This is a genomic window from Opitutaceae bacterium TAV5 (assembly GCA_000242935.3).
In the GTDB taxonomy this organism is placed as follows: Bacteria; Verrucomicrobiota; Verrucomicrobiia; order Opitutales; family Opitutaceae; genus Geminisphaera.
Genome location: CP007053.1, coordinates 344,467 through 456,670, shown reverse-complemented (window position 1 = coordinate 456,670; position 112,204 = coordinate 344,467). Strand labels below are relative to the sequence as shown.

Annotated in this window: 112 protein-coding genes and 1 tRNA gene (2 of these 113 running past the window's edge); 71 read left to right on the top strand and 42 right to left on the bottom strand. The window is 63.5% G+C overall.

The window, feature by feature from the left end; translation table 11 throughout:
- From OPIT5_02480 to OPIT5_02290, 38 genes are all read left to right on the top strand, one after another.
- Window positions 1-63 carry the 3' end of a biotin attachment protein gene (locus tag OPIT5_02480; GenBank protein ID AHF89293.1) on the top strand. It extends 342 nt beyond the left edge of the window, so only the last 63 of its 405 coding nucleotides appear in the window; its start codon lies off the left edge, out of view; the stop codon is at window positions 61-63.
- A gap of 135 nt (window positions 64-198) precedes the next feature.
- Window positions 199-330: a hypothetical protein gene (locus tag OPIT5_02475; protein ID AHF89292.1), complete on the top strand. Its 132-nt coding sequence runs from the start codon at window positions 199-201 to the stop codon at window positions 328-330.
- 105 nt (window positions 331-435) lie between these two features.
- Window positions 436-1,740 (top strand): Na+-transporting methylmalonyl-CoA/oxaloacetate decarboxylase subunit beta, encoded by a 1,305-nt coding sequence (locus tag OPIT5_02470; protein ID AHF89291.1) that lies wholly within the window; start codon window positions 436-438, stop codon window positions 1,738-1,740.
- A 19-nt stretch (window positions 1,741-1,759) separates the two neighbouring features.
- Window positions 1,760-2,053 (top strand): hypothetical protein, encoded by a 294-nt coding sequence (locus tag OPIT5_02465; GenBank protein AHF89290.1) that lies wholly within the window; start codon window positions 1,760-1,762, stop codon window positions 2,051-2,053.
- Window positions 2,050-2,871 carry a biotin-(acetyl-CoA carboxylase) ligase gene (locus OPIT5_02460; protein AHF89289.1) on the top strand — a complete coding sequence of 274 codons (822 nt, stop codon included), beginning with the start codon at window positions 2,050-2,052 and terminating at the stop codon, window positions 2,869-2,871. Before OPIT5_02465 ends, OPIT5_02460 begins: the two co-directional genes overlap by 4 nt.
- A gap of 190 nt (window positions 2,872-3,061) precedes the next feature.
- Window positions 3,062-4,579 (top strand): pyruvate carboxyltransferase, encoded by a 1,518-nt coding sequence (locus tag OPIT5_02455; GenBank protein ID AHF89288.1) that lies wholly within the window; start codon window positions 3,062-3,064, stop codon window positions 4,577-4,579.
- A 545-nt stretch (window positions 4,580-5,124) separates the two neighbouring features.
- The gene (locus tag OPIT5_02450) at window positions 5,125-5,505 is read left to right on the top strand and encodes a 30S ribosomal protein S12 (GenBank protein AHF89287.1); all 381 of its coding nucleotides are present in this window, start codon (window positions 5,125-5,127) and stop codon (window positions 5,503-5,505) included.
- Between the two features lie 49 nt (window positions 5,506-5,554).
- Window positions 5,555-6,028 (top strand): 30S ribosomal protein S7, encoded by a 474-nt coding sequence (locus OPIT5_02445; protein AHF89286.1) that lies wholly within the window; start codon window positions 5,555-5,557, stop codon window positions 6,026-6,028.
- Window positions 6,029-6,047: 19 nt separating this feature from the next.
- Window positions 6,048-8,240, top strand: coding sequence for an elongation factor P (fusA, locus tag OPIT5_02440; protein ID AHF89285.1), 2,193 nt, complete (start codon window positions 6,048-6,050; stop codon window positions 8,238-8,240).
- Between the two features lie 30 nt (window positions 8,241-8,270).
- The gene (rpsJ, locus tag OPIT5_02435) at window positions 8,271-8,579 is read left to right on the top strand and encodes a 30S ribosomal protein S10 (GenBank protein AHF89284.1); all 309 of its coding nucleotides are present in this window, start codon (window positions 8,271-8,273) and stop codon (window positions 8,577-8,579) included.
- A gap of 133 nt (window positions 8,580-8,712) precedes the next feature.
- A complete protein-coding gene (locus OPIT5_02430; protein AHF89283.1) occupies window positions 8,713-9,360 on the top strand; it encodes a 50S ribosomal protein L3 in 648 nt (215 codons plus the stop codon).
- 20 nt (window positions 9,361-9,380) lie between these two features.
- The gene (locus tag OPIT5_02425; GenBank protein ID AHF89282.1) at window positions 9,381-10,016 is read left to right on the top strand and encodes a 50S ribosomal protein L4; all 636 of its coding nucleotides are present in this window, start codon (window positions 9,381-9,383) and stop codon (window positions 10,014-10,016) included.
- Window positions 10,016-10,297 carry a 50S ribosomal protein L23 gene (locus tag OPIT5_02420; GenBank protein AHF89281.1) on the top strand — a complete coding sequence of 94 codons (282 nt, stop codon included), beginning with the start codon at window positions 10,016-10,018 and terminating at the stop codon, window positions 10,295-10,297. The genes OPIT5_02425 and OPIT5_02420 overlap by 1 nt, the downstream gene beginning before the upstream one ends.
- Window positions 10,298-10,350: 53 nt before the next feature.
- Window positions 10,351-11,217, top strand: coding sequence for a 50S ribosomal protein L2 (rplB, locus tag OPIT5_02415; GenBank protein ID AHF89280.1), 867 nt, complete (start codon window positions 10,351-10,353; stop codon window positions 11,215-11,217).
- A gap of 20 nt (window positions 11,218-11,237) precedes the next feature.
- A complete protein-coding gene (locus tag OPIT5_02410; GenBank protein ID AHF89279.1) occupies window positions 11,238-11,513 on the top strand; it encodes a 30S ribosomal protein S19 in 276 nt (91 codons plus the stop codon).
- 37 nt (window positions 11,514-11,550) lie between these two features.
- Window positions 11,551-11,898, top strand: a complete 348-nt coding sequence (locus OPIT5_02405; protein ID AHF89278.1) for a hypothetical protein — start codon at window positions 11,551-11,553, stop codon at window positions 11,896-11,898.
- Between the two features lie 102 nt (window positions 11,899-12,000).
- Window positions 12,001-12,345: a 50S ribosomal protein L22 gene (locus OPIT5_02400; GenBank protein ID AHF89277.1), complete on the top strand. Its 345-nt coding sequence runs from the start codon at window positions 12,001-12,003 to the stop codon at window positions 12,343-12,345.
- 21 nt (window positions 12,346-12,366) lie between these two features.
- Window positions 12,367-13,002: a 30S ribosomal protein S3 gene (locus OPIT5_02395; GenBank protein AHF89276.1), complete on the top strand. Its 636-nt coding sequence runs from the start codon at window positions 12,367-12,369 to the stop codon at window positions 13,000-13,002.
- A 48-nt stretch (window positions 13,003-13,050) separates the two neighbouring features.
- Window positions 13,051-13,473 (top strand): 50S ribosomal protein L16, encoded by a 423-nt coding sequence (locus OPIT5_02390; GenBank protein ID AHF89275.1) that lies wholly within the window; start codon window positions 13,051-13,053, stop codon window positions 13,471-13,473.
- 26 nt (window positions 13,474-13,499) lie between these two features.
- Window positions 13,500-13,706 (top strand): 50S ribosomal protein L29, encoded by a 207-nt coding sequence (locus OPIT5_02385; GenBank protein ID AHF89274.1) that lies wholly within the window; start codon window positions 13,500-13,502, stop codon window positions 13,704-13,706.
- Between the two features lie 26 nt (window positions 13,707-13,732).
- Window positions 13,733-14,071, top strand: a complete 339-nt coding sequence (locus OPIT5_02380; GenBank protein ID AHF89273.1) for a 30S ribosomal protein S17 — start codon at window positions 13,733-13,735, stop codon at window positions 14,069-14,071.
- Window positions 14,072-14,124: 53 nt separating this feature from the next.
- Complete coding sequence (locus tag OPIT5_02375; protein ID AHF89272.1) at window positions 14,125-14,490, top strand: 50S ribosomal protein L14; 366 nt, start codon at window positions 14,125-14,127, stop codon at window positions 14,488-14,490.
- Between the two features lie 2 nt (window positions 14,491-14,492).
- Entirely contained in the window at window positions 14,493-14,771 is a 279-nt protein-coding gene (locus tag OPIT5_02370) for a 50S ribosomal protein L24 (GenBank protein ID AHF89271.1), read from the top strand.
- Between the two features lie 140 nt (window positions 14,772-14,911).
- Window positions 14,912-15,511 (top strand): 50S ribosomal protein L5, encoded by a 600-nt coding sequence (locus OPIT5_02365; GenBank protein AHF89270.1) that lies wholly within the window; start codon window positions 14,912-14,914, stop codon window positions 15,509-15,511.
- Between the two features lie 36 nt (window positions 15,512-15,547).
- Window positions 15,548-15,853 carry a 30S ribosomal protein S14 gene (locus OPIT5_02360; GenBank protein AHF89269.1) on the top strand — a complete coding sequence of 102 codons (306 nt, stop codon included), beginning with the start codon at window positions 15,548-15,550 and terminating at the stop codon, window positions 15,851-15,853.
- Window positions 15,854-15,927: 74 nt separating this feature from the next.
- The gene (locus tag OPIT5_02355) at window positions 15,928-16,320 is read left to right on the top strand and encodes a 30S ribosomal protein S8 (GenBank protein ID AHF89268.1); all 393 of its coding nucleotides are present in this window, start codon (window positions 15,928-15,930) and stop codon (window positions 16,318-16,320) included.
- A gap of 18 nt (window positions 16,321-16,338) precedes the next feature.
- The gene (locus tag OPIT5_02350; protein AHF89267.1) at window positions 16,339-16,875 is read left to right on the top strand and encodes a 50S ribosomal protein L6; all 537 of its coding nucleotides are present in this window, start codon (window positions 16,339-16,341) and stop codon (window positions 16,873-16,875) included.
- 47 nt (window positions 16,876-16,922) lie between these two features.
- Window positions 16,923-17,285, top strand: a complete 363-nt coding sequence (locus OPIT5_02345; GenBank protein ID AHF89266.1) for a 50S ribosomal protein L18 — start codon at window positions 16,923-16,925, stop codon at window positions 17,283-17,285.
- An 11-nt stretch (window positions 17,286-17,296) separates the two neighbouring features.
- Window positions 17,297-17,974, top strand: a complete 678-nt coding sequence (locus OPIT5_02340) for a 30S ribosomal protein S5 (GenBank protein ID AHF89265.1) — start codon at window positions 17,297-17,299, stop codon at window positions 17,972-17,974.
- A 109-nt stretch (window positions 17,975-18,083) separates the two neighbouring features.
- Window positions 18,084-18,536 (top strand): 50S ribosomal protein L15, encoded by a 453-nt coding sequence (locus OPIT5_02335; protein ID AHF89264.1) that lies wholly within the window; start codon window positions 18,084-18,086, stop codon window positions 18,534-18,536.
- Between the two features lie 134 nt (window positions 18,537-18,670).
- Window positions 18,671-20,158, top strand: coding sequence for a preprotein translocase subunit SecY (locus OPIT5_02330; protein AHF89263.1), 1,488 nt, complete (start codon window positions 18,671-18,673; stop codon window positions 20,156-20,158).
- A gap of 167 nt (window positions 20,159-20,325) precedes the next feature.
- The gene (locus tag OPIT5_02320; protein ID AHF89262.1) at window positions 20,326-20,691 is read left to right on the top strand and encodes an adenylate kinase; all 366 of its coding nucleotides are present in this window, start codon (window positions 20,326-20,328) and stop codon (window positions 20,689-20,691) included.
- Entirely contained in the window at window positions 20,688-21,461 is a 774-nt protein-coding gene (locus tag OPIT5_02315) for a methionine aminopeptidase (GenBank protein ID AHF89261.1), read from the top strand. Before OPIT5_02320 ends, OPIT5_02315 begins: the two co-directional genes overlap by 4 nt.
- Window positions 21,462-21,552: 91 nt before the next feature.
- On the top strand, window positions 21,553-21,930 hold the full coding sequence (locus OPIT5_02310) for a 30S ribosomal protein S13 (protein ID AHF89260.1): 378 nt from the start codon (window positions 21,553-21,555) through the stop codon (window positions 21,928-21,930).
- Between the two features lie 12 nt (window positions 21,931-21,942).
- Window positions 21,943-22,527: a 30S ribosomal protein S11 gene (locus OPIT5_02305; protein AHF89259.1), complete on the top strand. Its 585-nt coding sequence runs from the start codon at window positions 21,943-21,945 to the stop codon at window positions 22,525-22,527.
- A gap of 55 nt (window positions 22,528-22,582) precedes the next feature.
- Window positions 22,583-23,191 carry a 30S ribosomal protein S4 gene (locus tag OPIT5_02300; GenBank protein ID AHF89258.1) on the top strand — a complete coding sequence of 203 codons (609 nt, stop codon included), beginning with the start codon at window positions 22,583-22,585 and terminating at the stop codon, window positions 23,189-23,191.
- Between the two features lie 116 nt (window positions 23,192-23,307).
- Window positions 23,308-24,312, top strand: a complete 1,005-nt coding sequence (locus OPIT5_02295) for a DNA-directed RNA polymerase subunit alpha (protein AHF89257.1) — start codon at window positions 23,308-23,310, stop codon at window positions 24,310-24,312.
- A 204-nt stretch (window positions 24,313-24,516) separates the two neighbouring features.
- Window positions 24,517-25,041 (top strand): 50S ribosomal protein L17, encoded by a 525-nt coding sequence (locus OPIT5_02290; protein AHF89256.1) that lies wholly within the window; start codon window positions 24,517-24,519, stop codon window positions 25,039-25,041.
- A 91-nt stretch (window positions 25,042-25,132) separates the two neighbouring features.
- Here the strand turns inward: OPIT5_02290 and OPIT5_02285 are convergent, their stop codons facing one another.
- Entirely contained in the window at window positions 25,133-26,074 is a 942-nt protein-coding gene (locus OPIT5_02285) for a carbohydrate kinase (GenBank protein AHF89255.1), read from the bottom strand.
- Between the two features lie 14 nt (window positions 26,075-26,088).
- On the bottom strand, window positions 26,089-27,570 hold the full coding sequence (locus OPIT5_02280) for an MFS transporter (GenBank protein ID AHF89254.1): 1,482 nt from the start codon (window positions 27,568-27,570) through the stop codon (window positions 26,089-26,091).
- A 268-nt stretch (window positions 27,571-27,838) separates the two neighbouring features.
- On the opposite strand from OPIT5_02280, the gene OPIT5_02275 reads away from it, so the two are divergent.
- Window positions 27,839-28,951, top strand: a complete 1,113-nt coding sequence (locus OPIT5_02275) for a GntR family transcriptional regulator (GenBank protein ID AHF89253.1) — start codon at window positions 27,839-27,841, stop codon at window positions 28,949-28,951.
- Between the two features lie 207 nt (window positions 28,952-29,158).
- On the opposite strand, the gene OPIT5_02270 is transcribed toward OPIT5_02275, so the two are convergent.
- Complete coding sequence (locus tag OPIT5_02270; GenBank protein AHF89252.1) at window positions 29,159-30,145, bottom strand: DNA polymerase III subunit gamma/tau; 987 nt, start codon at window positions 30,143-30,145, stop codon at window positions 29,159-29,161.
- 67 nt (window positions 30,146-30,212) lie between these two features.
- Here OPIT5_02270 and OPIT5_02265 point away from each other — a divergent pair, with 67 nt between their 5' ends.
- Window positions 30,213-30,344: a hypothetical protein gene (locus tag OPIT5_02265; GenBank protein AHF93991.1), complete on the top strand. Its 132-nt coding sequence runs from the start codon at window positions 30,213-30,215 to the stop codon at window positions 30,342-30,344.
- Between the two features lie 221 nt (window positions 30,345-30,565).
- Here OPIT5_02265 and OPIT5_02260 read toward each other — a convergent pair whose 3' ends face one another.
- Window positions 30,566-31,240, bottom strand: a complete 675-nt coding sequence (locus tag OPIT5_02260; protein AHF89251.1) for a dTMP kinase — start codon at window positions 31,238-31,240, stop codon at window positions 30,566-30,568.
- Between the two features lie 38 nt (window positions 31,241-31,278).
- Window positions 31,279-32,415: a sugar kinase ribokinase gene (locus OPIT5_02255; GenBank protein ID AHF89250.1), complete on the bottom strand. Its 1,137-nt coding sequence runs from the start codon at window positions 32,413-32,415 to the stop codon at window positions 31,279-31,281.
- A 312-nt stretch (window positions 32,416-32,727) separates the two neighbouring features.
- Between OPIT5_02255 and OPIT5_02250 the strand changes: the two genes are divergently transcribed.
- A complete protein-coding gene (locus OPIT5_02250) occupies window positions 32,728-32,964 on the top strand; it encodes a ferredoxin (GenBank protein AHF89249.1) in 237 nt (78 codons plus the stop codon).
- A gap of 93 nt (window positions 32,965-33,057) precedes the next feature.
- On the opposite strand, the gene OPIT5_02245 is transcribed toward OPIT5_02250, so the two are convergent.
- Window positions 33,058-33,609: a GCN5 family acetyltransferase gene (locus OPIT5_02245; protein AHF89248.1), complete on the bottom strand. Its 552-nt coding sequence runs from the start codon at window positions 33,607-33,609 to the stop codon at window positions 33,058-33,060.
- A 240-nt stretch (window positions 33,610-33,849) separates the two neighbouring features.
- Between OPIT5_02245 and OPIT5_02240 the strand changes: the two genes are divergently transcribed.
- Window positions 33,850-33,933 (top strand) — tRNA-Leu (locus tag OPIT5_02240).
- Between the two features lie 106 nt (window positions 33,934-34,039).
- On the top strand, window positions 34,040-35,614 hold the full coding sequence (locus OPIT5_02235) for a cell filamentation protein Fic (protein AHF89247.1): 1,575 nt from the start codon (window positions 34,040-34,042) through the stop codon (window positions 35,612-35,614).
- Between the two features lie 4,514 nt (window positions 35,615-40,128).
- Here the strand turns inward: OPIT5_02235 and OPIT5_02220 are convergent.
- Both OPIT5_02220 and OPIT5_02215 read right to left on the bottom strand, forming a co-directional pair.
- Window positions 40,129-40,839 (bottom strand): N-terminal cleavage protein, encoded by a 711-nt coding sequence (locus tag OPIT5_02220; protein AHF89246.1) that lies wholly within the window; start codon window positions 40,837-40,839, stop codon window positions 40,129-40,131.
- An 18-nt stretch (window positions 40,840-40,857) separates the two neighbouring features.
- Window positions 40,858-41,517: a hypothetical protein gene (locus tag OPIT5_02215; protein ID AHF93990.1), complete on the bottom strand. Its 660-nt coding sequence runs from the start codon at window positions 41,515-41,517 to the stop codon at window positions 40,858-40,860.
- A gap of 165 nt (window positions 41,518-41,682) precedes the next feature.
- Between OPIT5_02215 and OPIT5_02210 the strand changes: the two genes are divergently transcribed.
- From OPIT5_02210 to OPIT5_02195, 4 genes are all read left to right on the top strand, one after another.
- Entirely contained in the window at window positions 41,683-42,723 is a 1,041-nt protein-coding gene (locus tag OPIT5_02210; GenBank protein AHF89245.1) for a LacI family transcriptional regulator, read from the top strand.
- 94 nt (window positions 42,724-42,817) lie between these two features.
- The gene (locus OPIT5_02205) at window positions 42,818-44,161 is read left to right on the top strand and encodes an anchor protein (protein AHF89244.1); all 1,344 of its coding nucleotides are present in this window, start codon (window positions 42,818-42,820) and stop codon (window positions 44,159-44,161) included.
- A gap of 79 nt (window positions 44,162-44,240) precedes the next feature.
- Window positions 44,241-46,733 carry an alpha-L-rhamnosidase gene (locus OPIT5_02200; GenBank protein ID AHF89243.1) on the top strand — a complete coding sequence of 831 codons (2,493 nt, stop codon included), beginning with the start codon at window positions 44,241-44,243 and terminating at the stop codon, window positions 46,731-46,733.
- A 141-nt stretch (window positions 46,734-46,874) separates the two neighbouring features.
- A complete protein-coding gene (locus OPIT5_02195; GenBank protein ID AHF89242.1) occupies window positions 46,875-49,145 on the top strand; it encodes a hypothetical protein in 2,271 nt (756 codons plus the stop codon).
- Between the two features lie 93 nt (window positions 49,146-49,238).
- On the opposite strand, the gene OPIT5_02190 is transcribed toward OPIT5_02195, so the two are convergent.
- Both OPIT5_02190 and OPIT5_02185 read right to left on the bottom strand, forming a co-directional pair.
- Window positions 49,239-50,177, bottom strand: a complete 939-nt coding sequence (locus tag OPIT5_02190) for a GDP-fucose synthetase (GenBank protein AHF89241.1) — start codon at window positions 50,175-50,177, stop codon at window positions 49,239-49,241.
- Between the two features lie 351 nt (window positions 50,178-50,528).
- Window positions 50,529-51,545, bottom strand: coding sequence for a GDP-mannose 4,6-dehydratase (locus OPIT5_02185; GenBank protein AHF89240.1), 1,017 nt, complete (start codon window positions 51,543-51,545; stop codon window positions 50,529-50,531).
- A gap of 172 nt (window positions 51,546-51,717) precedes the next feature.
- Here OPIT5_02185 and OPIT5_02180 point away from each other — a divergent pair, with 172 nt between their 5' ends.
- Window positions 51,718-52,335 carry a deaminase gene (locus OPIT5_02180; protein AHF89239.1) on the top strand — a complete coding sequence of 206 codons (618 nt, stop codon included), beginning with the start codon at window positions 51,718-51,720 and terminating at the stop codon, window positions 52,333-52,335.
- Window positions 52,336-52,363: 28 nt separating this feature from the next.
- Here the strand turns inward: OPIT5_02180 and OPIT5_02175 are convergent, their stop codons facing one another.
- The 7 genes from OPIT5_02175 to OPIT5_02145 all read right to left on the bottom strand — a co-directional run bounded on the left by OPIT5_02175 (window position 52,364) and on the right by OPIT5_02145 (window position 59,158).
- Window positions 52,364-53,386, bottom strand: coding sequence for a toxin Fic (locus OPIT5_02175; GenBank protein ID AHF89238.1), 1,023 nt, complete (start codon window positions 53,384-53,386; stop codon window positions 52,364-52,366).
- Between the two features lie 67 nt (window positions 53,387-53,453).
- Window positions 53,454-53,672 carry a hypothetical protein gene (locus tag OPIT5_02170; GenBank protein ID AHF93989.1) on the bottom strand — a complete coding sequence of 73 codons (219 nt, stop codon included), beginning with the start codon at window positions 53,670-53,672 and terminating at the stop codon, window positions 53,454-53,456.
- Window positions 53,673-53,908: 236 nt separating this feature from the next.
- The gene (locus tag OPIT5_02165; protein AHF93988.1) at window positions 53,909-56,467 is read right to left on the bottom strand and encodes a hypothetical protein; all 2,559 of its coding nucleotides are present in this window, start codon (window positions 56,465-56,467) and stop codon (window positions 53,909-53,911) included.
- 69 nt (window positions 56,468-56,536) lie between these two features.
- Window positions 56,537-57,217 (bottom strand): N-terminal cleavage protein, encoded by a 681-nt coding sequence (locus OPIT5_02160; protein ID AHF89237.1) that lies wholly within the window; start codon window positions 57,215-57,217, stop codon window positions 56,537-56,539.
- A gap of 22 nt (window positions 57,218-57,239) precedes the next feature.
- Window positions 57,240-57,941, bottom strand: a complete 702-nt coding sequence (locus tag OPIT5_02155) for a hypothetical protein (GenBank protein AHF93987.1) — start codon at window positions 57,939-57,941, stop codon at window positions 57,240-57,242.
- Window positions 57,942-58,096: 155 nt separating this feature from the next.
- Complete coding sequence (locus tag OPIT5_02150) at window positions 58,097-58,801, bottom strand: hypothetical protein (GenBank protein ID AHF93986.1); 705 nt, start codon at window positions 58,799-58,801, stop codon at window positions 58,097-58,099.
- Between the two features lie 78 nt (window positions 58,802-58,879).
- Window positions 58,880-59,158, bottom strand: a complete 279-nt coding sequence (locus tag OPIT5_02145) for a GntR family transcriptional regulator (protein AHF89236.1) — start codon at window positions 59,156-59,158, stop codon at window positions 58,880-58,882.
- Window positions 59,159-59,384: 226 nt separating this feature from the next.
- Between OPIT5_02145 and OPIT5_02140 the strand changes: the two genes are divergently transcribed.
- Both OPIT5_02140 and OPIT5_02135 read left to right on the top strand, forming a co-directional pair.
- Window positions 59,385-59,612, top strand: a complete 228-nt coding sequence (locus OPIT5_02140; GenBank protein AHF93985.1) for a hypothetical protein — start codon at window positions 59,385-59,387, stop codon at window positions 59,610-59,612.
- Window positions 59,609-60,004 carry a hypothetical protein gene (locus OPIT5_02135; GenBank protein ID AHF93984.1) on the top strand — a complete coding sequence of 132 codons (396 nt, stop codon included), beginning with the start codon at window positions 59,609-59,611 and terminating at the stop codon, window positions 60,002-60,004. Before OPIT5_02140 ends, OPIT5_02135 begins: the two co-directional genes overlap by 4 nt.
- Before the next feature lie 126 nt (window positions 60,005-60,130).
- On the opposite strand, the gene OPIT5_02130 is transcribed toward OPIT5_02135, so the two are convergent.
- From OPIT5_02130 to OPIT5_02120, 3 genes are all read right to left on the bottom strand, one after another.
- Window positions 60,131-60,763 (bottom strand): phospholipase, encoded by a 633-nt coding sequence (locus OPIT5_02130; GenBank protein AHF89235.1) that lies wholly within the window; start codon window positions 60,761-60,763, stop codon window positions 60,131-60,133.
- 31 nt (window positions 60,764-60,794) lie between these two features.
- Window positions 60,795-61,217: an Organic hydroperoxide resistance protein gene (locus OPIT5_02125; GenBank protein ID AHF89234.1), complete on the bottom strand. Its 423-nt coding sequence runs from the start codon at window positions 61,215-61,217 to the stop codon at window positions 60,795-60,797.
- Between the two features lie 64 nt (window positions 61,218-61,281).
- A complete protein-coding gene (locus tag OPIT5_02120) occupies window positions 61,282-62,268 on the bottom strand; it encodes a diguanylate cyclase (GenBank protein AHF89233.1) in 987 nt (328 codons plus the stop codon).
- Between the two features lie 41 nt (window positions 62,269-62,309).
- On the opposite strand from OPIT5_02120, the gene OPIT5_02115 reads away from it, so the two are divergent.
- Window positions 62,310-63,287 (top strand): LysR family transcriptional regulator, encoded by a 978-nt coding sequence (locus tag OPIT5_02115; protein ID AHF89232.1) that lies wholly within the window; start codon window positions 62,310-62,312, stop codon window positions 63,285-63,287.
- 655 nt (window positions 63,288-63,942) lie between these two features.
- Here the strand turns inward: OPIT5_02115 and OPIT5_02110 are convergent.
- Entirely contained in the window at window positions 63,943-65,520 is a 1,578-nt protein-coding gene (locus OPIT5_02110) for a uroporphyrin-III C-methyltransferase (GenBank protein ID AHF89231.1), read from the bottom strand.
- A gap of 287 nt (window positions 65,521-65,807) precedes the next feature.
- On the opposite strand from OPIT5_02110, the gene OPIT5_02105 reads away from it, so the two are divergent.
- The gene (locus OPIT5_02105) at window positions 65,808-67,478 is read left to right on the top strand and encodes a hypothetical protein (GenBank protein ID AHF89230.1); all 1,671 of its coding nucleotides are present in this window, start codon (window positions 65,808-65,810) and stop codon (window positions 67,476-67,478) included.
- Window positions 67,479-67,493: 15 nt separating this feature from the next.
- On the opposite strand, the gene OPIT5_02100 is transcribed toward OPIT5_02105, so the two are convergent.
- Window positions 67,494-67,742 (bottom strand): transcriptional regulator, encoded by a 249-nt coding sequence (locus OPIT5_02100; GenBank protein ID AHF89229.1) that lies wholly within the window; start codon window positions 67,740-67,742, stop codon window positions 67,494-67,496.
- A 70-nt stretch (window positions 67,743-67,812) separates the two neighbouring features.
- The gene (locus OPIT5_02095; GenBank protein AHF89228.1) at window positions 67,813-68,322 is read right to left on the bottom strand and encodes a hypothetical protein; all 510 of its coding nucleotides are present in this window, start codon (window positions 68,320-68,322) and stop codon (window positions 67,813-67,815) included.
- 118 nt (window positions 68,323-68,440) lie between these two features.
- Between OPIT5_02095 and OPIT5_02090 the strand changes: the two genes are divergently transcribed.
- Window positions 68,441-69,397 carry a semialdehyde dehydrogenase gene (locus OPIT5_02090; protein ID AHF89227.1) on the top strand — a complete coding sequence of 319 codons (957 nt, stop codon included), beginning with the start codon at window positions 68,441-68,443 and terminating at the stop codon, window positions 69,395-69,397.
- A 288-nt stretch (window positions 69,398-69,685) separates the two neighbouring features.
- Here the strand turns inward: OPIT5_02090 and OPIT5_02085 are convergent, their stop codons facing one another.
- From OPIT5_02085 to OPIT5_02075, 3 genes are all read right to left on the bottom strand, one after another.
- Window positions 69,686-70,168 (bottom strand): elongation factor GreAB, encoded by a 483-nt coding sequence (locus OPIT5_02085; GenBank protein ID AHF89226.1) that lies wholly within the window; start codon window positions 70,166-70,168, stop codon window positions 69,686-69,688.
- Between the two features lie 186 nt (window positions 70,169-70,354).
- Complete coding sequence (locus OPIT5_02080; protein ID AHF89225.1) at window positions 70,355-71,014, bottom strand: Clp protease proteolytic subunit ClpP; 660 nt, start codon at window positions 71,012-71,014, stop codon at window positions 70,355-70,357.
- A 79-nt stretch (window positions 71,015-71,093) separates the two neighbouring features.
- Window positions 71,094-72,158, bottom strand: a complete 1,065-nt coding sequence (locus OPIT5_02075; protein ID AHF89224.1) for a LacI family transcriptional regulator — start codon at window positions 72,156-72,158, stop codon at window positions 71,094-71,096.
- 113 nt (window positions 72,159-72,271) lie between these two features.
- Between OPIT5_02075 and OPIT5_02070 the strand changes: the two genes are divergently transcribed.
- Genes OPIT5_02070 through OPIT5_02050 form a run of 5 tightly spaced genes read left to right on the top strand, consistent with a single transcriptional unit; the run spans window position 72,272 to window position 78,874 of the window.
- The gene (locus OPIT5_02070; GenBank protein ID AHF93983.1) at window positions 72,272-73,231 is read left to right on the top strand and encodes a hypothetical protein; all 960 of its coding nucleotides are present in this window, start codon (window positions 72,272-72,274) and stop codon (window positions 73,229-73,231) included.
- Window positions 73,232-73,286: 55 nt separating this feature from the next.
- Complete coding sequence (locus OPIT5_02065) at window positions 73,287-74,021, top strand: N-terminal cleavage protein (protein ID AHF89223.1); 735 nt, start codon at window positions 73,287-73,289, stop codon at window positions 74,019-74,021.
- Window positions 74,022-74,045: 24 nt separating this feature from the next.
- Window positions 74,046-75,425, top strand: a complete 1,380-nt coding sequence (locus OPIT5_02060) for a glycoside hydrolase family 30 (GenBank protein ID AHF89222.1) — start codon at window positions 74,046-74,048, stop codon at window positions 75,423-75,425.
- Window positions 75,418-77,586 carry a hypothetical protein gene (locus OPIT5_02055; GenBank protein ID AHF89221.1) on the top strand — a complete coding sequence of 723 codons (2,169 nt, stop codon included), beginning with the start codon at window positions 75,418-75,420 and terminating at the stop codon, window positions 77,584-77,586. The genes OPIT5_02060 and OPIT5_02055 overlap by 8 nt, the downstream gene beginning before the upstream one ends.
- A gap of 7 nt (window positions 77,587-77,593) precedes the next feature.
- On the top strand, window positions 77,594-78,874 hold the full coding sequence (locus OPIT5_02050) for a hypothetical protein (protein ID AHF89220.1): 1,281 nt from the start codon (window positions 77,594-77,596) through the stop codon (window positions 78,872-78,874).
- Window positions 78,875-78,915: 41 nt separating this feature from the next.
- On the opposite strand, the gene OPIT5_02045 is transcribed toward OPIT5_02050, so the two are convergent.
- Window positions 78,916-79,698, bottom strand: coding sequence for a sporulation initiation inhibitor Soj (locus OPIT5_02045; GenBank protein ID AHF89219.1), 783 nt, complete (start codon window positions 79,696-79,698; stop codon window positions 78,916-78,918).
- A 249-nt stretch (window positions 79,699-79,947) separates the two neighbouring features.
- Between OPIT5_02045 and OPIT5_02040 the strand changes: the two genes are divergently transcribed.
- The 8 genes from OPIT5_02040 to OPIT5_02005 all read left to right on the top strand — a co-directional run bounded on the left by OPIT5_02040 (window position 79,948) and on the right by OPIT5_02005 (window position 89,954).
- Entirely contained in the window at window positions 79,948-81,798 is a 1,851-nt protein-coding gene (locus OPIT5_02040; protein AHF89218.1) for an elongation factor GreAB, read from the top strand.
- Window positions 81,799-82,043: 245 nt separating this feature from the next.
- Window positions 82,044-83,450 (top strand): cysteinyl-tRNA synthetase, encoded by a 1,407-nt coding sequence (locus OPIT5_02035; GenBank protein ID AHF89217.1) that lies wholly within the window; start codon window positions 82,044-82,046, stop codon window positions 83,448-83,450.
- Between the two features lie 59 nt (window positions 83,451-83,509).
- Window positions 83,510-83,920, top strand: coding sequence for a hypothetical protein (locus tag OPIT5_02030; GenBank protein AHF93982.1), 411 nt, complete (start codon window positions 83,510-83,512; stop codon window positions 83,918-83,920).
- A gap of 11 nt (window positions 83,921-83,931) precedes the next feature.
- Window positions 83,932-85,506, top strand: coding sequence for a histidine kinase (locus OPIT5_02025; GenBank protein AHF89216.1), 1,575 nt, complete (start codon window positions 83,932-83,934; stop codon window positions 85,504-85,506).
- Window positions 85,503-86,204, top strand: coding sequence for a Fis family transcriptional regulator (locus OPIT5_02020; GenBank protein ID AHF89215.1), 702 nt, complete (start codon window positions 85,503-85,505; stop codon window positions 86,202-86,204). Before OPIT5_02025 ends, OPIT5_02020 begins: the two co-directional genes overlap by 4 nt.
- Window positions 86,205-86,562: 358 nt before the next feature.
- On the top strand, window positions 86,563-86,718 hold the full coding sequence (locus OPIT5_02015; GenBank protein ID AHF89214.1) for a hypothetical protein: 156 nt from the start codon (window positions 86,563-86,565) through the stop codon (window positions 86,716-86,718).
- A 71-nt stretch (window positions 86,719-86,789) separates the two neighbouring features.
- Window positions 86,790-87,920 carry a glutaconyl-CoA decarboxylase subunit beta gene (locus tag OPIT5_02010; GenBank protein AHF89213.1) on the top strand — a complete coding sequence of 377 codons (1,131 nt, stop codon included), beginning with the start codon at window positions 86,790-86,792 and terminating at the stop codon, window positions 87,918-87,920.
- 114 nt (window positions 87,921-88,034) lie between these two features.
- Window positions 88,035-89,954 carry a threonyl-tRNA synthetase gene (locus OPIT5_02005; protein AHF89212.1) on the top strand — a complete coding sequence of 640 codons (1,920 nt, stop codon included), beginning with the start codon at window positions 88,035-88,037 and terminating at the stop codon, window positions 89,952-89,954.
- A 169-nt stretch (window positions 89,955-90,123) separates the two neighbouring features.
- Here OPIT5_02005 and OPIT5_02000 read toward each other — a convergent pair whose 3' ends face one another.
- The 5 genes from OPIT5_02000 to OPIT5_01980 all read right to left on the bottom strand — a co-directional run bounded on the left by OPIT5_02000 (window position 90,124) and on the right by OPIT5_01980 (window position 94,313).
- On the bottom strand, window positions 90,124-90,492 hold the full coding sequence (locus OPIT5_02000; protein AHF89211.1) for a hypothetical protein: 369 nt from the start codon (window positions 90,490-90,492) through the stop codon (window positions 90,124-90,126).
- A 125-nt stretch (window positions 90,493-90,617) separates the two neighbouring features.
- Window positions 90,618-91,088 (bottom strand): twitching motility protein PilT, encoded by a 471-nt coding sequence (locus OPIT5_01995; GenBank protein AHF89210.1) that lies wholly within the window; start codon window positions 91,086-91,088, stop codon window positions 90,618-90,620.
- Window positions 91,088-91,336, bottom strand: a complete 249-nt coding sequence (locus OPIT5_01990; protein AHF89209.1) for a prevent-host-death protein — start codon at window positions 91,334-91,336, stop codon at window positions 91,088-91,090. Before OPIT5_01990 ends, OPIT5_01995 begins: the two co-directional genes overlap by 1 nt.
- 94 nt (window positions 91,337-91,430) lie before the next feature.
- Entirely contained in the window at window positions 91,431-94,082 is a 2,652-nt protein-coding gene (locus tag OPIT5_01985; protein AHF89208.1) for a haloacid dehalogenase, read from the bottom strand.
- A 36-nt stretch (window positions 94,083-94,118) separates the two neighbouring features.
- A complete protein-coding gene (locus tag OPIT5_01980) occupies window positions 94,119-94,313 on the bottom strand; it encodes a hypothetical protein (protein AHF93981.1) in 195 nt (64 codons plus the stop codon).
- Between OPIT5_01980 and OPIT5_01975 the strand changes: the two genes are divergently transcribed.
- Window positions 94,312-94,434, top strand: coding sequence for a hypothetical protein (locus OPIT5_01975; GenBank protein ID AHF93980.1), 123 nt, complete (start codon window positions 94,312-94,314; stop codon window positions 94,432-94,434). The two genes, OPIT5_01980 and OPIT5_01975, sit on opposite strands and share 2 nt — an antisense overlap.
- A gap of 261 nt (window positions 94,435-94,695) precedes the next feature.
- Here the strand turns inward: OPIT5_01975 and OPIT5_01970 are convergent, their stop codons facing one another.
- The 3 genes from OPIT5_01970 to OPIT5_01960 form a co-directional block, all read right to left on the bottom strand.
- Entirely contained in the window at window positions 94,696-95,289 is a 594-nt protein-coding gene (locus OPIT5_01970; protein ID AHF89207.1) for a hypothetical protein, read from the bottom strand.
- Between the two features lie 146 nt (window positions 95,290-95,435).
- Window positions 95,436-96,563, bottom strand: coding sequence for a histidine kinase (locus OPIT5_01965; protein AHF89206.1), 1,128 nt, complete (start codon window positions 96,561-96,563; stop codon window positions 95,436-95,438).
- Window positions 96,560-97,330 (bottom strand): transcriptional regulator, encoded by a 771-nt coding sequence (locus tag OPIT5_01960; GenBank protein AHF89205.1) that lies wholly within the window; start codon window positions 97,328-97,330, stop codon window positions 96,560-96,562. Before OPIT5_01960 ends, OPIT5_01965 begins: the two co-directional genes overlap by 4 nt.
- Window positions 97,331-97,491: 161 nt before the next feature.
- Here OPIT5_01960 and OPIT5_01955 point away from each other — a divergent pair, with 161 nt between their 5' ends.
- Window positions 97,492-97,974, top strand: a complete 483-nt coding sequence (locus tag OPIT5_01955; GenBank protein AHF89204.1) for a hypothetical protein — start codon at window positions 97,492-97,494, stop codon at window positions 97,972-97,974.
- A gap of 27 nt (window positions 97,975-98,001) precedes the next feature.
- On the opposite strand, the gene OPIT5_01950 is transcribed toward OPIT5_01955, so the two are convergent.
- The 7 genes from OPIT5_01950 to OPIT5_01920 form a co-directional block, all read right to left on the bottom strand.
- Entirely contained in the window at window positions 98,002-99,603 is a 1,602-nt protein-coding gene (locus OPIT5_01950) for a hypothetical protein (protein AHF89203.1), read from the bottom strand.
- Between the two features lie 176 nt (window positions 99,604-99,779).
- On the bottom strand, window positions 99,780-101,882 hold the full coding sequence (locus OPIT5_01945; GenBank protein ID AHF89202.1) for a carbohydrate-binding protein CenC: 2,103 nt from the start codon (window positions 101,880-101,882) through the stop codon (window positions 99,780-99,782).
- 73 nt (window positions 101,883-101,955) lie between these two features.
- Window positions 101,956-102,606 (bottom strand): hypothetical protein, encoded by a 651-nt coding sequence (locus OPIT5_01940; GenBank protein ID AHF89201.1) that lies wholly within the window; start codon window positions 102,604-102,606, stop codon window positions 101,956-101,958.
- Window positions 102,607-102,663: 57 nt separating this feature from the next.
- A complete protein-coding gene (locus OPIT5_01935) occupies window positions 102,664-103,488 on the bottom strand; it encodes a hypothetical protein (protein ID AHF89200.1) in 825 nt (274 codons plus the stop codon).
- 83 nt (window positions 103,489-103,571) lie between these two features.
- Complete coding sequence (locus OPIT5_01930; protein ID AHF89199.1) at window positions 103,572-104,339, bottom strand: hypothetical protein; 768 nt, start codon at window positions 104,337-104,339, stop codon at window positions 103,572-103,574.
- Between the two features lie 95 nt (window positions 104,340-104,434).
- Window positions 104,435-105,124: a hypothetical protein gene (locus tag OPIT5_01925; protein AHF89198.1), complete on the bottom strand. Its 690-nt coding sequence runs from the start codon at window positions 105,122-105,124 to the stop codon at window positions 104,435-104,437.
- Between the two features lie 53 nt (window positions 105,125-105,177).
- Complete coding sequence (locus tag OPIT5_01920) at window positions 105,178-106,305, bottom strand: transcriptional regulator (protein AHF89197.1); 1,128 nt, start codon at window positions 106,303-106,305, stop codon at window positions 105,178-105,180.
- 291 nt (window positions 106,306-106,596) lie between these two features.
- On the opposite strand from OPIT5_01920, the gene OPIT5_01915 reads away from it, so the two are divergent.
- The 3 genes in view from OPIT5_01915 to OPIT5_01905 are tightly spaced (each overlapping or abutting the next) and all read left to right on the top strand, a layout consistent with a single transcriptional unit that may run on beyond the window.
- Window positions 106,597-108,798, top strand: a complete 2,202-nt coding sequence (locus tag OPIT5_01915; protein AHF89196.1) for an oligopeptidase A — start codon at window positions 106,597-106,599, stop codon at window positions 108,796-108,798.
- Complete coding sequence (locus tag OPIT5_01910) at window positions 108,785-108,934, top strand: hypothetical protein (GenBank protein ID AHF89195.1); 150 nt, start codon at window positions 108,785-108,787, stop codon at window positions 108,932-108,934. The genes OPIT5_01915 and OPIT5_01910 overlap by 14 nt, the downstream gene beginning before the upstream one ends.
- Window positions 108,931-112,204, top strand: the 5' portion of a protein-coding gene (locus OPIT5_01905) for a hypothetical protein (protein ID AHF89194.1). The gene runs 785 nt beyond the window's last position; 3,274 of the gene's 4,059 nt are visible here — the first part of the coding sequence; it begins with the start codon at window positions 108,931-108,933; its stop codon lies beyond the right edge, outside the window. The genes OPIT5_01910 and OPIT5_01905 overlap by 4 nt, the downstream gene beginning before the upstream one ends.

Sequence of the window (112,204 nt, the reverse complement as noted above, 5' to 3'; positions counted from 1 at the left end):
ACCATTTTCGCCCATCCCGGCGACGGCGTCGAGGAAGGCGCCCCCCTCCTCCGTATCGAATAACCAATCAATGACGAATGACGAATGACGGATTACGAATGGCAGATCACGGCCCCCCCGAGGCCATTCACCGCTCTGCCGTCATTCGTAATTCGTCATTCGTAATTTCCCTTCCGGGCCCGCCGTTCACACACACTCATGACTCCCGCCATTTCCACCGCCATCACCACCGCGCTCATCGTCGCCGTCGTCGGCTCCGTCGTCGGATACGGTGTCGCCCTGCTCATCAAGCTCCTCTTCCTTGGCATTCGCCAGCTCGGGAAAAAATAACCAACCGCAGCCCGGCCCCCTGCCTCCGCTGCCGCCAGCGACGCCCTCACCCGCGTCAACGACGACCCCGGCAACAACGACCGCATCGCGCCTGATCCTCGCTCCATGAACTTTCACGACATCCTCAACATCTTCCAGGGCGTGACCACGCTCCTCGATTCCGACACCCCGATCCTGATCACCCGCATCGGGCTGATCTTCCTCGGCATGCTGCTCGTCTATCTGGGCAAGAAGGGCACGCTCGAGCCCCTCCTCATGATTCCGATGGGCCTGGCGATGTGCGCGGTCAACGCCGGCGTCCTCTTCCTCGATCCCACCACTGCCGGACACATCGTTCACGGCAGCGCTCCGCTCGCTGATCCCGTTGCGCAGCAGCAGGCCGCCGAACTCGCCGCCTCCGGCCAGATGCATGGCACGCTCTTCATGTCGCCACTCGTCGAGGAGCCCACACGCCTGATCGGCCTCATGCAGATCGATTTCCTCCAGCCGATCTTCACGTTTGCGTTCAGCAACAACCTCATCGCTTGTCTCGTGTTCATGGGCATCGGCGTTCTCCTCGACGTCGGTTTTGTGCTGGCGCGGCCCTTCCTCAGCATTTCGATGGCGCTCTTTTGCGAGCTGGGTACGATTGTCACTTTCCCGATCGCGGTGGCCATGGGTTTCACCTACGGCGAGGCGGCTTCCATTGCCCTGGTTGGCGGAGCGGACGGCCCCATGGTGCTTTTTGGCGCGCTCAAGATGGCCAAACATCTCCTGGTGCCTATTACGATCATTGCCTACCTGTACCTCGGCCTCGTGTATGGCGGTTACCCCTACCTCATCCGGGCGCTCATCCCGGCCAAGCTGCGCGGACTCAAGATGCCGGCCCGCCCCGTGGCCAAAATCACTTCCGGCGAGAAGCTCGCCTTTGCCGTCGTGGCCTGCACGGTGCTCTGCCTTCTGTTCCCGTCGGCCGCTCCGCTCTTTTTCTCGCTCTTCCTTGGCGTGGCCGTCCGCGAAGCCGGGCTGAAAGTGTTTTCCAGCATGATCGAGAGCGTTTTCCTCTACGGTGCGACCATGTTCCTGGGCGTGTTGCTCGGTATCATGTGCGAGGCCTCCACGATTCTCGATCCGAAGGTCGTCCTGCTGCTGATCCTGGGCATTCTCTCGCTGCTGCTGTCCGGGGTGGGCGGCATCATTGGCGGTTACGTCGCGTATCTTGCCAGCGGACGCAAGATCAACCCCGTGATCGGAATTGCGGGTGTCAGCTGTGTGCCGAGCACGGCCAAGGTCGTCCAGAAGGAAGTCAGCAAAGCCAGACCCGATGTCATCGTGCTTCCCGAGGCCCTCGGCGCCAATATCTCCGGCGTCATCACCACCGCGATCCTCACCGGCATCTACGTGACGCTCATCCCGCTGCTCTCGCAGTAATGGCAACACCACCACGCGCATGAACGCCTTCCGCGCCAACTCCGTCTGCTGGATCGCCGGCGTCACTGCCGCGCTGGCGGGAGCGTTGCTGGTGCGGCTGGTGACACCGGCCCTGGCTCCCGACCACGCGCGCGCGGCCGCCGTCCTCTCGACGGCCGGCCACCTGCTCGCCCTCGCCGGTCTCGGCATCATCTGTTTCGGCGTCAGCCGCCGCCTCCGGCGCGACGGCGCCTTTGCCGCTTCCGACGAGGACACCGGGACGGTTGACGTGGTCCCCATAACCGAACCTCCGCCCCGGAATCCCGACGCATGACCTCCGTGACTCACGAAACCGCCCTTCTCTTGCCGGCATGTCGCGTGAGTCATTTTGACGGCTGGACGCTCCACACGGCCGATCGCATTCCCTCCACCAATCCGGTTGCCGGCAAACGTCTCCCGGCCTGGCATGCCCTCCGCGCCCTCGTGCAGACGGCTGCCTACGGGCGCACCGGCCGCGCCTGGACCTCCGATCCCGGCGGCCTGTGGCTTTCCGCCAATCTCCCCTGTCCCGGTGAACGCGCCCGCTGGGCCATTCTCCCGCTCGCCGCCGGCTGGGCCGTGACCGGCGCCCTGCGCGAACTCGGCCTCCGCACCGCCGGTCTTCGCCTCCGCTGGCCCAACGACATCATGATCGGCCCCCGCAAACTCGCCGGGTTGCTCGTCGAACGGTTCACGCCGGACACCGCCACCATCGGCATCGGCCTGAACCTCACCAACAGCCCCGAGCGCATCGACGCCGCCCTCACCGGCGCCACGGCCCGCCTCTGCGACCACCTTCCCGACGCTGCCTGCGATCCCGACGTCGTCCTGCGCCGGATTCTCGCCGCCATCCGCCGCGCCCACGCGATGATCGCCGATCCGGAGCAGGGATTTGCGCCCATCGCCGCCGATCTCAACGCTGCCTGGTCCGACGCACCCAGCCATGTCGCGATCACGTTGACGGCTGCGCTCGGGGGAGCCACGCGCGAAGGCCATTTCCACGGCATCGACGCGGACGGTCGCCTCCGGCTCGCCTTCGATGACGATCCTGTCTGCCATTTCTACGATGCCACCCAGATCGAACTCCTTCGCGAGCGCGGTTCCCTGCACTGACCCCGGCAACCTTTTCGCCCCCGCGCCGGAAGCCGAAGACGAAACCCGGTCGCCCGGAATCCACGGATCTTTTCCCGGAAAACACTGCTCAAAAATCTTCCAAAATCTTCCAGATTCTACCAAAACTTCCCAGCCGGCACGGTCCTCTCGCGCCGGATCCTGAACCCGAAACTCCGAACCCGACCCTCCCATGACCACCAATCCCGTTACCTTCAACAACACCGTCCTGCGTGATGGTCACCAGTCGCTGGCCGCCACGCGCATGACGACGGCGCAGATGCTGCCTGCGCTTGCCGATCTCGATGCGCTGGGCTTCGGCGCCCTGGAAACCTGGGGCGGCGCCACCATCGACTCCGGTCTCCGCTTCCTCGACGAATTCCCGTTCGACCGCCTCGACGCCATCAAGCGCGGCACGCCGAAGACCCCGCACATGATGCTCCTGCGCGGGCAGAATATCGTCCAGTACGAGAACTTTCCGGACGATGTCGTCGAGGCCTTCGTCAAGATGTCGGCCAAACACGGCATGGATATCTTCCGCATCTTCGACGCGCTCAACGATCCCCGCAACATCGCGACCGCCGTCCGCGCCGTCATCGCCGCCGGCAAACACGCGCAGGGCGTCATCTGCTACACCACCTCGCCGGTCCACAACGTCGCAGGCTTTATCAAGCTCGGCCTCGAACTCGAGAAAATGGGTTGCCACTCCATTTGCCTGAAAGACATGGCCGGACTCGTCCCGCCCGCCGATGCGGCTGCCATTATTGGCGGTCTCAAGGCGCAGGTCAAAATCCCCGTCGTCCTCCACACGCACGAGACCGCCGGCCTCGGCATCCCGACCTACCTCGCCGCCATCAATGCGGGCGTCGATGCCGTGGACTGCTCCATCACGCCCTTCGCCAACGGTACTGCCCAGCCGGATACGCTGCTCATGATGGCAGTCCTCGAGGGCAACCCGCGCCGGCCGACTTACGACAAGGAGCGCCTCGGCCGCCTCCGCGCCCACTTCACCAAAGTTTACGCCGAGCTGGAAAAATTCACCGGCCGGAAAAACGAGGTCATCGACACCGACACGCTCACCTACCAGGTCCCCGGCGGCATGCTCTCCAATTTCCGCACCCAGCTCAAGGACCTGAAAATGGAAGACCGCTTCGACGAGGTTTTCGCCGAGATTCCGGTCGTCCGCAAGGCGCTCGGCTGGATACCGCTCGTCACGCCCACCTCGCAGATTGTGGGCACGCAGGCCGTGCTTAATGTAAAATTCGGACGCTGGAAAAACTTCGCGCCCGCCGCCATGGATATCGCTCTCGGCTACTACGGGCGTCCGCCCGCGCCTGTCGACCCCGAGGTGCAGGCGCTGGCCGCGAAAAACACCGGCAAGCCCGTGATCACCTGCCGCCCCGCCGACCTGCTCAAGCCGCGCATGAACGATCTCAAGGCCAGGCTCCGCGAACTCGGCCTCCCCGACGATGACGAACATGCCGTGATCCACGCGATGTTCCCGATGCAGTTGAAGGAGCACTACGACCGCAAGAAGAAGCCGCAACCCGCCGCCGCCGCTCCGGCGCCCGCGGCCTCTCCCGCCGTTGCGGCGACGGTCGCTCCGGTGCCGCCGGCGGCACCCCGTCCCGTCGCGAAGCCTGCCGGGGCTGCGCATTACGCCCTGACAATCAATAACCGCCGCACGGAAGTCATCGTCGAGGAACTCTGAGCCCGGCGACGACGGGTGCATGCGCCAGGGAAAATTCATCTTGCGTGAAAAAATGCCTTGCGTGGAAGGGGAGTGATCTCCTTCCTTAAAGGTCCTCCCGCCACAAACGTCGTTGTTGAGCCTAGCTCCACGACGTTATGACGCCCGGCCTCACCGCCGGGCGTCTTTTTTTGCCCCGGAAACGGAAAAGCGGACGCCCTGTTATCGAAAGACGGTTATTCCCCTGGGTCTGGTACCCCGAAGCGTGCTTCGGCTTGTCGGAGCGGCGGCGAGACGCCGCCGCTCCGATCCTCGGGGCTTGGCCCGAAGTTCTTTATTTTCGCGTCCCTACATTTTTCTCCTTGTGCCCGGAGGCGTGTTCGCAGACGACTGTCCCTTCGCGCCACCGCTTTCGTGCCCGGATGATGGCCAGTTGCATCCATCGCCGCAGTGCCGGTTGCGGGCGTTTTCGCGATTTTCGCCAATTAATGAAAAAGTTCTTGCCGTCAAAAATCGGCAACGTACTTTCTTCGCCTTTTTCCACTTTTCAAAGCCACCATTTCGCTATGCCAACCATCAACCAACTCGTGCGCAAGGGCCGCCGCCAGATTCGCGTGAAATCGAAATCGCCCGCTCTGGACAGTAATCCTTTCCGCCGCGGCGTTTGCGTGCAGGTTATGACCCGCACCCCCAAGAAGCCGAACTCTGCCATCCGCAAGGTCGCCAAGGTCCGCCTGACCAACGGCAGCGAAGTGATCTCCTACATCCCCGACGAGGGCCACAACCTCCAGGAGCACTCCATCGTGCTCGTGCGCGGCGGCCGTGTGAAGGACTTGCCCGGCGTCCGTTACCATATCGTCCGCGGCACGCTCGACGCCACCGGTGTCGAAAAGCGTCGTCGCTCCCGCTCCAAGTACGGCGTCAAACGCCCGAAGGAGAAGAAGTAAGTTTTTTCAGCCGATCCAGTCGATCCACCCAACCTGATCTTTCATAGCCATGTCACGCCGCCACAGAGCAACCAAGCGCAACACCGAGCCGGATATCCGTTATAACAGCACGCTCGTTGCCCACCTCGTCACTGTCGTCATGCAGGACGGTAAAAAGAACCTTGCCGAACGCATCGTCTACGGCGCGTTCGAAAAAGTCTCCGCCAAGCTCGAAAAGGGTGACCCGGTCGATCTGCTCATCGGCGCGATGGAGAACGCCCGTCCCCGCCTCGAGGTGAAGAGCCGCCGCGTCGGTGGCGCCACCTACCAGGTGCCGATCGAGATTTCCTACGAACGCCAGGAGAGCCTTGCCCTGCGCTGGATCGTTGCGGCGGCTTCCGCCCGCAAAGGCGTGCCCATGAAGGACGCCCTCGCCAACGAGATCGTCGACGCCTACAACAACACCGGCGGTGTTGTGAAGAAAAAGGAAGACACTCACAAGATGGCCCAGGCCAATCGCGCCTTCGCCCACCTCCGCTGGTAATCCGGAAAAGAGACCCACCATGTCCCAAGTAGCTCAAGCACCCGAGATTACCATCGTTACGGAGAAGTCCAGGATCTCCAAGGCCAACGCCAAGGAGCGTCCGTTCCCGCTCGAATGGACCCGTAACATCGGCATCGCCGCGCACATCGACGCCGGCAAGACCACCACTTCCGAGCGCATCCTTTTTTATTCCGGCACCGTCCACAAGATGGGCGAGGTGCATGAAGGCACCGCCGTCACCGACTGGATGGAGCAGGAGCGCGAGCGCGGCATCACCATCACCGCCGCCGCCATTTCCTGCGCGTGGAATGCCTCCTGCGGTCCCTGGAAGGGAATCAAGCAGCGCATCAACATCATCGACACTCCCGGCCACGTGGACTTCACGGCCGAGGTCGAGCGCTCCATGCGTGTGCTCGACGGTGCCATCGCCGTGTTCTGCGCCGTCGCCGGCGTGCAGCCCCAGTCCGAGACGGTCTGGCGCCAGGCCAACAAGTACGGCGTCCCCCGCATCGCCTTCATCAACAAGATGGATCGCACGGGCGCCAATTTCTTCCGCGCCATCGACGAGATGCGCGAGAAGCTCAAGGCCAATGCCCACGCTCTCTTCCTGCCCATCGGCAACGAGGAAAACTTCACCGGTCTCGTCGATCTCGTGCAGAACTGCGCGTACATCTTTACCGATCCGACGGACCTTGACCTGAATCCGACGCGCCACCCGATCCCGGCCGACCTCGTGGACGACGCCAAGTCGTATCGTGATGCGCTCATCGAGGCCGTTTCCGATTTCGACGACGCCCTCGCCGAGAAGTACCTCGACGGCGGCGAGATCACTCCGGAAGAGCTTCTTCCGGCCGTCCGCAAGGCGACCATCTCGCTCAAGTTCACGGGTGTCATTCCCGGTTCGGCCTTCAAGAAGAAGGGCGTGCAGCGTCTTCTCGACTGCGTCGTCAACTACCTGCCCAATCCGCTCGATCTCCCGCCGATGACCGGCGTGAACAGCGACGGCGAAGAGGTGTTTGTCTCCGCCGACGACAACAACAAGCTGGCCGGCCTCGCCTTCAAGCTCTGGACCGATCCGTTCGTCGGCAAGCTGGTGTTCTACCGCGTCTACACCGGCAGGCTCCTCAAGGGCACTTCACTCTACAATCCCCGCACCCGCCGCAGCGAACGTTGCAGCCGCCTCCTCCTGATGCGCGCCATGGATCGCGAGGAAATCGATACCGCCTATTCCGGCGACATCTGCGCCCTTGTCGGCGTCAAGGATGTCATCACCGGCGACACCCTTTGTGACGAAGATCTCGACATCCGCCTCGAGCCGCCGTCCTTCCCCGAGCCCGTTATCTCCATGTCGATCGAGCCCAACTCGAAGGCCGACCAGGAGAAACTCTCGACCGGACTCCAGCGCCTCGTGGCCGAAGATCCGACCCTCAAGGTGAAGACGGATGCCGACACCGGCCAGACGATCCTCTCCGGCATGGGTGAGCTCCACCTCGAAATCATCATCGACCGTCTCAAGCGCGAGTTCAAGGTCGAGGCCACCTCCGGCAAACCGCAGATCGCCTATCGCGAGACGGTGACCGGCAACGCCGATGGCGAAGGCAAATTCATCCGCCAGACCGGTGGCAAAGGCCAGTACGGCCACGCCGTCGTCAAGATCGAGCCCAACGAAAAGGGCAAGGGCGTCGAAGTCATCAACGAGATCGTCGGCGGCGTCATCCCGAAAGAGTTCATCAAGCCCACGACCGACGGCATCCTCGAAGGCACCAACAACGGCGTCGTCGCCGGCTATCCGGTCGTGGACGTCAAGGTGCGCATCGTGGACGGTTCCTTCCACCCGGTCGACTCGTCGGAAATCGCCTTCAAGATGGCCGGCATTTTCGCCTTCAAGGAGGCGATGAAAGCCGCCAAGCCCATCCTCCTCGAACCCATCATGGGCGTCGAGCTGACCACGCCCGAAGAATACCAGGGCGATCTCATGGGCGACATCAACCGTCGCCGTGGCACCATCCAGGGAATCGAGAACAAGAACGGCGCCGCCATCGTCAGCGCCCACGTTCCCCTCGAGCTTCTCTTCGGCTACGTGACCGACATCCGCTCCCTCTCGAAAGGCCGCGCCAGCGCCTCCATCACGCCGTCGCATTTCGAGCAAGTGCCGTCCAACCTCCTCGCCAAGATCGTCGAGTCCTCCAGCCGGGCTCCCGCCCGCAGCTAACCGCAACCTTCCCACCGTTCTTTTACAGCCATGAAAGGCCAACGCATTCGCATCAAACTCCAGGGTTTCGACTATCGTGTCATCGACCAGTCCGCCTCGGAGATCGTCGAGACCGCCAAACGCTCCGGAGCCCGTGTCTCCGGCCCGATTCCGCTCCCGGCGCGTATCGAAAAGCTCTCTGTCAACCGCTCCCCGCACGTGGACAAAAAATCCATGGAGCAGTTTGAGTCGCGCACTCACAAGCGCCTCATCGACATCATCGAACCCACCGCCCAGACCGTGGACGAGCTCAAGAAGCTCAACCTCCCTTCGGGCGTGGACATCACCATCAACGTCTGATCCATCAACCGGTCCGACTCTCCACCCGGATAAATCGTTCTCCCACAGTTTAGCGGCACCTCCGCCGGGCCCACCGGCGGAATCGCTAATGTAGGCAACACAAACGGATAACCATCCACCTACCGCTTAGCCCATGATCTCAACGCTCCCAGGCAAAAAGATCGGAATGACGCAGGTCTATGACGCGCAAAACGTCCTGGTCCCCGTCACCGTGATCGAAGCCGGGCCCTGCCCGGTCGTCCAGGTCAAAACCACCGAAACCGACGGTTACAACGCCGTCCAGCTCGGTTTCTCGGCCAAAAAGGCCAAGAACACGCCCAAGGCCGAAAAAGCCCACGCCGCCAAGGCCGGGCTTGAAAACGCGCCCCGCGTCCTCCGCGAAGTCCGCCTCGACGAGGCCTCTTCGCTCAAGGCCGGTGATATTGTCACCGTCGCCGCCTTCAAGGAAGGCCAGACCATTGACGTCATCGGCGTCACCAAGGGCAAGGGCTTCCAGGGTGTCGTGAAACGCTTCCGTGTCGCCGGCGGTCCCGCCGCGCACGGCTCGATGTTCCACCGCCGTATCGGCTCCATCGGCATGCGCCAGACGCCCGGTCGTGTCTGGAAAAACCAGAAGATGCCCGGTCACATGGGCAGCCAGCGCCGCACCGTCCAGAACCTCACCATCGTGAAGATCCTGGCCGACCAGAACCTCCTCCTTGTCAAGGGTGCCGTCCCCGGCGCCAACGGTGACGACGTCATTGTCCGCACCGCGATCAAGGGTCAACCCCGCCAGGCCTGAACCAAAGGAGAACAATCGACATGAAGCTCAAAGTATTCAGCTCCGACGGAAAGACCTCCCGCGAACAGGAATTCGAAGGTCTCCCCGTTTTTGACGGCGACAAGGGTATCCAGGCTCTCAAGGAAACCATCGTCGCCATCCGCGCCAACCAGCGCCAGGGCACCCGCTCCACCAAGACCCGCGGCGAAGTCCGCGGCGGTGGCAAGAAGCCGTGGCGCCAGAAAGGCACCGGCCGCGCCCGCGCCGGCTCCACCCGCTCCCCCCTCTGGGTCGGCGGTGGCGTCGTCTTCGGCCCGCGTCCTCGCGACTTCTCCAAGAAGGTCAACTCCAAGGTCAAGACGCTCGCCTTCAGCCGCGCGCTTTTCGACCGCCTCTCCGCCGGCGACATCCTCGCCATCGAGGCATGGGAAGTGGCCCAGGCCAAGACCCGGATCATCAACGAGGTCATCACGCGCATCGCCCCCGAGGGCAATACGCTGATCGTCGACGCCACCTTCAGCGCCGAGGCCGCCCGCGCCGCCCGCAACATCGAGCGTGTTTCCCTCCAGGAAGCCGCCAATCTCAACGTCCTCGATCTCGCGCAGTACCGGCAGATCATCGTCAGCACCAGGGCGCTCGAGAAGATCATCGCCCGCATCAACGGAGGCCAGAACTAATGAAAGCCGACCAAGTCCTCAAACTCGTCCGCCTCACGGAGAAGTCCAACCTCCTCTCCGCCGAGCTCGGCCAATACACCTTCGAAGTCGACCGCCGCGCCGGCAAGCACGCCATTGCCGCCGCCGTCGAGCAGGCCTTCAAGGTCACCGTCAAGCGCGTCAACACGCAGAACAACCTCGGCAAGGCCCGGCGCTCGCGCGTCGGCCGCCCGGGTCGCACCTCCGACTACAAGAAGGCGGTCGTGACTCTCAAGGCCGGTGACAAGATCGAGCTCGTCTGACCGATCCACGCCGCCCAACCCGACACCACGCCACAACCCGGAGACTATCCACCATGGCAATCAAAGCTTATCGCCCGCTCACGCCTTCCCTGCGTTTCACCCAGCTGAACCAGGCCGTGGGCCTCACCAAAAAGCGTCCCGAGCGCGATCTCACCCTGCCCAAGCCGAAGACCGGCGGCCGTAACGTTTACGGTCGCATCACTTCGCGCCGTCGCGGCGGCGGTCACAAGCGCCTCTACCGCATCATCGACTTCAAGCGCGACCTCCTCGACGTCCGCGCCGAGGTCATCGCCCTCGAGTACGATCCCAACCGCACCGCGCACCTCGCCCTCCTCAAATACGAGAACGGCGACAAGCGTTACATCATCGCCCCCGAAGGGCTGAAGGTCGGTTCGAAGATCATCGCCTCCGACAAGGCCTCGCTCAACGACTACGTCACGGGCAACAACTACCCGCTGTCGATCATCCCGCCCTCCACGAAGCTCCACTGCGTCGAGCTCGTCCCCGGCAAGGGAGCCCAGCTCGGCCGCACCGCCGGCACCTCCATCGAGCTCGTCAACGTCGAGAACGGCTTCGCCCAGCTCAAGATGCCTTCCGGCGAGATCCGCCTCGTCAACCCGAAGTGCCGCGCCACCATCGGCGAAGTCGGCAACGGCGAGCACATGAACCGCAAGCTCGGCAAGGCCGGCCGCAACCGCTGGCTCGGCAAGCGCCCCCGCTCGCGCGGTGTCGCGATGAACCCCGTCGATCACCCCAACGGTGGTGGCCAGGGCAAGTCCAAGGGTGGTGGCGGTCGCCAGCATCTCGTTTCCCCGTGGGGCCAGCTCGCCAAGGGCTTCCCGACCCGCCGCCGTTCGAAACCCTCGAACAGCCTCATCCTCGTGCGCCACAACGGCCGCAAGCCCCGCAACAAGAAGTAACCCTTTAACGACACCGCACTATGGCTCGTTCCATCAAAAAAGGCTTCTTCGTCGACTATCACCTTCTCGAAAAAATCGAGAAGGCGACCAAGAGCGGCGCCAAGAAACCCATCCAGACCTGGTCCCGCCGGTCCACCATCACGCCCGACTTCATCGGCCACACGCTCAACGTGCACAACGGCAAGGCATTCGTCGCCGTTTACGTCACCGAGAACATGGTCGGTCACAAGCTCGGCGAATTCGCCCCCACCCGCGTCTTCAAGTCGCACGGTGGCATGACCCGCAAGGAAATCTGAGGTCATCCGGCGCTTCCCGCCACGCCCGTCCGCAATCATGAAACGCTTCCGCAACCTCGTCCTCTCCGGCCTCGCCGCCACCGCTCTCGCGGTTGCGCCCGGCGCCGCGTCGGGCCAGGTCATCCCGGCAGCGCTTTCGGTTCGCGGGACCACGGTCCGCCAGATCCACGCCGCCCGGGCCGCCGACATCGTCGTCCTGGGCGCCGGATTCGAAGCCGGGCTCCGTCAGGGCATGGTTTGCCGCGTCACCCGCGCCGGTGCTCCGGTGGCGGAGATCGTCCTTGTGGACCTCCGCCCCCGCGCCGCCGCCGCCCTCATCCTCACTCTCGAAAACGGCCAGTCCATCCGCACGGGTGACACCGTTTCTGTCAAAACCATCAGCTAAGCATCCGCCAACAAAACGAAAGGGCAGGGGAGCCCGCTCCGCGCACCGCGCAGAACCCGCTCCCGCTGTCGCCTCCTCCCGGAGGAATCCACCCGTATCAAAATGGAAATCCAGGCCATCACCCGCTACGCCCGCATGTCACCCAAAAAGGTGCGTGAAGTAGCCAACACCATCACCGGACGCCCGGCGCTCGACGCCGTCGACCTCCTCACGATCATCCCGCGCAAGTCCGCGCGCCTCATCAACAAGACGCTCAAGAGCGCCATCGCCAACGCCGAGAACAACAACAACCTCTCCGCCGACGGCCTCAAGGTGAAGTTCGCGATCGTCGAGCAGGGCCCCGTCCTCAAGCGCTTCAAGGCAGGCGCCCGCGGCACGGCCAAACCCCGCCGCAAGAAAATGTCCCACATCCGCATCGTTCTCACCGACGGCAGCGACAAAAACTAATCTTAAAGAACCAACACCACCATGGGTCAAAAAACCAATCCCGTTGGCTTCCGCCTCGCCGTCCGCCGCAACTGGCAGTCCCGCTGGTTCGCGAGCAAGAAAGACTTCGCCAAGCTTCTCCACGAAGACCAGATCATCCGTGGCAAGCTCATGGAGAAGCTGAAGCAGGCGTCCGTGCCCCGCATTTTTATCGAACGCGCCTCCAACCGCGTCCGCGTCAAGATCTACACCGCCCGGCCCGGCATCGTCATCGGCCGCAAGGGTCAGGAGATCGAGAAGATCCGTGACGAGATCGCCAGGCTCACCGGCCGCGAAATCCTCCTCGACATCCAGGAAGTCAAGAAGCCTGAAATCGAGGCCCAGCTCGTCGCCGAAAACGTCGCCCTCCAGCTCGAACGCCGCATCGCCTTCCGCCGCGCCATGAAAAAGGCCGTCGAGATCGCCATGACGCTCGGCGCCGAAGGCATCCGTATCCAGTGTTCCGGCCGCCTCGGCGGTTCCGACATCGCCCGCCGCGAATGGCAGCGCAAGGGCCGCGTGCCCCTGCACACCCTCCGCGAGAACATCGACTACGGCTTCTCCGAGGCCCAGACCGTCTACGGCAAGATCGGCGTCAAATGCTGGATCTGCAAAAAGGACGAAGCCAACGCCGCCTGAGCCGGATTCCTCCCTCAACTGAAACACACTTTATAGGAGAAACCCACCATGGCTCTCGCACCTTCCCGCACCAAATATCGCAAAGTCCAGAAGGGCACGCGCAAGGGTAATGCCAAGCGCGGCAACACCATCGCCTTCGGCGATTTCGCCCTCCAGTCCCTTTCCCGTGGCCCCATGACCGGCCGCCAGATCGAGGCCGCCCGCGTGACGATTTCCCGTCACCTCAAGCGCAAGGGCAAACTCTGGATCCGCGTGTTCCCGCACAAACCCATCACCAAGAAACCCGCCGAAGTCCGCATGGGCTCCGGCAAGGGCGGCGTCGAATACTACGTCGCCCAGATCAAGCCCGGCGCCGTCCTCTTCGAGCTCGCCGGCGTGCCCGCCACCATCGCCAAGGAGGCCTTCCGCCTCGCCGATGCCAAGCTCCCCTTCCGCTGCCGATTCATCGTCCGCGAAGGCGCCGTGCAATAACCCGTCATCGAGGAGAACACACCGCCATGACATCCAAAGAAATTCGCGACCTCTCGCCCGCCGAGATCGACACCCGCATCCGCGACACCCGCGCCCAGCTCCTCCAGCTCCGCCTGCGCAAGCAGACCGGACAGGTCGAGAAAACGCACGAGCTGCGCAACCTCCGCAAGGACATCGCCCGCCTCGAGACCATCCGAAACGAGAAACAAAAACAGGAAAAGGTCGCCGCCTGAGGGCGCCGCCAGGAAAGAACAAGCACATGTCCACCACGACAACCGCTCCCGTCCGCAATTCGCGCAAAACCCTCATCGGCACCGTCACCAGCCGCTCCGGTGACAAGTCCGTCAAGGTCACCGTCCCGTACAAGGTCCCGCATCCTCGTTACCAGAAGGTCATCAATCGCAAGACCGTCGTGCACGTGCACGACGAGAAGAACGAGACCAAGCCCGGCGACACCGTCGAGATCATGGAGACCCGTCCGCTCAGCCGCCTGAAGCGCTGGCGCATCGTCCGCATCGTCCACGCCGCCCAGATCGCCGAGGTCGCCGCCGTCAGCGAAGCCGACGTCGCCGCCAGCCTCGAAGCCACCAAGGGCTGAGACGCGGAGCATCCACCCACCAACGCCAACCCGACATTTAAAGGAGATCTGCAATGATCCAACTCCGCTCCCTGCTCGAAGTCGCCGACAACACCGGTGCCCGTCGCGCATCCTACATCCGCAAAAAAGGCCAGATGACCGACACTGCCGGTGTCGGTGACATCATCACCGTCAACATCAAGGAAAGCTCCACCGATGCTTCCGTGAAAAAAGGCGAGGTCGCCAAGGCCGTGGTCGTCCGCACCAAAGCCCCCATCCGCCGCTCGGATGGCAGCTACCTGCGTTTCGACAGCAACGCCATCGTCATCATCGGCGCCGACGGCAACCCGAAGGGCACCCGCATCTTCGGCCCGGTCGCCCGCGAGCTCCGCGCCAAGAACTTCATGAAGATCATCTCGCTCGCTCCGGAGGTTCTCTGACCATGGCTACAACTCAAAAATTCCACGTCAAACGCGGCGACGAAGTCGTCGTCCTCTCCGGCGCCAACAAGGGCAAGTCGGGCAAGGTCCTCGAAGTCGTCGCGCCCAAACAGCGCGCCCGCGTCGAAGGCCTCGCCATGATCAAGCGCCACGAAAAGAAGTCGGAGAAAAACCCGAACGGTGCGATTATCGAGCGCGAAGGCACCATCCACGTCTCCAACCTCCAGTTGAAGGCGAAATACGACGGCTCCAAAAAACGCGCCGCCGTAAAGAAAGCCTGAACACCGCAAATCCACCGGATCACCGAAACCAAAGCTTGCAAAGGGCGACGTTACCCCGTGTAACCTCGCCCCTTTTCCGTCTCCACATCCATCAAAAACTCTAGCACGCCGGGTCGGCAATCCGGCGATCAATGCATCCAATGAGCACCACCAAATCAGTCCCGTCACTCAAGGCCCTCTACAACGAGCAGGTCGTCCCCGCGCTCGTGAAGAGCCGCGGCTACAAGAACAAGCACGAGATTCCGCAGATCGTGAAAATCAGCCTCAACACCGGCATCGACGCCGAGGCTGACAAGAACCAGATCGCCGACATCCAGCGCGACCTCGGCCTGATCGCCGGCCAGAAGCCCGTTCTTTCCAAGTCCCGCAAGGCCGTGTCCAATTTCAAGCTGCGTCAGGGCCAGGTCGTCGGCGCCTACGTCACCCTTCGCGGCGACACCATGTGGGAATTCCTCTACCGCCTCGTTGCGGTGGCCCTCCCCACCATCCGCGACTTCCGCGGCATCCCCCCCAAGCTCGACGGTCGCGGCAACTACAACCTCGGCATCTCCGACTTCACCATCTTCCCCGAAATCGTGGTCGAAAACGTCAAGAAAACCATGGGTCTCGATATCGCCATCACCACGACCGCAGAGACGGACGAGGAAGGCCGCGAGCTCCTCAAGCTCCTCGGCATGCCTTTCCGCCGCACCGAACAACAGATCGCCGCCGAGGCTGCCGCCGCCAAGGCTGCGGCGTAATCCCGCCCCGAATCCGCACCAACTACTCTTCCAAAAATGCCGAAGACCTCCGCCATCAATCGCAACGAGAAACGCAAGAACCTCGTCGCCAAACACGCGGCCAAGCGCGCCGAACTCAAGGCCACCCTCCTCAATCCGGAAACCACCGACGAGGAATTTTTCGCCGCCCAGAAGAAGCTCCAGAAGCTTCCTCGCAACTCCTCGCCCGTGCGCGTCCGCAACCGCTGCTCGCTCAGCGGCCGTCCCCGCGCCTACATCCGCAAGTTCGGCGTCTCCCGTATCACCTTCCGCGAGCTCGCGCTCGCCGGCAAGATCCCCGGCGTGACGAAGTCCTCCTGGTAAACCCGGCCGCCAACAACACACACTTTCCGCGCGGGAGTCGGATATGACCCGCGCGGCCTGAACCAACATCCACCATGACAGATCCCGTCAGCGATTTCCTGACCCGCCTGCGCAATGCGTCCAAGGCCGGTCTTGCCCAGTGCGTATCGCCGCACTCCCGATTCAAGGAAAGCCTCGCGGCCATCCTCAAAGCCGAAGGCTACATCACCGATTATGCCGACGGAGCCGACAAGAACGGTCACAAGACCCTCGTCGTCACACTCAAGTACATCGACAATGCGCCTGCCCTGACCAACATCACGCGCATCTCGACCCCCGGTCGCCGTCTTCACTGCGGTTACACCGAAATCCCCCGCGTCCTCAACGGACTCGGCATCAGCATCGTCTCCACGTCCAAAGGTCTCCTCAAGGACCAGGACTGCCGCCGCGAAAAAGTCGGCGGGGAGCTCGTCTGCAAAGTCTGGTAACCCGAGGAGACACGCACAATGAGCCGCATCGGAAAACAACCCGTTAACATTCCCGCCAAGGTCAAGGTCGACATCAAGGGCACCACCGTCAATGTCGAGGGCCCGAAGGGAAAAAACACCAAGACTTTCGCGCCTGTCGTCGAAATCACCGTGGCCGACAACAAGGTCACCGTGAAACCGTCGGAAAACAGCCGCTTTGCCCGCGCCATGTACGGCACCGCCCGTTCGGTGATCGCCGGCATGGTCAAGGGCGCCTCGGAAGGCTTCGTCAAGGAACTCGAAATCCAGGGCGTCGGCTTCAAGGCCAACCTCAAGGGCAACCTGCTCGACCTCGCGCTCGGTTACTCGCACCCGATCGTTTTCGAGGTTCCGGAGGGCATCAAGGTCACCGTCACCGACCAGACCAAGCTCAAGATCGAGGGTGCTGACAAGCAGCTCGTCGGAGCCGTCACCTCGCAGATCCGCTCCTACTACCCGCCCGAACCCTACAAGGGCAAAGGTGTCCGCATCGTCGGCGAGCGCGTCCGTCGCAAGGAAGGCAAGACCGTCGCATAAAGCCTGCGAGCCATCGCAATCGCAAAAACCAAACCAAGGATTTTACAGTGAGTACCATTCGCAAAGCCGACCTTCTCCAGAAACGCCGCTGGCGCATTCGCAAGAAGGTCAAGGGCACCTCCGCCCGTCCCCGCCTCGCCGTCCGCTTCAGCGCGAAGAACATCTACGCGCAGGCCATCAACGACGACACCGCCACCACGCTGGTGTTTCTCTCCAGCCTCGACCCCGAACTGCGCAAGCAGAAGGTCGCGGCCAACGTCGCCGGAGCCAAGGCGCTCGGCGTCGCCTTCGCCGCCAAGGCCAAGGCGGCCGGCATCGAAAGTGTCGTGTTCGACCGCTCCGGCGCTCCGTACCACGGCAAGGTCAAGGTGTTTGCCGACGCCGCCCGCGAAGGAGGGCTGTCCTTCTGAAAAATCAACACATGAGCACACCCGAACAAGTTTCATCGACCGAAGGCCAGACCACTCCGGCTCCCGCCGAAACCGCAGCGCCCGCCGCTGCCCCGTCCCCGGCTCCCCGCAATGATCGCGGCGACCGTGGCAATCGCGGCCCCGGCGGCGATCGCCGTGGCGGCGGCAACCGTCGCGGCCCCCGTCGCGACGAGCGCAAGGAAGAGGCCGACAGCTCCGGTCTCGTCGAGAAAGTCGTCTTCATCAACCGCTGCGCCAAGGTCGTCAAGGGCGGTCGCCGTTTCAGCTTCTCCGCTCTCGCCGTCGTCGGCGACCAGCAGGGCAAGGTGGGCATCGGCTACGGCAAGGCCAACGAGGTTCCCGACGCCATCAAGAAAGGCACCGAGAACGCCCGCAAGCACATGGTCAGCGTGACCCTCAAGGGCGACACCATCCCGCACGAGGTCTACGGTGTTTATGACGGCGGCAAGGTTCTCCTTCGCCCCGCCGTGACCGGCACCGGCCTCATCGCCGGCGGCGCCGTCCGCGCCGTCCTCGAGGCGGCCGGCGTCAAGAACGTCCTCACCAAGTCGATGGGTTCCAAAAACCACATCGCCGTGGTCAACGCGACGCTCCACGGTCTCCGCCAGCTCCGCGCCGCGGAGAAAATCAAGGCCCTCCGCAAGGCCGTCGCGCCCGAGGCCGCTTGACCGATTCACAGAAGCCCCGTGAGCTCCACGGGGCCCATGATTTTCACATCACCATAATCCGAGTTCCGTCCGCCATTCCGGACGGGGCGCCATCATCAGGAATCCACCCATGAAACTCCACGAACTCAAGAACGTCGCCGGTGCCGTGCATCGCAAGAAGCGCGTCGGTTGCGGCGAAGGCAGCGGCCACGGCAAGACCTCCGGTCGCGGTGGCAAAGGCCAGACCGCCCGTTCCGGCGGCTCCATCCGCCCCGGCTTCGAAGGCGGCCAGATGCCTCTCTACAGAAAGCTTCCGCATCGCGGCTTCAACCAGGCCTCCTTCCGTCAGGAAATCGCCGTGGTCAACGTCGGCGACCTCGCCCGCCTCGCGGACGGTGTGACCGAGATCGACGCCGCCGGCCTCGCCGCCGCCGGTCTCATCCGCTCCGGCATCGACATCGTCAAGGTCCTCGGCGACGGCGAAATCAGCCGCGCGCTCAAGATCACCGCCACGAAGTTCTCGGAATCGGCCAAGGCCAAGATCGAGAAAGCCGGCGGCCAGGCTGTTGTCGCCGCGAGCTGACGTCTGCCGCTGTTATTTTCGATTTTCGATTTTCGACTTTCGATTGCCAGAGACCGGGCTGAACCCCGGCTGGCGACTCGATCCGGAAATCGAAAATCGGGAATCAAAAATCGAAAATCCTTTTTCCCTTCGCTGTGTTTTCCGCCTTTGCCAATTCACTGAAGATCCCCGAGCTGCGCTCCCGGATTTTCTACACCCTGGCCCTGCTCTTCATTGCCCGTGTCGGTGCGCACATTCCGCTGCCCGGCCTCGATCCGCGTCCCCTTGAAGAGTTCCTCAAGGGAGCGATGGGTGACGGCGGTGCGATGGGGCTCTACAACATGTTTACGGGCGGCGCTCTTCTCAAGGGCGCCGTTTGCGCGCTGGGCATCATGCCCTACATCAGCGCCTCGATCATTTTCCAGTTGATGACGGCGGTCGTACCCGGCCTTGCCCGTCTTCAGCAGGAGGGCGACGTCGGCCGCCAGAAAATCGCCCAGTACACCCGCTACGCCACGGTCCTTATCTGCGTGGTGCAGGGCGCGCTGCTCATTCTCGCCCTCGAGAATCCCAACAAGCTTCCCGGTTTCGGCGGTTATGACGTCAATGTCCACGGCCAGATCGTGGTGATCAGCCACACGTGGTTTCTCGTTTCCGGCGTCATCTTCATGACCGCCGGCACCATGCTCCTCACCTGGCTCGGCGAGCAGATCACCCAGCGCGGTATCGGCAACGGCATCTCGCTGCTGATCACGGTCGGCATCCTTTCCGATATCCCCGGCGCGATGACTACCCTCTGGACGCTCCTCCGCGCTCCGGTCGGCACCCCGGGCATCAGCTACCTTTCGTTCCTCTTCATGGTGATCCTCTTCTTTGCCGTCACCATGGGCATCATCATGGTGGTGCAAGGACAGCGGAAGATCCCGGTCCAGTACGCCAAGCGCGTCGTGGGCAACAAGGTCATGGGCGGCCAGAACTCGTTCCTGCCGCTCAAGGTCAACTACTCGGGCGTCATGCCCGTGATCTTCGCCAGCGCCATCCTCCTCTTCCCCCAGCAGATTTTCAGCTACCTCGGTGTCGCCATCGACATGCCCTCGCTGGTCGAATTCTCGCAGAACCTCAGCCGCGGCCATCCGGTCTATTACGTGACGATGGCCTTGCTGATCCTGTTTTTCAGCTACTTCTGGGTGTCGGTCATGTTCAAGCCGATCCAGATCGCCGAGGACCTCAAAAAGCACGGCGGCTACATCCCGGGCGTCCGCCCCGGCGAGCCCACCGCCCGCTTCCTCGATTTCGTGATGACCCGCATCACCCTCGCCGGCGCGATTTTCCTGACGATCATCGCCGTGTTTCCGGACTTCCTCTACGCCGAGTTCAACGTACCGCAGCGCATCTCCAGTTTCTTCGGCGGCACCGGCATGCTCATCACCGTCGGCGTCATCCTCGACACGATGAAGCAGATCGAGACCTTCCTGCTCCAGCGCCACTATGACGGTTTCCTCAAAAAGGGCCGGATCCGCGCCCGCAGCAATGTCGGCACCGCCATCGGCGAAGCCGCCGACATGAAGACCGTCAGCAAGCTCTGGTTTGTCCTCGGCGCGCTCCTGGTCATCGGCATCGCCGCACATTTCCTCAAGAGGTAACAAAAACCGGCTTTACAAACGACGGGGTGTCTGAATCCTTACCAGTTTTTTCCCCGGAAGCCCTCGGCTGCAAAGCCCGGCTTCTGGTTCTCGGTCCCGGGATTCCGCCAGAATGTCAGGACCATTTTCGTTCTTTGAATATTGAGCACGTCTCTCCCGCCGAACTGATGAGGCAGGAGATTTCGCGTCAGAGCCCCGCCGGCCTCGCCGCCGCCCGGGAGCTCCGCCAGGGCAATCACCGCCCTGGCGATGACACCACGCTCGCGATCCTGCGACGCTGGTTCTGGACGCGCAAACCTGATGCGGGCTTTGTCCTCACGGACTTCCCGGCTACGTTGCTCCAGGCCCGGGTATTCGACGAGTGGCTCGACGCGCGTGACGAAAGTCTCGATGCCGTCCTCGACACCGCTCCGGAGGCCGCCTTTCCGCCCGCCGAGGGCGACATGGCCTCCGCGCTCCGCGAATACTACTGCACACACGGACTCCTCCGCTGCCTCGCAGCCGGAAAGATTCCCGCTCCCGTTGCCGCATGAAAATTCCCTTGAAAGACAAGGAAGGAATCATCCGGATGCGCGAGTCGTGTGCGATTGCCGCGACCGTGCTGGAAGAGCTCAAGACGCTCGTCCGGCCCGGCATCACGACCTACGACCTGGATCAGGCCGCGCGCGAAAGCATGGCGCGGCTCGGAGCCAAAAGCGCCTGCTACGGTTACCAGTCCCACGGACACCGTCCGTTCCCCGCTTACACCTGCCTTTCCGTCAACGAGGAAGTCGTCCACGGCATCGGTTCGCTCAAGCGCGTCCTGCGTGACGGCGACATCATCGCCCTCGACGTCTGCGTTTTCTACAACGGCTACGTCGGTGACAATGCCTACACGATGCCCGTCGGCGCCATCTCGCCTCGCGTGGAAAAGCTTCTCCGGATCACCCAGGAAGCCCGCGCCATCGGCATTGCCCAGGCCAGGGTCGGCAATCGCATCGGCGACATCTCCCATGCCATCCAGACCTACGTCGAGGCCAACGGTTTCAGCGTGGTCCGCGACATGGTCGGCCACGGAGTCGGCACCGAGATGCACGAGGAACCGCAGATCCCGAACTTCGGCCGCAAGGGTTCCGGCGAGAAAATCCGTCCGGGCATGACCCTCGCCATCGAGCCGATGGTCAACATGGGCGGACACAAGATCAAGACGCTCGGCGACGGCTGGACCACGGTCACCACCGACGGCCTGCCCTCCGCCCACTACGAACACACCGTGCTCACCACCGATGCCGGCCCCGAGATCCTCACGATCCCGCGCGCCTGACCATCGTTTTCCCCCCGAAAACCCGCTTTTCGTCAGATCATTCCGTTTTTCCACCGTCAATTTTTTCAACTCGTAAACCCGTAATAACACTATGCCTCGTCTCCTTGGCGTTGATATTCCCGCGAAGAAGAAAGTCTCTTTTTCGCTCCGTTACATCTACGGCATCGGTCCGGTTCGCGCCGACCTCGTCGTGAAAGAAGCTGAACTGAACCCCGACATGCGGGCGCAGGACCTCACCGAGGAACAGCTCAACAAGATCCTCCAGGTGATCACCGACCACAAGTGGGTCGTCGAAGGCGATCTGCGCCGCGAACTCACCGGCAACCTGAAGCGCCTCCAGGCCATCGGTTGCTACCGTGGCATCCGCCATCGCCGCAGCCTCCCGGTCCGCGGCCAGCGCACCTCCACCAACGCCCGCACCCGCAAGGGTCCGCGTCGCACCGTCGGCGTCACCAAAGCAGCCAAATAATCCTTTATCTCCATGTCTGAAGAAAAGCCCGTTCCCGCCACGCCCGCTGCTGAAAAGCCCGCCCGGGCGCCCAAGGCCGCCAAACCCGCCGCCGAAGAGACCGCCGCTCCGGCCGCCCCCGGCGCCGGCTCTGGCCCGGCAGAAAAGCCCGTCGAACTCGTCGGCGGCGTCGCCAAACAACCCACCGCCGAGGAGCTGCTCAAGGAAGAGCTCGGCGCCGTCAAGATCCGCCGCGCCAAGGGCTCGAAGAACGTCACCTCCGGCATCGCCACGATCCTGGCCTCGTTCAACAACACCATCGTCTCGATCACCGACCAGAAAGGCGCCGTCATCGCCTGGTCCAGCGCCGGCAAGTGCAACTTCCGCGGTTCCCGCAAGTCCACCGCCTATGCCGCCCAGGTCGTCGCCCAGGATGCCGCCCGCAACGCCATGGCCCACGGCCTCAAGGATGTGGTCATCCGCATCTCCGGTCCCGGCCTCGGCCGCGACAGCGCCGTGCGCGCCCTCCAGGCGATCGGCCTTGAGATCAACTCCATCATCGATGTGACCCCGGTGCCGCACAACGGCTGCCGGCCCCCGAAACGCCGCCGCGTGTAACGGGCCGCTGTCGATTTCCACCATTTAATCCAAAAAACTCAAATTCCAGAACCACATGGCTCGCTATACTGGACCCACCACCCGACTCAGCCGGCGATTCAACCAGCCGCTCTTCGGGGTCACCAAAGCCTTCGAGAAACGCCCGTATCCTCCCGGCCAGCACGGACCCAAGCTCCGCCGCAAGGTCTCCGAATACGCCGCCGGCCTCAACGAGAAGCAAAAGCTCCGTTACACCTATGGCCTCCTCGAGCGCCAGTTCCGCCGCACCTTCGAGGCCGCCAAGCGTGAACGCGGTGTCACCGGCGAACGTTTCCTGCAACTGCTCGAAACCCGCCTCGACAGCATCGTGTACCTGCTCGGCTTCGCCCGCAGCCGCGCGGCCGCCCGCCAGCTCGTCAACCACGGCCACGTCCGCGTCAACGGCCACAAGGTCGACATCTCCAGCTACGCCGTGCAGACCGGCGACGAGATCGAGATCAGGAACGCCTCCGGCTCCCGCCAGCTCGCGCAGCGCAACCTCGAGGAAAGCCGGGCCCGCAACGTCCCCGGATGGCTCACGCTCAACGCCGAAGCCTTCAAGGCCACGGTCAACCGCCTGCCCACCCGCGAGGAGATGGCGCCCGATATCAACGAACAGCTGATCGTCGAGTTCTACTCCCGCTAATCCCGAGAGCACATCCGCAAGTTGTGAGCACCAAGGCCCATCCCCAATTGACAAATTCCGGGGTTGGGCCTGTTGCTTGAATTTCAAACATCCTTAAAACACCAATTTTTATCGCCATGCCCAAACGCCTCGGAAAGTTCGAACTTCCCAACAAACTCACCAAGGTCGAGGAAGGCTCCTCGGATACTTACGCCCGCTTTATCGCCGAGCCCTTCGAAGCAGGATACGGCCACACGATTGGCAATTCCCTGCGTCGCGTCCTTCTTTCCTCGATCGAAGGCTCGGCCATCTCCTCGATCAGGATCGAGGGGGTCAACCACGAGTTCCAGAGCATCGACGGCGTCGTCGAGGATGTCACCGACATCGTGCTCAATCTCAAGAAGGTGCTTCTCATCAGCACCAAACGCGAGCCCATCACTCTCCAGATTCGCGTGAACCGCGAAGGGCCCGTGACCGCCGCCGACATCCAGGCGGATGCCAACGTCACGGTCGTCAACCCCGGGCAGGTCATCTGCACCATCGATCGCGCCCGCGCCTTCAACGCCGAAATCGAGATCAAGACCGGTCGCGGTTATTATCCCGGCGAGCAGAACAAGAAGGAAGACCAGGCGATCGGCGTCATCGCCATCGACTCGCTCTTCTCGCCCGTGACGCTCGTCAAGTACGCGGTGGAAAACACCCGCGTCGGGCAGATCACCGATTACGACAAGCTCAACCTCGAGATCTGGACCGACGGCCGCATCACGCCGGACGACGCCCTCAAGCAGTCCGCCTCGATCCTCAAGCATCACATCGACGTGTTCGACCGCGTCAGCGGCGAGGCCTACGAATTCGAGAACCAGCAGAGCGAGGTCAGCGAGGAGCAGAACAAGCTCCGCAAGCTCCTCAACATGTCGGTCAACGAGATCGAGCTTTCCGTGCGCGCCGCCAACTGCCTCAACAACGCCAACATCACGACGGTCGGCGAGCTGGCGATGAAGACCGAGCAGGAGATGCTCAAGTACCGCAACTTCGGCAAGAAGTCGCTCAACGAAATCAAGGACAAGCTCGAAGCCCTCGGCCTCGCGCTCGGCATGAAGTTCGACGAGCGCCTGCTCGACACGAAGAAGGAAACGACCTGAGCGGCGCTGCGCGCCGTTCAGCGAGGTTCAGGGTTTGGTGTTCAGGGTTTGGAGTTGCGGCCAGCGTGCCCGGCTCTGCTCTTTCAACTCCAGACCCTGAACTCTGAACACCAGACTTTTCCAGTCCTCGCGCCGTCCTCTCCGCTCCACGCTGCGGAGGCGATTGCCGACCGGGGACCGTAACCGAAAAAACACACCACACCCATGCGTCACAACAAACACCACGCCTCGCTCGGCGTCACCCGTGAACACCGCAAGGCGATGCTCGCCAACATGGCGGTTTCCCTGCTCAACCACGGTCGTATCCAGACGACCCTGACCAAGGCCAAGGCCCTGCGTCCTTTCGTCGAAAAAGTCATCACCAAGGCCAAGAAAGCCTCGGTCAAGACCGAGAAGAAGGATGCGATCCATCTCCGCCGTCTGGCGGTTTCCGACCTCCGCGACGAGACCACGGTCACGCAGCTTTTCAACGAGGGCGTGAAGGAATTTGCGAACCGTCCGGGCGGCTACACCCGCATTTACAAGCTCGGCAACCGTATTGGCGATGCCGCCGGGATGGCGCTCGTCGAACTCGTGAAGGCCGACGATCCCGGCTACGGCAAGAAGGCGAAGGCAAAGGGCAAGAAGAGCGCAAGGAAGGCTGAAAAGCCCGCCGAGGCTCCCGCTGCCGAAGCACCTGCCGAAGCCGCTCCCGCCGCCGAAGCGGCCACGGAAGCGCCCAAGGCCTGACAACCCTCCCGTCTGATCGGGAGATCATCCTCTCCCTCCGAGCGCCGGCCCTGAAAAAGGTCCGGCGCTTTTTCTTGGCCGACACCCGAAGTTACTTCGAGCCGTACCCCTCCATTGCGACTCCCGCCGGCAGCCACGCGCCGGAGGTCTGGCAGACCTCTGCGGCGAGGTCGCTGCCGAGCGCGGCGGCTTCGCCGGCCGGAAAGCCTTTCAGCAGCCCGGCGAGAAAACCGGCGGAGAACGCGTCACCGGCGCCGACGGTGTCGATGATCTTTTTTACCGGCGACGCGGGGATTTCGACGGGCGGGTGATCGCTCCCGAACACCGTCGCGCCGTCCGGTCCCCGGGTCAGGAGAATCGTCCGCACCGGATAGCGCCGGTGAAGGGCGCGGGCGAAACCGGCTTCGTCGGCGGGCAGATCGAGCCAGCGGGCGACGAGCGGCAATTCCTCGTGGTTGAGTTTCAGGACATCGGTGTGTTCCAGCGAAGTCTGGATGATCTCCGGCGGGGGATGCGGTTTGCGGAGGTTGACGTCGAAAAAGCGGACGCAGCCCGGCGGCACGCGTGCGAGCAGCGCGCGCAGGGCCTCGCGGGAGACGGGCGAACGTTGCGCGAGCGAACCGAAACAGAAGGCCCGGGCCGAGGCCGCCGCGTCGCCGAGCGCGGGCGTGGCCATGATGCGGTCCCACGCCACGTCGCGCCGGATGTGGTAACTCGGGATGCCGTTGCCCGAAAGAGTGACCTCGACGGTGCCGGTGGGAGCTTCCGGATCGGTCCGGATGCCGTCGAGGCGGACGCCTTGCGCGCGGAGGCGGGCGAGCATCTCGTGGCCGAGGTTGTCGTCGCCCACGGCGCTGACGAGCAGGCTGTCCACGCCGATGCCTTGCGCCTGCACGGCGACGTTGGCGGGAGCGCCTCCGGGTTGCGGGCCGGAGGGCAGGAGATCCCAAAGGAGTTCGCCGAAGACCAGGAGGTCGGCGCGGACGGAGAGTGCGGAGGCGAAAGATCGCATGGCGGGGAACGGGTGGAACATTGACGGTTTTTGTATCAGGATTCGGGGGACAGGGTCTGGCGTGTTTTCTCGTGTGTTTCGCGGCATCCGGTTTGAAAATCCTGTCGTGGGCCCCGCCGGAGACGGGCCTGCATTTCTTCGAGCGGCACGCCTTTGGTTTCGGGGAAGTAACGTAGCACGACAACCACCTGCAGCGCCATCATCGCGGCGAAAAACCAGAACGGGAGGCCTGCGCCCGGTTCGCCGGCGTTTTTGGCGAAGATCGGGAAGACCCACGAGATGGCGGCGGCCATGATCCAGTGGGTGAAGCTGCCGAGCGCCTGGCCCTTGGCGCGGACGGTGTTGGGAAAAATTTCGCTGATATACACCCAGATGACGGCGCCCTGGCTGAAGGCATGGCAGGCGATGTAGCCGACCAGAAGATACACAAGCGCGCCCTGGAAGCGGTTGATCTGGAAAATCCAGGCCACGCCGATCAGGCAGAGCCCGGTGCCGATGGCGCCAGCGACAAGCAGCGGCTTGCGGCCCACGCGGTCGATGATCGCCATGCCGAGCATGGTGAACACGAGGTTCATGACACCGATGACGACGGACTGGAGATCGCCGGAGACCTTGTCGAAGCCGGCCATCGCGAAAATGGGGTTGAGATAGTAGAGGAGGGCGTTGATGCCGTCGAGCTGGTTGAACATGGCGACGGACACGGCGAGGAAGACGGGGAGGGCGTGAAGGCGGCGGAAGAGCGGTTCGCGGAGTTGTTGTGCGGAGGTTTCCTCGTGAAGGGAGGCCTGAATGGCTGCGACTTGCGCATCGGTGTCGGCGGCGCCGGTTTGTTGCAGGATTTCGCGGGCCTCGTCGGGGCGGCCGCGCATGACGAGCCAGCGCGGGCTTTCCGGGATGCCCCGGAGCAGGAGCCAGAAGGCGAGGGCGGGGAACGCCTCGACGCCAAGTTTCACGCGCCACTCGATCGCGCCGGTATCGAGCAGGCCGATGAGGTAGTTGGAGAGGAAGGCGAGGAGGATGCCGAGAACGATGTTGAACTGGAAAAACGCGCCGAGCCGCCCGCGCCATTGCGCCGGAGAAATTTCGGCGAGATAGAGCGGACAGATCACGGTGGAGGCGCCGATGCCGAGCCCACCGACAATGCGGAAGGCGATGAGCGACCGGAAATCCCACGCAAGACCGCAGCCGACGGCGGAAACGAAGAAGAGGATGCCGGACCAGGCGAGGCAGCGGCGGCGCCCGTAGAGATCGCCGGGCTTGCCGGCGATGAGCGAGCCGATGACGGTGCCGATGAGGGCGGAGGCCGTCATGAAGCCCTGCATGAATCCGGAGAGCGCAAATTTTTCCTTCAGTTGCGCCTGGGCGCCGGAGATGACGACGGTGTCGAAGCCGAAGAGGAGCCCGCCGAGCGCGGCGACAAGCGCGCAGGTCAGCAGAAACCGGTTGGGCGAGGCAGGGGCGGCCGGGGCCGCTCCGGGAAGAGGCAGGATGGAGGTCGGGTGGGAGGCGGGTTGCATGACGGGTGTCGGGTGACAGGGAAGAAGGGAACACCGGAGACGGAGAGCGCAGAGGGCGGAGGAAGTGGGGAACCGGTGTGGGTGCTTTTTGTAACTGAGGCCAGCAAACGTCCTGTCAGTAAAACATGACAAATAAAATGACTGGATTACGGTCATATTCCTGACAGAGCAGGAGGTGTTACATGTCATGACAGCAAACCTTGAACCATCTGCCTCCGGAACGGAGCAAACAAAGTACAGCCAGATATTTAACTCGCTGAAAGACCGGATACTGGCCGGTGATTACGGAGCCGGGCAGCGGTTGCCGAGCGAGTCGGCGCTGGTGAAGCGGTTTGGCGTGTCGCGGCCGACGGCGGCGCGGGCGTTGAAGGAGCTGGTATTGTCGGGACTGGTGGAGCGGCGGGCCGGGGCGGGGTCGTTTGTGGTGGAAAAGCCGCTGGCGGCGGCGGGGCAGCGGCAACTCGGCTTGTTGATCCCGCAGTGGGAAACGACGGAGATTTTCGAAATGATCTGCGGGCAGCTCGCGAGTCTCGCGCGCACGCAGGATTTTGCGGTGCAGTGGAGCAGCGCGCGCGGACGCGATCGGGGAAGCGGAAAAGGAGCCGGGGAGGAGAGGGCGGGGGAGGGGCAGGAAGCGCGGGAGGCCGCGGAGCTGGCGCAGGCGGAGCGCTTGTGCGAGGAGTTTATCGAGCGCAAGGTGGGCGGCGTTTTTTTCGCTCCGCTGGAGCTCTCGCGGCAACAGGCGGAGGTGAATCACCGGATCGGCGAAAAGTTCCGGCAGGCGGGCATCCCGCTCGTGCTGGTGGATCGCGACATGGAGCGTTTCCCGCATCGTGGGGCTTTCGATGTGGTGGGGATGGACAACGTGGCCGCCGGCCATCTGGTGGCCTCGCATCTGTTGAAACTGGGGTGCCGGCGCGTGACGTTTTTCACGAGGCCGATGTCGGCGGCGACGGTGGCGGCACGGATCACGGGCGTGCGGGAGGCGCTGGTCGGAGCCGGGCTGGAATGGGGCGCCGGGGGCGTGATCGAGGGCGATCCGTCCGATGCGGCATTCGTGAAGAGCAGCCTGCTGAAACGCAAACCGGAGGCATGCATCTGCGCCAACGACCGGACGGCCGCGGAGCTGTTGCAGACATTGCTGCGGGCGGGGGTGAGGGTGCCGCACGATTTGCGGGTGGTGGGCTTCGACGATGTACGCTACGCCACGCTGATGGCCGTGCCGCTGACGACGGTGCACCAGCCATGCGACGAGATTGCGGCGGTGGCGTTTGATGCGATGCTGCGCCGCATCGCCGATCCGCTGGCCCCGGTCTGCAGTTTCTTCGTCGCGCCGCGGCTGGTGGTGCGCGAATCGTGCGGCACGTATTTGCCGAGATGATACCAAAGCCCCAAAGCCTTCGGATTTTTACACCAAGGCCGCAAAGAGCGCAAAGGATTGCCAGTTACCTTCTTCGCGTCCTTTGCGGCCTTGGTGTAAAATCAAAAACATTCGGGACGCTGGTATGATACGGGAAGGACCCGCATGGCTGCGAACGTGAGTTCGCAGGCCGCCGTACGCCCGGGCCCTGCGAACTCACGTTTGCAGCTACGCGGCGGGGCGCCGTGTCCAGATGCGGAGCGACTGGAGGAGGAACGCTTCCAGCGCGGCGGATTCGTCGAGGTTGAGATTGAGGAGGCCGACCTTGTGCTCGAGTTGCGAGATGGCCTCGGCCACCGAATGGCGCATGGCGAGGTTGCCGGCGAGGAGCGCCTGGCGGGCGAAGGCGCTGGTGACTTGCTCGATGTCGGCGAAGAGCCGGGCACGCAGGCCCTTGGACAGGCCGGTCTCGATGGCCTCGCGTTCGTCTTCCTTCAGGTCTTCGGGCAGTCCCGCCTTTTCCTTTTTCCAGAGATCGGCGGTGGCGAAATCGAGGATCGCTCCGAAACGGGCGGTGAGGCCGCAGGCGGCGAAGATCGCGTCGGCCACGGTTTTTTTGTCGGCAACGCCCTGGGAGAGCCGGCCGAGCCAGGAGCGGTAGTCCTCCTTCCATGCTTCCCAGCCGTCGGGCGCGGGACGTTCGCCGGTGGCGGGGAAGCGGAAATTGAGGCAACGGCTGCGGATCGTCGGGAGCAGCGAGTAGGGGCGCGAGGTGAGCAGCAGGAGCGTGGTGTTGGCGGGCGGCTCCTCGAGGGTTTTCAGGAAAATGTTGGCGGCGGAGACGTGCATGCGGTCGCACTCGTGGATGATGGCGACCTTGCAGTGGGCGGCGGTGGCGGACACCTGGACCTTGCCGATGAGCTCGCGGGTGGCTTCGGCGCCGATCTGGCGCATCTTGCCGGCGGGGCGCAGTTCGAAGAGATCGGGGTGGTTGCCGGTGTCGGCATGGACGGGGCGGTGCGAGGCGGGGGGAAGTTCGGGGGAGTTGAGCAGCCGGTCGGCGAGGGTGAGCGCGACGGCGGCGAGCAGGTCGTGATCGGGGCCGGTGACGAGAAGGCTGTGCGAGAGCCGGCGGCGTTCGATGGCGCGCTCGATGACCGCGATGGCAGGCGTGCCGTCAACGGAAGCGGGCCAGGGAAGGGAAGCGTGAGACATGCGGAAAAAAGCCTGAAAGCGGAGAGGGACGTTCTAGAAATTCATTTTTGAACAGAAGGAAACGAAGGTGAAAACAAAGAAGGCCCTGAACAAGAAGTTATACCAACATTCCGAAACCTTCAGATTTTTACACAAAGGGCGCAAACAACGCAAAGAATTGATAATTCTGCTCTTCGCGCTCTTCGCGATCTTTGTGTAAAGTCAAAAACATTCAGGGCACCGGTATTATTTGTTTTAAGAAAGTTAAACAGGAATGAACGGTAAGCGTCCCTGGTTGTTCTTCGTTCCCTTCGTTGCCTTCTGTTCAATTTTTGGATGTTCCCGATAGCTGAAGATTGAAGGCGAAATTCCGGAACGCACGGGAGAGAGAGTGCGCGACTCGTTCTTTTCCGCCTTCAGGTTTTCAGCTTTCCGCCTTTTTCAGCTGACTGCGTCGACGGTGGGCTGGACGAGGAGCTTCTGGACTTCGTCCCAGATGAAATGTTCGACTTCGTCCTCGGTCTGCGTGCCGTCCACGACGAGGAACTTGCGGGGGAGGCCCTTGGCGAGGAGCAGGTAGCCTTCGCGCACCTTGTTGTAGAAGTCGATGTTCTCGCGCTCCATGCGGTCGGGCAGGTCGGAGGCGCGCTGGTGGATGCGGGCGAGGCTGACGTCGGGCGGCACGTCGATGATGATCGTGAGGTCGGGCATGACGTTGCCGACGGCGAACTGGTTGATCAGGTTGACCGGGTCCATCGCGAGGTTGCGGGCCACGCCCTGGTAAACGGTCGACGAATCGAGAAACCGGTCGCTGAGGACGATTTCGCCGCGGAGCAGGGCGGGGGCGATGACTTCGCGCACGAGCTGGGCGCGCGAGGCGGCGAAGAGGAGGAGCTCGGTCTCGGCGGTCATCTCGTCACCTTTGGAGTTGTGGACGATGATGTTGCGGACCTGTTCGCCGATTTCGGTGCCGCCGGGTTCGCGCGTGCAGAAGACATCGCGGCCGAGGAGCTGGATGTGTTTGGCCAGGCGGGCGATCTGGGTGGACTTGCCACAGCCTTCGGGCCCTTCGAGCGAGATGAGTTTGCCGGTTGGTATGTGTTTTTTGAGAGGCACGTCGAGTAAGGGTGAATGTAAGCGGGAGGATGAGGGATTTAGCGCCAGCGGGCGAGGAATGTTTCGAGGTCGGCGAGCGAGGGGCTGTGGGCGCTGCGCACGTAGTGGCCGGAGGTGCACACGCCGGTCACGAGGCAGGCCTCGGGACTGAGGCCGAGGAGCTGGCCATGGGTGAAACCGGCATTGAAGTGGTCGCCGGCGCCGGTGGTGATGAGCGGTTTTTCGCAGAAGGGGCCGGGCACCCAGAAATCCCCGTCGGCGGTGGCGCAGGCGGCCGAGGCGCGCGGGTGGACGACAACCGTGGAGAGAGCGAGTTTCTGGCGGATGGCCGAGGCGGTCTGGCGGAGATTCTGTTCATCATCGCCTTCGCTGACGCCGAGCCCGAGCGCGGCGTAAACCTGCTGGGCCTCCTTGAAGTTGAGGCCCAGCGTGACCTGGCCGTGCTGCTCGAAGCGGGCAATGGCGGCGAGGGCGTCGACGAGGTCGTGGGCGGAGCGTTTCTCGGGGTCGGCCAGGTCGAAGAAAAAAATGCGGGCGGGGGCTCCGGACGGGCGGGCGGGGAGTTTCGGGAGGACGCGGTCGGCGAGTTCGGTGAAGACGCCGGTCATGTTGGGGATCATGGTCCAGTTGACGAGGGCCACGAGATCGGCGGCGGCGAGGATGCGGAGGAGTTCGTCTTCGCCGGGTTTTTCGGCGAGCTTGGCCCAGGTGATTTCGTCGAGAGACTTCATCTGGCCGAGCATGAGCTTGCCGTCGAGGAATTCGACGGCGGTGGTGGCGGCCGGGGCGCAAAGGCTGATGACCCGGGAGCGGGCGGCCATGTCCGCGAAAACGGGGTGGATGGCATCGTCCTTGCCGAGGGCGCCGATGTAGGTGAGGGCGGAGCCGGCGGCAAGGAGGGCGTTGGCCATGATGGGGCCGTTCCCGCCGAGTTTTTCCATGCGCGGGAAGAATTCGATATTGGTGCTCTTGCCGGCGGCGCTGAGCACACGCTGGCCGAATTCGGTGATCGTCCCGATGGCGGTGAACGCGTCGCCCTGGCCGGTGCGCTGGGCGACCGGAGTGACGATGGTGTCGACAAAACCGTCGAGACCGACGACGACGTTTTTCTGGCCCGGGCGGGCGGAGGCGCGGGCGGCGGCGAGTTCCTGGAGAGCGCGTTGCTGGAATGACATGGGATGAGAGATGGCGGGACGCCGGGATGTGACGATGGCGAGTGACCGAAACACTCTACCAAAGAGACCGGCCGGAGACCGGCAACCAGAATCCCGGGGTGGGGGGGGGGAGGGGTCCAATCGGAAGTGGTGAATGCCGGATTGGCAGAAAAAGTGGCACGGGCATCCTTGCCCGTGGACGGCGCGAAGCGCCGCCTTCCGGAACACGGACTGGAAGCCCGTGCCACCCTCACTTCCGATTGCACCGGTTGACGGGCCTGGACCGAAGCCATCTTGACAGGGCGGACGGAGGCTCTTTGCTCGCCGTTACGTATGGCCAACAAAGCAGACAAGTGGGAACAGAATTCCGCTGGAAAATTCTATGTCGATTCGCAGTGCATTGATTGTGATCTCTGCCGCGAGACGGCGCCGAATTTTTTCTCGCGCTATGACGACGGAGGTTACTCTTTCGTGAAAGCCCAGCCGACCACCGAGGAAGACATTGCCCAGTGCATGGAAGCTCTCGAGGGATGCCCGGTCGAGGCGATCGGCAACGACGGCGACGAGTGAGGCAATTCCCGCCTGCAACCTGGATGAGCGAACCCGCGGTTTTGTTTTGGCCGCGGGTTTTTTGCGGGCGGAAAACAGAGCAGTCGCCCCGGTCTAGTCGGGGGTTTCGAGCCGCCGGAGAAACATGATGGCCGCCTCGCGAAAGCCGTGACGGCGGAAGAAGGCGTGGGCGGATTCGTTGCGGATGCCCGACTCGAGGATGACGTTTTCCAGTTCGGCATCGCGCATCAGCCGGACGCTTTCGTCGAGCAACCGGTGGCCGATGCCGTTGCCGCGGTGTTTTTCGTTGATGACGATGTCCTCGACGATGCCGTAGCGGTGCTTGAGGTCGAAGAGCAGCACGGCCACGCCGACGATGCTGCGTCCGCGGGTGGCGACGAGCACGCCGCCTTCGCCGCGCCGCTGCCGGTGGATGGCGCGACGGATGTCGTCGGCGAGCAGCGAGCGCCGGAAGTGGGCCCAGCGGCGGGTATGTTCCGCGCGGTGCTCGATGACTTCCGAGTGCGTGATGTAGTTGGTGTTGGTGTTCGCCTGGATCACGCGGACGACGGCGCGGAGCCGGCGAGCGTTGGTGAGGAAGGCGAGATGGAAGGCGTGTGAGGGCGCCCTGGTAACAGTGTCCGCGCGGGAGCGGAAAGAATGCATGGTGGTGCAGGTGAAGTGAGCGAGCCTGCTGCTGCTGTGAAAAGGAACGAAGCCGCGACTTTGCCAATTTTGCGAAAAGGGGGCGAGAGCGGAGAATGAAAAATTTCGGGAATGGATCGCCGGAGGGGGAGGGCGCCGGGCGAATCCGGCGGGCAGGCGGGGAGCGGGAGTTGCCGGATGGATTCCGCGCTTGCTCAGGCCATGCGGCCCCGGCCATTTTCGGCGGGTATCCAGACCCGGGCCCGGGTGGTGGAATGGCAGACACGAGGGTCTTAGAAGCCCTTGCCGCAAGGCGTGCAGGTTCGATCCCTGTCCCGGGCACCCCCTCCCCCCCCCACCGCCTCGGAAAGAGCATTGTCGAATTGATCGTTTTTGGACGGAGGTGGCCAATTTTAATTGAAAATTGGCGATTCTGATCGTTTTTCGACGCATGGCCATTGCTGAAAAAGAATCCCGACAGGAGGTCGGAAACCTGGCGTTGGCGCGTTTTGTGGGCGCCCCCGACACGATTCTGCGCCGGAGAACCTGCGTGGCGGGAGCGCGGGACCGCGAAGTCACCGAAGATGATCGTGGCGTGCTGCGGATCGAGCGAACTTTACCTTTGATTTATGCTCCGGAGGCAGGCGACGGCATGCTGGGTCATGTCGCGTTCGCGATGAAGCATGAGACGGTGCACCTGGGGTTGCTGGCGGAGACCTTTGCCCGGATAGAGCCCGGGGTGGTTGCGTCCTACGTGGCGGCGTCGCCGACCGGGGCGTATGCTCGCCGGATCGGGTATCTCTATGAGTTGCTGACCGGCCGGGAGATCATCGGCCTGCTGCCGGACGCGCAGGCCATCGGGGGCAAATATGTTCCGCTTCTGGATGAGACGCGCATGGTGACCGGCGCTCCACAACGGGTGGTTCGCTGGAAGGTGGAGGACAATTTGCTGGGCGGTCGCGACTACAGTCCGACCATTGAGCGGACGCCGCTGGCGCAAGCGGCGTTGACGCGCGATTGGGCGGGAGAGGTGGCGCGAGCGGTGGGTGGAGGCGAAAGCTCCGGACTGCTCAAGCGCGCGTTGCAGTATCTTTATCGCAAGGAAACCAGGTCGTCTTTCGAGATCGAGCGGGAGGCGCCATCCGTGGAACGCGTGCAGCGTTTCATCGCCACGCTGGAGCAGGCGGGGCGGTTGTCGGTCGAGGAGACGCTTTCCGAGGCGAGGCTGACGCAATTGCAGCGGGTGATCGTCGATCCGCGTTATGCGGCGGAGGGCTTTCGCACCAACCAGAATTACGTGGGCGGCAATGTGCGATGGGAGCCGGTGGTGCACTACGTGAGTCCGCCGCCGGCTTTGTTGCCGGAGTTGATGGCCGGTCTGGCCAGCGCCGCGGCCCGGCTGGCGGTTGCCGAGCCGGTGGCGCAGGCGACGGTGGCGGCATTCGGCTTCGTGTTTCATCACCCGTTCGAGGATGGAAACGGGCGCATTCATCGGTTTCTGATTCACGATACGCTGGTGCGACGGGGCGTGGTGCCGGGCGGCATGGCATTGCCGGTGTCGGCCGCGATTCTGGAGGACATGGCGGCGTATGATCGGACACTGGAGGCATATTCGACCGTGGTGGGGGAGGTTGCCCGTTACACGCTTGCGGATGGCGGTGCGCTTGCGGTCACCAACCCGGACGAAGCGGCGTGGGTCTGGCGTTATCCCGACCTGACGCCCCAGGTCGAGTATCTGGGGCGGGCGATGGACAAGGCGGTGCAGATGGTGCCGGAGGAAGTGAACTTCCTGGTGAGCTACGACGAGCTTTGGCGAAAAGCGAAGCAGGTGGTGGACATGCCGGACGCCCGCCTGGCGGACTTGCTGTCCAGGGTGCATGAAAACGGAGGCGCGCTCTCCAGCAACAAACGCAAACAGCGGTTCAGGGAATTGACGGATTCGGAGGTTGCTCAAATCGAGGCGGCTTACGGGGACGTTTTTAAGCCTCGCCCGGGACAGGGTGGGGTAGAAGATGCCGAAGGATGAGACGCCCGGGAGTCATGTTTTCGGAGTGGCGAGAAAGGAACTCGCCGAACAGGATATTAAGTATCCTATTTATGGATACATTTCTATACTCCCTTCTATACTCGGACTCAAAAAAAGGGCAAAAATGGGGTCGAGAAAGAAAAATCGAAGATTCTTTTCGTCTTTCTTAACCTTCTAATGGGCAAGTGTTAGTCTTATTGGGTTTGGGTTGGTTTAAGTGGGTTAATTACCTAAATTACGACCTTAGAAGCCCTTGCCGCAAGGCGTGCAGGTTCGATCCCTGTCCCGGGTACCAGGAAGAGGCGGGAGGCCGGGTTCCTTGCTATCCGTTCGTTGCGCGGCCTCGCGGTGGTTTCGACGTTAGGGCTAACGTTAAAAAGGTGTGGAGACGATCACGGTGACGCGGGATTTTCGTGATCGACTCGATTTTCTTCCGCTTCCGCCCCGGAACCCTGAAAAACCCATGAAAGACCCGAAAACCCTGCCACATGCCGTTCGCGGCATTTTTGCAGTCCTGTCACTGACCGGATTTTTGTTCGCCCCGGCATCGCTCCTCGCCGACGGGGAATTTGTCTGGGATACCGCCACCACCGTCGGCGCGCAAAATGCCGATGGCAACTGGAGTGGTGCTGCCGCCAACTGGTCGGTGGACGGCTCCGACGGTACCGCGCCCGTGGTCTGGACCAGCGGCAAGATTGCCTGGTTCGGCGGCGGCCGGAATGCGCAGCTCGCCGGTTCTCCGGCCGGCACCTTTACCGTGACCGTCGATGCCGCCGGCGTGAGCGCGTACAATGTCCGGCAACTCCAGTTGGAGGGAAGCGCTGCCGCCGACTTTGTCATCCAGGGAGGGTCGCTGGCGCTGACGCATGCAGGAGGCGTGCGCGTGGACCGCGGCACGCTGACCATCGATGCAGCCATCACCACGGCGGTGACGAACATGAACCTCAGCGCCGCTGCCGGCGCCACGTTGCTGCTGACCGGAAGCAACACATTGGGCGCACAGGTTTCACTCGGCAACGGCACCGGTCTGACCGGCGTCGTGAAGCTCGCCAATCCGGGCGCACTCGGCAGCAGCACGGTGCGGATGGTGTCGAGCAGCGGACAAACGCTCGACATCAACGGCCTGACCGTCCCGAACCGGATCTATGTCGACAGCGGCAGAAGCGCCAGGCTGGTCTCCTCGCATCCGGCCACGGACGCGGTCCTCACCGGCAACGTCACGCTCAACAGCGTCAGTTCGCTTCTCGACGCGGGCGCGATGGCGGCCGGGCGGTCGCTGGAAATTTCCGGCGTGATCTCCGGCCCGGGCAAACTCGGTGTTCCCGGGAATGGGCATCTCGTTCTCTCCGGCGCCAACACGTACACCGGCAATACCATCCTCGGTGAAAACGGCACGCTCACCTTGGTCGAAACCGGTTCGTTGACCTTTGCCCTGGCGGGCCGGAACTCCGGCCTCGTTACGGGCAGCGGCACGGCTGTTTTTGACGGGCGTTTTGTCATTGATGTTTCCGGCGCCAGTCCGGCCGGCGGGGGCTGGCAACTCGTGGATGCGACGGTGGCCGCGTCTTACGGACCGCACTTCGGCCTTTCGCTCGCAGGCTCTCCCGGAGCGGACTTCACGGAAACCACCGATGGCGTGTGGACCTGCGATGGCTGGACGTTTGTCGAAAGCACCGGCCTCCTCAGCCGCGGCGGTTCCGTCGGCGTGTATATTGACGGTGACGGCAACCCGCATCCGTGGAGCGTGGACCGGAACCACACGCTCATCTGGGAAGGCGAGCCCTACATTCCGTTCGGCGGACAATTCATTTCACGCTATCTTCGCCACGGCAGCGAGGGCGCTTACCAGGACGACGTGCGCATCCTCCAGGCGGCGCGCGCGCATGGCGTCGAGGACATTTACCTCAATTCCGTCTGGGCCGGCTCGGTGGCGAGAACCAACCGGATCATCGCCTTGTTCGAGGAATCGGGATTCCACTACGGGCTGCAACTGGCGCAGACCGCCACCACGGCCGAACCCGGTTATGCCGTGGGTGCTGCCGGCAGTGTGATCACCGTGACGGCGCCGGGCCCGGTCACTTACGCGCCGTCGGCCGTCACCGCCTTGCCGACCGGGGAAACGATGGATGCCTGGTATGTGGTGGTGGAAACGGCTACCGGCGCAGTCATCGACTCGGGCGGGATTACGGCCGACAACACCGGTTTCGTTGTCAACGTGGCAACGGTGCCGGCGGGCGGGGCGCAGGTGAAGTTCGCGATCCGGTCCGGCACGAAGCGCTGGATCGTCGCTGATCCGGCTGCCCAGGTGGCCTTTTTGCAGACAGTCAACCTCGGGCCGAATTTCCGGTTTCTCGTCGATCCCGTTTCCAACGAATACCCCGCACCCCGGAATTTTCTCCCGTCGTCATCCGTATGGCGGACGGCATTCGCCACGTGGCTTGCGGGCCGTTACCCGGGCATCACCGCTCTGCGCGATGCGTGGGGGCTGGATCCGTCTTCGGTGGCCAGCTTTGGCGAGGCGGCGGTGCTCGTGCCCCTGTTCAGCGGGGAAACGACGTCATCCTGGGTCGAGGACGGCTATGCCATCAGCGACGACACCGGCACGCTCCATCCGGTGGACATGTCGGTTTCCCGTATGTGGCTGGACATGTGCGAGGCGCGCGACGATTTCCTTCGCCAGCGCGTGGCCGCGGTGTGCGCGGCGCTGCGAGCGGTAGTCGACGTGCCGATTGTGGCCAAGCGGCACGGCGAGTCTTCCCGCGTCTATATCAACGATCCCGGCGTGCGCGGCCTCGACGGACTGGGGATGGAAACCTATGGCACGGGTACGAAGCTCGCCTACTACAATGGCGTGGCCACGTATGCCGACGTCGAGCAAAACCCGGCGCCGATCTGGTGCCTGACCACCGAATACAATGCCTCGGAGTGGTCCAACACCTGGATCGCCTACCAGCAGCGCACGACCATGTACGCGGATCTGAACCGGCTGCTCCAGATGGGATCGCGAGGCGTTTTTATGTTCGGGATCGGTCTGAGCTCCAGCAACACGGACTACAACTGGACCATTTTCGATCTCCAGCACGACCCGCGGCAGATGGAATGGCTGGCGACTTTCGGCCGCGCCGCACGCGCCCGGCGTGACGACTGGCTCGGCGTCCGGCCACGGCTCGCCCACGTATTCCCGGTTCGCAATCGCGAGGCGAGCGCCTTCCTCCTGCAATCGCTGCCGGATTACGGCCTGAGCGGATACTGGAGCGGTACCACGGGCATCGCCCGGTTCGGGAGTTCACACTGGGCGGCGCCGGTGTTCGATCCCGACGGATTGCCTTTCGTGCTGCACAGCCAGACTGTCCTCGACAGTCCGATACTCGCCCGCGAGGCAGCGCTGCTCGGTTTTGTGCCGGCGACGGATCGTGCAGTGGCCAACGTGAAGGCGAACCCGATCACGGTGCCAGCGGCGTGGTCGTCGTCGTTCTCCTCCGCTCCGGCGACGCCTGTGCCAGTCTCCGTCTCCGATGTGGCGACGGATGTCCAGGCCGTGACATGGACGGATGCGGAAGGCCGCACACAAATACGCCTGATGGCGAAGAACACCGGGGCGGTGACCATCCGCATCAGCAGCACCGCCGTTGCCCAGGGCGAAGTGCGGGTGCAGCAACCGGGCGAAAGTGCACCGTCGGTAGTCACCCTGCCCGTGACGATCGAACTTCCCGCAGCCGAACTGGAGTTGAAGGATTTTATCCTCGAAAACGTCGCGATGGGACGCACCCGCGTGGAGTTCTCCGAGGTTGTGGGTCCTTCCCCTGAAGCGGCGGAGGTTATCGGAATCGCCCCGGCCGATCTGGTGGTGGAACAACTCTGATCCACCGCCGGCTCCCTCTGGATTCCGGTACCGGCGGTGAAGGAACGGGCACCTTCGCGCGTACGCCTTTGCCGGCCGGTTGGGGTTGCGGCGGCTCCGGCGCGCTGCCGATGAGCCGGCACGTCGCGCCGGGTCCGGGAGGGAGTGCTGGGCTCCGGCGCGAGTGCAGGCAACTTCGCGCTGCACCGCGAGGATCGCGGTGGACGTGATGGCGGCCCGGGAAAGGGGATGCCTGGTATTGGCGGACGCGAGACGGGTATGGGTCCCGGGAGAAACGACGCGGGTGTTGTCGCCGTCAGGGTTGATCATGATCGCGGCAATCCCGCTGGAAGCGCCGGAGGAGGCTCCTTTCGCCAGGGTGCCTGCGCGGAGGGTGCGCGGTAAAACGCAATGGCCTCATGTCGTAAGAAATCAGATACGAGTGCAGGCGGCCACTTGGTCAGTGCGGTGATTTACGGTACACACAGGGCTGACGGCTTTCCGGCAGGAGTAGCGCTTGGCGAGCTCCGGGAAGATCGCCCTCTCCGCGTGCCCGAGGCGCTGGCCATCGGGGCGCGTGCCGCGGTGTAGGCGAGCGGACGACCGTCAGCCGACAGACAGGAAGATTGGAGGCACTATTCGGGTACAAACCGAAGGGATATGATCCGGGGCGTTATTTCCTGTAAACATAACGATTCCGAAATTCGTTCCCGAGCAAACTGATCGGAATCCGACGAACGCTTCCGTCGCAAAAAGCGACATTGGAAAAACCATCGTGTGAATCGATAATGCTGTCCTGCCAGAGCCAGGTATCGTTGGGATACACATTGAAGGACGTGGGCGGAGTGCCTCCTCCGGTGGCTTTCTCCATCAGCATGGCCATCTGCGAAGGTGTGGAAATATCGGAAAGTCTGATACCGGACTGTCCGGTCGTCTGCGAGGCGGCGACCGGAGCCGGGCCTGTCTTGTCGCGATTATTTGAAAGCAAAAACGGATTGTAACCGTAGGAACGCGGCTTCCCCTCGAGAGGCCGGTCGTCGGAGGGACAGTGGATCAATGTGGAGTAGGCGGGCACGTCCGTGCTTTGGGCGATTTCCTTGACGGCGCGCAGGGCGACGTAGTCCCAGCGATTCCGGTTGTTGGGCGGGTTGCGGAAATCGGGCAGCTCGTCCCTGTTTCCGGTGGCATAAATGAGGACGGCGCTGGCGATCTGCCGCATGTTGCTGGCGCACTGCGCGGTCCTTGCGGTTTTTCTCACCTTGCCGACCACGGGGATCAGAATCCCGGCGAGGATGCCGATGATGGCGATGACGGTGAGGAGCTCGATCAGCGTGAACCCGTTGCGGGCGCTGGTGGTGGCAGGGCGAGTCGATGTGATTTTCATGGGGAGGTTTTGAATTGGTCAGGGAGTACCGGCGGTTCCGGATGCATCTGCCGGAGTGAACCGGACGGTGAGGTGGTCGAAGAGGAAGCCGTGATTGGGAGGAAGCCGGGTCATGAACATGAAACCGAGGGTTTTCCCGATGGCCGGGCGACCGCCGGCAGTTCTGGCGCCGGAGGCCACCGTGAAAGTGCAGGTCCATTTCGTCCATTGACCCTTTTCGGGAGGCGTGTTTGCGGCCTGCACGGTGACGCCATTGACGACGCGCTCGGTGTAGTCGAACCAGGCGCCGGGTTTGTAATCGCCATTGCTGTCGGCGAGCAGTTGCACGGTTTCTATGTTTTCCGGGAACGGGCGGTTTTCGGCATGGCCGACATAAAATGAAACCACCCAGGTCCCGGGCTGGAGTTTTACATCGTCGAAGTATTTCACGACGCCGCGAACGAGAGGCTTCCTCTCGCCGTTCCAGGCGACGATATACGAATCGGGACTCGGGGTGGGTGAAGGCTTTGCCGGATCCGTCCGGAACCGGATGGCCGGCGCTCCCGCCAGCATCCAGCCGGAGTCGGCATTGAGAGGATCCTCTACCAGGAGGGCGTCGGCGTGCGCGACCGCGCTCAGGATCGGAGCGAGCGCAAGAACGGGCAGTATTCGGAGGAGGAGATGGCGGGAGGATGACATGACAGGCGGATGACAGGGGATGGATGAAAAAAAGGGGAGCGAGGCCGGGTGACTTGTTGCAAAATACGTTGATCAGGGCTTGTTCACTCGCCATTCCTTTTTCACGTTATTCCTAACGTAAAAACGACGCCCCAGGCGTATCTTTCCGCCCAATCACCTGCCGCCATGCCAGAAGCTCCAACCATGCAGACAATAGCGACACGCGCCGGCGTTTCGCTCATGACCGTATCCCGCGCGCTCAAGAATCATCCGAGCATTCCGCCAGTGACGTGCGCCCGTATCCGGAAGATCGCGGACGAGCTCGGTTACCGGCCCAATCCGCTGGTTTCGGCCCTGATGGCCCAGTTGCGCAGTGCCAGGATGTCCAAGAGTGCGCCGACCCTTGCGTTCCTCACCAATCACGCCGAGGAGATTTTCGAGCGCTGGTCGTTTTTGGGGGAGCTCTACAAGGGCGCGGCGGACCGGGCGGCGGCTCTGGGCTACAAGCTGGAACGGTTTTCACTCGCGGAGTCGGGAATGACGCCGGCGCGGATGCGCGGCATGCTGCGCGCACGCGGCATCCCCGGTGTGATCCTCGATCCGTTGCCGCTGCATGCGCCGGAGCTGGAGTTCGACTGGTCGGGGTTTGCCTGCGCGTCCATCGGTTACTCCTACAAGAGCGTGTCGTTGCACCGGGCGGTGAACGATCATTTCCACGCGGTCAGCCTGGCGGTGGAGTCATTGACGGCGCGCGGTTACCAACGTATCGGGATGGCGATCCGGCATGAGGACAACGACCACTCGGAAAACCGTCTGGCCGGCGGTTTCATGTCGTTTTTTCCGCTGCTGCCCACGGTGAGGCGCATCCCGGTGTTTTTCTGGAGCGACGATCACGAGGAAGGGTTTGCCGAGTGGTTCCGGGAATGGGAGCCCGACGTGGTGCTCACGCTGCATCCGATCGTACGCGACTGGATGCGCGGCATGGGGCTGCGCGCTCCTGCCGACGTCGGGCTGGCCAGCCTCAACCTGCAAAGCAACCACGCGTGGTATTCCGGCATCAACCAGAACAACCTTCTGATCGGGAGCACCGCGGTGGAGCTCGTCATCGAGCAGATCCATCATAACGAGCACGGCGTGCCCAGGGAGCCCAAGACGGTGATGACACGAGGTTACTGGGTGGACGGCACGACGGCCCGCAAGGCGAAAGTCCGGAAACGGGCACGTTAGGGCTAACGTGAAAAAGGATTCGAGCGGAGGGAGCTGTCGGGAGATTCTCGATACCTCTTCACCCGTCTGCAACAACCCTGAATCCGATCCGATCATGAAACCCGAAAAAACCTGTCCTGCTTCGCGCGCCCTTGCCTCCGGCCTGCTGGCGTTTGCTCTTGCCGTAATGTCCCTTCCCCTCGGCGCGGCAACTAAAGTGTGGGATTTGTCAGACGATGCCGGCGCGCAGAACGGCGACGGAGTCTGGAATGAGACAAACGTGAACTGGACCGCCGACACCTCTGCCGGGACAGCGCGGACTGCCTGGACGAGCAATGCGGACGGCGCCATGTTTGGCGGCGGAGGCGGTAGTGGACCCGCCGGCACTCCCGCCGGGGATTTCACCGTGACCATCGACGGGGCGGGTGTGACCGCGGCCAGCGTCCGGCAATACCAAAACGCTTCAAGCGCGGTCGCCAATTACACGCTTTCAGGCGGCACCCTGACCCTCACCACTGCTGCGGGCGTGCGGGCCGACTCCGGCATCATGACCATAAATTCAAACATCGTGACGGCCGTGACCAATATGAATCTGGGAGCCGGCGAGTTGCTGGTGCTTGGAGGGGCAAACACTTTTGGCACTCAGATTTCGATCGGCAACGGCAGCAACTTGGGAGGCACCGTCAGGCTCACCAACGCAAATGCACTGGGCACCGGAACCAGCGTGCGGATTGTCGGGTATCAGGCAGGGACTACCGCGAGGACGCTCGATATCAATGGACTGACCATTTCCGGAAACTCCCTGACGGTGGTGGACGGCAATCGTTCCGAGAACCTCATCTCCTCCAGCACAGCATCCAACGCGATCTGGGCGGGCAACGTGGCCATCAGCAACGCCACCTCCACTCTCAACGCCGGGGCGACGCAAAGCGGGCGCACACTGGAAATCTCCGGAGTCATCTCCGGAGCCGGCAAGCTGGCGACCCTTGCGGACAGCGGCCTCCGGCTCACCGGTGCCAATACCTATCGTGGCAATACCACGATCGCCGCCAACTCCACCTTCGAGCTCGGCGACACCGGTTCGCTGACCTTCTATCTGACCGATGCCGCCAGCAATCAGGTGATCGGCGATGGAGAAGCCGCCTTCAACGGGACTTTCAACCTCGACGCCTCCGCCGTCACCACCGGGGACGGCTCCTGGCAAATCGTCGCCACCTCGCTGGCCTCGACCTATGGTGACAGCTTCACGCTTTCGATTCTCGGGGGCAGCTTCACGGAGACCGCCTCGGGTAGCGGTATCTGGACGAGGGGCAACTGGATGTTCAGCGAAGCGACCGGCATTCTCGTCAACTCTTATGCCATTCCCGAACCTGCCACCACGATCGCCTTGCTCGGTGGCGCTGTGCTTCTCGCGGCCGGCATGATCCGCAATCGCCGCCGCGGGGTCCGGGAAGCCTGATCCGTCCATTTGCCTGTTCCTCTCCAATATTTGCCGCCGCCATGTAATAAGGGTGGCGGCAAATTGTATCTGGTAATTAATGACAAACGAATCCGTCACCGGTCCCGCTCGTGAAGCTCGCATTTTCGGCCATGCGCGATGGATCTGGCCGGAAAATCATCAGTGGGATATCCGCAACGGCTACGCCCTGTTTCGCAAGGTCTTCGAATTGCCTGCGCGCTCCGTTTCCCTCCCGGAGCAGGCTCCGCTGTTTATCACGGCCGATCAGTCCTATCGCCTTTTCGTCAATGGTATCTTTGTCGCCCGCGGACCTGCGCGCGGCTATCAGGAGTCGTGGCCTTATGACGAAATCGACATCGCCGCGCATCTGCAACCCGGGCGCAACGTGATCGCCGTCCGCGCCTGGAATCCGGGCTTCGGCACCTTCCAGTATGTGAGCCAGGGTTTTGCCGGCCTGCTCGTCGCCGCCCGCTGGGAGGACGCGGGTGTCGTGATCGGCAGCGATACGACCTGGAAAACCATTCGCCAGCCCGGCGTCACACGCGACACCGTCACGTCCAGCATCCAGCTTTTCCCGCAGGAGCATATTGACCTGCGCAGTGCGCCTGTGTCTGCCGATGCCTCTGGAAACGCCGACTGGACTGCGCCCGATTTCGATGACGGCGACTGGCTCGTGCCCGAGGCGCTTCGCTGGAACTGCGCCCCCTGGTTTTCCCTGGAACCGCGCGGCATCCCGCAACTCGTGGAACGCTCCATCGTCCCGGCTGCACTGCTCGGCAGTAGCGAAGGGCTTTGCGCCACCGGTTATCCCGATGTGCGCGATGTCGTGGCCCTCCGGCGCGGCGAGGATCGTTCGCACAGGGTCAGCGAAATGCGCAAACCACAGGGGGAGGGGGGGGGAGGGGCGGGACGTTATCGCAGCTTCCTTTTCGATTTTGGCCGTACCGTTGTGGGCAGCCTCGTCCTGACGATCCGCGGCGCCGGCGGCGGCGAGATCATCGACACGCACCTCGGCGAGACGATCGATGCCGATACGCTCACCATCGACCAATACGACCCGACCTGGTGCCGGATGGCATTTGGCGACCGGCTTGTCTGCCGGGCCGGCGATTTCACGTATCGGTTTTTCCATCACTACGGTTTTCGTTATCTCGATCTCACGGTGCGCGACGCGCTGAGGGACGATCTGCAAATCGAAGTCAGCCTCGACTGGATCGGCTACCCGCTCGAAAGCCGCCGCGCAGGCCGCTTCCTCAGTTCCGACGCCACGCTTGACCGCATTTGGGAAGCCTGCGCCTGGACGCAGCAATGCTGTTCGCTCGATGCCTATGTGGACACGCCCTGGCGCGAACAGGCCCAGTGGTGGGGCGATGCGCGCGTGCAGGCCTGGAACACGTTTCATCTGGTTGACGATGCCCGCCTTTTCCGGCGCGGCATTGCCCAGATCGCGCACCAGACGACGCCCGACGGCCTCACCTACGGGCACGCCCCGACGATGGCTCATGGCTGCATCCTGCCCGATTTCACGCTCATCTGGTTTCTCACGCTGTGGGACTATTATTGGCAGACCGGTTCCACCGAGCCGCTGACCACGCATCGCGAAACCGTGCGGCGCGCTCTCGCCTATTTCCGGGAGCACACTGACTCGCGGACAGGTCTCCTCCGGCACGACGAACGTTTCTGGCTCTTCCTCGACTGGACGGAGCTGGGCAAGGAAGGCTCCCCCGCCGTTTATAATCTCTGGCTCCTCATCGCCCTCGAAAAACTGGCCATTCTCCACCGTCACGCCGGTTTGCCGGACGAGGCCGCGCCGCTCGACGCCTGGGCTGCCCGGCTTCGCCATGCCCTCCGCCCTCTGGTTACGGAGGAGGGTTTCCTTTGCGACGGTTTCGATACGGAAGGAATATCCGTATCCACCACCAGCCTGCACACGCAGACGCTCGCCCTTGTCGCCGGTCTGGAAGAGGTCGACGGGATCGACGAGCAGGCCATCCTGGAGAAAATCCTGCTCCCCTTCATTCGCGGCGAGCAGGAACGGCTCCCCGCTTCCGCTGCCAGGGCGATACCCTCCGCCTACTGGATCACTTACGTCTTCTCGCTGCTCATCGGCCGCGGTCACGGCGAAGAGGTGGTTGCGTTTATCAAGGACCGCTGGCTCCCGATGGCGGAGCACGGCACGACATGGGAGCTGTTTTCTCCACGGCGTGGCGAGGAGAGTCATTCGCATGCGTGGTCCGCACATCCGCTTTTTCATCTCATGCGGACGCTCGGCGGCATCACGCAGACTGCGCCCGCATGGCGGGAGATCGATTGGCATCCGGTTTTCCACGGCGACCACGCCGAGGTGGCGGTGCCCACGCCGCACGGTCTCATCCGCTCCACCTGGGAACGCGGCCTCAACGGCGACGCGGGCACGATCCGCGCCAGCCTGCTGCTACCGCCGGGCGTGGCCGCCCGCGTGCGCCTGCCAGGCGAAGAACTTCGTATTGTGACCGGTGAGTTTTCGTGTGTTTTTTCCGGGCTCCATGGGGCACATGGGGTTCATGATCTGGCGACTGCTGCTTATGAGTGAAGCCGGTCGCGGTGTCGCCGGGTGCGGGAGAGGGAGTGCTTTTCATCGGTTCCGTGAACGGAAAGTCAAAATTTACGTTAGGACTAACGTTGGAAAAGCATGGCCCTGCCGGTCGTCATCAAACACTTCTTTTCGGTCACCATGAAACCTGCCCTGCTCCCCCTTCTTGCTCTTCTCCTGTGCGCCGTTCCCGGCGCCTCCGCGAATTCCGCCGCCTCCGCCGGCACTTACACCGACCGCGACGGCAAGGCCCACGCGTGGCATGTCGACGAGAACAATACTCTCATCTGGGACGACGCCCCCTACATCCCGTTTGGAGCGATGATCATCCCGCGTTATCTTTATCGCACCACCGACGCCAATTTCGCACTCGATCGCCAGATGCTGGAAACCGCTCGCCAGCATGGCATCGAAGACATGTACCTGAACTCGGTCTGGAGTCGTCCGGTCGAACACACCCAGCGTCTCCTTGATCTTTTCGAGACGCTCGGTTTTCGCTATGGACTTCAGCTTGCCTCCACGAGCCAGACCTTCGAACCCGGTTACCTGATTTCCGCCGACCAGGGCCTCGTCCATTCCGAGACTCCCGGCAAGGTCGAGTTCAAACCCAAGGCCGCCGAAACGCTCAAGGACGACGAAACGTTGCAGGCCTGGTATGCCATCATCGGCACGGTGAGTGGCTCGCTTATCAAGACCGGTCGCATCGAGGGCGGCAAAGAGGGGTTCGCCGTCGAAATCAAAAACCGGCACCCCGGCGGCGTGGACGTGAAATTTGTCGTCCGCAGCGGAACCAAACGCTGGATCATGGAAAACCCCGCCCACCGGACCGAGTTTCTCAAACAACTCAAGCCCGGACCCAACTTCCGCTTTCTCATCGACCCCATTGCCAACGAATACGGCCCTCCACGTAATTTTCTGCCGACATCCGACGAATGGCGGGCGGCTTTTGTCGCATGGATGCAAGAGCGTTACGAAACGGTGCCGGCTCTGATTTCCGCGTGGGGTTTGCCTCCGGCATCACTCAATACTTTCGCCGAGGCGGCGCAACTCGTCCCTCTCGTCAGCGGAGAGGCGAAATCTTCGTGGTGGAACGCCGGATACGTGGTCAATGACTCGACCGGGAAAACGTTCGCCGTTGAAATGAGCCGCTCCCGCATGTGGCTCGACATGTGCGAGGTTCGCGAAGTCTTCCTGCGCCGCCGGGTGGCTTCCGTCACGGCTCATTTCCGGAGCGTCTTTGACGTGCCGATCGTGGCCAAGCGCCATGGGCAGTCCTCGCGTCTCTGGGTCAACGAACGCGGTACCCGCGGCATCGACGGCCTCGGCATGGAGGCCTACGGCACGGGCGAAGAGCTCGCTTATTTCAACGGTGCCGCCACCTGGGGCGAGGTCGCGCAGAATCCGCAACCGGTCTGGAGTCTGGTCACGGAAAGCAATCCGATCCACTGGCACGACAAGCACATCGTTTTCCGCAATCGTCAGCAGTTGCACGACGACATGAACCGCCTGCTGGAGATGGGGGCGAAGGGGGTTTTCATGTTCGGCATCGGCTTGCAGGCCGGCGTCGGCGACAACAACTGGACGGTCTTCGATCTCCAGCACGATCCTCGCCAGGAAGAGTGGCTGGCGACGTTCGGGCGCGCGGCGCGGGCCGATACCCGCTGGCTCGCGCACAAGCCGACGATGGCCTTCCTCTACCCTCCGCAGCCGAAGGATGCGCGCGCGTTTCTTTCCAGCGCACTGCCCGACTATGGCCTCACGGGTGACTGGCAGGGCTCGGTGGGCATTGCCAAATTCGGACGCAACCATTGGGCCGTGCCCGTCTCCGATCCCGAAGGCCTGCCCAATGTGATCCATAGCGCCACGCTGATGGACAGCCCGATCCTGATATGGGAGAAAAACCGCCTCGAAAAGACGGTTCCGGCCGCGCAGCGCGCTCTGGTTGAAAACCGGCTCAATCCGATACCCGTTCCCGCCGATGGCGGATGGGCTGACCGATTCGGCGAAGCGCCGGTCGATCCGGTAAAAATCACGATCCGTGAAATCGCTCCCGGCGTCGAAGCCGTCACCTGGACCGATGCAGCCGGCCAGACCACCGTACGTTTGCAGGCGACAGGGCCGAAGGCGGTGACCGTCCGGGTGAACCGGGGCGCGGTATCCGGCGCCAACGCCGGGAAACTGCTGATCCGCCAGCCGGGGGCTCCGGCGGAGGCGGCCGCGGAACCCGGCCGGTTCCCGTTAACCGCCACCCTGCCGCCGCTGGCCTTGACGCAGCGGGCCTTTCGCCTGGAAAACAGAGGGATCGGCCGGACGCGGGTCGATTTCAAGCGGGCCGTCGGCCCTGCGCCCGATTCACTGGAGATCGCGGGCTCCGGGCTGGATGACATCGCGGTGGACGTAGTCAAAGAGTAACTACACCCTGTTCCAGGGGCTCCGGCGGACGTCGGAGCTTCCGGAAACATATTTTCAACAGGCAGATATCAGCCGGGCTTCGGCTCCCGCCGCTCACACCGCCCGCAGGCGGCCGGAGGCGAGTTCGGTCAGGAAGCTGGCGTAGGTCTTCCCGATGCCGGTGCGCAGGTCGATGGCGGCGCGCCAGCCGAGACCGGCGAGGCGGGAAACATCCATGAGCTTGCGCGGGGTGCCGTCGGGTTTGGTCGGGTCCCAGGTGATCTTGCCCGCATAGCCGACAACCGAGGCGACGGTTTCGGTGAGCTCGCGGATGGTCACATCCACGCCGGTGCCGACGTTGATCCAGTCGGGCGGGTTATCGAGGCCGAGGAGGAAGGCGCAGGCGTCGGCGAGGTCGTCCACGTGCAGGAACTCGCGCATGGGTGTGCCCGTGCCCCAGGCCACGACCTCGGGCGCGCCGGCGGCCTTCGCTTCGTGAAAACGGCGGATGAGCGCGGGGAGGACGTGCGAGTTTTGCGGATGGTAGTTGTCGCCCGGTCCGTAGAGGTTGGTGGGCATCGCCGAATGGAAGAGCACGCCGTACTGTTTGCGGTAGTACTGGCAGAGTTTCAGTCCGGTGATCTTGGCGATGGCGTAGGCTTCGTTGGTCGGTTCGAGCGAGCCGGTGAGGAGGCAGTCCTCGGGCATCGGCTGCGGGGCGTGTTTGGGGTAGATGCAGGAACTGCCGAGGAAGAGCACGCGTTTTACGCCGGCCTTGTACGCGCCGTGAAGGGTGTTGGCGGCGATGGCGAGGTTGTCGTACAAAAACCCGGCCGGATATGTATTGTTGGCGTGGATACCGCCGACCTTGGCGGCGGCGATGATGGCGACGTCGGGTTTTTGTTCGGCGTAGAAGGCGTCGACGGCGGCCTGGCTGGTGAGATCGAGTTCGCGACGGGTGCGGACGACGATTTCGGCGCCGGCCTCGCGCGAGAAGCGCCGGACGAGCGCGCCGCCGACCATGCCGTGGTGACCTGCAATGTAGATTTTCATCGGGAAATTAAAAAGAGTCGTAGTCAGTTTTTAACCACAGATTGCACGGATTGGCACGGATCAAAATGCCCACGAAACACACGAAATGACACGAAAATCAATCCACCGGATTACACCCGGTGTTCCTGCTGCTTGTGATTTACACAAAGATCGCAGAGATCGCGAAGCTCCTGAAAAACAAACCTTTGCGCCCTTCGCGGTCTTTGTGTGAAAATCCGGAAGCTTTGAGTCGTTGGTCCCAAGTATTTTCTTTCGTGTCATTTCGTGTGTTTCGTGGGCCTCCTTTCCGCATCCTTATCCGTGGAAATCAGTGAAATCTGTGGTCCGGATAATTCTGTCTCCGGTGGGCGTTTACGGCCTCGGCAGTTTGGCGATCTGGGCTTCGCGCTTGGCGAGTTCGAGGTCGGCGTCGACCATGATCCTGACGAGTTCCTTGAAGCGGACCTTGGGCTCCCAGCCGAGTTGCTTGCGGGCCTTGGCAGGGTCGCCGATGAGGAGTTCAACCTCGGCGGGGCGTTCGTAACGGGGGTCGTACTTGACGTACTTTTCCCAGTCGAGGCCGAGCATGCCGAAAGACTCCTGGATGAACTCTTTCACCGTATGGGTCTCGTTGGTGGCCACGACGTAGTCGTCGGGTTTGTCCTGCTGGAGCATGAGCCACATCATCTCGACGTATTCTTTCGCGAAGCCCCAGTCGCGCTTGGCATCGAGGTTGCCCATGTAGAGCGCCTCCTGGAGGCCCATCTTGATGCGGGTGGCGGCGCGGGTGATCTTGCGGGTGACGAACGTCTCGCCGCGGCGCGGGGACTCGTGGTTGAAAAGAATGCCGTTGGAGGCGTGGAGATTGTAGGACTCGCGGTAGTTGACGGTGAGCCAGTAGGCGTAAACCTTGGCGCAACCGTAGGGCGAGCGCGGCCAGAAGGGCGTGACCTCGGTCTGCGGCACTTGTTGTACCTTGCCGAACATTTCGGAGGAGGAGGCCTGGTAGTAGCGGACTTTTTTGACGAGGCCGGCTTCGCGGATGGCTTCGAGGATGCGCTGGGCGCCGAGGCCGTCGACATCGCCGGTGTACTCGGGCACGTCGAAGGACACGCGGACGTGGGACTGCGCGCCGAGGTTGTAGATCTCGTCGGGCTTGAGATCGTAGAGCAGCTTCACCATCTGCACGGAATCGGTGAGGTCGCCGTAGTGGAGAAACATCTTCACGCCGTTGACGTGCGGGTCCTTGTAAAGGTGGTCGATGCGGTCGGTGTTGAACGTGGAGGCGCGGCGGATGATGCCGTGAACTTCGTAGCCTTTTTCGAGCAGGAGCTCGGCAAGATAGGAGCCGTCCTGGCCAGTGATGCCGGTGATGAGCGCTTTTTTCATGTTTTTTTAGTCGTGGCAGTGATGCGGAAACGGCCGATCCGGCCGACGCTCCGCAATCGGAAACGGCTGGACTTTGAGAAAGAACCGGGGATGGAGGAAGTTTTTATTAATGGATATTCTAAACCTTTTATCGGCGAACTTGCGCCGATACCGGTCTCTGCCAGACTGAGGCATGGTCGTAACGCTTTTGGCTGCGCAGTCGCTGGATGGGTGGATAACCCGGCATGGGAAGGGCGGGGATTCGTTCACGTCGGAGGACGATAAAATCCATTTTCGCCAATTTTTGCGTGAGTCCGACGCCTGCATTATGGGCCGGGTAACATGGGAGGCCTCGCGTGAACGGCTGCGGATCGAGGCACGGCCGGATTTGCGGCGCGTGGTGCTGACGCGAGAGCCGGGACGGCATGCGGCGGAGGCGCGTGTCGGCGTCGGCGTGGATGTCGTCGGGGAGGCGGGGCGAGCGCCGCTGGCCTTTACGGCGGAGGAACCGGCGGAGGTGGTGCGGCGGTTGCGGGAGGCGGGCCTGCAACGCTGCGCACTGCTCGGCGGGGGGCAGGTCTACGGGGCTTTTCTGGCGGCGGGGCTGGTGGACGAGATATCGGTGACGATCGAGCCACGGATTTTCGGCTCCGGCACCCCGCTGGCGTCAGGGCCGACACGCGGCGCAGACGGAGCCGGCGCAGTGGGCAGGGAGTTTTTGCTGGATGTGCGGCTGGAACTGGTGAAAGCGGCGCCGTTGGGCACGGGTACGAGCGGGGCGCTGGGCGTGGTTTACCGGGTGCGGCGGTGAGGATTCTCCGGCGTTTTTCAAGAAGGACTCACGGAGGTCCTTTCCTGACATTTTTTTTGGCGGACGTTTCGATGATCTTGAGGCTGGCGAGGTAGGATTTTTCGACATCGCTGAGTGTTCGCGCCTGATATTTCACATACTCGGATTTCGCTTTTTTGACGGCTTGCTCGTGACTGACGCTCCCCGCATCGGGCAGGAGACGTTCGCCGGTCGCCGTCAGAATCCTGTCGAGATGTTTTGCCCAGTCGCGCATTGTCATCGGCGCATGGCGTTCCGCCTGTCGTTCGGCAAAATCCAGATACCCGGATACAAGCTGCCCGAGCGCGCGCAATTCGGGCGAGGTCAGGTAATTTTTGGCAACTACCGCGTCCGCAAGGTGCGGTCTGTTTCCGGCGAACGACATCAGCCCCATGAAGTCTTTTTCCGCATCGGCGCGATTGTATATCACTTCGGCGGCTGTGTGCCCGTGGACGGCGTAATGGATCTTGTTCTGAACTTTTTTGAAGAAGGCAACGGATTCGTCGGCGTTCGGATCGTAGTCAATGCTGGTGGCATAGATGTCCAGAATCTGGCGATAAAAAACCTTTTCGCTGGCGCGGATGTCGCGGATGCGTTCAAGGAGTTCCTTCCAATAGCCACCGCCGCCGAGGTTTTTCATGCGGTCGTCGTCCATCGCAAAACCTTTTATGATGTATTCCCGCAATCGGACGGTGGCCCATTGGCGGAATCTGGTGGCGACCTTGGAATTGATACGGTAACCGAGCGAAATAATCATATCGAGGTTGTAGAACAGAACCTCGTAGCTTTTCCCGTCGGCGGCAGTCTGTAAGAATTTCTTACAAACTGAATTCTCGCGCAATTCGCCGTCTGAAAAGATGTTTTTGATGTGCATCGTCACATTCGGGCGGGAGGTGCCATAAAGTTCCGACAACTGTTGTTGGGACAGCCAGACGGTTTCTCCCTCGAAGCGGACGTTGACGCCGGTGTTGCCGTTCTTGTCCTGATAGAGAATGAACTGGCTGTCCGGCGGTGGGGATTCGTGGTCGTTCATAATCTGTCTTCCTGCGGGAGGAGGATTTTATCGTGCCTGATAAAAAGGATGCTCCGGGGCTGGAGATTCATAAAGTCTCCCCGAAGGTGTTGGCTTGGCGAATCGCATTTTCCGAATACCGGAAGTCGCCCTTTTCAGCCGGCGACACATGGGCGGGGATGTCACAGGGAATCGTCCCGATGCAACCGGCTGAGGTCTGCACGAGGAGGTTTTTTGGGGGGTTGATGATCTGGCGTGCGATGATGGGACCCCCGGCTTTTGCCTTGGAGACGGTGCGCGTTTTCATGGCGGCATAGCCATGCGGATGACCATGCGTGGGTCAAGCGGGGGAAGTTCAGTGGCGTTTACGGATAAGGAACCGGCGGAGGTGGTGCGGCGGTTGCGGGCGCAGTGGGCAGGGAGTGGTTTACCGGGTGCTGCGGTGAAGGGGCGGGCTAGTGGCTCCGGTGATCGGTACTCAGAGGTTTTCTCCAGAGGGGGTGGCCTTGGTGAAAGGCTTCTTCCGGGTCCTGGAAATCTGTATCAGGGTCTGCAAATGAAGAGCGGGTATTTTTGCGGATCCTTCGAATCTCCGATGCCCGGTGAGAACTGCAGCCACTGTTTGCGGCCAGCTCCGTCGTCATCATTGACGATGAAGCTGGCGCGCCATGATGCGCCGACGGGCAGCTTGTCGTAACCGAGCGAACGCCAGGGGAGAGTGAGCTTGTAGGTGGTAATCGTGCCGGTGCGTGTAACGTTGAAAACGGCCTGGCCGTCGAGATCACCTTTTCCGAGGCGAGTCCATTCGGGGGCGTTGAGCACCCATCCTTGGGAAAGACTTTCGTCGCGGAGGGCGAGTACGAGTTCGAGATGGTCTGTCTGCGAATCATTGGCCCGGAAGGCAAACTGCAGGCTGTCGGCCTGCCAGAGCGTGTCACGCTGGTTGGGCTGATGATGCGTCTGGTCGGTAACGCTGACCGTGAGGGTGAGCGCATCGGAGGTGACGCTCCACTGGCCGTTCGCGCTGAGGTCTTCGGAGCCTTTCCACTCCATGGCCGGATTGGCTTGGCCTTCATGGAGGTTGTGGATGTCGGAGCGTGTGCCAAGGGAGAACCCGGACGATTTTTCGAGAACAAGAATGCGGGCGACTTCGTAGGGCACGATCGCAGTGATCTCGCCAGCGATTTTGTCGGCTGTGAGCGTGATGCCCAGTTGCCCTCGTGAGAGGTTGGCCGCATTGGCCGGGATGGCAACAGGGAGCCGGAGTGACTGGTTTGCTCCCGGGGCGAGAATGACCGGTGCGAGCGACACACCGATGTCGAGCGCAGGGTTGTCTGCAGCGAGTTGTACGCGACAGGCGAGGGGAGCGGACGTCGGATTGTCGAGGCGGATGTCCAGTTCGGACGGCTCTCTGCCGGGAACGAGCGAGAGCAGATCGGGGAGGTGGAGAAGGGCTTTGGATTCGGGATAGGCGGGAGCGCCCTTCAGGTGAATGTAAACAGGGTTGTTGCCGAGATTGAGCACGGTTCCGTTGCCGAGGGGGGTGAGGTCGACAGGATTTCCCATGAGGTCAACCGCATCGGTGGCGTGAGTGTCGGGCCAGTGAAGCCAGACGGGGCTTTGCCGTCCTGCGCCTTCGCGCCAGATGACAAGAGTATGGGGGGCGTCGGCGTTTACGAGCGTGCTTCCAGGTGCGGGAGGCGCGGCATAGAGGTGTTGCCAGAGGCCATCGTTGACGGCGGGATCGAGAGGTGCGGGAGGGGGTGTGTAGCGAAGGTGGGCGGTTTCGGCGATGAGCCGGTTGTAAGCGGCGAAGGCCGGTTTGGGCAGGCAGTCGTAATCGGCAAGGCCATAAAACTGCGCGACGGCTCCGGCGTGGCGGTCTTTGGAGGAGTCGCGTGTAGTATAAACAAAGTACGCGGCGAGTCCCAAGGCTGGAGCGGTGGAGATTTTTTTAACGATGGTGCGGGCCTGTTCGGCTTCGTTAACGGGATCGATGGTATGATAGCCGCCTTCGTTCATCCATGAGGGAAGCGCGGCGACCTCTGCGCGGGCATGGTTTTTGTAGAGGGTCTCATGCTGTTTGTGACGGGCGATGAGCTGGCCGAAGGTGTTGTAGTCGTGCCAGGCGCGAGCGTGCCAGTGAGCGGGGTTGGCGGCGGTGATGAAATCTTCGACAAAACGGGGATTGGGCTGGCGCGAGACCATCGCGAGGCCGCCGTTCATGATGATGGCATCGGGATGGATGCGGGCGATCTCGGCGCTGGTGCGGTCGAAGAGTTCCACATATTGGGCGGTTGTGCTTTTCCAGAAGCCGATGTCGGGTTCGTTCCAGATTTCCCAGTAGCGGATGCGGTCTTTGTAGCGGCCGACGGTGGTGCGCACGTAGTCGAGCCAGGGCTCCATTTGCGGCATGGTGCGACGGGCGTCTCCGGAATTGGCGGCGGTGGTTGCCCACGGCACTCCGTAGTCGAGGATGGCCTGCATCTCGATACCGCGTGCGGTATAGTCTGCGAGCATCCGGTCGGCACGGGCAAAATCCCAAGGGGCCTCGGGGCCGGCCTTGACGCGGTGCCAGGAGGGTTCTTCACGGGCGATGTCCACACCGAGGGCATCCATGAGCGAGAGAGCCTTTTCCCGGATGGAGCCACCGAGCGTCATCGAGTGATCGGACAGGCCATAACGAAAGTAAGCACCCTTGCTCCTGGTTTCCGGAATGATGACAAGACGCGTACGGGCGCTGGCATTGGTCTGGCGTTGGCCGTCGACAGCCAACGTAATCTCCATCCAGCCGAGGAAGGGAGGCGAAAATCGGGCGCGGATGGTGTCGCCATCCGCGGAAACGGCGGCGAGCGGAACGGTGGTTGCGTTGCCGAGCCAGTCTTTGACGATGAAAGCGAGGTTGGGGAAGTCGGTTGCCGTCGAATCCGGCGCGGGCAGATCACGGATGATCACTCCTACAGATTCGCCTGGTCTGGCAACATGGATGCTACGATCGGGAAGTTCCAGTGTCGCAGCATTCAGGCAGTTGACGCCAAGCGCGACAGAAAGGGCGATGACAAGCCCGGCCTCCCTGGCGAGGCGAAACAGAATGAGAGTCATGACAGCAATGAAAATGTGAATACGCCGGGAACGGATGACAGGATAAACAACGCGCAGGCATGCAACCGGTTATTTGTCGAAAGCGGTTATGCGATTGGTCGTTTTGAATTTATCTTTGGTCAGTGCCTTGACGGAGCCATCGATATAGAGAACATTGACACTGCTTTCGCGATCATGGACGGGAGTGAGGGCGGCAGGGACGAAATCGAAAGCAATGGCCTGACCCGGATCGATGTTGTGGAGCAGCGCGCCTTGCGGGGCGTCGGTGTAGCGGGTAAAAGTGAAGTTATAATAGTAGTCGCCCCAGTTGACGTCGCTGTCCCACGCTCCGGATAACCGGGAGGGGCAGTCAAAAATGCGTGAGCGTTTGTCGCCCCGGACTTCTATGCCGGCGATGCCTCCGAGGTATCCATCGTATTGGAGTGCGCCCAGGCCGGCGGCACCGCGAGGATCACCGCTCGCATAGGTGTCCCACAACGTGCGCCCTTCGGTTGGATGACCGCGGGGAAGACGACCGGCTTTGTTATCGTTGGCGTAAGCGAGGAGACCGATGCCGATCTGGTGAAGGTTGCTGACGCATTGAGCCTTTTTGGCTTTTTCTCGTACGGTCCCGGTTACCGGAATCAGAATGGCGGCAAGAATGCCGATGATGGCGATAACGGTGAGCAATTCGATCAGGGTGAAGGCCTCCTTGTCATGAAGGCGGGCGGAGAGGGGGGGGATGGCGCAGGCCGGAGTCGGGGTGTTCATCTGTCGGAAGAGAGGAGGTTGATCAGTTTTGTGTTGAGACTTTCAGATCTGAAAGGAGAAGGACAATCTCGCCGTTGCGGGCGGTGGGAGACATGTCACTGCGGATAGAGACATTGCTGAAGCCGGGGCTTTCCTGATTCACCCAGGGAAGTTTGTTGGCGACGGGGCGATCGTCGATTTTCAGGCTGAAAGTGCGGGCGGCAGTGTCCACCTCCAGATGGAAGGATTGCCACCGGTTCGGGATGTATCTGCCGAGGGTGGTGACCTTTTTGCCATCGTGCAGTCCGATGCGGCCGCGTTCGAGGACGATGGTGGCGATAGCCTTGGCCCAGGCTCCGCCTATGTAGATGTCGGTGCGGTAATTGGCGGAAGACGCATCGGCGTCACTGGCAGGAGGCAGCGTTTTGTATTTGAATTCAACTACGACAGTGCCGGCGTCACCTGATTTCACAGGAGGCCAGTCGATGCGGACCGATGGACCCTGATTTGCATCTGGACCGGTATCACGAATGGCAAGCACGGACGAGGAGGTATCATCGTCGGTGATGATTTCGACAGAGCCGAAGAGATGGTCGACGGGTCCGCGCCATACGCCGAGTTTACCCTTGCCGGAGGGCGCGCCATTGAAAGCGCCCGGAGTTTTGCCGATGAAGGTTTCCTCGATGAGGATCCCGGTGCCGGCCGTCGCAGTAGTCGTGACAACGATTGGCAGAACAGCCAACATGGCGGATGCACAGCAGGTGAAAGCACGCGCGAGAATATTCGGGCGGGAGATTACGGGTTTCATGGCAAATCGAAAGAGGAGGGGAGTGGGCGGTCTGGATTGGGCGGGGCGGATGCGTGAACGGAACGAGTGGTTGGTGAAATATTATTTTCTGTTCAGTGCCGGTTTGTCCGACGCCGCCAGAGCAGCGCAGTAGCGAGACCGAGTCCGCCTGCAAGGAGAGCATAAGTGGAGGGTTCCGGCACTTGGGAAGGAGTGAGATTCAGGGTTATCTCGAAAGGGGATGCGCCCGGGCCACCTCGGCTCCATTGGGTGTTTTTTGCGGCAAATGTCGTGTTGGTGGCGGTGAAATTGACGACGTAATACACGATGCCGGATGTTTCCGTGAGGGTATAGGATTTGGTGGATGCCGAACTTTGCGGTGTACCTGTTGAGGCGATTACCCGGATTTGGGTTCCGGGGTCTGCCAGATCGGTTGTCCACAATGACTCACCCCGGATAGTACCGCTGCCGGTGTTATTGATGTAGAGGGAATCCTTGATAGAAAAATCGGTTATCGCGTAGCCCGTCTGCGAAAAATCGAACGCGATTATAAAAGACGCTGTTGTCTGCCCCTGCTCGGGAGTCACATAGCGGCGTTCGTTAGTCCCGGAGCTTTCGGTATTAGCTCCAAAGATGTTGGAGCTGGAATACAGCGCGTCCGAAAACTTGGCGTTATCGACGAGGTCGTCGAAGGAAATGCTGAAGGTATAGGAGTTGTTGGTTATGTCATCGGCGGTGATGACGAGTGCGCCATTGGCCAGTGAGGCGAAAGCCGCGCAGGAGGCGGCCAGAGCGAGGGTGATTTTGAACAGGTACATGACAGGATGGAGGAGGTTCGGGTTGGATGGTGGACGGACGAAAAAGGACGGGGGCAGATGGCGCGGTGCGGGAAGCGTTCAGGCTTTTGCAGGTTTCATGCGGACGTAGACACCCTTGCCCCGGGCGCCGCGGAGGAGGCCTTCGGCGATGAGGGTCTTGATTGCGCGGCGGACGGTGGGCTCGCTGACGTCGTTGCAGAGACGCGCGATGTCGCGGGCGGTCGGAATCATGTCGCCGGGAGCGTATTCGCCGGACGTGATCCAGCCGCGGATCAGGGTGTCCACCTGTTGGCGTGGAGGCAGCTCCGGTAGCGACGGGAGAGCGTGAGCGGGACGAAGACTGGCGGCGGCGGGCATCTGGCTGGTTTTCAGGTTTCCGAAACGGGGTTCGGGAGGAGTTGCCCGACACGCTGCATTCGCGTCCCGGAAAAGAAAAGCGCCGTGATGCTAGACACGTCCAGCAATGGATTGGTCTCCAATATCATATTTGATGCCGTTTTTTTTCGCATTCTTCCCGGAGAGATGAGCATCACAGCTTGCGTGCACGAGGCCGGTGCGGCATGTTTGCTGTCATTTTCAAACCATGTCCACTCGCGCCAAACAGCCCCGTCTTGCCAGAAAAGCCGCGCCCAGGGATGAGGTGCATATTCCCCTTTCGGAGTTCATCGATGAAGGTCTGAAAATCCGGCACCGCTTTATGGCTGAACCTGTCTTTGCCAAAACAGGCGTTGGTTTTATGCGTAGCGCCGGAGTGGCCGAGATCAGTGCCGCCAAAAAGACATCGCGACGGATTTCCCGCTCAAAAGGATGAGCGGTTACGAAAGGGGTTGGCTCGCCGGGCTTCCTTGGGAATCGGTGATCGCCATCAATGCGGCCCTCTGCGCGGAAGGGAATGCCCAGCATGGGTGTACGAGCGAAGGCGGGTATGAGGCAGCATCAACTGCATGGGAAAATGCGCGTAAGGCAGGCAGGATGCACTTCGCCGAGCTGGCGGTTCTTTGCAAGGAATGTCACCGCCTGTCTCCGTTTCTGTTCTACAACGGTAATACGTTCGTTGTTATCATTCGCAGGCTTTGCAGTGAATTGCCGCTCGGCGCTCCCGGGCAGGCCGCGGTGCGCCAGATCGCCGGTCATATGGTGGCGGGTGTTTTGCCGCCGGAGGAAGAGCGGCAGTTTATCCGGCGTCTGCGTTCGCGAAAATAGGCGTTGCGGGAGATTCCCATAGCCGGCGTGCGTGAAAAAATGATACGGCTGCCGTCCGTCGTCGAAAACCGGAAAACAGTCCTGCTTCCCCGCGCCGGGACCGACGGGGCAGCAGGCGTGGCGAAATCAGTCCTGCCAGGTGGCGAGCCGGTCGTTGATCCACGCGATCTCTTCCGGGAAAACCGTGTGGGCACTGCCGGGGAGGATGTGCCGGGTCACGCTGGCGCCGGACCACGCGAAGGTCTCCGCGCTCCGGTCGACGTAATCGGCCGGGATATGGTCGTCGTCCGCCGAGCAGGCGAGCAGGACCGGTGTCTGGAAAAGATTGACCGCAGGACGCGGCGTGTCGGGCGGGCCGATCAGGGCGCCGCTCAGTCCGGCGACAAACCCGTAGCGGCGCGGATGCCGGAGCGCATACTCGAGCGCGAGGCAGGCTCCTTGCGAAAATCCCGCCAGCCCGATCCGTTCGGTCGGGATGCCGGCGGCCAGCGTTTCGCCAACGAGGTGCTCGATGAGCGCGAGGGCGTCGGACAAAAAGGGTTCGTTGTCGGCAAGCGGAGCGAGAAACCGGTGCGGATACCAGGTGCCGTGCAGGGCCGAGGGCGCGAGAAACGCGACGCCTGCGGCCGTCAGCGAATCGGCGAGCCGGGCGATCTGGCGCCCCGAGGAGCCGCGTCCGTGGAGCAGGATGATCGCGCCGCGGGCACGCTCCGGTGAAGGACCGAAGCGAACCGTGGCGGAAATGTCATGGCGGTTCATGGGAGCGAGTGAAACGGGAGGGCGGGTGTGGTCAGACTACCTTCAGCTCGACGGGAATGTTGCCGCGAGTGGCGTGCGAGTACGGGCAAACCACATGGGCCTGCTCGACGAGTTTTTCGACCGTGGCGCGTTCGACGCCCGGCACGCTGATGGCGAGCGAGACTTCGAGGCCGAAACCCTGGCCATCGTCACGCGGACCGATGCCGACCGTGGCGGTGACGCGGGCTTCGGGCGGGATGCGGGTGCCGGCCTTGCCGGCGACAAACTTGAGCGCACCGAGGAAGCAGGCCGAATAGCCGGAAGCGAAGAGTTGCTCGGGATTGGTGCCCGGGCCGCCGTCGCCGCCAAGTTCGCGGGGAGAGGAGAGTTTGACGGAGAGACGTCCGTCGGTCGTGGCGGCCTGGCCTTCGCGGCCGCCGGTGGCGGAGGATTCGGTTTTGTAGAGGATTTTCATGACGTGTGTGTGATGGAATCGGGTTGTCGGGATCGGATACGGGAATGGAAACGCAGTCGCCCGGTCAGCGGGCCGCGGGAGAGACAGACTTTTTCCGGGCTGCCTCGATGGGAGGCAGGGCTTGCCGGATGGCTTCGCGGGCATGTTCGAATTGCGGCGGAAGCCGGAGAGTCGTCCCCAGTGAATCGATAGACTCGTCGATAGCAAATCCGGGAACGTCGGTGGCGATCTCGAAGAGGATGCCGCCGTGTTCGCGGTAGTAGACGGAACGGAAATACTGGCGGTCGCGCACGGGCGACACCTGGTAGCCGGCGGCGTGGAGTCGCGCCTGGAGAGCGAGTTCGGTCTCGTCGTCGGGCGCGCGCCAGGCGATGTGATGGATCGTGCCCACCCCGCCGGCGCCTGCCGGCGCGGCAGGCGCGTCGATGACATCGGCGTAGTGGCCGGGACCGCCGGAGCCGGATTCGTAGCGGGCGCGGGCGCCTTCCCGGCGTACGAGCCGGTAGCCCATCTCGCCAATCAAGAGCTTTTCGGTGGGCCGGGCATCGCGGACGGTGAGCTCGGCGGTGTGCAGGCCGCGCAAGGCGCGCTCCGGCGGGATGTCGCTGCCGCGGTCGCTCCAGCCTGTGCGGGTGTCGCCATCGACGGCGACGATTTCAACCGGGATGCCGTCGGGATCGGCGAAGGCGAGCACCTCTTCGCCGAAACGCGTGCGGCGCCGGGCGGCGATGCGATGGGCTTGCAACCGCTCCTGCCACCAGGCGAGCGCGGTGGCCGGAGCCGAGAAAACGAGCGCGGTGGTTTGCCCTGCGCCCACGCGACCGCGCACGGCGAGGTCGGGCCAGAAAAAGAAAGTGACGATGCTGCCGGGCGAGCCGGTTTCGTCGCCGTAGTAGAGATGCCAGGCGGACGGATCGTCGAAGTTGACGGTCTTCTTGACGAGACGCAGGCCGAGCAGGCCGGTGTAGAAATCCACATTGGTTTGCGGGTCTCCGGCGATGGCGGTGACGTGATGGATGCCGGTGGTGGTGTGTGGTGCGGGTGTGTTCATGACGGGTGGTCGGATCGTGATTTTCCGGATCGGGCTGATGAATGAAGGTCCTCACGATACCACCGGCGGCAGGGAACGCCTACTGCGCGGGATGGCTTGCCGTAATGCGGAGGGCGCATATCCTGCCGCCCTTTGTGAATCTCGACCTTTTCCGCTCGTTCATCTCCATCGCGGAGCACGGCAGCCTGAACAAGGCGGCCGAGCGGCTGCGCGTCTCCCAGTCGACGCTGACCCGCCAGATGCAGGCGCTGGAGCACCACATCGGCGGGCGGCTGCTGGAACGCAGCCCCGGCGGCGTGGCGCTCACGGCGACCGGCCACGTCGTGCTGGACGGGATACGCCCGCTGCTGGAGCGGGTCGACCGCGTGGTGGACGAGGCGCGGATGCTGGCCCGCGGGCAGAGCGCGAGTCTGCGGATCGGTTATCTGATGTCGGCGGCGCCGGAGTTTCTGAACCCGGCGCTGGCGACGCTGCGCAAGGAGCATCCGGAGGTGAAGGTGATGTTGCGCGATCTGTCCCCGGGCGAGCAGATCGAGGCGCTGCGCAAGGGCGAGATCGACGTCGCGCTGACGGGCAATGTGGGGACGTTTCTGTCGCGGGAGTTTTATGTGCGCCGGCTGGCCGTGCTGCCAGTGCTGGTGGCGCTGGCGGAGCAGCATCCGCTGGCGGCCGGTTCATCGCCGGTGCGTCTGAAGGATCTGCGGGAGGAGCTTTTTGTCGGAGCGCCGGACAAGGATTTGCCGGGGCACAACCAGTGGATTGTGCAGTTGTGCCGGCGGGCGGGTTTCCGGCCGCGCTTTTTGCAGGATGTGGACAGCCTGGTTCACGGGCTGGCGACGGTGGTCACGGAGGGCGCGGTGGCGTTCACGCCGGGGTTCGCGAAGGAAACGCGGGTGCCGGGCGTGGTATTTCGTCCGCTGGCGGATGCGTCGGCCAAGTGGGACCTGGTGGTGGCCTGGCAGCGGGGGAGGATCGGCGTGCCGGTGAAGGCGTTGCTGGAAGCGTTTCCGAAAGGCTGACGGTTGGCGGGCGGGGGGGGGCCGCTAATCTGCGCTGATCTTCGCTAATTCGATCCCGGAAAACCTGGGTTGCGGCGTAGTTGTATCAGGGAATCCATGATTGAAGAATGGGAGGTTCTAAAAATTCATTTTTGAACAGAAGGAAACAAAGGTAACGAAGGGAAAATGAAGAAGGCCATGAATTATACCAAAGCCTTCAGATTTTTACACCAAGGCCGCAAAGAGCGCAAAGGATTGCCAGTTACCTTCTTCGCGTCCTTTGCGGCCTTTGTGTGAAATCAAAAACATTTGGGCGTCTGCTTCCCTGGTTGTTCTTCGTTCTCTTTGTTGCCTTCTGTTCAATTTTTGGAACCTCCCGAATGCAGCGCGGTTGTCGGTCTCTCCCGGTTCGATTTTAGCGTTCTTCAGCGTACTTTAGCGGTTCCCGATCTTCTGAATCCGGATACAGTAACCGTCCGGGGAAGAAGCGGTTTCCATCGCGTGCCGCGACGATCGAGGATCGGGATTAGCGCAAATTAGCGAAGATGAGCGGTTCCCAACAGTAAAAGGCTGAAAGGCTGAAAAGAAAACGGATGCCTGCGAACTTACGTTCGCAGCTACGGAGAAGCGGCATTCCTGCCGCTGCAGACACGTGTAATTTCCTGAACGTCCCTTGTTACCTGGCCAGACGTTCCCGGAGGACTTCGATGAGGGCGTCGAGGCTGGGCTTCGCCGGTGAAAAATCCACGGCGATGCCGGCTTCGCGCATCGTCTGGCTGGTGAGTTCGCCGATGCTGCCGGCAAGCGGGCGCTGCGCGTCGGGCGCGAGTTGCAGCGAGGCGGATTGTTTTACGAAAGACTGCACCGCGGAGGAACTGGCGAAGAGGATGGCATCGGCCCCGCGCTGGCGAAAATCATCGGCCACGGGATCGTCGGTCAAGTCGGTGCGCTCGGTCTTGTAGAGAGGAAGGCGGTCGACGATGGCGCTGGCGGCTTCGAGCTTTTTGACCAGGGCGTCGCGGTTGAGGTTGCCGGTGACGACGATGACCTTGGCGCTGTCGAGGCTGCCGGTCTCGACGAGCGCATCGGCGAGCGATTCGCCGGTGGCGGAATCGGGCATGCACTCGACCTTGATGTGGTGTTTTTCGATCTCGCGCGCCGTGGCCTTGCCGATGCAGGCGAAGCGGAGCAGCCCGAGGGCGCGGATGTCGTCAAAACCCTTGAAAAACTCCTCGAAGAAAAAACGCACGCCGTTGGCGCTGGTGAACACGATCCAGTCGTAGTGGCCGAGTTCGGCGAGGATTTCGACGAGGGAGTGCTTGTCGACGTCCTTGCTCACGGTGATGAGCGGGAGTTCGAGCACTTCGGCGCCGAGGAGTTCGAGTTTCTCGCGCAGTTCGCTGTTCTGGTCGCGGGTGCGCGTGATGGCGATGCGGCGGCCGAAGAGCGGGAGTTTTTCGAACCAGTCGATGGCCTCGTGCTGGCGGACGGTTTCGCCGACAAAAATAATGGCGGGCGAGCTCAGGCCGGCCTCTTCCACGCGGTCGGCGAGGGTGGCGGCCGTGGCGGCGACACTGCGCTGGCGTCCGAGCGAAGCCCACTGGACGACGGCCGCGGGCGTGTCGGGAGCGAGTCCGCCGGCAACCAGTTCCTGCATGATATGGCGGAGATGGCCCATGCCCATGTAGATGGCGAGGGTGGTGTTTTTGAGCGAGCCGTAGGAACGCCAGTCGAGGAGGAGTTCTCCCTTGGTCGGGTCCTCGTGACCGGTGAGGAGCAGGGCGGCGGAATTGGTGTTGCGGTGGGTGAGCGGGATGCCGGCGTAGGCGCCGGCGGCGAGCGCGGCGGTGACGCCGGGCACGATTTCGAACGGGATGCCGTTGCGCGCGAGCGTGCGGGCTTCCTCGCCGCCGCGGCCGAAAACGAAAGGATCGCCGCCCTTGAGCCGCACCACGTGGCGGCCGGCGCGGGCGTGCTCGACGAGGATTTCCTCGATCTGCTCCTGCGGCACGGAATGAAAACCGGCTTTCTTGCCCACGTAGATGATCCGGCATTCGGGGCGGCACCATTTTACGAGCTCGGGATGGACGAGATAATCGTAGACAAGAACATCGGCCGCGGCAATGAGCTCCCGGGCGCGAAAGGTGACGAGGCCGAGGTCGCCGGGGCCGGCGCCGACAAGGTAGACGATGCCGGTGGTGCTGTCGCCGGCGGCGACGGTGGTGGCGGTGCGGTTGCCAGTGGGTGCGGACATGGATGCGGTGCGTGACAGTGTGGTCGGTCGAAGTCGAAAAGATGCACCACGAAGGGAGGAAAGGCACAATGCAAGCAGGAGTTTTCTGTGTGCGGGTTTTTGCCGGGAAGGGATGCGGTCGCGCCCGGAGAAGATTTCGCCCGCCCCTCCCCCCCGTGGCGCGGACGGCTTCAGCCTTCACTCGCGGTTTTTTTTTCTTAGGGTGCGCGGCCATGCCATGCCTCCGGATGACTTTTGCCGCCGCGGTTGTCGTTTTCGTTACCGCCTTTGCCCTGTGCTGCCGGCCGATGCTGGCGGCGGAAGATACGGACGGGCGGGTGGTCGTCATCCTCGCCAACAGCGACGTCCCCGATTCGGTCGAGTTGGCCCGGCATTATGCGGAGGCCCGGAAGGTGCCGGAGGCGAACATCATCGCGTTGCCGATGCCGGCGAAGGAGACGATCACGTGGCGTGACTTTGTCGATACGATCTACAAGCCGTTGCAGGCAGAACTCGTGCAGAGGAAGTGGATCGATGCCATCACCGCGGACGAGGAGGACGAGCTGGGCCGGGTCAAATATGCGATTTCCGGTCATACCATCGCTGCGCTGGTCGTGTGCCGCGGCGTGCCCCTGCGCGTGGCCAACAACCCTGCGGCGACGGCGGCGGGGGCGGCCGGAGGAGGCGGACCGTTCCAGGCCAACAACGCGGCGGTGGACAGCGAACTGGCGCTGCTCGCCGCGAGCGGCTACCGGACCGCGGGGTTTCTGGCCAATCCGCTCTTCAACGTGAAGGAGCCGTCGTCACTGCAACGCGCGGGCGTCGTCATCACGGGCCGGCTCGACGGGCCGACGCCCGAGGCCGCGCGGGCGCTGGTGGACAACGCGCTCAAGGCCGAGCATGACGGACTGATCGGCCGCGCCTACGTCGACATCGGCGGGCCGCACAAGCAGGGCGACCAGTGGCTGGAGGAGACGGTCAAACAGCTCGCGCCGCTCGGCTACGACCTGGCCGTGGACCGCGCGCGCGGCACCCTGCCGGCCAGCGCCCGCCTCGATGCGCCGGCGCTCTACTTCGGCTGGTATGCGGGCCACATCAACGGACCGTTTCTCGAAAAAGGTTTCCGCTTCCCGCCGGGCGCGATCGCGCTGCACATCCACAGCTTTTCGGCGGCCACGCTGCGCAGGCCGGACGCGGGATGGACGGGACCGTTTGTCGCGCGCGGCGTCACCGCCACGGTGGGCAACGTTTACGAACCGTACCTGCAATTCACGCACCAGCCGCACCTGTTGCTGGAGGCGCTGCTGGCGGGCAAGCCGCTGGGCGAGGCGGCGTTTTACTCGCTGGCGGCACTGAGCTGGCAGGCCATCCTGGTGGGCGATCCGCTGTACCGTCCGTTCGCGGCCGATGTGGAATCGCAATGGCAACGGCGCGCCGATCTCCCGCCGGAACTCGTCCCCTACCTCGTGATCCGGCGCATGCGCTTGCTGGCGGCAGCCGGCAAGACCGACGAGGCGCTGGCCGTCGGGCAGGCGCAACTGCGGCGTGATCCGGCCCTGCCGCTGATTCTCGCGATCGGAAGAATGCAGCTCGATGCGGCCAAGGCGGACGCCGCCGGGAGCGCGGAGAAAACGGAAGCCGCGAAACGCACGCTCGGGGTGCTCTCGCTGTTTCAGAGCATCCGTCCCGTGGACGCGCCGATGTTTGCCGAAGGAGCGGCCCTGCTCCAGGAGGCCGGAGAAACCAAGGCGGGATACGAGCTGTTTTCCCGCCTGCCGGAGTTGCCGGGGCTGTCGAAGGCGGTGCGGACGGGCCTGCTGAAACAGGGTCCGGCCATCGCAAAAAAGGCGCTCGATTTCACCCAGGCCGCACGGTGGGAAAGCGAATACAAGGAGTTGACCGCACCGCCGCCACCCAAACCCCCGCCGCCGCCCAGGCCGGACTCCGCACCCGCGGCGGTCACGGCGCCGAAGAAGTGAGGAAGCAAAACAACGTCAGGAGGTTCCGTCCGGACCTTTGGCAAGTTCTTTGAGCGTGTTGTGATACCGACGATCAAGATCTTCAACGATCGCCATTTGACGGATTGTTCCCTCATCCGCAATCATCAGCCGTCCGCTCTTGTCCGTGCCGCTGGTCGGTAAAAAGGTATCGCCTTCTTTGGCATTAAAATATCCGAGCACGTCTTCGGGCAGGATAACTCCGAGCGAATGACCGATCTTGCGAATCCTGAGAGTGGCATTCATGGCTAATCACAAGGTGCCCAGGTCCGCTCACAGGATCAAGCATCGTGTCCGTCCGTGCTGCCTCTCCGCTTCACTCGATCCACACCAGATCGCCGGCCCGCACCTCCTCGTAAAGCCCGATGATCTCCAGGTTGCGCATGAGCACGCAGCCGTGGCTCATCGGAGTGCCGAGGCCGCTTTCCTGGTTGGTGCCGTGGATGTAGACGAGCCGTTCCCAGGTATCGACATCGCCCCCCCGGTTGACACCCGGTTCGAGGCCGCGCAGGCGCAGGATGCGGCTGGTGATCAAGTTGGGACGCTGGTCGGCATCGGGCAGTTCGGAAAAATGGCGGCCGGTCGGAACGCGTCCCTTGAATACCATGCCGGGCGGCTGGCCGGCGCCGATCCGTTCGGAAATTTCATGCAGGCCGCGCGGAGTGCCGAGACTGTCCTTCACGTTGCTCGGCGGGCGCCGCGAGGTGGAGATCACGAAGCTGCGGAGGAGGTTGCCCCGGTGAAAAAACTGCATCGTTTGTGTGTCGATACGCACGACCAGCAGCCGTTCTGAAGGCTTGATGCCGAGACGGCCGCTTGTTTGCATCATCCGTTCCAAAGGAGAATCCATCGTGAATAATCGTTTGCCAGTAGTCGGTATCGTCGGCGCCACGGGTGCCGTCGGTCAAGAGTTGGTCCGCCTCTTGCAGGAGCGGGCCTTCCCCATGAAGTCGTTGCGGCTTTTCGCCTCGGCGCGTTCGGCGGGCAAGATCATCGAGCGGGACGGCAAAAAGTACACGGTGGAAGAGGCGAAGCCGGGCGTGTTCGAGGGCGTCGACCTCGCGTTTTTCGCGGCGGGCGGCTCCGTGACGCGCGCGCTGGCCAGGGATGCCGTCGCCGCCGGCTGCGTGGTGATCGACAAGAGTTCGGCGCTGCGCATGGAGCCCGACATTCCGCTCGTCATCCCGGAGATCAATCCGGAAAAGCTGCGCACGCACAACGGCATCATCGCCAACCCGAACTGTTCGACGGCCATCATGCTCATGGGGCTCTGGCCGCTGCACCAGGCGTTTGGCCTGAAGCGCGTGATCATTTCCACCTACCAGTCCGTGTCCGGCACGGGCGCGGAGGCCGTGCGCGAACTCGAGGCGCAGATCCAGGCTTACGTGAAGGGCGAGCCGGTCGTGCACACGGTTTACCCGTACCAGATCGCGTTCAACTGTATCCCGCAAATCGATACGTTCGACGCCACCGGCTACACCGGCGAGGAAACGAAGATGGCGCAGGAGAGCCGCAAGATCATGGGCCTGCCCGGTCTGAAGGTGTCCGCCACCACGGTGCGTGTGCCGGTGGTGCGGGCGCACTCGATTTCGGTGAGCGCGGAGTTCGAGCGTCCGGTGAGCATCGCCAAGGCGCGTGCCGCGATCGAGGCGTTCCCGGGCGCGGTGCTCGTCGATGACGTGGCGAACAAAAAGTATCCGACGCCGCTCGACTTTGCCGAAAAGGTGAAGTGTGGCGTGGGCCGCCTGCGCATCGATACGGCGTTCGACAACGGCCTCAGCTTCTGGGTCAGCGGCGACAATCTCTGGAAGGGCGCCGCGCTCAACGCCGTGCAGAATGCCGAGCTCATGATCCGCGAAGGCATCCTCTGGCCGAACGCCGAGGCGGTCGCAGCCGGCTGAGGGTCGGCTGGGCCACTTGCCCGGCGAAGGGGGATACCGGCAGCCGGTGTAGCTGCGAACGTAAGTTCGCAGGCTGGCAGGCCGGCGAGCACCCGGAACCTGCGAATTGTGGGCGTTGCCACGCCCAGCCCTTCGGGCCATCGCCTGCGGCGATGCCATCTCCGCGCTGCTGCGCTCCGTCACGTTCGCAGCTACGTGCCGGACGCCCTTTCGTGTGAAATTTTCGGCGCAGGAGTCAGTGATTTCCCATCCGTCGCGATCACACCCGCCGCCGTCATTCCTTCACCGCTACGCGATGTGCACGATCCGGGCCGCGCTGGCGGTCGCCGGCCGGCGTCCGGGGAGCGGGACGGAATCGCCGGGGACGCGGCCGAGCAACTGGCGGCCGAGCGGAGCGGTAGGCGTCAGCACGGTGATCTCGCCATCGCCGGTTTCGACGGAAAGTCCGCCGCGTTGCGGACCGAGGAAATAGCGGTGGAGCTTGCCGGAGCCGTCCTCGAGCACGACGAGGGAGCCGGTGGCGACGTGCGTGCCGCCGGCGGGCAGCGGCAGGGTGCGCCAGGCTTCGATGGCGGAGGCGAGTTCGCCGGCGAGCCGGGCTTGGCCTTCGGCGAGATAGGCGGCTTCCTGCGAGTGCATGTCGTACTTGTTTTCCGGTTTGCTCTCCTCGCTGGTGGCTTCGTCGTGCGAGTCGCGGGCGGCGCGAATCTGCGTGTCGAGCTCGGCTTCGAGTTGACGGATGATGGCGGCGCGCAGGTATTCTTTGTCCATGGGGAGGGGAGAGAGTGGGGGGAAAGTGTCGAAGGTCCGAAAGTCGAAGGTCGAGTCCTGGTCGCTGCGCGACCAAATCTTAAGGGATGCGCGCGAAGCGCGCAGTGGTGACTTGCCGACTTGCCGACTTTACGACTTACGACCTTCGACGGTAAAGGGGGGGCGGCGAATGCCGCACCGCTTTGCCTACAGTTTTTCGATGATCCGGTCGGCGAGACCGTACTCGATGGCTTCTTTCGCGTTCAGGTAAAAATCGCGATCGGTGTCCTTGTTGATCCGTTCGATCGGCTGGCCGGACGCGTCGGCGAGGATCTGGTTGAGCTCGGCGCGGAGCTTCTCCATTTCCTGGGCCTGGATGTTGATATCCGTGGCCGGGCCGATGAAACGGCCCGAGATGAGCGGCTGGTGGATGAGAACGCGCGAATGGGGATAGAGGAGGCGGCGGCCCTTTTTCGCGCCGGAGAGAAGGATCGATCCCATGGAGGCGGCCATGCCGGTGACGACGACCGTGATGGGCGAGGAGACGAGTTGCATGGTGTCGTAGACCGCCATGCCGGCCGTGATCGAGCCGCCGGGAGAGTTGATGTAGAAGGTGATTTCTTTCCCGGGCGCGATGGCTTCGAGGTAGAGGAGTTTTTCGGTGATGTCCTTGGCGGATTCGTCGGTGACGGCGCCCCAGAGGAAAATCTTCCGTTGATCCAGGAATTTTTTCTGGATGAGGGCGGCGACGGGCGCGGCGTTTTTCCTGAGGGCTTCGTCGCCTTTGGCGTCGTCGTCATCATCGTCGTCGTCATCGAGACGGGGAAGGGGAGCGGAGAGGCTGGTCTGGAGATTGTCGAAATGCATGAAGAGCCAACGTTGGAGCGCCTGCGGCGTTTTGGCAAGGGGCGGTGATGAGGTTCGCAAACAGGGGGGGAGGGGGGGCTTAGGCGGGTCTTGTGGTCCGGCCCTCGACCCAGCGGCCGGGGAGGGTGAGGATTTTGGGATTTTCGGGCAGGCCGGTTTCGTTGCTTTCGAGCTGTTCGATGACGAGATCGACGGAGGTGGCGCCGAGCCGTTCGGGTTCCGGGTCGATACCGGAAAATTCGGGAGCGCTCGGGCAGCGGTTGAGCACGGCGATGCTGACATCGTCGGGCACGCGCACCCCGGCCCTGGCGAGCCAGCCGGGGATGTCGCCCCAGTCGAAGGTGAGGATGGCGTCGGGTTTCTCGCGGCGAAACCAGGTCATGAACGCCTGCTCCGTCCATTGGCCGGCGGGCGGGATGTGGATTGCAAGCTGGTGTGGACGTGGACGGGAGCGCGTGTTGATCGCGTCGGTCTCGCCTCCGAGTTCGATGAATCTCCGGAAGGCCGCCGTGATCCGGAAACGGGCGCTGGGCACATGGGTCGCCTTGTAGGCCAGGCCAATCCGGCGGCAGCCGCTTTTCCACAGGTGGATCATGGCCGTTGCCGTATTGGCGAAATAGTCCTCGGCCACACGATGCAGCGACGGTCCCACCGAGAAATCGCTCTGTGTGGCCACGGTGAATTTTTCCCAGTCGAGTTCGATGGTAATGCCCGGCTGGGCAAACAGCATCAGCGCCAGGCCGCGGATGCCGCGGGCGCGGAGAATCCTGTTGAGTCGCGCGGGCGGGCAATCGGGATCGTTGTACCAGAATGTCGCCGGCCGGTAGCCGCGCTCTGCGAGCCGCCGTTCCATGCCGAGGAAACGGCGGTTGACGAACACCAGATCCCGGCGTGCCTCCGCTGGCGGAAGGGAGTGCGTGAGCAACAACGCCACCGTGGCCTTGTGGGGCAGTTCTCGCCGTCCCTGCCGGATATGTCGCATCAGGGCGGATACGTTCGGGTTGCGCCGGTAGCCCAGTTCACGGGCGATCTGCCGGATTTCGGCCTTCCGCTCCGCCGAGATGTCCGGCGCGCCGCGCAACGCACGCGACACCGTGGCGATGGTGGTGCCGGCCTGGCTGGCGATTTGCTTGAGGGTGACCATAGGCGTAACGATTTACGGAACGGACTTCTTGAGCGTATCCGGTCCACGAGTCAAAACCTGACACAGACACCGCCCCGTTCTCGGGCCAACCCGAAAAACCACGCCAAATTCTCATGAATACCATGCTCGTCCCAGGTTGCCGTTATCATGCTCTTGTCCGCTTCTCCGGTCATTTCCGGCAATGTCTTGTTTGTGCCATTACTCTCCTTGCCGTTGTCTTTATCTGCACGCGCTCCCATGCCGACACTATCGGTTACTGGCGCTTTGAAGAGGGGAAGGTCACTGCCGACTCTTCGGGGAACAATCTGACCCTCTCCCTGCTCGGCTCCAGCTATGGAGGCTCCTCGTTCGGCTATGCCATCGATCGCAACGATCCGGGTTCCCCCGGTTATGCGTTTCCGGCCAGCATTGATGGCAATGCCAATGCCGGGGCCTTGAAAAAAACCGGACGGGGATACTACTACGGAGTGAATGATTCCCCCGCCTTTACGCTCACCAATGCCATTACTGTCGAAGCCTTCGTGAATCGCGCCGATGCCACTGCCGCCACGATCGCGTCCAGGCGTGGCAATACCGCCGGTGGCACCAGCTGGTCATTCCTTGTTGGCAGCAGCGGCACGCTCCTTTTCCAGTATCAGTCGCAACAAGGCGGAGCATGGGGAAGCACGTCTTCCACCTGGGAATCGCTGGACTCCGGCCTCAGCATCACTGCAGGACATGATTACTACGTAGCTTTTGCCATGGACCTTCTCGACAAGACCTCCGCAGGCGCGACCTTCTACGTTCAGGATCTGACTGCCGGTACCGGAATGCAAACCGCCAGTGTTGCGCATTCCTTCACGACGATCGGTAACACCAACCAGCGTTTCACCATCGGAGACACCTCGACCCAAGGCACGGGTGATGCGTGGAATGGTGCCATCGACGAAGTGCGCCTCTCCAATTCGCGCCTCGGCCAGGGTGAGTTGCTCATTTCCCAGATTCCCGAACCGGCGGCAGTCTCCGCTCTTGTCGGAGCCGGTGTGCTTGCCGCGGGCATCGCAATGCGCCGCCGCCGGTCTGCCGGGCGCTGAAACCGGACCGGCTTCATTCTTCATTCTCCCCGAAAACAGGAAACCTGCATCCCATATGAAAAACTCCGCACATTCCTTCCGACGCAGCACTGCGTTCACCCTGATCGAACTTCTCACGGTCATTGCGATCATCGGCATCCTTGCCGCCATCATCATCCCCACCGTCAGCAAGGTGCGCGAGTCTGCGCGCAGCGCCCAGTGCAAAAGCAACCTTCGCCAGATCGGCATCTGCACGCATCTGTACGCCCAGGACAACAAGACGTTTCCTACCTGCAACAACGAGTTCTGGACCTACGAGCTGGCGCCGTACCTGTATCCAAACGCGCAGACGACATTCCAGAAACGCACCGGGGGGCCGGTTGTCGAGTGTGCGGGGCGAAGCATTCGCCTCGACGGGTCGATCAACCGCAGTTACGCCGCCAATCCGTATGTGTTGGTCAACGGAACCGGAACCACACCTCGCACAAGACCGGAAATGCTCACCCGCCCCACGGAGACGATGTTGTTTGCCGATGCCAACCAGCGTCCCGCCGATTCCGGCGACCAGTGGCCGGCCTGTGCCGGGATCTATTTCGGCGGGTTTGGCAGCATCGCCAACCTTTCGCCGTCCAGCAACACCGTCGCCACGGCCGACACCGTTCTCCCGGACGGACCGGACAAGGACGATTCCGCGACCGCCTACTTCCGTTTTCGTCATGGCGACAAGTTCAACGCCGTCATGGGAGACGCCTCGGTCCGCACTTTTACCAAAGGGCAGATCAGGGAGCGGAATGTTTTTATCCATTACTGAGTTCACCCCGGATGTAATTTTATAATGAATACTGATTCCGGTCGTTGCCGCGTCAGGTTCCTCCGCGCCGGAAACCCGGCCCTGTCTTTCGCCATTCCGGTCCTGGCGGCGTTCGCCGGGTTTCTCTCATCCGCCGGAATTGCCCTCGGGGCGGCTTCTGTCACGCTTACCCGCAGCACCACGTACCAGACGTTTTGGGGATTCGGCGCATCGGCCAATGATCCGGTTGCCACGCTTTATAACGACTACAACGCGACCACGCGGGCGGCGATACTGGACAAGCTGTTCGGCACGACATCCGGCGGCGCCGGCCTCTCGATCGTCCGTCTGGAGATCAATCCTTTCACGGAAGCGGAAGACCCGGTGCAGACGACCTGCCTGCCGGCCGATGGCGTCTGGGACTGGGAGACGGACGAGTATCAACGCTGGTTCGCCGAAGAAGCCATCGCACGAGGGGTGACGCAGTTTTATGCCGTGCCCTGGAGTCCGCCGGGCTGGATGAAAACCAACGGATCGCCTGCCAACGGCGGTTATCTCGCGGAAGAAAATTACGACAAGTTTGCCGACTACATCAAAACCTGGGTCGACCACTACCGCAACGTCTTCGGTATCCCGGTGAAGTGGGTAAGCGTCCAGAACGAGCCCAACACCAATGCGACCTGGGCCAGTTGTCTCTACACGACCACGGCCTTGGATATCGTTGCCGCCAGGGTTGCCGACGCCGTCCACGACCTCGATCAGGGAGTGCTGGTCGGCGCGCCCGAAGGATCGGGCCGGTATGTGACCCATCAATACGTGACACCCCTGAGTGCGACGACGATCGAAAAGCTGGATTTCGTCCCCACTCACAGCTACGGAAGCGATTTCAATATCAACGCCCGCGGCAAGCCGGTCATCAATACGGAGGTATGCGAGACCGGAGCCAACGATCCCTCGATGACGGACGGTTTGCGCTGGGCCAACATGATTGCCGCGAGCCTGAAGAAAAACGAGCGGGGGTGGCTTCACTGGTGGGCGGTTGCCCGGACCTCATCCGGCCAGAGCCTGATCAATCTGGAAGCGGACGACGCCTGGTCGGTCAACAAGCGCCTCTACGTGCTGGGCCAGTATGCGCGCTGGCTGCGTCCCGGCGACACGCGATTTCTGGCGGCCGTATCCGGGACCGCCGACCTCGTCGCCGTGGCCGGGAAAAACGGAGCGGGGCAGGCCGCGCTTGTGGTGATCAACAACGGCAGTAATGAAATATCAACGACCATAACCGGAGTAATCGGCACGGAGCTTTCGGCCTGGCGGACCAGCGACACGGAGGATCTGGCGGCTCTCGCGACGATTCCCGTCGTCAGCGGCAAGGCCACCGTCATGATTCCGGCGGCATCCGTGACCACTTTTATCGAGAATGAGTAACATCCCTCTCCTCCGGGCGAAAATCGCGTGCTGTCACCTTCTCTGCCTGACCAGCGGAATCGCTCCGATCATGGCGGCGCCATCGGCCCTGCCTGTTTCCTCTTCTCGCATCCCCCTGCAGATCGCCCCCGACTCCACCTGGGCACCCTACGAGCATACGCTCGAAATCGAGCCCGGTGGAGTTTTTGATTTTTCGGCTCTCATCGACGCGCCCGCCGGGAAGTTCGGGCCGCTCGTCGCCACTCCCGGAGGACACTTCGAATTTTCCGGGAAACCGGGAAGCCGGGTGCGTTTCTGGGGAGTCAATCTTTGCGGCACGGCCAATTTCCCCGAACGGGACGAAGCGGATCGTCTGGCCGCACGGCTGGCCCGTTCCGGCTACAACACGGTGCGATTGCATCACTTCGACGCCCTGCTCGTGCGCAAGGGCGGGAAATCATACGAACTCGATCCGGCCCGGCTCGACCGGCTCGACTACTTCGTTGGCGCGCTCAAGAAACACGGGCTCTACCTCAATATCGATCTCTACTCCGAACGCGGTTTCCGCGACGACGAGTGGGCCGAATTTGGCCTGAAGCCATCCTCGAAGTATGTGTTCAAGGGGCTGGTGCCGGTCTCCGACGCCGCGTTTGCCACGTGGGCGCGCTATGCAAAAAATCTCCTTGCCCGGCGCAACCCGTACACCGGCCTGACCTGGGCCGAAGATCCCGCCCTGATCGGGATCTGCCCGATCAACGAGGACTCTCCGTACGCCCGGGTTCACTACGGTGAACTGGCTCCGTTGTACCGGCGCGCCTTTGAAGCATGGCGCAAACTTCCGGAGAACGCCGCCGCCATCCCGGCCGGAGAGACCGGTGAAAAAGAGGCCGTGGCGTACAACCGGTTTGTCTTTGAGCAGTGCATCCGCGCGGATCGCCGTATGGCCGAATACCTCCGCGGGATCGGTGTCAAAGCCCTGCTCACGGGCTCCAATCATCGCACGGTCCAGGGACTCGCGTATGCAAGGGAACACTACGATTATGTGGACAACCACCAGTACTGGGATCATCCCGTCTTCCCGAAAGGAGGCTGGCGACTTCCGCAAGCGCACACCCAGTTCAGCGCCATCCGCGGAGACCCGGCGCTGACGGCGGCTCCCGCATCGCGTCCGTATGGTCCGGGTGCCGGCGCGGCCTTTGCGCCGCGCGCGATCATGCCGACACGCGTGTTCGGGAAGCCCTTTACCGTGACCGAGTTCAATTATTGCCGTCCCAATGGCTATCGTGCCGAAGGGGCCGTCGTCATGCCGGCCTACGCCAGCCTCCAGGACTGGGACGCGCTCTACAATTTCCAGTATGCTTCCAGCCGGAAAACCGCGCTCGAAGGCGGTGCGGACAGCCGGTTCTCGATCGCGTGCGATCCGGTCAACCTCCTCGCCGACCGTCTGGGAGCCCTCCTTTTCCTGCGCGGCGATATCGCACCCGCCCGTGGGGCCGTCAGTTATGCCGTCCACCCGGAAGAGGCGTTTTCCGAAATCGGGAAACCTTTTCCCGACGGATTTTCCTATTGGGGCTTGGTCAAGCGTATCGGTTCCCACACCGGTGACGCGGCTCCTCTCTCCGTCGCCGCTTATGCGACAACTGCGGCGTCGGAAAATTCAATCGCCACGCAGCGCCGGTTCGTCAGCGACACCGGGCAGATCGACATGCGCACCGACGCCGGCACCCTGCGCGTCGTCACGCCGCGCAGCGAACTTTTCAGCTTGCCGGCGGGGGCCTCGGTCAAAGGTGAACATGTCATCGCCGGCAACGGGCCGTCATTCGGCGCGATCGCCGTCGTTTCGGTGGATCCGGAGTCCCGCCCGCTTGCGGAGAGCAGCCGCATCCTTGTCCTGCATCTCACCGATGCGCTGCCTTCGGGGATGACTTTCGCCGACGGGGATCGTCGCCTTGTCGAGGTGTGGGGCAATCTCCCCCACCTCGTGCGACGCGGATCGGCGACGCTCGACCTGAAGCTCGCTTCCGGCGATGCCTGGCGCGCGTGGGCGGTGGACGCATCGGGGAAGCGGTTGCGTGAAGTTGCGCTTGTTCATACCGTTTCGGCTGCCGGTGACAGCTGGCAACTCCGGATGGAGACGGTGACACCCGACGGCGTGCAACTGGCTTACGAACTGGTTAGGTAGTAGACAAATGAATACGGATACCCTCCTGCAATCCCCGCTTTTTGTCCGGCACACCGATCCGGCAACGGGAATCGAAAGCTTCATCCTTGCCGGGTCTCCGGCGACGGAGGGCCGACGCGAGGCGCCGCTCCGGCAGTCGTTCTATTACGTCAACCCGAGCCTGTCGGACGACTCGCGTTTCCTCTGGTTTTATTGCGCGTTTCCTCCCGCCGGCAGTGCGCATGGCGGGCGTACCCTGGGGGTTGCCGATTTCGAAAAACACCGGATTCATCATTTTCCCGAGACGCAGTTCACGCACGCTTCCCCCTGGATCGACGCCGCGACGGGGAACGTTTACTGGTGCAACGAAACCGGTATCTGGACGCGTTTGCCCGATCCGGCCGATCACGCCCGCCTGGCATGTCGTTTCGCCCCCGGGTTCCTTCGCGGGCGCGAGGTTCATCGCATCGCCACGCACCTCACGCGGACGTCCGATGGACGGGCCTTTGCCTTCGATGCGAAGATCGGCAACACCTGGTATGGCGGTCTCGCGCCTCTCCGCGGCAGGGGAGTCGACGAGGTCGGCGAGATTGGTGAGGGTGATATCTGGCACGCGCATACGATCGCCAACGACAATTTCAACCATGCCCAGGCCTGCCCGGCCGACGCTGGCCTGATCCTGTATGCAAATGATCATTACACGGATGGCGCGTCCGGCGCGGTGCACCGTTATCGCAACCGCATGTGGCTGCTCCGGCGAGGCGAGGCTCCGTTTCCTGTGTATCCTCAAGCCGTCCCGACGCTGTCCGGCGAACGTGTCCTGCACGGCAATCCGGACCGGCGTTCCCGTCACGGCCACGAATGGTGGAGCGCCGACGGGCGCCATATCTGGTACATTCACTACAACCGCGGAGTGGAGCGCGTGGCGCTGGCCGACGTGCTGGCGGCGCAGGCGGCCGGTGGCGCCAGGAATCCGCGAGCGGATCTGGTCTGGCCGCATCCGCTGCTTGCCCACGCGCATAGCAACGCCACCGACACCGCGCTGGTGCTCGACAGCCCGGTTGCCGACGACGGCGGAGCCAGCGGCTGGCGCGTGACGTTTGTAAATCTCGAAAGCGGGCGTGACATCGACATCGTCAGCAGGCAACCTGCGGCGCGGCCCTCCGATGCCCGCTATCATGTTCATCCCCACCCGCAGTTTTGCGTCGGCGACGAATTGATCTGTTTCACGACAACGGTGCACGGAGGACGCCCCGACGTGGCCTTCGCCCGCGTGGCCGATCTGGTTGCCCGGACGGCGTTATCATGACGGGAGCCGTTCCCCCGCCGGGGAGGGGCGGCCGGCCTCGTTCAGGATTTCAACTGAAAGCGCTGGATCACTTCCTTCGCCAGAAACCGGTAGGCGGTGGAGCCGGGCGAGGACGGGTCGTAGGCGAAGATCGTCTTGCCGAAGCTCGGCGCCTCGCTCAGGCGCACGGTGCGCGGGATCACGGTGTTGAAAATCTTGTCGGGCAGGTGCTGCTTCACCTCGTCCACGACCTGCCGCGAGAGGTTGGTGCGGATGTCGAACATCGTCATGACGATGCCTCCCAGTTCGAGGCCGCCGTTGACGCCGGCGTCCTTGATGCGTTCGACGTTGCGCAGGATCTGGCCGAGGCCCTCCAGCGCCATGTATTCGCACTGGAGCGCGATGAGCAGGTAATCGGCGGCGGCGAGGCTGTTCATCGAGAGCATGCCCATCGAAGGGGGGCAGTCGATGATGATGGCGCGGAACCGGTCGCTGGCGCGCACGGGTTCCAGGATGGTGCGAAGGCGGGCGAGGTAGTTTTCGGACTGGGCGATCTCGATCTCGGCGGCGGCGAGGTCTTCCTCGCAGGGGATCAGCGAGAGGTGCGGGTACGCCGTCCCGGTGATCATCTCGAGCGCCGTGCTCTCGCCGCGCAGCGGACCGTACAGGCTGCGGCCTTCCTGTTTCTCGACGCCGATGGCGCTGGTGGCATTGGCCTGCGGATCGAGGTCGATGAGGAGCGTGGGAATCTTTTTCTCGGCGAGGGCGGCGGAGAGATTGACGGCGGTCGTGGTCTTGCCGACGCCGCCTTTCTGGTTGGCGATGGTGAAAATGGTCGAGGACATGACGGTGGAAGCAGGGTGGTGTGCGGGAGATGCCGGGTGGCGCGCGGGAGGAGCGGGAGGCGGACAAAAAATGAACACACCATAACGCACACCCCGCCCGCGCGGTGCAAGACGCTTGATGCGAACCGGTCCCGCGACCCCCGGAAAATACGCGCCCGGCCTGCCGGCGATCATCCCAAGTCGTTGGATTGACACAGCCCGCCACGCTCCGCTTAAGTGACCAATTCATTCAAGAAAACCCGACTTTACATGACTACGGAAGACGTTGCTGCGCTGATCGCCAAGAACCCGGCCCTGAAAACGGCCAAAGCCAAGCTGGAGACCATGAAATCCGGCTCCTGGTGCATCCACTCGAGCTGGGGATTCGGCCAGATCCAGTCGTATGACGCTGACAAGCAGCGCCTTATTATCGATTTCGAAGGCAAGAAAGGTCATCCGATGGACCCGGTCTTCTGCGTCAAGACGCTCGAGGTCCTGCCCGCCAACCACCTTCTCGTCCGCAAGCAGACCGAGACCGAAAAAATCAACAAGCTCATCGCCGAGGACCCCGCGCAGCTCTTCGTCGAGGGCCTCGAGGCCTATCCGAATCAGGCCGCCACCGGCATCGAAATCGAGTCCGTCCTCGCCCAGGTCGTGGGCGCGGAGAAGTTCAAGCGCTGGTGGAGCTCCGCCAAAAAGATCGTCCTCAAGGACCCCCGCGTCGGCCTGCCGCTCAAGAAAACCGAGTGTTATTACATCCGCGAGACGCCCATTTCCAACGAGGATGAAATCCTCGAGTTCTTCAACGGCACCCGTTCCGCCCGCCGCCGCATCAAGCTCGCCGAGGAGCTCCTCGCCGCCGCCGACAAGAAGGGCACCAACCCCGAGACCATCCAGGCCGTGCTCACCGGCATCGCCGCCGCGGTCAAGGATTCCAACCAGCTCACGCCTGCCGAACGCCTCTACGGCGCCTCCGTGCGCGACGAACTCGCCAAACTCGCCGGCCAGGACCCCGCCACCTTCGAGCCCACGCAGTCCTCGCTCATCGCCAACGCCCGCGACCTGCCGCACATCGTCGAGACGATTCCCGTGCAGTTCCAGTCCCGCCTGCTCGAACTCATCAAGGAGACCTTCCCGATCGAGCACCGCGACATCATTTTCAACCTCCTCAAGATCTCGCAGGGCAAGTTCACCACCGAGTGCATCAACTTCCTCGTCGAGAACGGCTACGGCGACGAGCTCGCCGACTCGCTCAAGCGCTGGCAGATCGAGCAAAACCTCCGCGCTCCCGTCCTCCTCTGGATCGTCAAGAACCGCCACTCCAAGAAATTCGCGCGCATCCTCGGCGAGCTCATCACGCCGCGCCTGCTCAGCTCTGTCTTTTACGCGATCGACTACGAGGCCCTCCAGGCCGCCAGCGCCCGCCGCATCCCGCTCGCCGAAATCCTCAGCGACGACACCGAGCTCATCCCCGACCTCCTCGCGGCGGCCGACACCGAGACGGCCCGCGATCTCGCCAACACGCTCCTCCTCAACCAGGGTTTCGAGGATCTCACCAAGAAGTCGCTCCTCGCCCGTTTCATCAAGCTGTTCCCCTCCATCCAGTCGCTCGTCGCCGGCGACGCCGAGGGCAAGGAAGAGCAACTCCTCGTCTCCCGCGAGAGCTACGAGCGCAAGCGCGAGGAGTACGAGACCATCGTTTCCAAAAAAATCCCGGAGAACAGCAAGGCCATCGCCACCGCCCGCGAGCACGGCGACCTGAAGGAAAACTCCGAGTACAAGATGGCCAAGCAGGACCAGCAGATCCTCATGGCCCAGAAGGCCCTCCTGGAAAAAGACCTCAGCCGCGCCCGCATCACCGATTTCAAGGACGCTCCCGCCGACAGCATCGGTGTCGGCAACATCGTCGACCTCAAGATCGGCTCCACCGGCAAGACCGTCACCTATACGCTTCTCGGCGCCTGGGACAGCGTGCCCGAGCAGAACATCATCGCCTACAAGACGCCGCTCGGCCAGGCGCTGCTCGGCAAACGTTCCGGTGACACCGTCAAGGTCAAGATCGGCGCCGCCGAGGAGTCGTACACCGTGACCGGTATCCGCCGTTACGCGACCGCGAGCTGATTGGTTCCGCGGCCGGTTCCTTCCGGCGCGACCCTTCGACAGCTCTTCCTCCTCCTGCCCTGCCGTGAAATACCGGCGGGGCTTTTCTTTGTTCCGAACCGTTTGCGGCGAATTTCCTGCGCCCGCCGGCCGCTTCCTGCAAAAATCCCCTTTCCGCTCACGCGCGAAACCTGTTAGCGATTTTGTCCTTTCACGCCTTTTCCCGCCCGGTTTCCGCTTTTTCTGTTTTTTTTCTGCCGAACCACATGGCCATCCGCCTTCACGACTCCCTCTCCCGCGAAACCCGCGAACTCCGTCCCTCGCAGCCCGACGGCGTTTTCCGTTTCTACAACTGCGGCCCCACCGTCTACGCGGCTGCCCACATCGGCAACTTCCGGACTTTTGTCGTGAATGACCTCCTCCGCCGCCTGCTCGAGATCGAATTCGGGCCGGAAAAAGTCCGCCACGTGCGCAACCTCACCGACGTCGACGACAAGACCATCCGCCGCTCCCGCGAGGAGCACCGCGCGCTGGCCGACGTCACCCGCCAGTGGACGGAAAAATTTCACGCCGACTGCGCCGCGCTCGGCTGCCTGCCGCCGCACGTCGAGCCCGCCGCCACCACGCACATCCCCGAGCAGATCGACATGATCGCCGTCCTCGAGCGCAAGGGCCACGCCTACCGCGCCGCCGACGGCTCCGTGTATTTCAAGGTCAGCTCCTTTCCCGGCTACGGCGCGCTCTCCCGCGTGAAGGAACGCGAGCTCAAACCCGGCTCCGCCCTCGCCGCCGCCAAGGCCGCCCACGATGCCGACGAGAAGGAAGACGGCTCCGACTTCGCGCTCTGGAAAGCGCACAAGCCCGAGGACGGCGACGTTTTCTGGCCCAGCCCTTGGGGCCAGGGCCGGCCCGGCTGGCACATCGAGTGCAGCGCCATGAGCAAAAAACACCTCGGCGACACCATCGACCTGCACACCGGCGGGGTGGATCTCCTCTTCCCGCACCACGAAAACGAAATCGCCCAGAGCCAGTGCTGCAACGGCACCCTCTTCGCGCACCACTGGTATCACAGCGAGCACCTCCTCGTGGACGGCAAGAAGATGAGCAAGTCGCTCAACAACCTCTACACGCTCGACCAGCTCCGCGGGATGGGGCACACCCCGGCCGCGCTCCGCTACGCGCTCCTCGCCGGCCACCCGCGCAAGCAGCTCAACTTCACGCTCGATTCGCTCCACGCCGCCGAGAAAGCCCTCGCCACGCTCCGCGCCTTCCGCGCCCGGCTCGAAAAGCGCAACACCCACCCTGCCGCCCCCGCCAGCGCCCGGTTCGACGCCGTCCTCGTCGCCCTTCACGAAGACCTCAACACCCCCGCCGCCCTCGGCGCGCTTTTCGGCGAGATCAACAGCTACGACCACAAACCCGCCACGCACGGCGACCTCGCCGCCTTCGACCGCGTCGTCCTGCACGCCTTCGGCTTCGATCTCGCGCCCCCGCCTGCGGCCCCTGCCGCCGAGGCGCCTGCCGACGTCACCGCCCTCGCCGAAAAGCGCTGGGCCGCCAAACAGAAAAAGGATTTCGCCGCCGCCGACGCTCTCCGCGCCGAACTTGCCGCCGCCGGCTGGGCGATGCTCGACCGCAAGGACGGCTACTCGCTGGAGCCGGCCAGAAAATGATGCGCCGGCGGGAGGCCGGAGTGTAATCGGAAGTGGTGGTGGCATGGGCATCCTTGCCCATGAAGTGGCACGGGCTTCCAGCCCGTGTTCTGCGGGCGTCCCGCCCGCCTCCACTCTTACTCTTTCTCGTTCTCTCACTTTTTCTCCGGATCGTACTCATTCTCGTACTCCTTCTCTTTCTCGTACTCGTGCTGCGGCGCGCCGTGCGAGTGCCGTGCGAGTGGCCGGAGCAGGAGAACGATCAGGAGAAAGAGAAGGAGAACGAACCCGGACCGGAGAAAGAGAACGAGAAAGAGTACGAGAACGATTCCGGCGTGGCACGGGCTTCCCGCCCGTGTTCCGGAAGGCGGCGCTTTGCGCCGTCCACGGGCAAGGATGCCCGTGCCACTTTTTATTCACCACTTTCCAATTACTCCGACCGGCACGTTCGCCAAATGCGACATGGACAGCACGCCGGATACCGCTTGTAAGATGTCGTCCAGTGCCTGCCCGGTTACATCCTTCCATTATCCCGGCCAGCGGTCCCGACGCCTCCGGCGACGTGATTGACCGGGAAACGCGCCAGCCCCCGGTGTGGCGCGAGTATGCGGAGGTGTTGCTCGTGATCGCGGCCATCACGACCGTCGCGTGGTTCGTGCCGGTCGATTACCGCGTCTTCGGCGACATCTATCTGCTGGCGGTGATCGTGCTGTGCCTGCGCGTGAGCCGGTGGGCGATCCTCTTTGCCAGCGTGGCGAGCGTGGTCGCGTGGAATTTTGTCATCGTGCCCCCCCGCATGGCGTTTTCCCAACTCTATCTGCACGACAGCATGTTTCTCGGCACGTATTTTGTGGTGGCGATTGTGGCCGGTCAGCTGACCGCCCGGCTTCGCGAGAAGGAACAGCAGGAAAGGCAGCGGGAGCAGCAGGCCACGGCGATGTTTCACCTGACCCGCGCTCTGGGCAGCGCGCGCACGCTTGACGAAGCGGTCGACGTGGCGCTCCGCCAGGCCGACACCCTGTTCGGAGCACCCACCGCCCTGTCGCTGCTGGGCAACAACGGCCGCCTCGCGCTTCATCCGGCCAGTTCGTTTCCTCTCGATGAGCGGGAGCTTGCCCTGGCCGAATCGGCCTGCCGCGAAGCCGGAGCGGAAGAACAACCCGCCCCCGCCTTGCCGCACGGGCAGGGGGCGCATCTCGCGGTGAGGCGGGGGCAAACCGTGTTCGGTGTCTTTTCCGTCCAGTGGTCCCGGCGCGGGGCGGACATGCCGCCGAAATACCGGAAACTGATGGAGGTTTTTGTCGGGCAGATCGGCCTTCTCGTCGAGCGTGAGCAGTTCCGGGCCGCCAGCGAACGCGAAAAACTGCTGGCCGAATCGGAGCGCATGCACCGCACGTTGCTCGACAGTGTTTCCCACGAACTGAAGACGCCGGTCGCCGTGCTGCGGTCGGCCGCCGAAGGCCTCGCGAGGGAAAAGGGCGCGCGGCGCGAAATCCTCGCGCAGGAAATCCGCACCGCCGCCCGCAGGCTCGACCACCTCGTCGCCAACCTGCTCGACCAGACTCGCCTCGACGCCGGCCGGCTCAGGCTGCGGCTCGACTGGTGCGACGTCCACGACCTGATCGGCGCCGCCCGGCGCGCGGTGGGCGAGGGCCTGACGACCCGGCCGCTGACGATCGCGGTCCCTGCGGACATGCCGCTCTTCATGGCCGACGCGGTCCTGATGGAGCACGTGCTGTCCAACCTCCTGCTCAACGCCCTGCATCACACCCCGGCCGGCACCGCCATCTCGGTGTACGCCGGCATGGAAAAACGGGAGCCCGGCGGCGAATGCGTCTTTGTCACGGTTGCCGACCGCGGCCCCGGGCTCGCTCCGGAATCCCGGGCGAAGCTGTTCCAGAAATTCGAACGGGGCGACCATGCGCGCGCCGGCGGCCTCGGGCTCGGCCTGTCGATCGTCCGCGGTTTTATGCTCGCCCAGGGAGGCGACGTCGTGGCTGATGACAACCCGGGCGGCGGCGCCCGTTTCATGATCTATCTTCCCCACAAGGTTCACGAATCGGTCCCTCACGAATGAATGAGCAACCTTCCCCGTCCTCCGTCCTGATCATCGACGACGAAACCCAGATCCGCCGGCTGCTGCGGTTCACGCTCGAAGACGCGGGCTATGCCGTCAGCGAGGCCGAGGCCGGCCGGCCGGGCCTCGTGGAGGCCGCCCATCACCCGCCGGATGTGATCGTCCTCGATCTCGGGCTGCCGGACATGTCGGGCATCGACGTGCTCCGGCGGCTGCGCGAATGGAGCCAGACACCGGTGCTCGTCCTCTCGGTGTTCGGGGAGGAAAGCCGCAAGATCGAGGCGCTCGACGCCGGGGCCGACGACTACCTGATCAAACCTTTCGGCGGAGGCGAACTCCTGGCGCGGCTGCGCGCCTTGCTGCGGAGAACCCGGCCCAGCGAGGCGCCCTCGGTCATCCGTTTCGGCACGGTCGAAATCGACCTGACCGATCGCCGGGTAACCAAGGACGGCGAAACCGTGAAACTCAGCGCCAAGGAGTACGCCCTCCTGCGTCTTCTGGCGACGCATCGTGACAAGGTGCTCACCCACCGGCAGATTCTCGCCGACGTCTGGGGACCGGAAGCGGAGGGGCAGACGCACTATCTCCGTGTATTCATGATGAGACTACGAAAGAAGATCGAGGACGAGCCCGACTCCCCCCGGCACCTCCAGACGGAGTCGAGCATCGGTTACCGCCTCGTGAGCGATCCGGGCTGAAGCGCGCTCACCCTCCGTCCCGTCCCTCCCCCCCCTGCATTCCGCCTTTCTGCGGCGAAGCCGCCTTGGAGTGCGGCAGCAACTGACATCACATTGAGTCGCACCCCTTCGTTATCTCCTGGGCGATGGATTGAAGGTTTTTGAGTAAAAGGCTGTTAACCAGACAGTCCTGGATCAGGGAAAATGGGCCGAAGCGGGAAGACTGACGCCCCGGATTGTGAAGCGGGAACGGGTCGATCTGTTATTTTAAGATAAACGAAAAATAAACAGCAATATCTGCGCAGCGGCGGGAAAGTGATTCTGTCATCCTGAAAACCGCTCTCCGGCTGATCGGAAGCGGACTCATGTTATGATCACCATTCCTGACACTGTTTACGGTGCTGTTATTATCAGTATCATCGATTTTTTTCTCAGTTTTGTCATCATCACCTTCATCGGTGTGGTGCTCCGGCTGCTTCCGCTCGTGAACCGGCGCTGGAAGATCGACGAGGCGAAACTCCGCAGCGGGCACTGAGCCCGGGCGGCATGGCATGAACAGCAAGGCCCGGAGGCACGGCAGCCGGGCCGGAAGCACACGACATCTTTATGTTTAACCAACTCACATCCTTGTTGGAGTCCCTCATGTCCCAGACGGGCATCGCGCATTTCTGGTGGGGGAATCTGGTGATGATCGCGATCGGCGCCACGATGGTGTTTCTGGCGATCGTCAAGAAATACGAGCCGTTCCTGCTGCTCGGCATCGGATTCGCCTGCATCGTGGTGAACGTTCCGGGTTCGGATCTGGTTCTCCCCGGCGGGCTGTTTCACTACGCCTATCAGGGCGTGAGCCTGCTGATCGTGCCTCCGCTGATCTTTCTCGGCGTCGGGGCGATCACCGATTTCGGTCCGATGATCGCCAACCCGAAGCTGGTGCTGCTGGGCGCCGGCGCGCACCTGGGCATCTTTGTCGCGCTGATCCTCGCCAAGGCGATCGGCTTCTCGCTGGAGGAGGCCGGGGCGATCGGCATCATCGGCGGCGCGGACGGACCGATGGCGATTTTCGTCACCATGAAACTCGCCCCGCACCTGCTGCCGCAGATTTCCGTCGCCGCCTACTCCTACATGGCGCTGATGCCGTTGATCCAGCCGCCGGTCATGCGCCTGCTGACCACCAAGGAGGAGCGGGAGATCAGCATGAAGCAGATGCGCCCGGTCAGCCGGCTGGAAAAGATCCTCTTCCCGATCGTGATCGCGGTGATCGTCAACCTCTGTTTCCCGCCGGTCGCCCCGCTGGTGACGATGCTGATGCTCGGCAACCTGCTGCGCGAATCCCTCCTCGTCGGCCGCCTCGCCGAGACCGCCGGGGGCACGCTGCTCAACGTGATCACGCTCGTCCTGACTGCCGCCATCGGCTCCACCATGACCGCCGACACGTTTCTCACGGCCAAGACCCTGCAGATTATCACCCTCGGTCTGATCGCCTTTGTTTTCGGCACGGGCTCCGGGGTGCTGACGGCCAAGATCATGAATCTCTTCCTCAAGCAGAAGATCAACCCGCTGATCGGCTCGGCCGGCATTGCCTCGGTGCCGATCGCGGCTCGCGTTTCCCACCAGGTCGGCATCCAGGCCAATCCCCGGAATTATCTGATCTACCATGCGATGGGTCCGAATCTCGCGGGCGTGTTCGGCACCGCGATTTCCGGCGGCATCCTGCTGGCCCTGCTGGGCGTGCACTGAGCCGGAGCCCGGGGGCGCGGTCGCGTCGCTCCCGGCAAGCGGATTGACATCGAATCGTTCCGGTGGCGGTCTGTTCCTTCGCCCCTGCAATTGTAGGCAGGGGCATTTTTTGCCATGTCCATGACACCGCTCGAAGAAATCCGCCACTCGTCCGCGCACATCCTTGCGACGGCCATCCTCCGCCTCTTCCCCGAGGCCAAGCTCGACATCGGCCCGCCGACCGACAGCGGTTTCTACTACGACATCGATCTCGATCACAAACTCACGCTCGACGACCTCGCCCGCATCGAGGCCGAGATGAAAAAAGTCATCGACGAAAACCAGCCCTTCCGTCGCACCGAAGTCAGCCGCGAGGAAGCCGTCGGGATCATCAAAAAAATCGGCCAGGAACGCTACAAGCTCGGCCGCCTCGCCGACATCCCCGAAGGCGAAGCCATCTCGTTTTACCAGAACGGCGAGTTCATCGACCTGTGCGCCGGCACCCACGTCCGCTACACCAAGCAGGTCAAGGCGTTCAAACTCCTCTCCATCGCCGGCGCGTACCATCGCGGCGACGAGAAAAACAAACAGCTCCAGCGCATCTACGGCACCGCCTTCGCCACCAAGGACGAACTCGCGCAGTTCCTCGAACGCCAGGAACAGGCCAAGCTCCGCGACCACCGTAAACTCGGCCGCGACCTCAAGCTCTTCCACATCGACGAAGACGTCGGCCAGGGCCTCATCCTCTGGACCCCCGCCGGCTCCGTCGTGCGCCAGGAACTGCAAAACTTCATCAGCGAGGAACTCCGCAAACAGGGTTATTCGCAGGTCTTCACGCCGCACATCGGCAAGCTCGCGCTCTACAAGACCTCCGGCCACTTCCCCTACTACAAGGACGCGCAATTCCCCGCGATCATCGAGCCGGACCAGCTCGCGCAGATCAGCGAGGCCGGCTGTAGTTGCGCGGAAATGACCGCGCGTCTCGAAGCCGTCTCTCCCGCCTTCGCCGCGCAGCTCAACGAGCGGACCGGCTCCACCCTGATCGGCGCCGACCGGATCAAGGACCCGACCGAATTGCTCGACGGCTTCCTCCTGAAGCCGATGAACTGCCCGCACCACATAAAAATCTTTGCGTCGCAGCCGCACTCCTACCGCGACCTTCCCGTGCGGCTCGCCGAGTTTGGCACCGTCTATCGCTGGGAACAATCCGGCGAACTCAACGGCATGACCCGCGTCCGCGGTTTCACGCAGGATGACGCCCACCTCTTTTGTACCGAGGAGCAGATCGCGCAGGAAATCCAGGGCTGTCTCGCGCTCGTCAAGATCGTGCTCACCACGCTCGGCATGGCCGACTACCGCGTGCGCGTCGGCCTGCGCGACCCCGATTCCAACAAATACACCGGCGCCGCCGAAAACTGGGACAAGGCCGAAGCCGCCTGCCGCACCGCCGCGCAGACCCTCGGCGTGCCCTTCACCGAGGAACCCGGCGAAGCCGCGTTCTACGGGCCGAAGATCGACTTCGTCATCAAGGACGTGATCGGCCGCGAGTGGCAGCTCGGCACCGTGCAGGTGGACTACAACCTGCCCGTCCGCTTCGATCTCAGCTACATCGGTCCCGACAATCAGGCTCACCGTCCTGTGATGATTCACCGTGCGCCCTTCGGTTCGATGGAGCGTTTTTGCGGTGTGCTCATCGAGCATTTTGCCGGCGACTTCCCGGTGTGGCTTGCGCCCGAGCAGGTGCGCATCCTCCCGATTTCCGACAAGGTCGCGGAGTATTCACAAAAACTCTACACGGAGCTTCGTGAAGCCGGCGTGCGCGTCGTCCTCGACAGCGACAGCGACAAGATCGGCGCCAAGCTCCGCCGCGCGGAGCTGGCAAAAATCCCGTACATGATCGTGGTAGGCCAGAAGGAAGCCGAAGCCGGCGCGATCAGCGTCCGCAGCCGTGCGAAAGGCGACGAAGGCACAAAAACCTTTGCCGACTGGAAACCGCGCCTCCTCGAGGAAATCCGCACCCGCGCCCTGCCGGTGAAGGTCGAGAAAAAAGCCTGACCGCTACCGGGCGGGAAGTGGCGCGGGCGTCCCGCCCGCCGTGGGAGCGGCGGCATTCCTGCCGCTGCGACGAGGCGCAACGCGCCTCGCCTCCGAACCGTGCGAACCGTGCGACGCTGCGCGTCGTCCAGCGGTCTGGAGACCGCCGCTCCGATGTCCGGCGGCCCGGTCAGGGGCCATTGGCGGCGCCGGGTGGCTTGAAGGCCACCGCAAACCACACTGCTGCCAGAATCAGGGCGAAGCTCACCGCATAGTTCCAGGTCAGCCGTTCCTTCAGCACCAGCCAGGCAAAGCCGACGAAGACGGTCAGGGTGATCGCTTCCTGGAGGATCTTGAGCTGATAGCCGGAAAAAGTCCCCGTGAGGTACCCGGCGCGGTTGGCCGGCACCATCAGGCAGTATTCGAAAAACGCGATGGCCCAGGAGACAAGAATCACGGTGAACACCGGGCGTCCTTCGAGCCATTTGAATTTGAGGTGCCCGTACCACGCCAGCGTCATGAAGACATTGGACGCGAAGAGTAAAAGAATGGTTTTCATGCAGTCGACCGACAGGAGGACATGGAAGCGTGATGCCGCTTTCCCTGACCGTCGCCAAGCCGGGATTGGCCACGGTTTCCCGTTTTCCCGCCAACGGCGAATGCCATGCGTTCCTGGTGACGGCGTCAGGCTACCGTCCTGGGCAAGCGGGCGGGCAGGACCGTGAGGCCGGCTTTGCGGGCGACGGCGCGCTGGCGGTCGTCGAACGAGGCGAACTCGCGACTCCCGATTACCAGCGCCGCCGCCACATGCAGCAGGTCAAGGCTGCGGCATTTCGTGGTCACGGCGTGCGCCTTCGACAATTCTTCGGCGCGACGGAAAACCGCCGGCAGATCATAGGCGGGACGCTCGTAGCGCCCCTCGTCGATATCGTCCTGAAAGTCGTCCAGCGCGGCGGTCATGTCTGCGGCGGAGAGTTCGCCGCGACTGTGTTTCAGGCGGATGGCGTTGCGGATTTCGAGTTCCTGGAAATGCGTGAGCGGCAGCGGGGCGGAGGTGCGCAGGACGATGGCATCGGCTTCATCCGAGTTGCTTTCCGTGGCGTAGGTTTTGAGCAGAATCCCCGTATCGATATAGGTGCCGGTTGGCAGGGCCATCAGTATTCGCCCCTCCCTTCATCGACGATTTCGGAGAGCGGTTTTCCGGGAGGCGGTCCATCGGGAAATATCCGCCTTCGCCGCGCAGCAAAATCCGGCCACTCCACTTTTTTCTTTTTGCGGGCGGCGGGTCTGAGCGTGGCGAAGGATTGCCCGCGGCGGGTGATCGTGACGGATTCGCCGTCCTCGATCCATCGGGAAACACGGGCAAAATTGTTGCGAAGATCGGCGACGGTGGCGGTTCTCATGATGAGAGATGATCTATCATACATAACCCGCCGTCAAGCGGTGCGTCCCGGATCGAAAGGGGAGCGGCGCGGGCGTCCCCGCCGACGCCCGTTTCTACAGCCACTCGCCGAATTTTTTGATGTAGACGCGTTTCAGTATCTGCATGAGCGCACAATAGCCGAAAAGCGTCGCGGCCAGGAACAGCCAGTAGCCGGGCGGCAGGGCTTCGAGGTCCACGGCGCGGCCGAGTGCAGTGAACGGCAACAGGCAGCCGGTCGCCATCACCAGGCCGGTGAGAAGAAGCACCGGACGCGCGGCCGTCGCCTGCACGAAGGGGATCTTTTCGGTGCGGATCAGATGCACGATCAGCGTCTGCGTGAACAGCCCGGCGACAAACCACCCGGATTGGAACAGGTGCTCCTTTTCCGCCGTATTGGCCCCGAAAACAAACCACAGGCCGAGAAAGATCAGAATGTCGAAAATGGAGCTGACCGGGCCGATGCGCACCATGAAGCGCGTGATGCCGGCGGCGGACCATTTGCGCGGGCGCTTCATCCAGGAGTCATCCACCGTGTCCCAGGGGATGGAAAGCTGCGAGAGATCGTAGAGGAGGTTCTGGATGAGGAGATGGATCGCCATCATCGGCAGGAAGGGCAGGAACGTGCTGGCGACGAGCACGCTGATGGCGTTGCCGAAGTTGGCGCTCGTGGTCATCTTGAGGTATTTCATGATGTTGCCGAACACGCGGCGGCCTTCGACCACACCGCGCCCGAGCACGAGCAGGTTTTTTTCGAGGAGGATGATGTCGGCGGCCTCGCGGGCGACGGCGGCGGCACCCTCGACGGAAATGCCGACGTCGGCTTCACGCAGGGCGGGAGCGTCGTTGATGCCGTCGCCCATGAAGCCGACGGTGTGGCCGGCTTTTTTGAGCGCGGCGACGACGCGGGCTTTCTGCGCGGGTTCGAGCTTGGCGAAGAGCGTGGTGTGGCCGGTGGCGGCTCGCAGGGCGTCGTCGTCGAGCGTGTCGATGTCGGCGCCGGTAAGAGGCTGACTGGCGTCGAGTCCGACTTCGCGGCAGATGCGGCGGGCCACGCGGGTGCTGTCGCCGGTGAGGATCTTGACCGCGATGCCGTGGTCCTGAAGGAGGCGGAGGGCGGGTGCGGCGGTCTCCTTGGGCGGATCGAGAAAGGCGATGTAACCGGAGAGGATGAGGCCGGTTTCGTCGTCGGCGGTGAAGGCGCCGGGTGGTTTGTCGATGGCTTTGTAAGCGACGGCGATGATGCGCATGCCGTCGTCGTTGAGTTTGTCGCGCAGGGCCTTGAGGCGGGCGCGGCGGGCGTCGGTCAGCGGATGGGTCCGGCCTTCCAGATCGGCCTTGTCGCAGATGGCGAGCATTTCCTCGACGGCGCCTTTGCAGACGAGGAGGGTGGGGCCGCCGCCGGGGCGGCGGATGAGGACGGACATGCGGCGGCGGGTGAAGTCGAAGGGGATTTCGTCGAGCGGGGTGCAGGCGGCGGCGGCTTCGCGGAGACCGAGCTGGCCGGCTTTTTCGATGATGGCGTGGTCGATGAGGTTTTTGAGGCCGGTCTGGAAACGGCTGTTGAGGTAGGCGTGTTCGAGGACGCGGCGGGCGGAGCGGCCTTCGGGATCGAGGTGACGGATGAGGGCGACGCGGTTCTGGGTGAGGGTGCCGGTCTTGTCGGTGCAAAAGACATCCATCGCGCCGAAGCTTTGCATGGCGCCGAGGCGTTTGACGATGGTCTGGTGGCGGGCCATGGCGACGGCGCCGCGGGCGAGGTTGGTGTTGACGATCATCGGCAACATCTCGGGAGTGAGGCTGACGGCGACGGCGACGGCGAAGAAGAAGGACTCGAGCCAGTCGCCCCGGTCGATGAAGTTGAGGAGAAAGACAACGGGCGCCATGACAAGCATGGCGCGGATAAGGGTGCCGCTGACCTGGTTGACACCCAGATCGAAGGCGGTTTCGGGACGGCGTGTGGCAAGGATGGCGGCGATGGCGCCGAGGCGGGTGCGGGGTCCGGTGGCGAGGACGAGGGCGGTGCCTGCGCCGCTGACCACGCTGCTGCCCATGAAACAGAGGTCGGCAGCGTCGGGGGTGTCGGGGTTTGGTTTGGCGTTCAGGGTTTGGGGTTCAGGGTTGTCGGCGGGCGGACCGCTTTTGTTAGCGAAAACTCTGAACTCCGAACGCTGAACCCTGAATTTTTCCACCGGGAGGGATTCGCCGGTGAGGAGGGACTGGCTGACAAAGAGGTGGCGCGAGTCGAGGAGGCGGACGTCGGCGGGAATCATGTCGCCGGCGGAGAGTTTGACGACGTCGCCGGGGACGAGTTCCTCCAGGGGGATTTCGGCGGCGACGGCATCGCCTCCGGCGGGGCGGCGGAGGACGGTGACGGTGTTGCGGACGAGTTTGCGCAGGGAATCGGTCTGGACGAGGGAGCGGCGTTCCTGCCAGAAGCGTACGCCGGTGGCCATGGCGGTCATGGTCAGCATGACGGTGGCGGCCTTGAGGTCGTCGGTCAGCCAGGAGATGGCGCCGAGAAAAAGAAGGACATAGTTGAAGGGGTTTTTGAAGGCATGCCAGAGAAGGGCTGGCCAGGCGGGCGTGGTGTGCGGGGTGGCGATGTTGCGGCCGTGGGTGGCGAGTCGCTCGCGGGCCTGCGCCCACGAGAGGCAGGGGAGGGAGCCCGGGTCTGGCATCCGGTGTCCGGAGTTGTCGGCGTTCGGGTGGTGCACGTTTGCGGACACTCAAAGCGGCGACCTCCGGATACTGAACCCCAAATTTCAGTCCGGCCGTCCCTGGCAGGCGCGGACGATTTTCCAGAAGAGTGCGGTGAGGCGGCGCAGGGGGCGAGTCAGGGTGACCCGGAGGTTGCGGCTTTTGAGAAAGTTTTCATACCACGCCGCCTGCCCGGGCGGGAGAGGGCTGTCGCCGTGGCGTATCCATCCTTTGATTACAGCGGAATGGTCGACCCGCATGAGGAGGCGCTTGGAAAAGCGGGGGAGGAAGCGGGTGCGAAGGGCGGACTGGAAGTCGATGATGGCAGGAGAGGCGTCGGTTGGCGAGGGGCAGGCGCAGGGCCGGATGCAGGGGCGGTAGGGGGGACGGAGCGGGAGGCCGCCGTGGGGGATCCGCGGGGAGCATCGGGCTCCCCGCGGCGTTTCGCGGGCTGATTCGTGTTGTGGCTGTGGCGGCGCAAGGGAGGCCGGGTGGTCACGAACGTTGGCGCGGGCAGGGTGACCGCGACGGGTCGAATGCGTCCGCAGGGAGGAATCTCCGGCCCGTACCGGGTGGAGGGTGAGTCCCTCGATGGCAGGCCGGGAGGCTCCGCGCTACGGTTTCGGCGGGACGAGCCGGGCCTCAGAATTTGAACAGCGCGCCGAGGCTGTAAGCCAGGTCGCCGCCTTCGAGCCACGAGATTCTGGCCGTGGCGGCGAGGTCGCGGGTGAACCAGTAACTGGCCTGGCCGGTGCCGCTCCAGAGGCTGGGGATGTGTTTGTCGAGACCATCGGACCAGGCGGCGTAAGCGAGGAGGCTGATGCTGGAGCCGATCGTGTATTCGGCACCGGCGCGGAGGCGTCCGTACCAGTCGTCCTTGCTCACGGCGTCGCCCCAGGTGTAGCCGAGGTCGGCGCCGGCGAAGGCCCGGAGGTTGGGGGCGACATCGAACCAGGTGTTGAGGCCGGCTTCGGCCGTCTGGACTTCACGGCTGGTGTGGCCGTCTTCCCACGAGTAGCTGTAGCGGAAGAGGGCGTCGAGGTCGGTGGTGATGGGCAGGTTGAAGCCGAGTGCGCCGCCGTAGACGCTGTTCAGGCCGTCGATGTCGTAATACTCCGCATCGGCGGAGAGATACCGCTGGCCGAAGAGGGAAGCGGTGTTGCTTTTCGTGATGGTTTGCGCGTGGAGGGCTCCGGCCATGGCAAGGGCGAGGAGCGCGGTCAGGATCTTTTTCATGTCTGTCCGGTGGTTTGTGGTTGTTGGTTTGTCGGTTTCCGGACGGCCTCGAATCGCACGGGGTGCAGGGTGGCCGGCCGGGTGGTTCGGCGGCAGATTGGGGGAGACGGAGACAGACGCACAAGGATCCGAACCTGACGATTTGTTCAGGTTTGCGCTGGCGGGGTGGCGGGAGGCGAGGCGGGAAGGCGGAGGGTGAAGCAGGCGCCCTGGCCGGGGGAACTGGCGAGTTCGATGGTGCCGTACAAGCGTTCGATGGCGGTGCGGGCGATGCAGAGTCCGAGGCCGGATCCGCCGCCGGAGAGGGCGGTGTGGTCGCGGGCGCGGCTGGCGTCGATCCGGTAAAACCGTTCGAAGATGCGGAGGTGGTGTTCGGGCGCGATGCCGGGCCCCTGGTCGGTGATGGCAATGCTGATCGTGCCGGCGCCGGCCGGGCTGGCGGTGGTGCTGCGGGAGGGGGAAGCGGCAAACGGAGGGCCGCGGCGGACGGCGATGTGCACGACGGAGCGGGGAGGCGAGTGGCAGATGGCGTTGTGGAGGATGTTGGTGAAGGCGTGGTCGAGGAGAGCGGGGTCGGTGACCAGCGTGAGGTCGGAGGGACAGTCGAGCTCCATGTGTTGCGCTTTTTCCTCGGCGAGGATCCGCAGGTTGTCGCACAGCGTGGCGAGGTGGTCGGCAAGAGGGAGGGAACGGGGGTGGAGGACGAGGGTGTCGCTTTCGAGGCGGGCGAGGCGCAGGAGGCGTTCGAGGAGGCTGTTCATGCGGAGCGAGGCCTCGAGCATGATTTCCAGGGCGGCGCGGAGCTGGACGGGGTTGGCAACGGCATCGGGAGAATCGCCGGCGGCGCGGAGGGCGACTTCGCCGGTGGTGCGCAGGGCGGTGAGCGGGGTGCGCAACTCGTGGGCCGCGTCGGCGGTGAAGCGTTTGAGCTCGGCCAGCACGCGGTCGTGGCGGGCCGTCTCGCGCCGGAGGAGGGCGGCGAGACCTTCCAGTTCGGCGGGCAGTGTCTTGCCGGTATCGGCGGGCGAGGAGGAGGCGCGGGCGCCGAGGCGGCCGATTTCCCGCAGGCACCAGCCGGCCACAAACCAGCCGCCGGAAAAAAAGACGCCGAGGACGAAGAGCGTCGCCGGGAGGATTTTTCCCTGGACGAGATTTTCCGTGCCGATAGTGCGGGCAACGATGGCGAGGAGAAAGAGAAGCGCGCCGGCAGCCATGGCTCCGAAGGCGAACGCGAGCCGGGCGCGCAGCGAAAGCGATCCCCACCAGGCTCTCATGACTCCGGATTCCCGGGCGGCGTGGCGGGTGCGGAAGACGGGGCGCGGAGCATGTAGCCGAGGCCGCGGATGGTGTGCAGGAGTTTCTGGGAATGCGGATCGTCGATTTTGCGGCGGAGGCGGGCGATGTGCACGTCGATGACATTGTCGATCGGGGTGGCGCGGTTGTGCTCGCGCCAGACTTCGCGGGCGAGCTGATCGCGGCTGACGGCTTCGCCCTGGTGAATGGCGAGGTAGGAGAGGAGATCGAATTCGCGGGGCGTGAGGTCGACGGTGTGGCCGGCGCGCGTGACGAGGCGGGTTTCGAGGTTGAGGGCCAGGTCGGCGACGGCGTGTTGCCAGGGTTGGCGGGGCGCGGTGGTACGGCGGAGCAGGGCGCGCACACGGGCGAGGAGCTCGGCAAAGGCGAAGGGCTTGGCGAGGTAGTCGTCGGCGCCGGCTTCCAGGCCGAGCACGCGGTCGTCAACGGAATCGCGCGCGGTGAGCAGAAGCACGGGGATGCGCTGGCCGCGGGCGCGGAGACGGCGCAGGAGTGTGATGCCGTCGAGACCGGGCAACATCCAGTCGAGGATGACGAGATCGGCGGTGGCGCTGGAAGCTGCCGGGGAGGCGGAGGTAGAGGAACCGGTGCGGGCAGCGAGGGACGCGTCGGCCTGGTCGCCGGTGGCCGCGGTGCGCACATCAAAACCTTCGGCGGCGAGGCCGGCCGCGAGGCTGCGGGCTGTACCATCGTCGTCTTCGACGACCAGGAGGCGGCTGCGGTTCATGGTGCTTTGTGCTGCGGGTTTCGGGTCCGTGCGGATCGGGTGCGGATTTTTACGACATTGGACGGCGATGCGGCGCGGGCCAAGCCTGCATGCGGGCAGGAGCGTTCCCGGGCTTGCACCGGAGACTTGCACTGTGCTGCGTTGGCAACGTTTTTCAAACCATGTCCGACTGGAAACCCATTCTCGATGCCATCATCGGCTCCCGTCACGGAGGCCAGATCGAGGCGCTTGTCCCGCGTCTTCGCGATCTCGACCGGCGTTTCCCGCATATCGCCGAAATCCAGTACCAGCTCGCCTGGACGCTCGACACGCTCGACCGGCCGGCCGAGGCGCTGCCGTATTACGAAAAGGCCCTCGTCCTCGGCCTCGCCGAGCCCAATGAGCACATCGGCGCCCTGATCGGCCTGGCGAACTGCCAGCGCCTCGACGGCGCGGCCGACCGCGCTGTGTCCACGCTGCAAAACGCCCGGCTGCAATTTCCCGACAATCCCGAATTGCTCCCCTGGCTGGCCCTCGCGCTGCACGCCGCCGGGAGACCGGCGGATGCCGTGAGAGAACTTGTCGACGTGCTCCTCGACACCACCGAGGCGCCCGAACTGATGGCGCAGCAGCGCGCGCTGCGGCATCACGCCGGGAAATTGTAGCACGGCGGGCGGGCGCGCAGCGGCCGTTCACAGCAGGAGGAAGCACAACGCCATGATGACCGTCGGCGGCAGCGCGCCGGCCAGCAGACCGAGCGGCGAAATACCTTCCGGGAAAAACCGCTGCAGGATCGATTGCCCGGCAGGATTGGGCGCGTTGGCGATGACCGTGAGGCCGCCGCCCGTCACCGCGCCGGCCACCACCGCATATTTGAAGGCGTCGGTGAAACCGGGCACCAGCGTCGCCAGGTAAGTGATGGCCGCGTTGTCGTTGAACGCCGTCAGGATTGTGGCGCCGAGGAAAAGCGGCAGCTCACCGAGGCTTTTCAGGACGGGTTCGATCCACCAGCCTTGTAGCCCTCCGTGGATGACAAGGCCGGCGAGAAAAAAGCCGACGAGCAGGGGGGATTTTAGTTCGATGGGCTTCTGATGGTGGGCCGTCGCCTGCATGAATGCCAGGAAGAACAAAAAGCCGCCGACAAACAGCGCCGGGTAATGCGCCACGAATACCGTCCACGCCATGAACGCGATTTGCACGAGAGTCACCCATGCCGGGATGGGCGCAGCCTGCCGGGTGGAGCGGTGCGGGGATGCGGCGTCGTTTCCCCTGTGCAGCTTTGCCGCCGCGTTCATGCGGGCAAATTCGCCGCGAAAGATCGCGTAGTACAACAGCGACGAAGCAGCGATGCCGATGGCTGCTTTCCAGCCGAAATGGGACAGCATGAAGAGCGTGTCCCACTTCCATGGTTGCGCCACCATCAGCACGGGCGGCGCGGCGAAGTGGGTCAGCGTGCCGCCGACAGAGATGTTGACGAAGAGCAGGCCGATGGTGGCGTAGGCCAGCGTCGGTGACGGGCGGTGCGCGTAAAACTGCCGCGCCAGCAGGAGGGCCGCGATTGTCATGGCGGCCGGCTCGGTGATGAACGAGCCGAGCAGCGGAGCCACGATGAGAATCGCCAGCCACCAGGCGGCGACGGACCGGCCGCCGAGCGAGGCCACCTGTTGCAGGCCGCGTTCGGCGAAACGGAGAATCGGGGCGGTCGAGGCCATCGCCATGATCACCACGACAAACATCGGCTCGGTGAAATTGACCTGGTGGCCGATATAGCCGGTGACGGCATTCCAGCCTTTGTCCGCCAGGATGGCCGCGGCGAGGACCAGAACCCAGATGCCGAACACGGCCTCCACTTCGCCGAAAAAGTGGAGCACCTGTCCCTTGAAACTCACCGGATCGGGAGCGCCGTCATGGTTGTTGTCGGTGACCTCGAGACGCTGTCGGCGTTTGCGCAGGGCGGCGGCGTGGGCGTGCTCGGCTTCGTGCGCCCAGTGGCGAAACCGGCCCGTCAGGAAAGTGTGTACGATCGCAAGGAGGAAGATGATCGACGCGACGAGATTGAACGGCTCGACCTGTATCCGGTCGATCAGCACGGAAAACAGCCCGGCTCCCGGAGCGGGTTCGGGGTAGGAGGAAAGCGCGCGCGGGAGGGCGGAAGCCGTGTCGGCGGCACCGGAAGATGCCGCGGCGTGTGGCGCGAAAAAGAGGAACAGCCATCCGGATACGATGAAAAAGAGTGCAATCCGGGAGCAGGGAAGCAGGTGTGGTCGCAGGCGTGACGTTTCGCGGGTCGGCATGGCACGACGGCATGGGCACGGAGACCGGCAGGCAAGGAGAAGCGGCCGGGCCGGTTTGATTTTTCCACCGGGAAAGGCCGGCGCGGGGTTTGATTCCGGGCCGGAGGCGGGAGCGCGGCGTCAGGGATGACTCCGGGGGGGGGAGGGGACACGCCGCTGCGTCCCGACTCATCGCCTCATCGTGAAAGGGTAATCGCTGTCATCGAGCACGGGGGAAACGTATGCAGAAGAGGAGCGCCGTCGGTGGCGAAGCGGAGGTCGCCGGTCTCTTCCCGGGGCGAGGCGGTGGAGGACGGATCGCCACCGGCGGCGGTGATTTGTTCGAAGTGGCCGGAGGTGGCGGCGAAGCCATTGACGACGATCCCGGTCGTCAGGGAGCGATCCAGGCTTTTGTTGAAGACAACGACATGCACGCGCCGGCCGTCGTCCGATTTCATGGCGGTCGCGGTCAGCAGCGGGTAGGCCGGCATGGTGTCGGGGAGGGGACGGGTGACGGCGAGGTTGCGGATGCGCAGGGTGCCGGTGACGGGTTTTCTGGCGATGAGACGCACCAGCACGCGCACGGCCTTGCCGTCCGCCGGCGGTGTGTATGATCCTCGAAATTCCTGCCATGTGCCGGAGTTCCGGATACCGGAAACGCTGGCGGCGGATCGGGTTTTTTCCCAGCCCCGCGTGTCCTCGATGCCGATGCCGAATTCGCCGGGCGGCTTGAGCGTGGTGTTGCCGCCGGTATCACCTGCGCCGGGCCGGTCCTTCAGATCGAGGCAGGCTTCGAAGGCGATATCGTAGCGGCGGCCTTTGCCGTCGTCCGGGTTGTCGAAGCGGAAGAGCTGCGGATACGCTTCGCCCCTGAAGTTGCTGAACGTGACTTCAAGTCCGTCGCCCGTCGGGCGGACCGTGGCGCCATCGAGATTGATCCGGCCGGGCGGGTATGACGCCGGTTGCGGCATTTTTTCCGGCGGGGGCCGGAGGATGTAGCGGTCGCCGCCGGCGGCGCTGATGCCGCGCGAGCCGGCAAAGTCCTGGCGCGGGGCATCCACGGCGGAGGCGAGGAGAGTGGCGCCGCGGTTTTTCCCCCACAGGCGGTAGAGCGCGTAAGCGGGATGCTGGATTTCGCCGTTTTTGCGGACGGCGCCCCACCAGCCGTTGAACATCTGCCAGTATTGCGCCATGAGGACGCCGTCGTTTTGCGCGGGTTCGAGGCAGAGGCGGACAAAGTCGGCGTTCTGGAGCGCGGGAGCGAAGCTGAACCGGTAGGGCACCGGGTTTTCGACGTCGGCGGCCCAGGTGTTGTATTCGGTGATGGCGAGGGGAAGGTCGCGACCGCAGGCGGCCTTGATGGCGGCGCGATACTGGTCCATGCGGATGCCGAGCTGGTCGGTCTGCGCCATGCAAGCCTGGTTGACGACCGGAAGATCGGCGGAAGTCATGCTTTTCCAGGCCACGGGCGCGTAGAAGTGGACGACCACGAAGTCGGCAAAATCGCCGGCTTCGCGGAATACGGTGGTGTTCCACGCGCTCTCCGCGTTGCGACCGTCGGAGGGCGGGGTGACGATGCCGACCTTGATCGAAGGATCGACGGCCTTCATTTTTTTCGCGTAGTTGCGTGCCCATGACGCATATTCGTCTGCGCTGAAGGTGCGGCCGGGTTTTACCTGATGGTTGCCGTGGTCGCTTTCGTTGCCGAGTTCGAAGTAGCGGACGTTCCAGGGTTCGGGATGGCCGTTGGCGGCCCGTTTCATGGCCCAGGGATGGTCGGGCGTGGCGGGCGCGTTGAGGTATTCGACGAGTTCGGCGGCTTCTTCCGCGGTGCCGTAATAATCGGCGACGGTGTAGACGGGTTCGGCGCCGAGCCGGCGGCAGAGTTTTATCCATTCGTCGATGCCGAACTGGAAGCCGGGACGTTCTTCGAGGGGGCCGATGGTGCCTTTCCAGTTGAAATTGTGGACGAGGCAGCCTCCGGGGTAACGAACCGTGCCCATGCGCAGGGCGTCGGCAAGAGCGATCATGCCGGGCTGGAAGTCGCGTGTTTCCGGGTTCCAGAGGCCTTGGGCGTTGTCGGATCGGGTGTGGTGGTCGACGAAGATGCCGAAGGCATCGCCGGCCTCGATGTTCTGGCCGAAGACGAGCGGGTTGACCGGACTGCGTTCGCGAGCGGTGTCGATGGTGATGCGGGCATCGGGCGCGGCGTACACAGGGGCGGCGGCGAGCGCGGCGGACAAGGCGAGGCGGGCGAGCGGCCGGTGGACAAGGCGACGATTGTTCGGACGAGGTGTCATGAAGGCGGGAGGATGCGGCGAGGCGGTGGTCGGGAAGAATCCGGAAGGCAGGGAGGCAGCGATTGCCAGCCGGTTATGGGTCCGCCGTGCCGGTGGCGATGACAAGTTGCGGAGCGCTGGCGCCCCTGGAGCCGAAGGCAAAGACCGCATAGCTGCCGCCGGCCGAGGTCAGGGTGTCGTTCTGGAGGCGAAAACTGCTGACGCGGACGCCGGTGTCCGTCCCGTAATCGCTCCGGATCAGGGCAGTCACATCGATCCCGATCCATTGACCTTTGGGTGTCTCGGGCGTGGCGACGGTCTGGCCGGTGGTTTTGTAAGTGATGTTTTCGTAGGTGTAGTTGTTGCCGTCCCACCGGGTGCGGTTGTCGGAAACGGAGTGATACAGGGTGACTGCGCCGGAGACGGAACCGAGTTTGTCGGTGAGGCGCAGGCGAAGGGTCGCGGATCGCAGCTTCGTACCGGCCGGAAGCTCCGGCAGCCGGAACGAGAGCCAGGAGCGTTCGAGGCGCGGCGGTTTTACGTCGGTGCGGCGGCCGACGAAGAGCGCATCCTTGAGGGAGGCGTTGCCGACGCCGTCAACGGGATGATTGTCCCAGATCATGGCGCTGGCAGCCGGCAGGACGACTGCCGGTACCGGCCCGGCATCGGCGCGGACACCGGCTGGCAACAGGGCGAATGCGAGAACGCCGGAGATGAGGAGGAGGGATGTTATGCGGATTCTCATGCGGAAGCGTGAAAGGGAGAAGGGAGCGGGAGGCCGGGAGATCCGGGGACGGAGGGTTCAGCGGGAGGCGTGGCTGGCGGAGCCGGTTTTCCCGAACGCCTCGAACAGGACCTGCGCATAGCCGGCCATGCCCTGATCGTTGGGATGCCATTTGACGCCGGCGCTGGAGCCGGAACCGCGGCAGGCCGGATCGAGGGCGTAGTCACGGACACTGGCAAAGGGAATACCGAGTTTTTCGCAGGTGGTTCGCATGGTGTTTTCCACCGCGGCGCCCCAGCCGGAGGCATAGTCGTTGCGTCCGCGGGTCTTGTCGCCGGGGAGCCAGACACCGGTGCTGATGATGGCGGGAGAGGGATCGAGTGTCGTGAAAAACTGATACAGCCTGGCGCAGTGTTCCTGCATGAAGGCCTTGCCGCGTTTTTGTTCCTCGTGTTCGCCGAGCTGGATGACGACGAGGTGAGGACGGAAGTCCTTGCGGAGCGTCTGGCTGAGACGGGCGTGTTTGTCGGCGAAAGAACCGCCTTTGAAGTCGTGTGCGACTCTGGTCGTGACCTGGCTGTCGTACCAGATCTCTACCTTACGGCCGGGCATCGTTGCCTGGATACGGGCAGCGAGGAGGTGAACATAGTCCTTGTCCGCAGCGGAGGCGGCCATGCCGGCGAGGTGGTTCCAGCCCAGGTTTTGGCGAGTCCAGTCGTTGACGCCGTGTCGCGTGATGCTGTCGCCGACGAAGAGGATGCGCCAGGCATCGGGCGCGGACGGGCCCGGGGTACCATCGGCGACCTCAAGCTGGGTCTTGAGAGGATCGTCGCCGGCGGCGTGAAGGAGCGTGGTCATCAGGGTGGACAGGATGAACAGCCGGAAACGGAGTGTGCTGTGCATGATTGCGCAGGCTGCGAGGGGGGGGAATGAAGAATGGCGGAGGAAGAAATGTGTGTGCGCGGGGGTGGGAGGCGGATGGGGTGTCAGGCGCGACGTTTGCGGCGGGCGAATAGCGTGGCGACGAATCCGGCAGCGGCGGCGAGCACGGTCCAGGTGGCGGGTTCGGGAACAGCGGCATAGGTGATGAGGAGTTTGGGGCCGTCGGTGCCTGACTGGATGAAACGGTAATAAGCTTGAGTCATGTTTGCTGCCGTTGCTCCGGTTACCGGCAGCGTGTCATCCTGGAGCCGGAAGGTGGCGACAACAATGGACTGGCCACCGACCTGTGTGGGGAACGCTCCTGCGTCATAGGCGTTCTTGATCAGATCCGTGACATCCAGCGAGAGGGCGCCGGGTACGGTCCCGGAAGTCGCGACCGTTATCCCGGTATTGGTGAAGTCGGTGTTGTTGTTGTAGTTGGTTCCGGAGAAAGCGCGGCTGGTTGAAGAGAAATACAGAGAGACGGGGCCGGACGGGGTTCCGTTTATGCTGGCCAGGTTTAGCTGAAGTTGCGCGGACGCAATGACGTATCCGTCTGGAATGACAGCGGGTAAATCCCATAGGAGAAGGCCTCGCTCCAGTCGGTTGGCTCCACCGGATTTCAATGCGCCTACGCGGACTCCGGTGCTGGCGTCGGCATAGACGTCGCCGCTCCCGGCAACTCCGTCCGTCGTGTAGTTGTCCCAGGTGATTCCTGCCTGGCGCGGGGAGAATAGCGTTTCCGTGGTGGCGGCTTGCGCGAGGGCGATGGACGCGAACGTGGACAGGCAGATGCCTAATGCCGCTGTGAGGGTGATGAGTTTTGTTTTCATTTCGTGGAGTGGAGTTGTTGGTCGTTGGTGTGGAGCTGGCCGCCCGGTGCGCGAACGACCGCAAATGGAGAATGGATGGAGGGAGGGAGGGGGCGTTATTGCATTTTCCAGCGGGCATTGTCTTCCAGTTTCCTGGCGTTTTGCTTTTCACCGGATACGTGACCGTCGAGCCAGAGCACGTTGCAGGTGTCGCCGGGGTGCCGGTATTGCGGGATCATCCATCCCGTCGAGGCGAGGCGACTCATTTCGGGACGCCAGGCTGTTTCTTTTCCGTCCGAACGAATGCCATCGGCAATCATGAGGGTCGTGGGGGCGTGTTCCGCCTGCCGGTAGTATCTGGGTCTGTAGTTCGAACCGTCTTGCCCGTTGGTGAGGAAGTCGAGGTTGTATCCGTAGCCCAGATAGCTGCCGGTTTTTGTGGTTTTTTCGGGGCACTTGAAGACATCAGGTATCACGTCAAAGGATACAAATTCGGTGGCTGAGGACGAAGGTTTGCTCCAGCCGGTGTAGGGGGCGAGTTGACCGACCCAGGTGCGGAGGTCGCGCTGGTTGGCATAGGTGCTCTTGAAACAGGGGACGATCAGATCCTTGTTTTCCTCTGCGTAGAGGCGCGAGGCGACGCCGATCTGGCGGAGGTTGGAAACACACTTGATGGAGCGGGCGCTGGCGCGCACGCGGCCGACTGTCGGGATGATGATGGCGGCCAGTATTCCGATGATCGCGATGACGGTAAGCAGTTCGATCAGGGTAAACGCGTGGCGACGGGTAATGCGGGCATGGTTCATGGGATGCGGGGATTAAAAGGGGAAAATGGGGGGGCAGGGACGGTGTTTTGCTGTTACGCGCTGGTTCGTTCGATGATGGCGCCTTGCAGTTGTTTCTCGCCGGATACGGGGAGCGATTGCGGATTCTGCTGCACGGCGTCGAGCAGAGTGAAGGCTTCGCGGCCCATCTGTTCGTAGGGGACGCGATAGCTTGTGAAGGGGTGGCCGGTGAGGCATTCGTTAAGGCTGCCGAGCTTGATGTCCTCGGGGATGCGGCGCCCGGTTTCCCGGGCGGCGGTCGCGAGGCCGGCGGCGAGATAATCATCGGCGCAGACCACGGCATCCGCATCCGTTCCGCCAGCGAGGTAATGACGGCCGATCTGCGTGGGTTCGGCGAGCGGATCGGAGAAGTTGGGGTGCATCCCGGGGTCCATCATCACGCCCTTGGCCGGCTCGGGAAGACCGGCCTCCTGCAGGGCGCGATGGTAACCCTGGTACTTGTCCCGCATCGTGGTCGTCCACGAATAATTCGAGACAAAACCGATCTTTTTCGCGCCCTTGCCGATCAGGTATTTCGTCATCGTATAGCCGGCGTGAAAGCCGTCCACGACAATTGCCGGACGGCCGAAGCCGGGCAGGTTGACCTCGGCGAGCACGATGGGATAGCGCGAGGCGAGGAGCATTTGCGAGAGCGAAAGGATATCTTCGGGCTTCGCCAGCGCAGGATAAATGACCGCGCCCTTCACGTCGAATTCCTGCAACCGGGTGATGAACTCGGCCTCCTTCTGATAATCGGCGCCGGTCGAGAGCATCATCACACGACGGCCGGCCTCGTCGGCGGCGTCCTGGAAACCGTTCATGACGCGGCGCACGCCTTCATGGCGCTTGCTTGGAAAAATGAACGCAAAGGCATCCAGCTCCACGGCGGGCACGGGGGCGGAGCCGCTGCCGCCGGCGGCGAGCGGCGTGTTGCGCAGCACACGGGTGCCGGCGCGGGTCCGGCGTTCGACGAGGCCGGCATGGACGAGGCGGGCAATCGCCTTGCTGACGGTGTCACGGCTGCAACCGAGCTCGGCGGCCAGTTCGCCCTCACGCGGGATGACCTCGCCGATTTCCCAGCGGCCGGACGTGATCCGCTCTTCGAGCGTCGCGTAGGCGGCGTCGATTTTGGAGTGGGTTTCTTGCCGGGGAACCAAAGACATGGCCAAGATTAATTCAGACAAAACCGACAAAATCAATCAAATTCTCATGGTACTCTCGTTTTTAATTAACTATATTATTAAAAACAAGATATGTATCTTAATGTGGATAGAGCCGATTTTATTTTCCGACAATTCAGGCAAAGTAACCTATTTGTCGGAAAATCTGATCGAGGTCGACCGGCAGGAGCCCTGGTGTCGAGGTCTGCCCCTGTTGTCGCCGGGGTGCGGCGAGATTGTCTGCCTCGCGGGCTTGCCCGGGCGGCGGCATCGGATTCGCTTGGCGGACATTCCATGCCAATTGCCACCGACTCTCGCCGTTCCGCCGCCACTTCCGGTCATTCCGGCTCCGCCGCCAATCCGTTTCTCGATCCCGCCTTTGCCATCCGCTGGTCGCAGCATCGGCCCGAACTGATTCCACCCGCGATCGAGACGGCGCTTGCCGACGCCCGGGCCGCCATCGACGCCATCGCCGCGCTCGACTCTGGCGGGCTCACTTTTGAAAACACCTTCCTCGCCCTCGAGCGCGCCACCGAGCCGCTTCACTTTGCCTGGGGCAAGGTCACGCACCTGCAATCCGTCAGCGACTCGCCCGCGCTGCGCGAGGCGCACAACGCGATGCTCCCGAAAGTCTCCGCTTTCCTGGCCGGCATCCCGCTCAACAACGCCCTCTGGCAGCGCCTCAAGACCTTTGCCGCCTCGCCCGCCGCCGCCGCGGTCACCGGCGTGTATCGACGTTTCCTGGACGAAACGCTGGCCGATTTCCGCCAGGCCGGCGCCGACCTGCCCGACGCCGAACGCGCCCGCATCGAACAGATCGAGAGCGAACTCGCCGGGCTCACCCAGAAATATTCGGAAAACGTGCTCGACGCCACCAATGCCTGGCAACTCGTGATCGAGGACGAATCGCGCCTCGCCGGCCTGCCCGCCCACGCTCTTGCCGCCGCCCGCCAGTCCGCGCTCGACAAGGGTTTTTCTCACGATCCCGAGGGCGACGCCGACGGCAAGGGAGCGAAACCCGCCTGGCGTTTCACGCTTCATGCGCCGTCACAGGAACCCGTGCTCACCCGTGCCGACGACGAGGCGCTGCGTCGCGAGGTCTGGACCGCCGCCAGCCAAGTCGGCGCGCAGGCCCCGCACGACAACACCGCGCTCGTGCAGCGCATCCTCGCCCTGCGCGCCGGGAAGGCGCGGCTGCTCGGCAAGTCGCATTTTCCCGATCTCGTCCTCGAACGCCGCATGGCCGGCAGCGGGGCGGCGGCGCTTGCGTTTGTCGAGGACATGGAGCGGCGGGCGCGGCCGGCGTTCGTGCGCGAATGCGAGGAACTGGAACAATTCGCCGGCAAAACAGCGGGCGGGCGCAACCGGCAGGCCGGGGCGGCCGGACCGCTCGCGCCGTGGTCGGTGCCGTATTTTGCCGAAAAACTCCGCCAGCAGCGCTACACGTTCGACGACGAGGCGCTGCGTCCGTACTTCGAGGTCGGCCGGGTGATCGCCGGTCTGTTTGAACTGGCCTCGCGGGTGTTCGGGCTGCGGATTGCGGAGAAAAAAGGGGCACGGGCGATTGGCGGAAAAAGCCCGTGCCACGAGGTCGAAGTCTGGCATCCGGATGTGAAGTTTTACGACATGCACGACCGTGCCGGGCGCCACATCGGGTCGTTTTACGCCGACTGGCATCCGCGCGAATCGAAGCGCGGCGGCGCGTGGATGGGTTATCTCGTCACCGGCGGACCGCGCCCCGACGGCACGCGCGCGCCGCATCTCGGCTACATTTGCGGCAACCTTACGCCGCCCTCGCCCGGCCGCCCGGCGCTGCTCACACACCGCGAGGTCGAGACGATTTTCCACGAATTCGGCCATTTGCTCCATCACCTCCTCGGCGAGGTGCCGGTGAAATCGCTCAACGGTGTCAACGTCGCCTGGGATTTTGTCGAGCTGCCCTCGCAGATCATGGAAAACTGGTGCTGGGAACGCGAGAGCCTTGATCTCTTCGCGCGTCATTACGAGACGGATACACCGATTCCCGACGACCTTTTTGAAAAAATGGTCGCCGCCCGCAATTTCCGTTCCGCGTGCGCCACGATGCGCCAGATGCAGTTCGCGAAAATGGACCTCGTGCTCCACCTGCGCGCGGACGAGTTTGCCGACGGCGATCTCGAGGCGAAGGCGCGCGCCGTCGTGGCCGACTGCATGATCCCCACCGAGCCGCCGTCGCCGACCATCGTGCGGCGCTTCGGCCACCTCTTCAGCGACCCGGTCGGCTACGCCGCCGGTTATTATTCCTACAAGTGGGCGGAGGTGCTGGACGCGGATGCGTTCACCCGTTTCCGCCGCGAGGGGCTTTTTTCCCCGGAGGTCGGCGCGCAGTTCGTCGAGCACATCCTGAGCAAGGGCAACTCCGAGCCGCCTGCCGATCTGTTCCGCAAGTTCATGGGCCGCGATCCCGACCCGACGGCGCTGCTCGAGCGCAACGGTCTGGCGCATGCCGCTGGCTGAGTGCAAATCGAAACAAAAAAAGAAAGTGCCTGTGAAACACACGAAAGGACACGAAAAAACCACCGGAAAATCCGTGGTCCGGCTTTTCGTGCCCTTTCGTGTGTTTCACGGGCTGTTTTTCACGCTGACCACATGACCGCTTCGTCCGGAAAAAAAAAGCGTCGCCTGCGCAAGCTCTTCCTCGGCGGGCTTGTCGTGGCAGTGGTCACCCTGCCGTGGTGGCAGCAGACGATTTTGTGGCTGGGCGCGCGTGTGGCCGGGGCGAGCTACGCGCGTTACGAGTCGGTGGAAGGCGGTCGTTTCCGACTGGTCGATGTGGCATGGTCGCAACCCGGCGGTGGTGTGAGTTTCACGGCCGGCGAAGTGGAGGCGGCTGACTTGCCTCGCTGGCTCTGGTCGCGCGATGCGCGCGCGCAGGTGCGTGGCTGGAAAGTCGAGATACAGGACGACAAGCCGAAGAGCGCGGACGCCGGTTCGCCGCCGCCGAACCCGGACGAGGCGCTGGCGCTGGCCGCGCAAATCGCCGGCTGGCTCGAGCGCGGCCTCGGCCGGCTCGATGCGAGCGACGGCCGCGTGCTTGTCGCCGGCCAGGAAATTGACCTGCCGCAACTCGGCTACGCGCAACGGACGCTCACCGCCCGCGTCGGCTGGCGCGACGAGGAAGCGGAGTTGTCGGTGGTGCTGCCGGCAGCGGCGGATGCTTCGGCGGATGTCTCCTCGTCGCCCTCGTCGGCGCTTTCGTTCACCGCGGTTTCGTCCGCCCGCGCGCTTGACGTGAAGGGCTCCCTCGCCGCCGGGGGCAGGGTTGACGCCGTGGCCCACTGGCAGGGCAACGAAGCCGGGCTGGAAGCCACGCTGGCCGATTCCTGGCTGCCGCAGACGCTGACTGCGCGCGGCGCGGGCTGGCGTCTGCCGGCCGCGCTTTGGGATCGCACGGATACTTATGGCGATCTGGCCGGTGACTGGTCGCTGTCCTGGGAAAACGGAAACTACCGCGCGCGCGTCGAGGCCCGCGCGCAGCCATTGCCGGACCGCGGCGCCGGCGCACCGCCGGTGCATGCCGTTGCCGAAGCCTCCGGGGACCGCGAGACGATCACGATCCGCCGGCTGGAAGTCACCGCGCCGCAAGGCCGCGCGCATCTCCTGGAGCCGTTTGCGATCTCGACTACCGGCAAGCTGCTGACCGAGCGGTCGCAATTCGATTTCGAGGTCGATCTCGGCGCGCTGGCCGTCTCCGGTCTGGCCGGCCGCGCCAGCGGTCGCGCTTCGTTCAATCCCGCCGATGCGATGGGCGCGGCCGGAGCCGGCGCGCTTGCCGTGGTGTTCACGCTCGACGGGCACGGACTCGCCTGGCAGGGAAAGGCGATCGGCGACGCGGACATCCGGGGTGAGGTGCGCTGGCCGGAGGTCGCGATTGCGGCGGCGACCCTCGCACTGCCGGAGGCGGGCGGAGAGATCAAACTTTCCGGCGGCTACAACGTGGAAACCCGGATTCTCGCCGACACCCGGTTGGAGGTTTCGCTCAAAAACGCCGCGGCGCTCGCGCCCTGGCTGCCGGCGGAGGCGGGCGATGTTGTGTTCGAAAATCTGATACTGGAAGGACACGCCCGCGGACCGCTCGCCGCCCCGGAGCATGAAGGGAAACTGACGGTGGAATCCGCGGAGTGGGTGCGGCCCGCGGCGTCGGCATCCGCACCGGCGCCGAAACCGCTTTCGTTCCGCGTTGTGTGGTCCGGCGAAGGAGCGGCGGTCGATTTTTCGCAGCTTTCGGCGGCGACAGCGGACAATGCCGCCGCCATCGAACTCGCCGGCAGCTTCCGTCCCGCGACGTCGCCGGATGGCGAGATGGAAGTGACTCTTTCTTCGTTGCGCTGGCTGCGCGGCGGCGAGCCTTTTGCCGAACTGCTTGCACCGGTGACCGTCCGCCAGGGCGGCGAGACGCTGCTCGAAATCTCCCCGATGACCTTGGGGAGCGGCGGCTTTCCAGCCGCTGCCTTGCCGGACGGGAAATCGCCCTCTGCTGATTCTCGCGAGGTACCTTCGACTCCGGACGATTCACGGCAGCGGCTGGAAAGCCGCCGCTCCGGCGCCAGCCTGCCATCGTCCTCCTTTTTCCTCTCGGCCGAAGCCTCGCTCAAAACCCCCGCCGCCGACGGCGCGGGGCGGCTGAAATTCGAAATCCGTTCGGTCACCGCCGCTCTCCTGACCGACTGGGTGCGGCAGGTTCCCGCAGCGGTGACGACGTCCGGCTTCGCGTTGTCGTCGCTCGCCGCCGATCTCTCCTGGACGTCGCCCGACGCGCCGATAGCGGGCACGCTGCGCGGTGCGTTTTCCGCGGATACGCCCCTGCCCGGCGAGAGGGTATCGGTCACCGTCGACCTCGCGACGGGCGCGGGCGACGCCGGCAGTGGCGGCATCGAGCTGCGTACCGCGCAGATCCGCGCGCGCGACGCCGTGCTGGCCGAGGCCTCCGGACGGTTTCCGGCGACCTTGCACGCGCGGCGCGAGGGATGGTTCCGGTTGAGCGAAGAGGTGCCGTTTGCTTTCGAAATCGCCTCGCGCGACGGCGCCGGCTGGCAGGAAACGCTGGCGGAACTGACCGGCGTGAAACTTTCGGGCGCCACGCTGCACGGGCGCGTCGAGGGCACGGTGGGCGAGCCGCGCGGCTCGCTCACGCTCGCCGCCACGCAACTGGAAATCCCGGCGGGGCGGCTGCCGTTTACATTGCCCGCGGTGACGGATGCGCGCGTCGAACTCGTTTTCGACGGACGCGAGGGCCTGCGCATGCCGGTGGCGCGGGTCGACATCGACGGCCAGCCGGTTTCCGTTTCGGGCAAGCTGCCGGTCCGCGCCGACGAATGGGCGAGCCTGCCTGAAACGTGGTCCGGACTCGTCCGCGAACGCGCCGAGGGCGAGCTGCACATCACGAAAGCGAAGGTGGCGTCGCTCGCGCGCTACATGCCCACGTACCTCGCGCCGGCGGGCGAAGTTTCGACCGACATCCGTTACGGTCCGCGCCAGCGCCTGGAGGGCACGCTCGTCCTGGAAGGCGCGGCGTCGCGGCCGCTCGGGCCGCTCGGCGTGTTGCAGCAGATCGAGGCGCATCTGCGGTTCCATGAACGGACGGTCGAGGTGGAGTCGCTCAAGGCGCTGGCCGGAGGACAGCCGGTGACGCTGGCCGGCAAGGCCGACTGGCCGCGCGGCGGACGTCCGCGAGTCGATGTGACCCTGCGCGGGCAGAACGTGCCGTTTGTCCGGCAGGCGGGGCTCGTCGTGCGCGGCGATCTCGACCTGGCGGCGCGTTCGCTCGACGACGATAGCGGGGGCGGCCGGATCAGCGGCGAGGTGCGGTTGCGCGAGAGCATGTTTCTGGCCGATCTCACCTCGCTGCTGCCGGGCGGGACGC

Excerpts from the sequence above, each read along its gene's own strand:
- OPIT5_02475 (AHF89292.1), top strand. The coding sequence starts at position 199 with ATGACTCCCGCCATTTCCACCGCCATCACCACCGCGCTCATCGTCGCC.
- OPIT5_02470 (AHF89291.1), top strand. The coding sequence starts at position 436 with ATGAACTTTCACGACATCCTCAACATCTTCCAGGGCGTGACCACGCTC.
- OPIT5_02465 (AHF89290.1), top strand. The coding sequence starts at position 1,760 with ATGAACGCCTTCCGCGCCAACTCCGTCTGCTGGATCGCCGGCGTCACT.
- OPIT5_02460 (AHF89289.1), top strand. The coding sequence starts at position 2,050 with ATGACCTCCGTGACTCACGAAACCGCCCTTCTCTTGCCGGCATGTCGC.
- OPIT5_02455 (AHF89288.1), top strand. The coding sequence starts at position 3,062 with ATGACCACCAATCCCGTTACCTTCAACAACACCGTCCTGCGTGATGGT.
- OPIT5_02450 (AHF89287.1), top strand. The coding sequence starts at position 5,125 with ATGCCAACCATCAACCAACTCGTGCGCAAGGGCCGCCGCCAGATTCGC.
- OPIT5_02445 (AHF89286.1), top strand. The coding sequence starts at position 5,555 with ATGTCACGCCGCCACAGAGCAACCAAGCGCAACACCGAGCCGGATATC.
- fusA (AHF89285.1), top strand. The coding sequence starts at position 6,048 with ATGTCCCAAGTAGCTCAAGCACCCGAGATTACCATCGTTACGGAGAAG.
- rpsJ (AHF89284.1), top strand. The coding sequence starts at position 8,271 with ATGAAAGGCCAACGCATTCGCATCAAACTCCAGGGTTTCGACTATCGT.
- OPIT5_02430 (AHF89283.1), top strand. The coding sequence starts at position 8,713 with ATGATCTCAACGCTCCCAGGCAAAAAGATCGGAATGACGCAGGTCTAT.
- OPIT5_02425 (AHF89282.1), top strand. The coding sequence starts at position 9,381 with ATGAAGCTCAAAGTATTCAGCTCCGACGGAAAGACCTCCCGCGAACAG.
- OPIT5_02420 (AHF89281.1), top strand. The coding sequence starts at position 10,016 with ATGAAAGCCGACCAAGTCCTCAAACTCGTCCGCCTCACGGAGAAGTCC.
- rplB (AHF89280.1), top strand. The coding sequence starts at position 10,351 with ATGGCAATCAAAGCTTATCGCCCGCTCACGCCTTCCCTGCGTTTCACC.
- OPIT5_02410 (AHF89279.1), top strand. The coding sequence starts at position 11,238 with ATGGCTCGTTCCATCAAAAAAGGCTTCTTCGTCGACTATCACCTTCTC.
- OPIT5_02405 (AHF89278.1), top strand. The coding sequence starts at position 11,551 with ATGAAACGCTTCCGCAACCTCGTCCTCTCCGGCCTCGCCGCCACCGCT.
- OPIT5_02400 (AHF89277.1), top strand. The coding sequence starts at position 12,001 with ATGGAAATCCAGGCCATCACCCGCTACGCCCGCATGTCACCCAAAAAG.
- OPIT5_02395 (AHF89276.1), top strand. The coding sequence starts at position 12,367 with ATGGGTCAAAAAACCAATCCCGTTGGCTTCCGCCTCGCCGTCCGCCGC.
- OPIT5_02390 (AHF89275.1), top strand. The coding sequence starts at position 13,051 with ATGGCTCTCGCACCTTCCCGCACCAAATATCGCAAAGTCCAGAAGGGC.
- OPIT5_02385 (AHF89274.1), top strand. The coding sequence starts at position 13,500 with ATGACATCCAAAGAAATTCGCGACCTCTCGCCCGCCGAGATCGACACC.
- OPIT5_02380 (AHF89273.1), top strand. The coding sequence starts at position 13,733 with ATGTCCACCACGACAACCGCTCCCGTCCGCAATTCGCGCAAAACCCTC.
- OPIT5_02375 (AHF89272.1), top strand. The coding sequence starts at position 14,125 with ATGATCCAACTCCGCTCCCTGCTCGAAGTCGCCGACAACACCGGTGCC.
- OPIT5_02370 (AHF89271.1), top strand. The coding sequence starts at position 14,493 with ATGGCTACAACTCAAAAATTCCACGTCAAACGCGGCGACGAAGTCGTC.
- OPIT5_02365 (AHF89270.1), top strand. The coding sequence starts at position 14,912 with ATGAGCACCACCAAATCAGTCCCGTCACTCAAGGCCCTCTACAACGAG.
- OPIT5_02360 (AHF89269.1), top strand. The coding sequence starts at position 15,548 with ATGCCGAAGACCTCCGCCATCAATCGCAACGAGAAACGCAAGAACCTC.
- OPIT5_02355 (AHF89268.1), top strand. The coding sequence starts at position 15,928 with ATGACAGATCCCGTCAGCGATTTCCTGACCCGCCTGCGCAATGCGTCC.
- OPIT5_02350 (AHF89267.1), top strand. The coding sequence starts at position 16,339 with ATGAGCCGCATCGGAAAACAACCCGTTAACATTCCCGCCAAGGTCAAG.
- OPIT5_02340 (AHF89265.1), top strand. The coding sequence starts at position 17,297 with ATGAGCACACCCGAACAAGTTTCATCGACCGAAGGCCAGACCACTCCG.
- OPIT5_02335 (AHF89264.1), top strand. The coding sequence starts at position 18,084 with ATGAAACTCCACGAACTCAAGAACGTCGCCGGTGCCGTGCATCGCAAG.
- OPIT5_02320 (AHF89262.1), top strand. The coding sequence starts at position 20,326 with ATGAGGCAGGAGATTTCGCGTCAGAGCCCCGCCGGCCTCGCCGCCGCC.
- OPIT5_02315 (AHF89261.1), top strand. The coding sequence starts at position 20,688 with ATGAAAATTCCCTTGAAAGACAAGGAAGGAATCATCCGGATGCGCGAG.
- OPIT5_02310 (AHF89260.1), top strand. The coding sequence starts at position 21,553 with ATGCCTCGTCTCCTTGGCGTTGATATTCCCGCGAAGAAGAAAGTCTCT.
- OPIT5_02305 (AHF89259.1), top strand. The coding sequence starts at position 21,943 with ATGTCTGAAGAAAAGCCCGTTCCCGCCACGCCCGCTGCTGAAAAGCCC.
- OPIT5_02300 (AHF89258.1), top strand. The coding sequence starts at position 22,583 with ATGGCTCGCTATACTGGACCCACCACCCGACTCAGCCGGCGATTCAAC.
- OPIT5_02295 (AHF89257.1), top strand. The coding sequence starts at position 23,308 with ATGCCCAAACGCCTCGGAAAGTTCGAACTTCCCAACAAACTCACCAAG.
- OPIT5_02290 (AHF89256.1), top strand. The coding sequence starts at position 24,517 with ATGCGTCACAACAAACACCACGCCTCGCTCGGCGTCACCCGTGAACAC.
- OPIT5_02285 (AHF89255.1), bottom strand. The coding sequence starts at position 26,074 with ATGTTCCACCCGTTCCCCGCCATGCGATCTTTCGCCTCCGCACTCTCC.
- OPIT5_02280 (AHF89254.1), bottom strand. The coding sequence starts at position 27,570 with ATGCAACCCGCCTCCCACCCGACCTCCATCCTGCCTCTTCCCGGAGCG.
- OPIT5_02270 (AHF89252.1), bottom strand. The coding sequence starts at position 30,145 with ATGTCTCACGCTTCCCTTCCCTGGCCCGCTTCCGTTGACGGCACGCCT.
- OPIT5_02255 (AHF89250.1), bottom strand. The coding sequence starts at position 32,415 with ATGTCATTCCAGCAACGCGCTCTCCAGGAACTCGCCGCCGCCCGCGCC.
- OPIT5_02250 (AHF89249.1), top strand. The coding sequence starts at position 32,728 with ATGGCCAACAAAGCAGACAAGTGGGAACAGAATTCCGCTGGAAAATTC.
- OPIT5_02245 (AHF89248.1), bottom strand. The coding sequence starts at position 33,609 with ATGCATTCTTTCCGCTCCCGCGCGGACACTGTTACCAGGGCGCCCTCA.
- OPIT5_02235 (AHF89247.1), top strand. The coding sequence starts at position 34,040 with ATGGCCATTGCTGAAAAAGAATCCCGACAGGAGGTCGGAAACCTGGCG.
- OPIT5_02220 (AHF89246.1), bottom strand. The coding sequence starts at position 40,839 with ATGAAAATCACATCGACTCGCCCTGCCACCACCAGCGCCCGCAACGGG.
- OPIT5_02215 (AHF93990.1), bottom strand. The coding sequence starts at position 41,517 with ATGTCATCCTCCCGCCATCTCCTCCTCCGAATACTGCCCGTTCTTGCG.
- OPIT5_02210 (AHF89245.1), top strand. The coding sequence starts at position 41,683 with ATGCCAGAAGCTCCAACCATGCAGACAATAGCGACACGCGCCGGCGTT.
- OPIT5_02205 (AHF89244.1), top strand. The coding sequence starts at position 42,818 with ATGAAACCCGAAAAAACCTGTCCTGCTTCGCGCGCCCTTGCCTCCGGC.
- OPIT5_02200 (AHF89243.1), top strand. The coding sequence starts at position 44,241 with ATGACAAACGAATCCGTCACCGGTCCCGCTCGTGAAGCTCGCATTTTC.
- OPIT5_02195 (AHF89242.1), top strand. The coding sequence starts at position 46,875 with ATGAAACCTGCCCTGCTCCCCCTTCTTGCTCTTCTCCTGTGCGCCGTT.
- OPIT5_02190 (AHF89241.1), bottom strand. The coding sequence starts at position 50,177 with ATGAAAATCTACATTGCAGGTCACCACGGCATGGTCGGCGGCGCGCTC.
- OPIT5_02185 (AHF89240.1), bottom strand. The coding sequence starts at position 51,545 with ATGAAAAAAGCGCTCATCACCGGCATCACTGGCCAGGACGGCTCCTAT.
- OPIT5_02180 (AHF89239.1), top strand. The coding sequence starts at position 51,718 with ATGGTCGTAACGCTTTTGGCTGCGCAGTCGCTGGATGGGTGGATAACC.
- OPIT5_02175 (AHF89238.1), bottom strand. The coding sequence starts at position 53,386 with ATGAACGACCACGAATCCCCACCGCCGGACAGCCAGTTCATTCTCTAT.
- OPIT5_02170 (AHF93989.1), bottom strand. The coding sequence starts at position 53,672 with ATGAAAACGCGCACCGTCTCCAAGGCAAAAGCCGGGGGTCCCATCATC.
- OPIT5_02165 (AHF93988.1), bottom strand. The coding sequence starts at position 56,467 with ATGACTCTCATTCTGTTTCGCCTCGCCAGGGAGGCCGGGCTTGTCATC.
- OPIT5_02160 (AHF89237.1), bottom strand. The coding sequence starts at position 57,217 with ATGAACACCCCGACTCCGGCCTGCGCCATCCCCCCCCTCTCCGCCCGC.
- OPIT5_02155 (AHF93987.1), bottom strand. The coding sequence starts at position 57,941 with ATGTTGGCTGTTCTGCCAATCGTTGTCACGACTACTGCGACGGCCGGC.
- OPIT5_02150 (AHF93986.1), bottom strand. The coding sequence starts at position 58,801 with ATGTACCTGTTCAAAATCACCCTCGCTCTGGCCGCCTCCTGCGCGGCT.
- OPIT5_02145 (AHF89236.1), bottom strand. The coding sequence starts at position 59,158 with ATGCCCGCCGCCGCCAGTCTTCGTCCCGCTCACGCTCTCCCGTCGCTA.
- OPIT5_02140 (AHF93985.1), top strand. The coding sequence starts at position 59,385 with ATGTCCACTCGCGCCAAACAGCCCCGTCTTGCCAGAAAAGCCGCGCCC.
- OPIT5_02135 (AHF93984.1), top strand. The coding sequence starts at position 59,609 with ATGAGCGGTTACGAAAGGGGTTGGCTCGCCGGGCTTCCTTGGGAATCG.
- OPIT5_02130 (AHF89235.1), bottom strand. The coding sequence starts at position 60,763 with ATGAACCGCCATGACATTTCCGCCACGGTTCGCTTCGGTCCTTCACCG.
- OPIT5_02125 (AHF89234.1), bottom strand. The coding sequence starts at position 61,217 with ATGAAAATCCTCTACAAAACCGAATCCTCCGCCACCGGCGGCCGCGAA.
- OPIT5_02120 (AHF89233.1), bottom strand. The coding sequence starts at position 62,268 with ATGAACACACCCGCACCACACACCACCACCGGCATCCATCACGTCACC.
- OPIT5_02115 (AHF89232.1), top strand. The coding sequence starts at position 62,310 with ATGAAGGTCCTCACGATACCACCGGCGGCAGGGAACGCCTACTGCGCG.
- OPIT5_02110 (AHF89231.1), bottom strand. The coding sequence starts at position 65,520 with ATGTCCGCACCCACTGGCAACCGCACCGCCACCACCGTCGCCGCCGGC.
- OPIT5_02105 (AHF89230.1), top strand. The coding sequence starts at position 65,808 with ATGCTGGCGGCGGAAGATACGGACGGGCGGGTGGTCGTCATCCTCGCC.
- OPIT5_02100 (AHF89229.1), bottom strand. The coding sequence starts at position 67,742 with ATGAATGCCACTCTCAGGATTCGCAAGATCGGTCATTCGCTCGGAGTT.
- OPIT5_02095 (AHF89228.1), bottom strand. The coding sequence starts at position 68,322 with ATGCAAACAAGCGGCCGTCTCGGCATCAAGCCTTCAGAACGGCTGCTG.
- OPIT5_02090 (AHF89227.1), top strand. The coding sequence starts at position 68,441 with ATGAAGTCGTTGCGGCTTTTCGCCTCGGCGCGTTCGGCGGGCAAGATC.
- OPIT5_02085 (AHF89226.1), bottom strand. The coding sequence starts at position 70,168 with ATGGACAAAGAATACCTGCGCGCCGCCATCATCCGTCAACTCGAAGCC.
- OPIT5_02080 (AHF89225.1), bottom strand. The coding sequence starts at position 71,014 with ATGCATTTCGACAATCTCCAGACCAGCCTCTCCGCTCCCCTTCCCCGT.
- OPIT5_02075 (AHF89224.1), bottom strand. The coding sequence starts at position 72,158 with ATGGTCACCCTCAAGCAAATCGCCAGCCAGGCCGGCACCACCATCGCC.
- OPIT5_02070 (AHF93983.1), top strand. The coding sequence starts at position 72,272 with ATGAATACCATGCTCGTCCCAGGTTGCCGTTATCATGCTCTTGTCCGC.
- OPIT5_02065 (AHF89223.1), top strand. The coding sequence starts at position 73,287 with ATGAAAAACTCCGCACATTCCTTCCGACGCAGCACTGCGTTCACCCTG.
- OPIT5_02060 (AHF89222.1), top strand. The coding sequence starts at position 74,046 with ATGAATACTGATTCCGGTCGTTGCCGCGTCAGGTTCCTCCGCGCCGGA.
- OPIT5_02055 (AHF89221.1), top strand. The coding sequence starts at position 75,418 with ATGAGTAACATCCCTCTCCTCCGGGCGAAAATCGCGTGCTGTCACCTT.
- OPIT5_02050 (AHF89220.1), top strand. The coding sequence starts at position 77,594 with ATGAATACGGATACCCTCCTGCAATCCCCGCTTTTTGTCCGGCACACC.
- OPIT5_02045 (AHF89219.1), bottom strand. The coding sequence starts at position 79,698 with ATGTCCTCGACCATTTTCACCATCGCCAACCAGAAAGGCGGCGTCGGC.
- OPIT5_02040 (AHF89218.1), top strand. The coding sequence starts at position 79,948 with ATGACTACGGAAGACGTTGCTGCGCTGATCGCCAAGAACCCGGCCCTG.
- OPIT5_02035 (AHF89217.1), top strand. The coding sequence starts at position 82,044 with ATGGCCATCCGCCTTCACGACTCCCTCTCCCGCGAAACCCGCGAACTC.
- OPIT5_02030 (AHF93982.1), top strand. The coding sequence starts at position 83,510 with ATGAAGTGGCACGGGCTTCCAGCCCGTGTTCTGCGGGCGTCCCGCCCG.
- OPIT5_02020 (AHF89215.1), top strand. The coding sequence starts at position 85,503 with ATGAATGAGCAACCTTCCCCGTCCTCCGTCCTGATCATCGACGACGAA.
- OPIT5_02010 (AHF89213.1), top strand. The coding sequence starts at position 86,790 with ATGTTTAACCAACTCACATCCTTGTTGGAGTCCCTCATGTCCCAGACG.
- OPIT5_02005 (AHF89212.1), top strand. The coding sequence starts at position 88,035 with ATGTCCATGACACCGCTCGAAGAAATCCGCCACTCGTCCGCGCACATC.
- OPIT5_02000 (AHF89211.1), bottom strand. The coding sequence starts at position 90,492 with ATGAAAACCATTCTTTTACTCTTCGCGTCCAATGTCTTCATGACGCTG.
- OPIT5_01995 (AHF89210.1), bottom strand. The coding sequence starts at position 91,088 with ATGGCCCTGCCAACCGGCACCTATATCGATACGGGGATTCTGCTCAAA.
- OPIT5_01990 (AHF89209.1), bottom strand. The coding sequence starts at position 91,336 with ATGAGAACCGCCACCGTCGCCGATCTTCGCAACAATTTTGCCCGTGTT.
- OPIT5_01975 (AHF93980.1), top strand. The coding sequence starts at position 94,312 with ATGAGGAGGCGCTTGGAAAAGCGGGGGAGGAAGCGGGTGCGAAGGGCG.
- OPIT5_01980 (AHF93981.1), bottom strand. The coding sequence starts at position 94,313 with ATGCGGGTCGACCATTCCGCTGTAATCAAAGGATGGATACGCCACGGC.
- OPIT5_01970 (AHF89207.1), bottom strand. The coding sequence starts at position 95,289 with ATGAAAAAGATCCTGACCGCGCTCCTCGCCCTTGCCATGGCCGGAGCC.
- OPIT5_01965 (AHF89206.1), bottom strand. The coding sequence starts at position 96,563 with ATGAGAGCCTGGTGGGGATCGCTTTCGCTGCGCGCCCGGCTCGCGTTC.
- OPIT5_01960 (AHF89205.1), bottom strand. The coding sequence starts at position 97,330 with ATGAACCGCAGCCGCCTCCTGGTCGTCGAAGACGACGATGGTACAGCC.
- OPIT5_01955 (AHF89204.1), top strand. The coding sequence starts at position 97,492 with ATGTCCGACTGGAAACCCATTCTCGATGCCATCATCGGCTCCCGTCAC.
- OPIT5_01950 (AHF89203.1), bottom strand. The coding sequence starts at position 99,603 with ATGCCGACCCGCGAAACGTCACGCCTGCGACCACACCTGCTTCCCTGC.
- OPIT5_01945 (AHF89202.1), bottom strand. The coding sequence starts at position 101,882 with ATGACACCTCGTCCGAACAATCGTCGCCTTGTCCACCGGCCGCTCGCC.
- OPIT5_01940 (AHF89201.1), bottom strand. The coding sequence starts at position 102,606 with ATGAGAATCCGCATAACATCCCTCCTCCTCATCTCCGGCGTTCTCGCA.
- OPIT5_01935 (AHF89200.1), bottom strand. The coding sequence starts at position 103,488 with ATGCACAGCACACTCCGTTTCCGGCTGTTCATCCTGTCCACCCTGATG.
- OPIT5_01930 (AHF89199.1), bottom strand. The coding sequence starts at position 104,339 with ATGAAAACAAAACTCATCACCCTCACAGCGGCATTAGGCATCTGCCTG.
- OPIT5_01925 (AHF89198.1), bottom strand. The coding sequence starts at position 105,124 with ATGAACCATGCCCGCATTACCCGTCGCCACGCGTTTACCCTGATCGAA.
- OPIT5_01920 (AHF89197.1), bottom strand. The coding sequence starts at position 106,305 with ATGTCTTTGGTTCCCCGGCAAGAAACCCACTCCAAAATCGACGCCGCC.
- OPIT5_01915 (AHF89196.1), top strand. The coding sequence starts at position 106,597 with ATGCCAATTGCCACCGACTCTCGCCGTTCCGCCGCCACTTCCGGTCAT.
- OPIT5_01910 (AHF89195.1), top strand. The coding sequence starts at position 108,785 with ATGCCGCTGGCTGAGTGCAAATCGAAACAAAAAAAGAAAGTGCCTGTG.